Source organism: Amycolatopsis sp. NPDC101161, assembly GCF_044768185.1.
GTDB lineage: Bacteria > Actinomycetota > Actinomycetes > Mycobacteriales > Pseudonocardiaceae > Amycolatopsis.
Map to the genome: position 1 here is coordinate 904,047 of NZ_JBIWPI010000005.1, position 111,194 is coordinate 1,015,240.

At 71.7% G+C, this 111,194-nt stretch carries 107 protein-coding genes (2 of these 107 cut by a window edge); 59 read left to right on the forward strand and 48 right to left on the reverse strand.

Annotated features, from left to right (window positions below; all coding sequences use genetic code 11):
- Positions 1–743 carry the 3' portion of an MFS transporter gene (locus tag ACIRSS_RS37755; protein WP_400903747.1) on the forward strand. The gene continues 634 nt to the left of window position 1, outside the view, so 743 of the gene's 1,377 nt are visible here — the last part of the coding sequence; the start codon falls outside the window, past its left edge; it ends in the stop codon at positions 741–743.
- Between the two features lie 3 nt (positions 744–746).
- Here the strand turns inward: ACIRSS_RS37755 and ACIRSS_RS37760 are convergent, their stop codons facing one another.
- A complete protein-coding gene (locus ACIRSS_RS37760) occupies positions 747–1,106 on the reverse strand; it encodes a hypothetical protein (RefSeq protein WP_400903749.1) in 360 nt (119 codons plus the stop codon).
- Between the two features lie 40 nt (positions 1,107–1,146).
- On the opposite strand from ACIRSS_RS37760, the gene ACIRSS_RS37765 reads away from it, so the two are divergent.
- Positions 1,147–1,515, forward strand: a complete 369-nt coding sequence (locus ACIRSS_RS37765) for a hypothetical protein (RefSeq protein ID WP_400903751.1) — start codon at positions 1,147–1,149, stop codon at positions 1,513–1,515.
- 40 nt (positions 1,516–1,555) lie between these two features.
- Here the strand turns inward: ACIRSS_RS37765 and ACIRSS_RS37770 are convergent, their stop codons facing one another.
- From ACIRSS_RS37770 to ACIRSS_RS37795, 6 genes are all read right to left on the reverse strand, one after another.
- Positions 1,556–2,350: a dimethylarginine dimethylaminohydrolase family protein gene (locus tag ACIRSS_RS37770; RefSeq protein ID WP_400903753.1), complete on the reverse strand. Its 795-nt coding sequence runs from the start codon at positions 2,348–2,350 to the stop codon at positions 1,556–1,558.
- A gap of 92 nt (positions 2,351–2,442) precedes the next feature.
- Entirely contained in the window at positions 2,443–2,589 is a 147-nt protein-coding gene (locus ACIRSS_RS37775; protein WP_372670665.1) for a hypothetical protein, read from the reverse strand.
- 84 nt (positions 2,590–2,673) lie between these two features.
- Complete coding sequence (locus tag ACIRSS_RS37780) at positions 2,674–3,156, reverse strand: hypothetical protein (RefSeq protein ID WP_400903755.1); 483 nt, start codon at positions 3,154–3,156, stop codon at positions 2,674–2,676.
- A gap of 300 nt (positions 3,157–3,456) precedes the next feature.
- Positions 3,457–4,782, reverse strand: a complete 1,326-nt coding sequence (locus tag ACIRSS_RS37785) for a helix-turn-helix domain-containing protein (protein ID WP_400903756.1) — start codon at positions 4,780–4,782, stop codon at positions 3,457–3,459.
- A 202-nt stretch (positions 4,783–4,984) separates the two neighbouring features.
- Positions 4,985–6,202 (reverse strand): MFS transporter, encoded by a 1,218-nt coding sequence (locus ACIRSS_RS37790; protein ID WP_400903758.1) that lies wholly within the window; start codon positions 6,200–6,202, stop codon positions 4,985–4,987.
- Between the two features lie 237 nt (positions 6,203–6,439).
- Positions 6,440–6,736 (reverse strand): putative quinol monooxygenase, encoded by a 297-nt coding sequence (locus ACIRSS_RS37795; RefSeq protein ID WP_400903760.1) that lies wholly within the window; start codon positions 6,734–6,736, stop codon positions 6,440–6,442.
- A gap of 165 nt (positions 6,737–6,901) precedes the next feature.
- Between ACIRSS_RS37795 and ACIRSS_RS37800 the strand changes: the two genes are divergently transcribed.
- The 13 genes from ACIRSS_RS37800 to ACIRSS_RS37860 all read left to right on the forward strand — a co-directional run bounded on the left by ACIRSS_RS37800 (position 6,902) and on the right by ACIRSS_RS37860 (position 21,486).
- Positions 6,902–8,287: an AlkA N-terminal domain-containing protein gene (locus ACIRSS_RS37800; RefSeq protein ID WP_400903761.1), complete on the forward strand. Its 1,386-nt coding sequence runs from the start codon at positions 6,902–6,904 to the stop codon at positions 8,285–8,287.
- A gap of 19 nt (positions 8,288–8,306) precedes the next feature.
- The gene (locus ACIRSS_RS37805) at positions 8,307–9,131 is read left to right on the forward strand and encodes an isocitrate lyase/phosphoenolpyruvate mutase family protein (RefSeq protein ID WP_400903763.1); all 825 of its coding nucleotides are present in this window, start codon (positions 8,307–8,309) and stop codon (positions 9,129–9,131) included.
- A 162-nt stretch (positions 9,132–9,293) separates the two neighbouring features.
- Positions 9,294–10,469: an acyl-CoA dehydrogenase family protein gene (locus tag ACIRSS_RS37810; protein WP_400903764.1), complete on the forward strand. Its 1,176-nt coding sequence runs from the start codon at positions 9,294–9,296 to the stop codon at positions 10,467–10,469.
- A gap of 31 nt (positions 10,470–10,500) precedes the next feature.
- Entirely contained in the window at positions 10,501–12,168 is a 1,668-nt protein-coding gene (locus ACIRSS_RS37815; RefSeq protein WP_400903766.1) for an ABC transporter substrate-binding protein, read from the forward strand.
- Between the two features lie 88 nt (positions 12,169–12,256).
- Positions 12,257–13,582 (forward strand): SidA/IucD/PvdA family monooxygenase, encoded by a 1,326-nt coding sequence (locus tag ACIRSS_RS37820; protein ID WP_400903768.1) that lies wholly within the window; start codon positions 12,257–12,259, stop codon positions 13,580–13,582.
- Positions 13,579–13,950 (forward strand): cupin domain-containing protein, encoded by a 372-nt coding sequence (locus ACIRSS_RS37825; RefSeq protein WP_400903770.1) that lies wholly within the window; start codon positions 13,579–13,581, stop codon positions 13,948–13,950. Before ACIRSS_RS37820 ends, ACIRSS_RS37825 begins: the two co-directional genes overlap by 4 nt.
- Positions 13,947–15,479, forward strand: coding sequence for a class I tRNA ligase family protein (locus ACIRSS_RS37830; protein ID WP_400903773.1), 1,533 nt, complete (start codon positions 13,947–13,949; stop codon positions 15,477–15,479). The genes ACIRSS_RS37825 and ACIRSS_RS37830 overlap by 4 nt, the downstream gene beginning before the upstream one ends.
- Entirely contained in the window at positions 15,476–16,885 is a 1,410-nt protein-coding gene (locus tag ACIRSS_RS37835; RefSeq protein WP_400903774.1) for an NAD(P)/FAD-dependent oxidoreductase, read from the forward strand. Before ACIRSS_RS37830 ends, ACIRSS_RS37835 begins: the two co-directional genes overlap by 4 nt.
- Positions 16,882–18,180 carry an ATP-grasp domain-containing protein gene (locus ACIRSS_RS37840; protein ID WP_400903776.1) on the forward strand — a complete coding sequence of 433 codons (1,299 nt, stop codon included), beginning with the start codon at positions 16,882–16,884 and terminating at the stop codon, positions 18,178–18,180. Before ACIRSS_RS37835 ends, ACIRSS_RS37840 begins: the two co-directional genes overlap by 4 nt.
- A complete protein-coding gene (locus ACIRSS_RS37845) occupies positions 18,177–18,518 on the forward strand; it encodes a hypothetical protein (protein WP_400903777.1) in 342 nt (113 codons plus the stop codon). The genes ACIRSS_RS37840 and ACIRSS_RS37845 overlap by 4 nt, the downstream gene beginning before the upstream one ends.
- Positions 18,515–19,861, forward strand: coding sequence for an FAD-binding oxidoreductase (locus tag ACIRSS_RS37850; protein WP_400903779.1), 1,347 nt, complete (start codon positions 18,515–18,517; stop codon positions 19,859–19,861). Before ACIRSS_RS37845 ends, ACIRSS_RS37850 begins: the two co-directional genes overlap by 4 nt.
- Positions 19,861–20,379 (forward strand): flavin reductase family protein, encoded by a 519-nt coding sequence (locus ACIRSS_RS37855; protein WP_400903781.1) that lies wholly within the window; start codon positions 19,861–19,863, stop codon positions 20,377–20,379. Before ACIRSS_RS37850 ends, ACIRSS_RS37855 begins: the two co-directional genes overlap by 1 nt.
- A gap of 57 nt (positions 20,380–20,436) precedes the next feature.
- Positions 20,437–21,486 (forward strand): radical SAM protein, encoded by a 1,050-nt coding sequence (locus ACIRSS_RS37860; RefSeq protein ID WP_400903782.1) that lies wholly within the window; start codon positions 20,437–20,439, stop codon positions 21,484–21,486.
- Here the strand turns inward: ACIRSS_RS37860 and ACIRSS_RS37865 are convergent, their stop codons facing one another.
- Positions 21,487–21,918 (reverse strand): MerR family transcriptional regulator, encoded by a 432-nt coding sequence (locus tag ACIRSS_RS37865; protein WP_400903783.1) that lies wholly within the window; start codon positions 21,916–21,918, stop codon positions 21,487–21,489. It lies immediately after the preceding gene.
- A gap of 24 nt (positions 21,919–21,942) precedes the next feature.
- Between ACIRSS_RS37865 and ACIRSS_RS37870 the strand changes: the two genes are divergently transcribed.
- On the forward strand, positions 21,943–23,349 hold the full coding sequence (locus tag ACIRSS_RS37870; RefSeq protein WP_400903784.1) for a DHA2 family efflux MFS transporter permease subunit: 1,407 nt from the start codon (positions 21,943–21,945) through the stop codon (positions 23,347–23,349).
- On the opposite strand, the gene ACIRSS_RS37875 is transcribed toward ACIRSS_RS37870, so the two are convergent.
- Together ACIRSS_RS37875 and ACIRSS_RS37880 are read right to left on the reverse strand one after the other, a co-directional pair.
- Positions 23,324–23,608 (reverse strand): MoaD/ThiS family protein, encoded by a 285-nt coding sequence (locus ACIRSS_RS37875; RefSeq protein ID WP_400903786.1) that lies wholly within the window; start codon positions 23,606–23,608, stop codon positions 23,324–23,326. The genes ACIRSS_RS37870 and ACIRSS_RS37875 overlap by 26 nt on opposite strands.
- 2 nt (positions 23,609–23,610) lie before the next feature.
- On the reverse strand, positions 23,611–24,693 hold the full coding sequence (locus ACIRSS_RS37880) for a WD40/YVTN/BNR-like repeat-containing protein (RefSeq protein ID WP_400903787.1): 1,083 nt from the start codon (positions 24,691–24,693) through the stop codon (positions 23,611–23,613).
- A 165-nt stretch (positions 24,694–24,858) separates the two neighbouring features.
- Here ACIRSS_RS37880 and ACIRSS_RS37885 point away from each other — a divergent pair, with 165 nt between their 5' ends.
- From ACIRSS_RS37885 to ACIRSS_RS37905, 5 genes are all read left to right on the forward strand, one after another.
- Complete coding sequence (locus tag ACIRSS_RS37885) at positions 24,859–25,230, forward strand: YciI family protein (RefSeq protein ID WP_400903788.1); 372 nt, start codon at positions 24,859–24,861, stop codon at positions 25,228–25,230.
- Positions 25,231–25,281: 51 nt separating this feature from the next.
- Positions 25,282–26,106: an NAD(P)H-binding protein gene (locus ACIRSS_RS37890; protein WP_400903790.1), complete on the forward strand. Its 825-nt coding sequence runs from the start codon at positions 25,282–25,284 to the stop codon at positions 26,104–26,106.
- Positions 26,107–26,190: 84 nt separating this feature from the next.
- Positions 26,191–27,072, forward strand: coding sequence for a M48 family metalloprotease (locus ACIRSS_RS37895; RefSeq protein WP_400903792.1), 882 nt, complete (start codon positions 26,191–26,193; stop codon positions 27,070–27,072).
- Between the two features lie 133 nt (positions 27,073–27,205).
- A complete protein-coding gene (locus ACIRSS_RS37900; RefSeq protein WP_400903794.1) occupies positions 27,206–27,556 on the forward strand; it encodes a YciI family protein in 351 nt (116 codons plus the stop codon).
- 83 nt (positions 27,557–27,639) lie between these two features.
- Positions 27,640–28,863: an RNA polymerase sigma factor gene (locus ACIRSS_RS37905; protein WP_400904045.1), complete on the forward strand. Its 1,224-nt coding sequence runs from the start codon at positions 27,640–27,642 to the stop codon at positions 28,861–28,863.
- A gap of 22 nt (positions 28,864–28,885) precedes the next feature.
- Here the strand turns inward: ACIRSS_RS37905 and ACIRSS_RS37910 are convergent, their stop codons facing one another.
- From ACIRSS_RS37910 to ACIRSS_RS37925, 4 genes are all read right to left on the reverse strand, one after another.
- Positions 28,886–29,824 (reverse strand): DUF4231 domain-containing protein, encoded by a 939-nt coding sequence (locus ACIRSS_RS37910; protein WP_400903795.1) that lies wholly within the window; start codon positions 29,822–29,824, stop codon positions 28,886–28,888.
- Between the two features lie 32 nt (positions 29,825–29,856).
- A complete protein-coding gene (locus ACIRSS_RS37915) occupies positions 29,857–30,330 on the reverse strand; it encodes a cell division protein SepF (protein ID WP_400903797.1) in 474 nt (157 codons plus the stop codon).
- A 134-nt stretch (positions 30,331–30,464) separates the two neighbouring features.
- On the reverse strand, positions 30,465–31,082 hold the full coding sequence (locus tag ACIRSS_RS37920) for an enoyl-CoA hydratase/isomerase family protein (RefSeq protein WP_400903799.1): 618 nt from the start codon (positions 31,080–31,082) through the stop codon (positions 30,465–30,467).
- The gene (locus ACIRSS_RS37925) at positions 31,079–31,672 is read right to left on the reverse strand and encodes a TetR/AcrR family transcriptional regulator (protein ID WP_400903801.1); all 594 of its coding nucleotides are present in this window, start codon (positions 31,670–31,672) and stop codon (positions 31,079–31,081) included. The genes ACIRSS_RS37920 and ACIRSS_RS37925 overlap by 4 nt, the downstream gene beginning before the upstream one ends.
- Positions 31,673–31,725: 53 nt before the next feature.
- Here ACIRSS_RS37925 and ACIRSS_RS37930 point away from each other — a divergent pair, with 53 nt between their 5' ends.
- Entirely contained in the window at positions 31,726–32,079 is a 354-nt protein-coding gene (locus ACIRSS_RS37930) for an arsenate reductase family protein (protein ID WP_400903802.1), read from the forward strand.
- Here the strand turns inward: ACIRSS_RS37930 and ACIRSS_RS37935 are convergent.
- Together ACIRSS_RS37935 and ACIRSS_RS37940 are read right to left on the reverse strand one after the other, a co-directional pair.
- The gene (locus ACIRSS_RS37935) at positions 32,076–33,287 is read right to left on the reverse strand and encodes a threonine synthase (protein ID WP_400903804.1); all 1,212 of its coding nucleotides are present in this window, start codon (positions 33,285–33,287) and stop codon (positions 32,076–32,078) included. The genes ACIRSS_RS37930 and ACIRSS_RS37935 overlap by 4 nt on opposite strands.
- Positions 33,288–33,298: 11 nt before the next feature.
- Positions 33,299–33,790: an EXPERA domain-containing protein gene (locus ACIRSS_RS37940; protein ID WP_400903806.1), complete on the reverse strand. Its 492-nt coding sequence runs from the start codon at positions 33,788–33,790 to the stop codon at positions 33,299–33,301.
- A 30-nt stretch (positions 33,791–33,820) separates the two neighbouring features.
- Between ACIRSS_RS37940 and ACIRSS_RS37945 the strand changes: the two genes are divergently transcribed.
- From ACIRSS_RS37945 to ACIRSS_RS37955, 3 genes are read left to right on the forward strand one after another with little or no spacing between them, the layout of a single operon-like run.
- Positions 33,821–34,615 (forward strand): DUF1295 domain-containing protein, encoded by a 795-nt coding sequence (locus ACIRSS_RS37945; protein WP_400903807.1) that lies wholly within the window; start codon positions 33,821–33,823, stop codon positions 34,613–34,615.
- On the forward strand, positions 34,612–35,424 hold the full coding sequence (locus tag ACIRSS_RS37950) for a carbon-nitrogen hydrolase family protein (RefSeq protein WP_400903808.1): 813 nt from the start codon (positions 34,612–34,614) through the stop codon (positions 35,422–35,424). Before ACIRSS_RS37945 ends, ACIRSS_RS37950 begins: the two co-directional genes overlap by 4 nt.
- Before the next feature lie 35 nt (positions 35,425–35,459).
- A complete protein-coding gene (locus ACIRSS_RS37955) occupies positions 35,460–36,095 on the forward strand; it encodes a hypothetical protein (RefSeq protein WP_400903810.1) in 636 nt (211 codons plus the stop codon).
- Between the two features lie 63 nt (positions 36,096–36,158).
- Here ACIRSS_RS37955 and ACIRSS_RS37960 read toward each other — a convergent pair whose 3' ends face one another.
- From ACIRSS_RS37960 to ACIRSS_RS37970, 3 genes are all read right to left on the reverse strand, one after another.
- The gene (locus ACIRSS_RS37960) at positions 36,159–36,905 is read right to left on the reverse strand and encodes an SDR family NAD(P)-dependent oxidoreductase (RefSeq protein ID WP_400903812.1); all 747 of its coding nucleotides are present in this window, start codon (positions 36,903–36,905) and stop codon (positions 36,159–36,161) included.
- 96 nt (positions 36,906–37,001) lie between these two features.
- Positions 37,002–37,889 (reverse strand): LysR family transcriptional regulator, encoded by an 888-nt coding sequence (locus ACIRSS_RS37965; protein ID WP_400903814.1) that lies wholly within the window; start codon positions 37,887–37,889, stop codon positions 37,002–37,004.
- Positions 37,889–39,142 carry a cytochrome P450 gene (locus ACIRSS_RS37970; protein ID WP_400903816.1) on the reverse strand — a complete coding sequence of 418 codons (1,254 nt, stop codon included), beginning with the start codon at positions 39,140–39,142 and terminating at the stop codon, positions 37,889–37,891. Before ACIRSS_RS37970 ends, ACIRSS_RS37965 begins: the two co-directional genes overlap by 1 nt.
- A 47-nt stretch (positions 39,143–39,189) precedes the next feature.
- Between ACIRSS_RS37970 and ACIRSS_RS37975 the strand changes: the two genes are divergently transcribed.
- Complete coding sequence (locus tag ACIRSS_RS37975) at positions 39,190–39,918, forward strand: alpha/beta fold hydrolase (protein WP_400903818.1); 729 nt, start codon at positions 39,190–39,192, stop codon at positions 39,916–39,918.
- A gap of 241 nt (positions 39,919–40,159) precedes the next feature.
- Positions 40,160–43,387 carry a tetratricopeptide repeat protein gene (locus ACIRSS_RS37980; protein WP_400903819.1) on the forward strand — a complete coding sequence of 1,076 codons (3,228 nt, stop codon included), beginning with the start codon at positions 40,160–40,162 and terminating at the stop codon, positions 43,385–43,387.
- On the opposite strand, the gene ACIRSS_RS37985 is transcribed toward ACIRSS_RS37980, so the two are convergent.
- Entirely contained in the window at positions 43,324–43,548 is a 225-nt protein-coding gene (locus ACIRSS_RS37985; protein ID WP_400903820.1) for a hypothetical protein, read from the reverse strand. The genes ACIRSS_RS37980 and ACIRSS_RS37985 overlap by 64 nt on opposite strands.
- Positions 43,545–44,342 carry a methyltransferase domain-containing protein gene (locus tag ACIRSS_RS37990; protein ID WP_400903821.1) on the reverse strand — a complete coding sequence of 266 codons (798 nt, stop codon included), beginning with the start codon at positions 44,340–44,342 and terminating at the stop codon, positions 43,545–43,547. The genes ACIRSS_RS37985 and ACIRSS_RS37990 overlap by 4 nt, the downstream gene beginning before the upstream one ends.
- A gap of 28 nt (positions 44,343–44,370) precedes the next feature.
- Here ACIRSS_RS37990 and ACIRSS_RS37995 point away from each other — a divergent pair, with 28 nt between their 5' ends.
- The 5 genes from ACIRSS_RS37995 (at position 44,371) to ACIRSS_RS38015 (ending at position 59,614) form a co-directional block, all read left to right on the forward strand.
- The gene (locus ACIRSS_RS37995; protein WP_400903823.1) at positions 44,371–45,843 is read left to right on the forward strand and encodes a PLP-dependent aminotransferase family protein; all 1,473 of its coding nucleotides are present in this window, start codon (positions 44,371–44,373) and stop codon (positions 45,841–45,843) included.
- Positions 45,844–45,936: 93 nt separating this feature from the next.
- Positions 45,937–47,706, forward strand: a complete 1,770-nt coding sequence (locus ACIRSS_RS38000) for an MFS transporter (protein ID WP_400903825.1) — start codon at positions 45,937–45,939, stop codon at positions 47,704–47,706.
- A 328-nt stretch (positions 47,707–48,034) separates the two neighbouring features.
- Positions 48,035–49,969 (forward strand): tachylectin-related carbohydrate-binding protein, encoded by a 1,935-nt coding sequence (locus ACIRSS_RS38005; RefSeq protein WP_400903826.1) that lies wholly within the window; start codon positions 48,035–48,037, stop codon positions 49,967–49,969.
- A gap of 97 nt (positions 49,970–50,066) precedes the next feature.
- Positions 50,067–59,315 carry a LamG-like jellyroll fold domain-containing protein gene (locus ACIRSS_RS38010; protein ID WP_400903827.1) on the forward strand — a complete coding sequence of 3,083 codons (9,249 nt, stop codon included), beginning with the start codon at positions 50,067–50,069 and terminating at the stop codon, positions 59,313–59,315.
- Positions 59,315–59,614, forward strand: coding sequence for a hypothetical protein (locus ACIRSS_RS38015; RefSeq protein WP_400903828.1), 300 nt, complete (start codon positions 59,315–59,317; stop codon positions 59,612–59,614). Before ACIRSS_RS38010 ends, ACIRSS_RS38015 begins: the two co-directional genes overlap by 1 nt.
- Positions 59,615–59,762: 148 nt before the next feature.
- On the opposite strand, the gene ACIRSS_RS38020 is transcribed toward ACIRSS_RS38015, so the two are convergent.
- Positions 59,763–60,422: a peptidylprolyl isomerase gene (locus ACIRSS_RS38020; protein ID WP_400903830.1), complete on the reverse strand. Its 660-nt coding sequence runs from the start codon at positions 60,420–60,422 to the stop codon at positions 59,763–59,765.
- A 25-nt stretch (positions 60,423–60,447) separates the two neighbouring features.
- Positions 60,448–60,702 (reverse strand): DUF2631 domain-containing protein, encoded by a 255-nt coding sequence (locus ACIRSS_RS38025; protein ID WP_400903832.1) that lies wholly within the window; start codon positions 60,700–60,702, stop codon positions 60,448–60,450.
- A 224-nt stretch (positions 60,703–60,926) separates the two neighbouring features.
- Here ACIRSS_RS38025 and dxr point away from each other — a divergent pair, with 224 nt between their 5' ends.
- The 4 genes from dxr (at position 60,927) to ACIRSS_RS38045 (ending at position 65,245) form a co-directional block, all read left to right on the forward strand.
- Entirely contained in the window at positions 60,927–62,129 is a 1,203-nt protein-coding gene (dxr, locus tag ACIRSS_RS38030; protein ID WP_400903834.1) for a 1-deoxy-D-xylulose-5-phosphate reductoisomerase, read from the forward strand.
- 3 nt (positions 62,130–62,132) lie between these two features.
- The gene (locus ACIRSS_RS38035) at positions 62,133–63,347 is read left to right on the forward strand and encodes a M50 family metallopeptidase (protein ID WP_400903835.1); all 1,215 of its coding nucleotides are present in this window, start codon (positions 62,133–62,135) and stop codon (positions 63,345–63,347) included.
- A gap of 136 nt (positions 63,348–63,483) precedes the next feature.
- The gene (gene ispG / locus ACIRSS_RS38040) at positions 63,484–64,617 is read left to right on the forward strand and encodes a flavodoxin-dependent (E)-4-hydroxy-3-methylbut-2-enyl-diphosphate synthase (protein ID WP_400904047.1); all 1,134 of its coding nucleotides are present in this window, start codon (positions 63,484–63,486) and stop codon (positions 64,615–64,617) included.
- Between the two features lie 19 nt (positions 64,618–64,636).
- Positions 64,637–65,245: a class I SAM-dependent methyltransferase gene (locus ACIRSS_RS38045; RefSeq protein WP_400903837.1), complete on the forward strand. Its 609-nt coding sequence runs from the start codon at positions 64,637–64,639 to the stop codon at positions 65,243–65,245.
- Here ACIRSS_RS38045 and ACIRSS_RS38050 read toward each other — a convergent pair.
- Positions 65,234–65,488: a hypothetical protein gene (locus ACIRSS_RS38050; protein WP_155545387.1), complete on the reverse strand. Its 255-nt coding sequence runs from the start codon at positions 65,486–65,488 to the stop codon at positions 65,234–65,236. The genes ACIRSS_RS38045 and ACIRSS_RS38050 overlap by 12 nt on opposite strands.
- A gap of 83 nt (positions 65,489–65,571) precedes the next feature.
- Between ACIRSS_RS38050 and ACIRSS_RS38055 the strand changes: the two genes are divergently transcribed.
- From ACIRSS_RS38055 to map, 5 genes are all read left to right on the forward strand, one after another.
- Positions 65,572–66,375, forward strand: a complete 804-nt coding sequence (locus ACIRSS_RS38055; RefSeq protein ID WP_400903839.1) for a helix-turn-helix domain-containing protein — start codon at positions 65,572–65,574, stop codon at positions 66,373–66,375.
- The gene (locus tag ACIRSS_RS38060) at positions 66,372–66,764 is read left to right on the forward strand and encodes a VOC family protein (RefSeq protein ID WP_400903841.1); all 393 of its coding nucleotides are present in this window, start codon (positions 66,372–66,374) and stop codon (positions 66,762–66,764) included. Before ACIRSS_RS38055 ends, ACIRSS_RS38060 begins: the two co-directional genes overlap by 4 nt.
- Positions 66,765–67,193: 429 nt before the next feature.
- Positions 67,194–68,048 carry a GNAT family N-acetyltransferase gene (locus ACIRSS_RS38065; RefSeq protein WP_400903842.1) on the forward strand — a complete coding sequence of 285 codons (855 nt, stop codon included), beginning with the start codon at positions 67,194–67,196 and terminating at the stop codon, positions 68,046–68,048.
- A 61-nt stretch (positions 68,049–68,109) separates the two neighbouring features.
- Positions 68,110–69,906: a penicillin-binding transpeptidase domain-containing protein gene (locus ACIRSS_RS38070; protein ID WP_400903844.1), complete on the forward strand. Its 1,797-nt coding sequence runs from the start codon at positions 68,110–68,112 to the stop codon at positions 69,904–69,906.
- Between the two features lie 23 nt (positions 69,907–69,929).
- Positions 69,930–70,787, forward strand: a complete 858-nt coding sequence (map, locus tag ACIRSS_RS38075) for a type I methionyl aminopeptidase (protein WP_400903845.1) — start codon at positions 69,930–69,932, stop codon at positions 70,785–70,787.
- Position 70,788: 1 nt separating this feature from the next.
- Here the strand turns inward: map and ACIRSS_RS38080 are convergent, their stop codons facing one another.
- The 5 genes from ACIRSS_RS38080 to ACIRSS_RS38100 form a co-directional block, all read right to left on the reverse strand.
- Positions 70,789–71,592, reverse strand: coding sequence for an ABC transporter permease (locus ACIRSS_RS38080; protein WP_400903847.1), 804 nt, complete (start codon positions 71,590–71,592; stop codon positions 70,789–70,791).
- Positions 71,592–72,548, reverse strand: coding sequence for an ATP-binding cassette domain-containing protein (locus ACIRSS_RS38085; protein WP_400903848.1), 957 nt, complete (start codon positions 72,546–72,548; stop codon positions 71,592–71,594). The genes ACIRSS_RS38080 and ACIRSS_RS38085 overlap by 1 nt, the downstream gene beginning before the upstream one ends.
- A 27-nt stretch (positions 72,549–72,575) precedes the next feature.
- Positions 72,576–73,418, reverse strand: coding sequence for a DUF4097 family beta strand repeat-containing protein (locus tag ACIRSS_RS38090; protein WP_400903850.1), 843 nt, complete (start codon positions 73,416–73,418; stop codon positions 72,576–72,578).
- A 70-nt stretch (positions 73,419–73,488) separates the two neighbouring features.
- On the reverse strand, positions 73,489–73,986 hold the full coding sequence (locus tag ACIRSS_RS38095) for a hypothetical protein (protein WP_400903852.1): 498 nt from the start codon (positions 73,984–73,986) through the stop codon (positions 73,489–73,491).
- 92 nt (positions 73,987–74,078) lie between these two features.
- Entirely contained in the window at positions 74,079–74,762 is a 684-nt protein-coding gene (locus ACIRSS_RS38100; RefSeq protein ID WP_400904049.1) for a FadR/GntR family transcriptional regulator, read from the reverse strand.
- Positions 74,763–74,811: 49 nt separating this feature from the next.
- On the opposite strand from ACIRSS_RS38100, the gene ACIRSS_RS38105 reads away from it, so the two are divergent.
- The 3 genes from ACIRSS_RS38105 to ACIRSS_RS38115 all read left to right on the forward strand — a co-directional run bounded on the left by ACIRSS_RS38105 (position 74,812) and on the right by ACIRSS_RS38115 (position 78,593).
- Positions 74,812–76,032 (forward strand): CynX/NimT family MFS transporter, encoded by a 1,221-nt coding sequence (locus tag ACIRSS_RS38105; RefSeq protein ID WP_400903853.1) that lies wholly within the window; start codon positions 74,812–74,814, stop codon positions 76,030–76,032.
- Positions 76,033–76,084: 52 nt separating this feature from the next.
- The gene (locus ACIRSS_RS38110; protein ID WP_400903855.1) at positions 76,085–76,984 is read left to right on the forward strand and encodes an XRE family transcriptional regulator; all 900 of its coding nucleotides are present in this window, start codon (positions 76,085–76,087) and stop codon (positions 76,982–76,984) included.
- Positions 76,985–77,063: 79 nt separating this feature from the next.
- Entirely contained in the window at positions 77,064–78,593 is a 1,530-nt protein-coding gene (locus ACIRSS_RS38115) for a proprotein convertase P-domain-containing protein (RefSeq protein WP_400903856.1), read from the forward strand.
- A gap of 6 nt (positions 78,594–78,599) precedes the next feature.
- Here the strand turns inward: ACIRSS_RS38115 and ACIRSS_RS38120 are convergent, their stop codons facing one another.
- A complete protein-coding gene (locus tag ACIRSS_RS38120; protein WP_400903857.1) occupies positions 78,600–79,994 on the reverse strand; it encodes a mycothione reductase in 1,395 nt (464 codons plus the stop codon).
- A gap of 96 nt (positions 79,995–80,090) precedes the next feature.
- Entirely contained in the window at positions 80,091–80,966 is an 876-nt protein-coding gene (locus ACIRSS_RS38125; protein ID WP_400903859.1) for a M15 family metallopeptidase, read from the reverse strand.
- Positions 80,967–81,132: 166 nt separating this feature from the next.
- Here ACIRSS_RS38125 and ACIRSS_RS38130 point away from each other — a divergent pair, with 166 nt between their 5' ends.
- From ACIRSS_RS38130 to ACIRSS_RS38145, 4 genes are all read left to right on the forward strand, one after another.
- Positions 81,133–81,948 (forward strand): S1 family peptidase, encoded by an 816-nt coding sequence (locus ACIRSS_RS38130; protein ID WP_400903860.1) that lies wholly within the window; start codon positions 81,133–81,135, stop codon positions 81,946–81,948.
- A gap of 18 nt (positions 81,949–81,966) precedes the next feature.
- On the forward strand, positions 81,967–82,401 hold the full coding sequence (locus tag ACIRSS_RS38135; protein WP_400903862.1) for a GNAT family N-acetyltransferase: 435 nt from the start codon (positions 81,967–81,969) through the stop codon (positions 82,399–82,401).
- Positions 82,402–82,477: 76 nt separating this feature from the next.
- On the forward strand, positions 82,478–83,044 hold the full coding sequence (locus ACIRSS_RS38140; RefSeq protein ID WP_400903863.1) for a TetR-like C-terminal domain-containing protein: 567 nt from the start codon (positions 82,478–82,480) through the stop codon (positions 83,042–83,044).
- Entirely contained in the window at positions 83,041–83,880 is an 840-nt protein-coding gene (locus tag ACIRSS_RS38145; protein ID WP_400903865.1) for an NAD(P)H-binding protein, read from the forward strand. Before ACIRSS_RS38140 ends, ACIRSS_RS38145 begins: the two co-directional genes overlap by 4 nt.
- On the opposite strand, the gene ACIRSS_RS38150 is transcribed toward ACIRSS_RS38145, so the two are convergent.
- From ACIRSS_RS38150 to ACIRSS_RS38160, 3 genes are all read right to left on the reverse strand, one after another.
- Positions 83,877–85,052 carry an 8-amino-7-oxononanoate synthase gene (locus ACIRSS_RS38150; RefSeq protein WP_400903867.1) on the reverse strand — a complete coding sequence of 392 codons (1,176 nt, stop codon included), beginning with the start codon at positions 85,050–85,052 and terminating at the stop codon, positions 83,877–83,879. The genes ACIRSS_RS38145 and ACIRSS_RS38150 overlap by 4 nt on opposite strands.
- A 96-nt stretch (positions 85,053–85,148) precedes the next feature.
- Positions 85,149–86,741, reverse strand: coding sequence for a DEAD/DEAH box helicase (locus tag ACIRSS_RS38155; protein WP_400903869.1), 1,593 nt, complete (start codon positions 86,739–86,741; stop codon positions 85,149–85,151).
- 328 nt (positions 86,742–87,069) lie between these two features.
- The gene (locus ACIRSS_RS38160; RefSeq protein ID WP_400903870.1) at positions 87,070–88,026 is read right to left on the reverse strand and encodes a serine protein kinase RIO; all 957 of its coding nucleotides are present in this window, start codon (positions 88,024–88,026) and stop codon (positions 87,070–87,072) included.
- A gap of 272 nt (positions 88,027–88,298) precedes the next feature.
- Between ACIRSS_RS38160 and ACIRSS_RS38165 the strand changes: the two genes are divergently transcribed.
- Positions 88,299–89,831: a phytoene desaturase family protein gene (locus ACIRSS_RS38165; protein WP_400903871.1), complete on the forward strand. Its 1,533-nt coding sequence runs from the start codon at positions 88,299–88,301 to the stop codon at positions 89,829–89,831.
- A gap of 158 nt (positions 89,832–89,989) precedes the next feature.
- Here the strand turns inward: ACIRSS_RS38165 and ACIRSS_RS38170 are convergent, their stop codons facing one another.
- On the reverse strand, positions 89,990–90,895 hold the full coding sequence (locus tag ACIRSS_RS38170) for an MBL fold metallo-hydrolase (protein ID WP_400903875.1): 906 nt from the start codon (positions 90,893–90,895) through the stop codon (positions 89,990–89,992).
- A gap of 99 nt (positions 90,896–90,994) precedes the next feature.
- Here ACIRSS_RS38170 and ACIRSS_RS38175 point away from each other — a divergent pair, with 99 nt between their 5' ends.
- Together ACIRSS_RS38175 and ACIRSS_RS38180 are read left to right on the forward strand one after the other, a co-directional pair.
- The gene (locus tag ACIRSS_RS38175; RefSeq protein WP_400903878.1) at positions 90,995–91,432 is read left to right on the forward strand and encodes a cytidine deaminase; all 438 of its coding nucleotides are present in this window, start codon (positions 90,995–90,997) and stop codon (positions 91,430–91,432) included.
- Positions 91,432–92,298: a LysR family transcriptional regulator gene (locus ACIRSS_RS38180; RefSeq protein ID WP_400903879.1), complete on the forward strand. Its 867-nt coding sequence runs from the start codon at positions 91,432–91,434 to the stop codon at positions 92,296–92,298. Before ACIRSS_RS38175 ends, ACIRSS_RS38180 begins: the two co-directional genes overlap by 1 nt.
- On the opposite strand, the gene ACIRSS_RS38185 is transcribed toward ACIRSS_RS38180, so the two are convergent.
- The gene (locus ACIRSS_RS38185) at positions 92,268–92,822 is read right to left on the reverse strand and encodes a suppressor of fused domain protein (protein WP_400903880.1); all 555 of its coding nucleotides are present in this window, start codon (positions 92,820–92,822) and stop codon (positions 92,268–92,270) included. The genes ACIRSS_RS38180 and ACIRSS_RS38185 overlap by 31 nt on opposite strands.
- An 84-nt stretch (positions 92,823–92,906) precedes the next feature.
- Between ACIRSS_RS38185 and ACIRSS_RS38190 the strand changes: the two genes are divergently transcribed.
- Positions 92,907–93,977 carry an NAD(P)/FAD-dependent oxidoreductase gene (locus tag ACIRSS_RS38190; RefSeq protein WP_400903882.1) on the forward strand — a complete coding sequence of 357 codons (1,071 nt, stop codon included), beginning with the start codon at positions 92,907–92,909 and terminating at the stop codon, positions 93,975–93,977.
- Between the two features lie 33 nt (positions 93,978–94,010).
- On the opposite strand, the gene yaaA is transcribed toward ACIRSS_RS38190, so the two are convergent.
- The gene (gene yaaA / locus ACIRSS_RS38195; RefSeq protein WP_400903884.1) at positions 94,011–94,757 is read right to left on the reverse strand and encodes a peroxide stress protein YaaA; all 747 of its coding nucleotides are present in this window, start codon (positions 94,755–94,757) and stop codon (positions 94,011–94,013) included.
- 55 nt (positions 94,758–94,812) lie between these two features.
- Between yaaA and ACIRSS_RS38200 the strand changes: the two genes are divergently transcribed.
- Genes ACIRSS_RS38200 through ACIRSS_RS38210 form a run of 3 tightly spaced genes read left to right on the forward strand, consistent with a single transcriptional unit; the run spans position 94,813 to position 96,842 of the window.
- Positions 94,813–95,766 carry a GNAT family N-acetyltransferase gene (locus ACIRSS_RS38200; RefSeq protein WP_400903885.1) on the forward strand — a complete coding sequence of 318 codons (954 nt, stop codon included), beginning with the start codon at positions 94,813–94,815 and terminating at the stop codon, positions 95,764–95,766.
- A gap of 55 nt (positions 95,767–95,821) precedes the next feature.
- The gene (locus ACIRSS_RS38205) at positions 95,822–96,655 is read left to right on the forward strand and encodes a helix-turn-helix transcriptional regulator (RefSeq protein ID WP_400903887.1); all 834 of its coding nucleotides are present in this window, start codon (positions 95,822–95,824) and stop codon (positions 96,653–96,655) included.
- Between the two features lie 16 nt (positions 96,656–96,671).
- Positions 96,672–96,842, forward strand: a complete 171-nt coding sequence (locus ACIRSS_RS38210; protein ID WP_400903888.1) for a DUF397 domain-containing protein — start codon at positions 96,672–96,674, stop codon at positions 96,840–96,842.
- On the opposite strand, the gene ACIRSS_RS38215 is transcribed toward ACIRSS_RS38210, so the two are convergent.
- The 3 genes from ACIRSS_RS38215 to ACIRSS_RS38225 are packed head-to-tail and all read right to left on the reverse strand — an operon-like array spanning position 96,823 to position 100,132.
- On the reverse strand, positions 96,823–97,725 hold the full coding sequence (locus ACIRSS_RS38215) for a 2-hydroxyacid dehydrogenase (protein ID WP_400903890.1): 903 nt from the start codon (positions 97,723–97,725) through the stop codon (positions 96,823–96,825). The genes ACIRSS_RS38210 and ACIRSS_RS38215 overlap by 20 nt on opposite strands.
- A gap of 9 nt (positions 97,726–97,734) precedes the next feature.
- Positions 97,735–99,753: an MFS transporter gene (locus tag ACIRSS_RS38220; protein ID WP_400903892.1), complete on the reverse strand. Its 2,019-nt coding sequence runs from the start codon at positions 99,751–99,753 to the stop codon at positions 97,735–97,737.
- 34 nt (positions 99,754–99,787) lie between these two features.
- Entirely contained in the window at positions 99,788–100,132 is a 345-nt protein-coding gene (locus ACIRSS_RS38225; protein WP_400903894.1) for a VOC family protein, read from the reverse strand.
- A 124-nt stretch (positions 100,133–100,256) separates the two neighbouring features.
- Here ACIRSS_RS38225 and ACIRSS_RS38230 point away from each other — a divergent pair, with 124 nt between their 5' ends.
- The 3 genes from ACIRSS_RS38230 to ACIRSS_RS38240 are packed head-to-tail and all read left to right on the forward strand — an operon-like array spanning position 100,257 to position 103,577.
- Complete coding sequence (locus ACIRSS_RS38230; protein WP_400903895.1) at positions 100,257–102,005, forward strand: proline--tRNA ligase; 1,749 nt, start codon at positions 100,257–100,259, stop codon at positions 102,003–102,005.
- Positions 102,005–102,871: a hypothetical protein gene (locus ACIRSS_RS38235; RefSeq protein ID WP_400903897.1), complete on the forward strand. Its 867-nt coding sequence runs from the start codon at positions 102,005–102,007 to the stop codon at positions 102,869–102,871. The genes ACIRSS_RS38230 and ACIRSS_RS38235 overlap by 1 nt, the downstream gene beginning before the upstream one ends.
- Before the next feature lie 28 nt (positions 102,872–102,899).
- Complete coding sequence (locus ACIRSS_RS38240; RefSeq protein ID WP_400903899.1) at positions 102,900–103,577, forward strand: hypothetical protein; 678 nt, start codon at positions 102,900–102,902, stop codon at positions 103,575–103,577.
- On the opposite strand, the gene ACIRSS_RS38245 is transcribed toward ACIRSS_RS38240, so the two are convergent.
- Together ACIRSS_RS38245 and ACIRSS_RS38250 are read right to left on the reverse strand one after the other, a co-directional pair.
- On the reverse strand, positions 103,555–105,648 hold the full coding sequence (locus ACIRSS_RS38245) for a bifunctional lysylphosphatidylglycerol flippase/synthetase MprF (RefSeq protein WP_400904051.1): 2,094 nt from the start codon (positions 105,646–105,648) through the stop codon (positions 103,555–103,557). The two genes, ACIRSS_RS38240 and ACIRSS_RS38245, sit on opposite strands and share 23 nt — an antisense overlap.
- A 136-nt stretch (positions 105,649–105,784) precedes the next feature.
- Positions 105,785–106,480 (reverse strand): haloacid dehalogenase-like hydrolase, encoded by a 696-nt coding sequence (locus tag ACIRSS_RS38250; RefSeq protein ID WP_400903900.1) that lies wholly within the window; start codon positions 106,478–106,480, stop codon positions 105,785–105,787.
- A gap of 104 nt (positions 106,481–106,584) precedes the next feature.
- On the opposite strand from ACIRSS_RS38250, the gene ACIRSS_RS38255 reads away from it, so the two are divergent.
- Entirely contained in the window at positions 106,585–107,559 is a 975-nt protein-coding gene (locus ACIRSS_RS38255; RefSeq protein ID WP_400903902.1) for an ABC transporter permease, read from the forward strand.
- Here ACIRSS_RS38255 and ACIRSS_RS38260 read toward each other — a convergent pair.
- The 6 genes from ACIRSS_RS38260 to ACIRSS_RS38285 form a co-directional block, all read right to left on the reverse strand.
- Positions 107,497–107,907: a YjbQ family protein gene (locus tag ACIRSS_RS38260; RefSeq protein WP_400903903.1), complete on the reverse strand. Its 411-nt coding sequence runs from the start codon at positions 107,905–107,907 to the stop codon at positions 107,497–107,499. The genes ACIRSS_RS38255 and ACIRSS_RS38260 overlap by 63 nt on opposite strands.
- A gap of 16 nt (positions 107,908–107,923) precedes the next feature.
- Positions 107,924–108,568, reverse strand: coding sequence for a response regulator transcription factor (locus ACIRSS_RS38265; protein WP_400903905.1), 645 nt, complete (start codon positions 108,566–108,568; stop codon positions 107,924–107,926).
- Between the two features lie 9 nt (positions 108,569–108,577).
- Positions 108,578–109,876, reverse strand: a complete 1,299-nt coding sequence (locus ACIRSS_RS38270; protein ID WP_400903906.1) for a sensor histidine kinase — start codon at positions 109,874–109,876, stop codon at positions 108,578–108,580.
- 87 nt (positions 109,877–109,963) lie between these two features.
- The gene (locus ACIRSS_RS38275; protein WP_400903908.1) at positions 109,964–110,236 is read right to left on the reverse strand and encodes a hypothetical protein; all 273 of its coding nucleotides are present in this window, start codon (positions 110,234–110,236) and stop codon (positions 109,964–109,966) included.
- Between the two features lie 132 nt (positions 110,237–110,368).
- On the reverse strand, positions 110,369–110,569 hold the full coding sequence (locus tag ACIRSS_RS38280; protein WP_086680004.1) for a hypothetical protein: 201 nt from the start codon (positions 110,567–110,569) through the stop codon (positions 110,369–110,371).
- Between the two features lie 7 nt (positions 110,570–110,576).
- Positions 110,577–111,194: the 3' portion of a fatty acid desaturase family protein gene (locus tag ACIRSS_RS38285; RefSeq protein WP_400903910.1), read on the reverse strand. The gene runs 489 nt beyond the window's last position; only the last 618 of its 1,107 coding nucleotides appear in the window; the start codon falls outside the window, past its right edge; its stop codon occupies positions 110,577–110,579.

Here is a 111,194-nt window from a genome sequence, read left to right on the forward strand (position 1 = left end):
CGCTGACCCTCGGCCAGGACGCGGGCTGGCCGGCGTGGACGTGGGCGAGCCTGGCCCTCGGGCTGGGCCTGCTCGCCGCGTTCGCCGCGGCCCAACGCCGAGTGCGCTACCCGCTGGTGCGCCCGGAAGCGCTGACCGCGTCGAGGACCCGGTGGGGCATCGGCGCGGTGTTCCTCTTCAACGCGGGGATCCCGTCGTTCAGCCTGCTGCTTTCCTTGCACCTGCAGGGCGCGCTGCACCGCGACCCGCTGGTGACGGCGTTGACCGTCGCGCCGTACGCGATCGGTGCTTTGCTGGGCAGCGCGGTCGCCGAAGCCGCGGCACGCCGGTTCGGTGCCGCGGCGCTCGCCGCCGCGTCCGCCGGCGTGGCCGCGGTGTCGCTGCTGCTCATCCCGGCGCTGACCGGGCCGGCGCCGCTCCTGTGGGCGGTGCTCGGAGCCGGCGGCTTCGCGTTCGGCGTGTTCACGGCATCGGCGTTTTCCCTTGTCTTGAACCGGGTTCCGGTGCCCGTGGCCAGTTCCGTGTCGGGGTTGCTGCCCACGGCGCAGCAACTCGGCGGCACACTCGGCGTGGCGCTGGCGGGGGTCGTCTACGCAGCCGGGGCAATGGACGCGGCGATGGGCTACGAGGCTGTGGTGTTCCTGCTCGCGGCCGCTGCCACCGCCCGACTGCGGAAGCCCGCTACGGAAAGTCCCGAAGGTGTGTCGTGGCAAGGTTCGCTGTCAAGGCCGAAGAACTGCTGAGCTCTACCGCGATTCCTTGGGCACCTGTTCGAGGGCACGTCGGCGGGCCCTCGCGGCATAGCCCACCGGGTCTTGGTCGTATTCGGCGGTCGCCGTCTGCCAGCGGGTGAACGCGGCGGCGATGTCTTCTTCGCTGTGCAGCCAATCGGTGCTGACGCCGTGCCCGACTTCGCCGTCGGGGGTGTAGGCCTGGTCGAAGCCGTGCAGGTGCAGGAGCGCGTTCCTGGTCATCGGATCCGTGACACGCTCGGGGGTGTCCTCGACCCACGGCACTGCCCAGGAGTGCGCGTCGGTCCTGGTGATGGCACCGGAGATCAGCGCCGTCCAGGTGCGCGCCACCTGTTCGCGGTCGGGAACGGCCACCAGTGGAGACTAGCGGGGCCGGTGCTACGGTTTTCGCGCCATGGCACCGGTACCCGTCGCTCCCCGCGATCTGACGCGGGCGGAACGCGAAGTCCTCGAATTCCTGTTGTCGGCGGATTTCGCCGGCGCGGACCGGCTTCGCGCGCAGGTACCGCATTGCCGGGTGGTGGCGGTGTGGGTGGCCGGGCAGCCGAGCGTCGATCTCGCCGTCCCGGATACCGTTCCCCCGGCTCGAGTTCCGGACGGCGAGATCCCCGCCGGGGCGGAAGTCCGCGACGGCACCGGGCAGTACTTGGGCGAGGTGCTCGTCTGGGTCGAAGGCGGTCGTCTTTCCGCCATCGAGTACGCGTGGGTCACCGACGAAGCACCCGATCGGCTGCCCGATGTCTCGTCGATGAACCTCGTCTGACGAGCCGCGGTGCCCGGCGAGGTCGCCGGGCACCCGGCCGTCAGGGGTTGTCCAGCGTCAACGCCGTGCAGCGGATTCCGCCGCCGCCCTTGCGCAGCTCCGTTGTGTCCAGCTCTGTCACCGTCATGCCCATCGACCTCAGGTCCGCGGCGAGCCGCGGGGCCCCCGATGTCATCGTCACCGTGTGGCCGTCGCTGATCAGGTTCAACGCGAACGCCGCCGCCTCGGCCGGTGCCACCTCGATCAGCTCCACGCCCAGTCCACGCAGTGTGCGCAGGCTCGGTGCGTCCAGCGCCTCCGGGTTGTAGGCCAGGACGCCGGAACTGATCACCGCCACCGCCAGATCCAGGTCGTACCACCGGGAACTCGTCGTGCGGAGCGGGACGACGTCGTAGTCCAGGTGACGCGCCAGCGTGCGCAGCGCGCGGGTGTCCGTGCGCTGGCCGTGGGCCGCCAGCAGCAGGGAGCCGCACGCCAGCGCGTCGCCCTGGCCGCTGAACGCGTACCGCGTCGAGGCGACTTCGAAGCCGTGGGACTCCAGCCAGGCCCGGTGGTGCGGGGTTTCCGGGGCCCGCTCCGGCGGGAGCGTCGCCAGCACCGCGCGGTTCCCCTGCACCACCGCCGCGTTGGCGGTGTAGGTCATGTCGGGGCAGGCCGGGTCCGCGTCGACGAACTCGACCTTGCGGCCGGCGGCCAGGTGCGCCTCCACGATGTTCTCGTGCTCGGTGAGTGCGGCGTCCACGTCGGGCTGGATCGCGACGTGCATGTACGGGTTGATCTCGTAGTCGACGCGGAAATACCGCGCGGAACACATCAGAAGCCGTTGGTGCGTCATGGGTTCACTCGATTCGTCGAGACGGGCGGGCGGTCGGGCTGGGGGGTGGCCCAGCCCGGGCGGCGCACGGCCGGCGAAGCGAGCGAGCCGGGTCAGCCCAGGCCGCGCAAGCGGAACAGCTCGATCGTCATGAGGTAGCCCGGCTGCGAGCGGGCCGCGTCGATGCGCTGCGCCACGGTCGTGGCCGACGGCGCCGGCCGCATCGCCGCGCTCACCGCGCGGACCAGTTTGGCGATCATCCTGTTTTCCTTTCTCCGGGGAATCGGGGGAGAACTCAGCGTGCCGGTCGGTGGGGCCGGAGGTCTGGCCGGATCCGGACACGTTCACCGCGTCGCGTTGAGGAAGCCGATGACGACCGCGCCCCACCAGCACAGCTGCGAAACCGCCGTGGTGAGGCCGCCGTGGACGAGCAGGCGCGGCGGGACGGGGTCGTCGAACGGCGCCATCCGCCGGCCCAGCACCGTCGCGTGCACGCCGTTGACGGCCAGCACGCCGACGAGGCAGAGCTTCACGACCGTGGCCGCGGACCCGAGGTCGGGCGACAGCAGCGCGCCGCTCGCGACCAGGCCGGTCACCCCACCCCAGACCAGCGGGTGCAGCCGCGACGCGCTCCGGACGGCCTCGGCGAACGACACGCGCCCGAGCGCCCACAGGGCGAAGAACCAGTCCGCGACCAGGACCGCGCCGAAGCCGACCACGAGCGACGCGAGGTGCGCGAACAGCGCGACGTCGTGCCACGCGGTGTTCGGCCTCACCCGCGTCGACAGCCAGATCGCCGCCGCGAGCAGCATGATCGAAGCAGACATGGCGCCATAGGCCGCGTAGCGTCGGTGGACACCGGGCCCCGGTGGACGCGGGGCGGGCGGGATCCGTACCGGGATGCCGTTGTCGAGCATGACGTGTCCTTCCGGGGAAATCCGTGGGAGAACGGGTTCCGCCGGAACGACCGGTGCGTCCGACCTGCCTGCGTCAGCGGGAAACCTGTCCTGTGCTGATTACAGGCCATCGCGGACTTGGCTGGGAGCGTTGTCCGCAAAGGACAATCAATCCGGGGTTTTCCAGGAGAAGACGGGGACGGCGGCGTCGTTGCCGGGCCGTCCCGGGGGCTAGGCGGACACCGGTCCCGCGAGGGCGGAGAGGTCGTGTCCGCCGCGTTCGGCGGCGCCGAGCACGAAGTCCCGCACCGGCGACGGCACCCCGAGGCCGTCGACGTACGGGTCGGCGTGCGTGAGCAGCCCGGCGTCGGCGATCTCCTCGGCCAGCTCGTCCAGCGCCGCCGGCCAGGGATCCGGTGCACCCGGCGAAGTTCGCGCCAGCTGCTCCAGCAGTTCCCGCGCGGGCGGGCTGAGCGTGCGGTACGCCGACTCCAGGGAGTCCCGCAGGGACAGGTCCCCGACGCTGAGCCAGTCCACCGTGTTGCCGTTCAGGCGCCATTCTTCGACGACCCGCCGCAGCGTCAGCCGCGGCCGCGACGCGATCTTGCGCAGCGCCAGGTCGAGCGCGAGCGGCAGGTCGCCGCACAGCTCGGCGAGGCGGTCGCAGTCGTGCCCGGCGGAGACGGCGACGTGCGGCAGCGCCGCGGTGATCATCGCGATCGAGTCGCCGCGCGGCAACGGCGTCAGCTGCAGCCGGTGGACGTCCCGCAGGCCCAGCAGGCGTTTGCGGCTCACCAGCAGCGTCGTGCTCGTGGTCGTCTCGGCGAGCAGCGGGCGCACCTGCTGCTCGTCCTGGACGTTGTCCAGCACGACGACGAGCCGGCGTTCGGCCAGCAGCGTCCGGTACAGCCCGGCGCGGTGGTCGAACGTGCCGGCCAGCTGGTCGTCGTCGACGCCGAGCGCGCGCAGGAACCCGTCGAGGACGTCGGCGGTCGCCGGGGCCGGGGGAGCGCCGCCGCCGTGACGCAGGCCGCCGAGGTCGGCGTAGAGCTGCCCGTCGTTCTCCTCCGCCGCGATCGCGTGCGCGTGGTGCAGGGCCAGGTCGCTCTTGCCGACGCCGGCGGGCCCGCTGATCACCATCGGGGTGTCGCGCGGGGACCGCAGCCAGGCCAGCTCGGCCGCCCGCCCGGTGAACCCGCGCGGTCTCGGTGGTAGCTGCGCGGGGTGCGGCGGGGTGCCGCGGCGCTGGAACAACGTCGGTCTTCTCTTGCGGCCCCCGAACGGGGGCTGCGTATAGCCGCTCGTCGCGGCGTGCCAGTGCCGGCGCCACGCCTCGTCGTCGCCGCCGCACGCGGCCACGAACGCCAGCGTCACCTGCAGCGACGGCATCCGGTTGCCGCTCGCGGCGCTGGAGAGCACCGACGACGAGAACATCGCCGACCGGGCCATTTCCCGGTAGGTCGGGTTCCCGGCCCGCGCGCGCAGTTCGCGCAATTCCCGGGCGAACTGGGTGGCGATGCCACCGGACGTGTTGACGGGTTTTTCTGGTCTGCCCATGTGAATCCCTTCCCCTTTGTTCACTCAGAGTCGCTCGTGGAAGCCGGTGTCTCTTCCGCTTCTTGGCGGCCTTGCTAGCCCGTTCGGGTATTTCGATGACACTTGGTGGATCATTTCCGGGTGCTTTTTTACGACGTCCAGGTGAATTGCGGCAACACTCGACGGCCGCCCGCGCGCAGCGGACGGCCGTCGGGGGCCGGGCTCAGGCGGCCGCGGGGCGGGCCGCCGTCATGCCGAGCAGCGCGCACAGCGCCGCGACCAGGCCGAGCGCGCCGCACAGCCACCACACGCCGTTGCCCAGGGCGACCCACGCGGCGACGCCGAACAGCGGGCCGAGCGCCATGCCGAGCCCGAAAGTCGCCTGGTGGGCGCTGATGTAGCGCGCCTTCACGGCGGCCGGGAACGTCGAGGGGTAGGCGAACATCGTCGGCCCGTTGACCATGATCCCGAAGACGAACACGACCGTGCAGACGACGAGCGCGACCGCCGAACCGCCGCTGAGCCCGAACCCGGCGACGCCGAGGCCCATCAGGACCGTCCCCGCGGTGGCGGCGACGTGGCCCGGCCAGCGCGTGACGTACGAGGTGATCTTCAGCTCGCACAGGATCAGCACGGCCGACGCGGTCACCAGCACGACGCTGTACAGACCCGCGGAGTGCCCCTCGGCGGTGATCTTCAGCGGAAGGGAAACCGTGTACTGGACGTAGATGACCGACCCGATCAGCACCGAGGCCAGGAAGAACCAGAACCGCCCGTCCCGCAACAGGATCCCGTACGCCGTGCGCGTCCGGCCCTCCTTCGGGGACGCCGGTTCGCGCTCGACGCGGTGGTCGGGCAGCAGCCGGAGCGCCACGACCGCGTAGAGCAGCGCGGTGGCCGCGTCGAACCACAGCAGCAGGTTCCAGTCGAGGAGGATGAGCCCCGCAGCGACGAGGGGGCTGAGCGCCGCGCCGAGGTTGAGCGCGATCCGCATCATCGAGAAGCCCATCACGCGGTCGTCGCCGGGCATCAGCTCGCTGAGCAGGACGGCGGCCGCGGGCCGGTAGCTCTGCGTCGCGAGGCCCGCGAGCAGCAGCGCGGCCAGCAGCGGGACGTAGAAGCCGGGACGGCCGAACACCGGGACGACGGACAGGACGGCGGCCGAACCCGCCATCGCGGCGGCGATCGTCGCGCGCGGGCCGATGCGGTGGACCAGCTCGCCGCCGAGGAGTCCGCCGAGGACCGAGCCGACGCTGTAGGCGGCGATGGCGACGCCGGCCTCTCCCGCGGAGAACCCGCGGAAGACCAGGTACAGCACCATGAACGTCTGGACGAACGCGCCGAGCTGGTTGACGAGCACGCCACCGAGCAGGTAGCGGACCGGCGTGGGCGTCCGGCGCAGGACGGCCCGCACGCCGGCGGGTCTTTCGGTGGTGGTCACGGCCGAGCCTCCAGGTGGCTTGCGAAAGGGGGTGCCGCACCCGCGATCCGGGGTGCCGGCTTCCTCATTGCAGCGGCCTGGCCGGTTGACCGGCAGAGTTGTTTTCGCCGGAAAATCAATTCCGGGGTGATGTGGGCTACGCGAAATGTCGGAGCGTGACGCCGTTGTCGCGGAATTCGCATTACCCGCGCCCGGCCGGACGCGGCGATTGCTGCATCCGGCCGGTAAGCGGGGAAATCAGAGCCCGACGACCAGTTCGTGGTCGATTTCGACGAACTCGGTGATCAGGTCGGCGAACTTGCCGGCGATCAGTTCCTTGTAGACCGCGGAGCCGGTGTGCGCGTCGTAGGCGGCCTGGTCGGCGAAGTGCTCGACGAACAGCAGGAAGTCCGGCTTGGCGGGCTCGCGGTACACGCGGAAGGACAGGGTGCCGTCCTCCTGCCCGGGCCCGAGCGGCGCGAACTCGTGGACGAGCGCCTCCGCCTCGGCCTGCTTGCCCGGCTTGAGGGGGATGGGGAAGACCTTCGCCAGCATGGGAAACCTCTCGGTAGTGCGGTGCTTGCTTCGCCGACCACTGTGCCGAGCGCGGGCGCGTGCGTCCGGCCAGATCCGGACACGTCTTCTCGTGGGGTGCGCACCTACCCAGTCATGTCCGGATCCGGCTAGCGCCCGCCGGGCCCGATCCCCTACACCTGGGACATGACGACTTTTTCGGCCGTGGTCACCACCGGCATCTACTGCCGGCCCGGGTGCGGGGCGAAGCCGCTCGCCGAGAACGTGAAGACGTTCGAGCTGGCCGCCGAGGCGGAGGCCGCCGGGTTCCGGGCGTGCCTGCGCTGCCGTCCCTACCGCGTCGCCGGCCCGGTCGCCGCCGACGCGCCCGAGCTCGTCTGCCGCGCGATCCAGCTCATCATCGCCGGTGCGCTCGACACCGGCACCGAAGCCGCGCTCGGCCGGCGGCTGGCGGTGTCCCCGCGGCACCTGCGCCGGCTCTTCCACGACCACCTCGGCGTGACCCCGGACCAGCTCGCCCGCTCGCGGCGCGCGCACTTCGCGCGCCGCCTGCTCGACGACTCCGACCTGACGGTCGCGGACGTGGCGTTCGCCGCCGGCTTCGGCAGCCTGCGCCAGTTCAACCGGGACATGAAGCTGGTCTTCCGCGCGTCCCCGGTCGAGCTGCGCAGCCGGCGCCGCAAGGCCGACCGGATCGCCGCGGACGGCGGCCTGCGGATGCGGCTGCCGTTCGCGCCGCCGCTGCACTGGGACGCGCTCACCGCGTTCCTCGCCGAGCGCGCGGTCCCCGGCGTCGAGTCGGTGCGCGACGGTGTCTACCGGCGCACGATCAGCCTCGACGGCGAAGCCGGCGTCATCGAGGTCGAACGCGGCGGCGACGACCACCTGCTGCTGACCGCGCACATGCCGTTCTGGGAAGGCCTCATCCACGTCGTCGACCGCGTCGGGCGGATGTTCGGCGTCGACGCCGACACCGCACCCGCCGAGGCCGCCCTCGCGGGCGACCCCGTCCTCGGCCCGCTCCTGCGCGAACGGCCCGGCCTGCGCGTGCCGGGCGCGTGGGGCTTCTTCGAGATCGCGGTGGAAGCCGTGCTCAGCCAGTACAGCGTCCGGACGCGCGTGCGGCGGCAGCTGGCCGCGCTGGTCGAGGCGGCGGGGCAGCCGGTGCCCGGTCTCGAGCACGGCCTGACCCACCTGTTCCCGTCGGCCGAAACCCTCGCCCGAGCGGACCTGGACGCGGCCCGGCTGTCCGCGGCGGCCGCGCGGACGCTGCGCGGGTTCGCCTCCGCCGTGGCCGAGAACGAGACCCTGCTCGACCCCGGCGCGAGCCTGGCCGACTGCACCGCCGCGCTCACGGCGTTGCCCGGCATCGAGCAGAGCACCGCCCAGGAGATCGCGCTGCGGCTGGGGCACGCCGACGCCTTCCCGGCCGCCGAGCGCACGGTCGAGACGCAGCTGCTCGAGCACGACGTCTTCGCCGTCGCCGGCCGCATGGCCGCCGCTTGGCACCCGTGGCGCGCCTTCGCCGCCACCCACCTGATCGCCGCCGGCACACCGACGCCGGCCGCTTGACCACCCAAAAGGAGAACCGATGTCTGCCAAGCGCCTCGCCGAGCGGCTGCGCGCCCTGCACACCGACCGCACGCTGGTGCTGCCGAACGCCTGGGACGCCGCCAGCGCGGCCCTCATCGCGCGGGCCGGGGCCCCGGCCATCGCCACCACGAGCGGCGGGGTCGCCTGGTCCGCGGGCCGGCCCGACGGCCACGGCCTCACGCGCGAGGAGATGGCCGAGCTGGTCGCGCGGATCGTGCGCGTCGTCGACGTGCCGGTGACCGCCGACATCGAGGGTGGCTACGGCCCGTCCGCCGACGACGTCGCGGCGACCGTCCGCGCGATCGTCGAGGCCGGCGCGGTCGGGATCAACCTGGAGGACTCGACCGCCCCGGGTGGCCCGCTGTTCGACGTCCCCTCGCAGGTCGGCCGGGTCCGCGCGGCCCGGGACGCGGCGACCGCGGCCGGTCTGCCCGAGCTGTGGATCAACATCCGCACCGACGTCTACCTCTTCGGCATCGGCGAGCCCGAAGGCCGGCTGGACGACGTCCTGACCCGCGCGGGCGCCTACGCGGCGGCCGGCGCGGACAGCCTGTTCGTGCCGGGGCTGATCGACCTGGAGACGCTCACCGTGCTCGTCAAGGAGAGCCCGCTGCCGGTGAACGTGATGGTGTGGCCGGGTGCCCCGACGGTCGCGGAGCTGGAAGCCGTCGGCGTCCGCCGGATCAGCGTCGGCACGGCGATCGCCCAGTCCGCCTACGCCGTCGCCCAGCGCGCGGCGGCCGAGCTGCTGGAGCACGGGACGTACACCGCGCTGGAGGGCGGCCTGGACTTCGGGGCCGTCAACAGCGCCGTGACCGGCTGAGTCCTTCCCCGGACGGGGCCGCGGCGGATTTCCGTCGCGGCCCTGTCTACTTCCTTTTTGCACCCCGTTGATTTTCCTTGGTGGACAACCGTTTCCATCAATTAAACCGCTGGCTTCAATCACTTCCACGACCGCGAAGAAGACCTCGAGGGAAGTGATGTGATGACCGCAGTCGAGCCCCTGTCCGTCCGGCCGCCCCAGACCGCCGCGGAGATCCTCGCCCGGGCGCAGGCCCTCGCCCCGGTTTTGCGGGACCGTGCCGAAGAGATCGAGCGGGCCCGCCGGCTGCCCGCGGACGTCGTGGACCTCCTGCGCGGCACCGGGGTGTTCCGGATGGGGTTCTCCCGCGCCCACGGCGGTCCCGAGCTCACCTCGATCGAGCAGACCGAGGTGATCGAGGCCCTCGCCTACGGCGACGCCGGCGCCGGGTGGTGCGCGATGATCGGGTCGGACACCGGTCTCTACGCGTCCTTCCTGGACCACGCCGTCGCCGAAGAGATGTTCCCCAGCCTGGACATGGCGACCGCGGGGCTGCTCTTCCCCAACGGCCACGCGGAAATCGTCCCCGGCGGCTACCGCCTGACCGGCCGCTGGCAGTTCGGCAGCGGGGTCACGCACGCCGACTGGGTCGTCTCCGGAGCGTTCCTGTACCGCGACGGCGAGCCCGAGCACGACTCGATCCTGCTCATGGTGCCGAAGGCCGACGTCGAGGTGCTCGACACCTGGCACACCACCGGCCTGGCGGGCAGCGGCAGCTGCGACTACGCGATCACCGACGTGTTCGTGCCCGCCGCGCACACGCTCACCTTCGCCGAGGTCCGCGGCGGGTCCGGGCCGCTGGCCCAGCCCGAGGTCCACATGCGGAACATGCCGGGCGTCGCGCTCGGCGTCACCCGCGCCGCGCTCGACCACGCGACGGACACCGCCGTCGCCGCCGGGCGCGAGGACGACTACCGCACGCAGACCACGATCGCCGACTGCGAAGGCGACTTCGCCGCGGCTCGCGAAGGCGTCTACGGCGCTTTGCGGCGCCAGCACGAAGTCCTGTCCGCGGGCGGCACCCTCGACGACCTGACCCCGCGCGAGCGGGCCGCGCTCCCGCTGTCGCGGCGGCACGCGTTCCGCACCGCGCGCTCGATCGTCAGCCGCCTCTACGACCTCGTGCAGACGTCCGCGATCTACCGGCCTTCGCCGCTGGACCGCTGGCTGCGCGACACCACCACGATGTGCCAGCACATCGTGGCGCAGGACCGGATCCTGCAGACCGCCGGCGCCCACCTCCTGGGCGGCCGGCCCGCGTTCCCGCTGGCCCTCGGCATCACCTCCAGCCGGCGCTGACTCCACCCCACCCAGAAGAAGGAAGACACCCATGCGCAAGCTCCGGGCCGCCGTGTGCGCGGCCGCCGTGCTGGCCGTGACGCTCACGGCGTGCAGCACCCCGAGCGGCACCACCGCCGCTCCTTCGCCGGACGGCGCCGCCGCGCCCGCCGGCGCGGCGAACATCGACCGCGACGCGGTCATCAGCTACAGCGAGACCGAGCCGGCCAACCCGCTGGTGCCGGGCAACACGACCGAGGTCGGCGGGATCAGCGTGCTGGGCACGCTCTTCCGCGGCCTGATCGAGTACGACGCCAAGACGGCCGCCCCGCACAACGCCGTCGCGGACTCGGTCACCACGACCGACTCCAAGGTGTGGACGATCAAGCTCAAGCCCGGCTGGACGTTCCACGACGGCACCCCCGTCACGGCCAAGAGCTTCGTGGACGCGTGGAACTACACCGCGTACTCCCCGAACCTGATGGCCGGCGCCAGCTACTTCTCGCACGTCGTCGGCTTCGCGCAGGTCAACAACGCGACCGCGGACGGCAAGCAGCCGGCGACCCTGCCGGCCGCCAAGGAACTGTCCGGCCTGAAGGTCGTCGACGACAAGACGTTCACCGTGACCCTCGACGCGCCCTTCTCGGAGTTCGGCGTCCAGCTCGGCTACGCGGCGTTCTTCCCGATGCCGGCGAGCTTCTTCGCCGACCGCAAGGCGTTCGAAGCGCACCCCGTCGGCAACGGGCCGTTCAAGTTCGACTCGTACACGCCGGGCAAGGACCTCGTCGTCAAGCGGTTCGACGGCTTCGCCGGCGCGCAGAAGCCGAACATCGGCGGCATCGACTTCCGCTTCTACACCGACCTCGACCAGGCGTACGCGGACGTCCTGAAGAACAAGCTCGACTTCCTCTCGTTCACGCCGTGGACGTCGACGCAGGGCGGCAAGATCAAGAAGGACCTGCCCGAGGACCGGCGCAAGACCTACACCTACCTCGGCTACCAGGCGATCGCGTTCCCGCTGTTCGACAAGCGCTACGCCAGCCCGCAGTTCCGGCAGGCGATCTCCATGGCCATCGACCGGAAGGCCCTGATCCAGCAGGTGTTCAACGGCGGCCGCACCCCGGCTGACGGCCTGGTCGCCCCGAACGTCCAGGGCCACGTCGACAACCAGTGCGGCGAGCTGTGCACCTACCAGCCGCAGAAGGCCAAGCAGCTGTTCGACGCCTCGGGTTTCCAGGGTGACATCGAGCTGACCTCGAACATCGACTCCGGCAACCAGGAGTGGATGGAGGTCATCTGCAAGCAGATCCAGGCTTCGCTGGGCCACCCCTGCAAGTTCACCCCGCAGACGACGCTGGGCGACTTCCGCAAGCAGCTCAACAACCGGACCGTCACCGGCATCTACCGCTCGGCGTGGGTCGCGGACTACCCGTCGATCGAGAACTTCCTCAACCCGCTGTTCCGCACCGGGGCGGCCTCGAACGTCGGTCAGTACTCGAACCCGAAGGTCGACGACCTGCTCAAGCAGGCCGACGCCGCGCCGTCGCAGCAGCAGGGCCAGGCGCTCTACCAGCAGGCCGAGAAGCTCGTCCTGCAGGACATGCCGACCATCCCGATCTGGTGGCAGTCCGGCACGGCCGCCTGGGCGTCCCGGTTGCACAACGTCCAGCCCACCCAGTTCCGCGAGCTCGACCTCTTCAGCGTCACCGTCGGCAAGTAACCCGTGCGAGGTCGTGAGTGAGAAACAGTGTTCTAACCCTGTTTCTCACTCACGACCGGCCGCACGTCGATCCGGAAAGAAGACAGACATGACCGTCCACGAAGTGGATGTCCTGATGATCGGGGCCGGCCCGGCGAACCTCGCGCTGGCCGTCGCCCTCGAGGAGTGCGGCCGGTCCGGCGTGGCCGGCGGCGCGATGATCCTCGAACAGCACGAAGACGTGAAGTGGCAGCGGAACCTGATGCTGCCGTGGGCGCGCAGCCAGGTGTCCTATGTGAAGGACCTGGTGACCTTGCGCAACCCGCGCAGCCGCTTCTCCTTCCTGAACTTCATGCACGAGCGCGGCGAGCTCGACGAGTTCGTCAACCTCGGCACCTTCAACCCGTTCCGCTGGCAGATCTCGGCCTACCTGCAGTGGGTCGCCGACTCGCTGGAGCGGGTGCAGGTCCGCTACAACGCCCGTGCCGTGCGGGTCCTGCCGATCCACTCGGAGTCGGGCCAGGTCCTCGGGTTCACCGTCCCGCTGTCCGACGGCGACACGATCCTCTGCCGCGACCTGGTCGTCGGCGGCGGCCGCGACGCCCACGTGCCCGAGGTGTTCCGCGGGCTGCCGGCCGAGCGGGTCGTGCACAGCACCGAGTTCAGCACCCGCGTCGCCGAGGCGGTCGGGCTGGCCCGCCCGGGCAAGCCGCTGCGGCCGGTCGTGGTCGGCGGCGCCCAGAGCGCGGCCGAGATGTTCATGGCCCTGCACCAGGAGGCGCCGGGTTCGTCCCCGACGCTGCTGCTGCGCGCGATCGCCCTCAAGGACTACCAGACCAGCAAGTTCGTCAACGAGCTGTTCTTCCCATCCTTTGTGGACGAGTTCTTCACGATGTCCGAAGTGGCGCGGGAGCGGGTGCTCGCGGAGATGCACCTGACCAACTACGGCGGCCTGGCCGCGCCGTTCCTCGAAGAGCTGTACACCATGATCTACAAGCAAAAGATGCTCGGGAAGCCGGTTTCGACGGTCCGCGGCTCCGCTGACGTCGTCGGCGCCCGGGCCGAGGGTGACGAGATCGTCCTCGACGTCCGCGACCTCAAGCACGACACCGTCGAGCGGATCCGCTGCGACGCGGTGTTCCTCGGCACGGGCTTCGACCCGCGGATGCCGGCGATGGTCCGCGGCCTGGCCGACGCGATCGGCCTCGACGCGATCTCCGTCAACCGGCAGTACCGCGCCGACCTCGGCGCCGGCGCCCACGGCGCGTTGTACCTGCAGGGCGTCAACGAGGCGACGCACGGCATCTCCGACTCGCTGATCAGCGTGCTGGCCCAGCGTTCGGCCGAGATCGCCGGCGACATCGTCGAACGGCGCGGCACCGGCCCCGACGAGGACCGCCGCCGTTCCGGCGAGTCCGTGGTGGTGGCGGTATGATCGACGTCCGCCCCCTCGACCGCGCCAATCTCGAACGCGCGTACGGGCTCGACTCCCAGCGGCTGCTGCCCTGGCCGGAGCTCAACGCCCCGTTCGAAGGCGCCTGGTGCGTCCTGCGCCCGCACACCACGTCCACCGCGCACTCCCACCACGAGTACGAGATCTTCATCGCGCTCTCCGGCGTCGCCACGCTGGTCGTCGACGGCGTGCGGCACCCGTTCTCCGCCGGCGACATCGTCCGGCTGCCGCCCGGCTCGACGCACTGCGTCACCAACGAAGGCGACAAGGACTTCGAGTACTACGGCGTCTGGTGGGACACCGGGATGGCCGCGCAGTTCACCGCCCGGCACGAAGCAGGCGTGTCATGAGCGCCCGGACGGTCGTCATCTCGCCCGCCCCGACGGCGAACGGCGACCTGCACCTCGGGCACATCGCCGGCCCGTTCCTGGCCGCCGACGTGCACGCCCGCTACGCCCGGTCGCAGGGCCGGGAAGTGTTGCTGGGCACGGGGTTCCAGGACACGTCGACGTTCGTGGTGACGACCGCTTTCCGCCGGGGCGTCACCCCGGAGGAGCTGGTGGCCACGTCGGCGGCGCAGATCGCCGCCAGCCTGGAGGCGATGGGCATCAGCGTCGACGGCTACACCGGCGACGACGACCGGTTCACCAAGTGGGTCGTCGACTTCGTCGGCCGGCTGTACTCGGCGGGCAAGCTGGAACTGCGCACGATGAAGTTCCCGTACTCGCCGCGCTCGGGGCAGTTCCTCGTGGACGGCTTCGCGTCCGGCAGCTGCCCGGAGTGCCTGGCCGACTGCTGCGCGGGGCTCTGCGAGAGCTGCGGGCAGCTGGTCGCCGCGGGCGACCTGCTGGACGTCCGGTCCACTTTGGACCCGGCGGATCCGGTGGAGCTGCGCGAAGCCGACGTGCTCGTGCTGCCGGTCGAGCGGTACCGGGCCGGGCTGCGGGCGCACTTCGCGGCGCACGCGTCCGGGATGCGCCCGCACATGGCGCAGGCGATGGCGGCGATGCTGGCGCGGCCGCTGCCGGACTTCCCGGTGACGTACCCGACGTCGTGGGGCATCGAGGTGCCGTTCCCGGAGGTCGCCGGGCAGCGCGTCAACCCGAACGCGGAGCCGATGGCGTGGAGCATGCACGCCACGGCGTTGTCCGCGGGCTCGGCGGCGGGGTCTTCGGAAGACGAGCTGTGGCTGGCCGGCGCGGGTTCGGAGGTCGTGTACTTCCTCGGGTTCGACAACATCTACCCGTTCGCGATCGCGGGGCCGGCGATGCTGCTGGCGCTGGACGGCCGCTACGACCTGCCGGCGCGGTACCTGACCAACGAGTTCTACGAGCTGGACCACCGCAAGTTCTCGACCAGCCGCGGGCACGTGGTGTGGAGCCGCGAGCTGGCGGCCGAGGTGCCGCGCGACCTGATCCGCTTCCACCTGGCGGCGACGAGCCCGGAGCACCAGCGGACGAGCTTCAGCCGCGACGCGCTGGTGCGGGTGACGTCCACGCGGCTCGTCGAGCCGTGGAACCGGGTGGCGGACAAGGTCAACCGGTGGGTCGGGCTCGGCCCGCTGCCGGTGTCGCCCCGGTCCCGGCGGGCGGCGTCGCGGATGGCGTCGCGGTTCGCCGAGTCGTACGAGCTGGACGGGTTCAGCTTGAACCGCGCGGCGGAGACGATCACCGAGCAGCTGGCCCGACTGGACGCGCGCCCGGTGACGGGAGCGGACGCGGGCGACTTCTGCTTCGAGGTCGACCGGTTGGTTCGTGGAGCGGCGCCGATCCTGGTGGATCTGGCGGAGCGGGCGCTGGGCGAGGACGCGGGGGTGGACGCGGAGTCGTTCACCCCGGCGGCGCTGCCGCGGCTGAGAGAAGCGGAGGCCGGACGATGACCGCCGCGACGCGGGAGGAGGAAATGGCGGGCGTGGCCGCGCCTGCCACCGGCACCGCTCCGGCCGCGCCCGGCGCGGTTCCGGCTGCCCGGCCGGAGCAGGAGCGAGCGATGGGTAGCCCCGGGGTCGCCCTGGCCGGCGCCGCTCCCCGCGCGGCCAGCGCGGGCCGGGGTGACCTGGGCCGGGCCCGGGCGAGCGTCGCCGCGCCGATCGCCGGCCTCACCGCCGGCGCCGGTCAAGCGTCGCCCGGCGCCGAGGTCCTGCTGGGCGCGGGTCACTCCGCGCCCAGCCTCGGTGCCGCGTCCCGCGCCGGGCGGACTCCGCGGACCCGGCGGGGAAACCTCCGCGTCGTGGTCGTCGGGGCCGGGATCACCGGTCTGCTCACCGCCATCCGGAGCGTCCTCGCCGGGCACCGCGTCGTCCTCCTCGAACGGGGGCCCATTCCGCACCCCGGCGCCACCTCCTTCGACCAGCACCGGGCGCTGCGGGCGCTGGTCGTCGGGGATCGCGTCGCCACGCGGAAGGCCGCCGAGCTGCACCGGCGGTGGCGGGAACTCGACGCCCTGCTCTGCGACCACCTGCCCGGGGCCGGCCTCTACCGGCGCGTCGGCGTCCTGCAGGCGCTGCCGCCCGGGCAGGTGCCCGCCGCCGTCGGCACCGCGAGCGCCGCCGGGGTGCCGATCCGGATCGTGCACCCCTCCGCCTACCCGCTCCTCGGGTTTCCGCGGGGGAGCGGTGCGGTGTTCGAACCGCACGCCGGGACGCTGCTCGCCGACCGCGTCCTGCACGCGGCCGCGCGCTGGCTGCGCCACCACCCGGACGCCGAGCTGCGGCCCGGCCGGGAGGCCGTCGCCATCGACCCGGACCAGGCGAAGGTCCACCTGGCCGACGGCACCTCCGTGCCCGGTGACGTCGTGCTCGTCGCCACCGGGCCGTGGACCGGCGCGCTCGTCGACCGGCCGGTCGCGCTGCACCGCCAGACCATGGTCTACCTGCGTCCGCCCGCCGCGCTGGCCCACGCCTGGGCGGCGACGCCCACCGCGGGCGGCCTCGGCGCCGACGGGCGGGCGTGGCTGCTGCCCTCGGTCGCGGGGACCCTGCTCAAGGTGAGCACCGACGCCGTCCGGCGCGAGGTGACCACCCTGGCCGGCCCCGACGACGACGCGGGCTGGGCGGCGCGCGTCCTCGCCGCCGGCGTCGTGTCCGATGTGGACGGTTACGACGTCGTGCGCGTCAAGCACTGCCACTACGCCACCGCCGATGGCGGCGACACCGGCTTCGTCCGCGTCGGCCCCGCCGTGTGGGCCCGGCCGGCCAGCGGCCCCGACGGCTTCCGCACCGCCCCGCTCGCCGCGGACGCGGTCGTCGCCGCTCTCGCTTCTCCGACCCGAAGGGATCTTCGATGACCACGACCCCGGGCGCGCTGCTCGTCATCGGCAGCGGCCTCAAGCTCTACCGCGAATACCTCGTCAAGTCCGTCGCCGAACGGGCCCGCGAAGCCGGCCTGCGGCTCGTCCTGATCAACAACCTCAAGCCCACCTGGCAGCACGAGTACTTCGACGACATCACCGTGGTCAACGTCTTCGACCACGCACTGCTCGCCGAAACCGCCCGCGAGCTGGCCGAGAACTACACCGTGGCCGGCGTGCTCTGCTGGGACGAGCCGCTGGTCATGCCCGCCGCCGAGCTGGCCGCCGAGTTCGGCGTGCCGGGCCTGAGCATCCCCGGCGTGCACGGCTGCCGCGACAAGCACAGCTGCCGCGTCCGGCTCACCGCCGCCGGCCTGCCGCAGCCCGGCTTCCACCTCGCCGTCGACCTCGACGACGCCCGCGCGGCGGTCACCCGCATCGGCTTCCCGGTGGTCGTCAAGCCCCGCGCGCTCGGCGCCAGCATGGGCGTCTCCCTCGCCCGGGACGCGGCCGAGTTCGACGCCGCCTACCGCGTCGCCCACGAGGCCAGCCTCGTCGGCGACGAGCCCTACCGCGGCGGCGCGATCATCGAAGGCTTCGCCGACGGCCCGGAGATCAGCATCGACGGCGCCGTCCACAAGGGCGAGTACCTGCCGATGTTCATCGCCCGCAAGAGCACCGGCATGCCACCGTTCTTCGAGGAGACGGGCCACGTCGTCGACGCGGGCGACCCGCTGCTGCAGGACGAAGAGCTGCTGCGCGTCCTGGCCGACGCCCACCGCGTGCTCGGCATCGAGAACGGCATCACCCACACCGAGGTCCGGCTGACCGACCGTGGTCCGGTGATCATCGAGGTCAACGGCCGGCTCGGCGGCGACCTGATCCCGTTCCTCGGCAAGACGGCCACCGGCATCGACCCGGGCAGCGTGCTGTTCGACGTCGCCACCGGCCAGCGCCCGGACGTCACGCCGACGCGCGCCAGCGTCGCGGGCATCCGCTTCGGCTACCCGGACCACGACTGCGTCGTGCACTCGGTCGAGGTGCCGTGGGACGCTCCCGGCCTGGTCACGGCGTCGCCGATGGTCGAGCCGGGCACCACGCTGCGGCTGCCGCCCGGCGGCTACATCGCGCGCCACTCGTTCGTCGTGTGCGAGGCGAAGGACGCCGAAACGTGCCGGCAGCGGCTGGCGCACGCGGCGTCGTTCGTCGAGGTCGAGGCCGTCGAGATCGAGCCGCCGCCCGTCGGCACCACGCTGGCGATGCCGGCCGGGCTCCTGGACGTGGACGAATGAGCATCCACTACGACGGCCGCCGGTTCCGCGCGCTGGGCGGCGGCGACGGCACGTACGCGGAGTACCGCCAGCAGGGCGACCTGGTCTGGGCCGAGTTCGAAGGCGGGCACGTCCTGCGCGGCACGGTGACCGGCACCTGCGACGCCGCCGGCGTCCTGCGGCTCGCCTACACGATGGTGCTGCGCGGCGGCGAGGTGATCGCCGGGCACAGCACCAACACCCCGCAGTGGCACGGCGGCACGCTCGTGCTGCGCGAAGTCTGGGAGCGCTACGGCGAACACGCGGCCACCGGCGTCTCCTACCTCGAAGAGGTCTCGCTGGAGATGAGCGCGTCATGACCAGCTGGGACGCCCTGCGCGGCCTGGGCGAGCTCCGGTTCCCCGGCGACCCCGGCTTCGCGGCCGTGGCGCCGGTGAACCGGCGGTTCGCCGCCACCCGCCCGGCGGCGGTGCTCGCCGTCTCCCACGCCGGGGACGTCGCCCGGGCGATCGACTGGGCCCGCACCGAGTCGGTGCCGCTCGCGGTGCGGGGCGGCGGGCACAGCTACGCGGGCCACTCGACGGGGCCCGGCCTGGTGCTCGACCTGCGGCGGCTGTCCGGCATCCGCGTCAACCGCGGCACCGGGCTGGTCACCGTCGGCGGCGCGACGCCGATGAAGGCGCTGTACGCGGGGTTGCGGCCGTGGGACCTGACGTTCCCGCTCGGCAACTCCGACACCGTCGGCATCGGCGGCCTGACCCTCGGCGGCGGCGTCACGACGATCTCCCGCGCGCACGGCCTCACGTGCGACGCGCTGGTCTCGACCGACGTCGTCCTCGCGTCCGGCGAGGTCGTCACGGCGTCCGCCACCGAGAACCCGGACCTGTTCTGGGCGTGCCGCGGCGGCGGGGGCGGCCATTTCGGCGTCAACACGAGCTTCACGTTCCAGGCGCGTCCGGCCCCGGCGGGCTCGACGTGCGTGGTGCTCTGGGCGTGGCCGCACGCGGTCGAGGTCCTGGCCGCGATGCAGGAGATCATGCTGGCCGCGCCGGCGGAGTTCTCGGCGCGGATCGGCATCGCGCGTTCGGCGGGTGACGACGGCGTCGTCTCCGTGGTCGGCCACCACCTCGGCCCGGCGTCGGAACTGCGTGAGCTGCTGGCGCCCGCTCTCGCCGTCGCGGCTCCGGACCGCGCCGACATCGAGGACCGCGATTTCTGGGACGCGGCAAGCTTCCTGCACCACAGCAGCGACGGTGGAGCGTTCGCCGTCCGCACGCGGTGCACGCCGCACGCGCTCGCCGACGCGGGGCTGGAGGCGCTCGTCCGGGCCGTCGAGAAGTGGCCGGGCAGCGGCAACCCCGACGGCGCCGGGGCCGCGTTGTTCGCCTGGGGCGGGGAAATCTCCCGCGTACCCGTCGCGGACACCGCGTTCCCGCACCGGGACACGAAGTTCCTGCTGAGCCTGGACACGTCGTGGACCGAGCGGGACGCTCCCGGCGTCGTCGCGGCGAACCTGGACTGGCTGCACGCGCTGCACGCGGAGACGGGCGAGTTCGCGCCGGACGCCTCCTACGTCAACTTCACCGATCCGGACCTCGAAGACTGGCGCGGCGCCTACTACGGGCCGAACGCCGCCCGGCTCGCCGAGGTCAAGCGCCAGTACGACCCCGGCCGGTTCTTCGAGTCCCCGCAGGAGTTGTGATGGCTCCCGATCTCCGTGGTGCGATGCGCACCTTCGCGACGGGCGTGTGCGTCGCCACGACGTACCGCGACACCCCCGGCGGCCGGCGGCACGACGCCGTCACCGTCAACTCCCTCGGGTCGATTTCCCTGGACCCGCCGCTGGTTTCGCTGGCGTTCCGGCGCGAATCCGCGTTCCTCGAGGACCTCCTGGCGACCGGCCGCTGGGTGGTGTCGATCCTGCCGGCGGACGCGCGCGACGTCGCCCGCCGGTTCGCCGGCCCGCGCGCTACCCGAGTCGTCGCCGGCTTGGAGGCGAAACCGGGGGAGCGCACGGGCGCGCTCGTGCTCGACGGCGCGAGCTGGCTGGAGTGCGCGCTGGCCGAGAAGTTCGACCTGGGCGACCACACCCTGGTCGTCGGCGAGGTGCTGGCGACGGGCCACGACCGGCACGCGCCGGCGCTGGTGTTCGTGCACGGCGACTACCACTCGGTCACCGATCCGAGGCAGGGGCCGGGGCTCTGGGGTGAGGCGCTCTGACGGGTCGTGTCCGAATCTGGCTAGCCCGGGCCGCGGCGGCTCGGGCATGCTCGGCCGGTGAACGAAGACGTGCTGCGCTGGAGCGGCCAGCGCACGGACCGGGTCGACGAGGGGACGCTGCCGGGCCTGGCCCGGTTGACGGGGTTCGTGCGCAGCGTCCGGACGCCGGAGTTCCGCGGCGTGACGTTCCACGAGGTGCTGGCGAAGAGCGCGTTGAACCACGTCCCGGCCGACGCGCGGATGCTGCCGGACGAGTACACGATCAACCCTTATCGAGGGTGCACGCACGCTTGTCAGTATTGCTTCGCGCGTCCGACGCACACGCGCCTCGGCTTGAACGTCGCCGGCGACTTCGACAACGAGGTGATCGTCAAGACGAACATCGTCGAGGTGCTGCGGGGCGAGCTGGCGCGCAAGCGAAAGCTGCCGCCGAGGGTGGCATTCGGCACGAACACGGACGTGTACCAGCGCGCGGAGGGCCGCTACGAGCTGATGCCGGGGATCATCGGTGCGCTGTCCGGGCACCGGGTGCCGTTCTCGATCTTGACGAAGGGGCCGTTGATCCGCCGGGATCTGCCGTTGCTGGTGCGGGCGTCCCAGGTGACGACGGTGCATTTGGGTGTGTCGCTGTCGATGCTGGACGAGGAGCTGCAGCAGTCGGTGGAGTTCGGCACGGCGACGACATCGGCCCGCTTGGCGACGGTCCGGGCGATCCGCGACGCGGGGCTGGAGTGCACGGTGTTCCTGTCGCCGATCCTGCCGCACTTGTCGGATTCCGTTGCCCAGCTGGAGTCTTTGGTGTCGGCGGTCGCCGCGGCGGGGGCGACGGACGTGCTGTACCACCCGCTGTATTTGTCGTCCGGGGTCAAGGAGGTGTTCTTCACCTGGCTGCGGCAGGCGTACCCGTCGTTGGTGGACTCGTACGTGAGGCTGTATTCATCGGGTTCGGAGACGGGGTACCGGCACGAGATCGGGGCGAGGATCCGGCCGTTGATCGCGAAGTACGGGCTTCCCGAGCCGAGCAAGGCGATCGAGGACAAGTTCGCGCTGAACGGCCGCCGCGGCCAGCCACCGGCGCCGGAACCCACCCAGGCGACGCTCTTCTGACTACTTGGTGCCGCCCGGCGCCCAGAGGCCGTCGGCGTCTCCCGCTTCCAGCCGTCCCCGGTACACGCCGATCTTCCGGTCGATCAGCTTCAAGTTCTCCTCCAGCTCCGCCAACCGCTCCAGCACGTCCGCCCGATGCGACTCCAGCAACGCCAGCCGCTCCGCCTCGTTGCCCCGACCCGCGGAAACCAACTCCGCGTACCGGCGGATCAACTTGATCGGCATCCCCGTCGCCCGGAGCTTGGTGCAGATCTTGATCCAGTCCAGGTCCAGCTTCCGGTACCGGCGGCGCCCGCCGGAGGTTCGGTCCACCTGCGTGACCACCAGGCCCGCCCGTTCGTAGTAGCGCAGCGTGTGCGCGCTCACCCCCGTGCGGCGGGCCGCTTCGGCGATGGTCAGTCCGGCCTCGGGGATCGGTTTGACTTCGAGCACGCTCTAAATCCTAGCGTCGAACCCATGAACGTTCCGGCTTCGCGCCATCCCGCGCTCGTGCTGGCCATCTGCTGCGCCAGCATCGTCGTCGCGGTGATGGACATCTCCATCGTCACCGTCGCCCTGCCGTCGATCCGCCGCGACCTCGGCGCGTCCGTCTCCGGCCTGCAGTGGACGGTCGACGCCTACACGCTCGTGCTCGCCGGGTTCCTCGTGCTCGCCGGGTCCACCGCCGACCGGTTCGGTCGCAAACGCGTCTTCCTCACCGGCCTCACCGTCTTCGGCCTCGGCTCCCTGCTCTGCAGCGTCGCCCCCGGCATCGGCTGGCTGATCGCCGCCCGCGCCGTCCAGGCCGTCGGCGGCACCATGCTCAACCCCGTCGCGCTCGCCATCGTCGCCACCGTCTACCCCGTGCCCGCCGAACGCGCCCGCGCGATCGGCGTGTTCGGGTCGATGTCCGGCCTGGCGCTCGCGCTCGGGCCGATCCTCGGCGGCGCGCTCGTCGAAGGGCTGGGCTGGCGAGCCGTCTTCTGGGTCAACGTCCCGATCGTCGCCGTCGCCATCGCGGCCACCCTCAAATTCGTCCCCGAATCCCGGGCGGCCCGCGCACGCCGGTTCGACCCGGTCGGCCAAGTGCTCGTGGTCCTCGCGCTCGGCAGCGTCGTCGCGGCCATCATCGAGGCCCGCGCGCTGGGCTGGACGTCGCCGGTGATCCTCGGCCTGCTCGCCCTCGCCGCGCTCGCCGTGGCCGCGCTCCTGCGCCACGAGCCGCGCCGCGCCGACCCGCTGCTCGAACTGCGCCTCTTCCGCAGCGTGGCGTTCAGCGGCGCGATCGTCACGGCGCTGTTCGCGCTCTGCGGGTTCGGCGTCTTCCTCTTCGTCACCACGCAGTACCTGCAGGACACCCGCGGCCTGACGGCGCTGACAGCCGGGCTCTGCCTGCTGCCCGTCGGGGTCCTGGTGCTGGTCCTGTCCCCGCGGACGGGCCGGCTGGTCGGCTCCCGCGGCCCGCGGCTGCCGCTGGTCGTCGCCGGGACCGCGCTCGCCCTCGGCGGCGTGACGGCGGTGTGGCTCGGCCCGGCCACCCCGCTGCCCCTCGTCCTGACGGTCTACCTGCTGTTCGGCGTCTTCCTCGGCACGGTCAACCCGCCGATCACCAACACCGCCATCTCCGGGATGCCGGGCTCGATGGCCGGGGTGGCCGGGTCCCTGGCCTCGGCCGGCCGCCAGACCGGCACGACCCTCGGCGTCGCGCTCGCCGGGACGGTCGGCGCGGGGCCCGGCGTGTGGTGGCTGGTCGCCGCCCTCGGCGCCGGTGTGTTCGTCCTCGCCCTCGTCAGCACCGGCGAGCGGGCGGCCGCCACCGGCCGGCGCGCCGCGGCGCTGTTCGCCGAGGTGGAAGGAGTCAGCCTCCCGCGACCGACGGGATGATCTGCACCTCGCCTCGGTCGCGCAACGCCGTCGACGGGCCGTCGAGCCGGCGGCACTCCTCGCCGTCGACGTAGAAGTTGACGTACCGGCGCAGGCCCGCCTGCTCGTCGCGCAGCCGCCGTTCCAGCGCCGGGTACCGCTGCGCGAGCTCGTCGAGCAGCGCCCCGAGCGTGGCCGCCTCGCCGAGCTCGACCTCCAGCCGGGACTCGCCGCCGGTCTTCGCCCGCAGCGGCCCGGGCACCAGCACCGTGATCCGCACGGTCACACCGTCGCGGCGCGGACGCTCAGCACGTCCGGCAGGTGCGAGACGACCAGCTGCCAGCTGTCACCGTCGTCGCGGCTCGCGTAGACGTCGCCGGTCCGGGACCCGAAGTAGATCCCGGCCGGGTCGGCGTCGTCGGCGCACATCGCGTCGCGCATCACCCCGGCCCAGTACCCGTCCGGCAGGCCCGATCCCACGGCCTCCCACGACTTCCCGGCGTCCTCGCTGCGGTACACCCGGCACCGGCCCTCGGGCGGGAACCGCATGACGTCGGCGGTCAGCGGGAACGTGTAGATCACCTCGGGCCGGTGCGGGTGGACGACCATCGGGAAGCCGAAGTCGCTGGGCAGGCCGTCGGCGATGGACTGCCAGCTCGCCCCGCCGTCGTCGCTGCGGTAGACGCCGTGGTGCACCTGCGCGAACAGCCGCTCCGGCGCGCTCGGGTGCATCGCGACCTTGTGCACGCAGTGGCCGTACTCGGGGTAGGGGTCGGGTACGTGCACCGCCTTGATGCCCGTGTTGCTCGCCCGCCAGGACGCGCCGCCGTCCTCGGTGCGGTAGACGCCGCCGGTCGACATCGCCACGGTGACGCGGCCGGGCTCGACCGGGTCCGGGAGCACCGTGTGGATGGCCTTGCCGCCCCCGCCGGGCGTCCAGTGCTCGCGGTGCGGGTGGTCCCACAGGCCGCGGACCAGCTCGTAGGTGCGCCCGCCGTCGTCCGAGCGGAACAGCGCGGACGGCTCGGTGCCGGCGTAGACGACGTCCGGCTCGCTCGGCGGCCCGGGCACAAGCTGCCAGGCCCGGACGAGGGATTCGGCGGTGTCGGGCGGGAACGCGATGGGGGCGTGGTCGGGCTCGTCCCAGGTCGCGCCCAGGTCGTCGCTGGTGGCGACGCTCGGCCCGAAGTGCTCGCTGGTGACCCCGGCGAGCAGCCGCGGCGTCGAGCGGCGCGTGTCGATGCCAACGGCGTACACCTCGGTCATCGGGTGGTGCGGCCCGGTCACCTCCCAGCCGGCCCGGTCGTCCGTCCCGGTCGCCAGCCACAGTCCTTTGCGCGTCCCGATCGCGAGCACGACAGCCATCTGGCACCTTCCCCTCAGCGTGACCGGAGTCACAGTACTCTGCCGGAAAAATCCCCGGGGGAAAATGTCGAGCGCCACGCGCGGCCGATCGACGCGGGGGTGAAGGCCGGTCAGCGAGCCCGGGACGACCCGGGCCCCGGCCGACGAGAACCAGGAGCACCGACCATGCGTTTCCTCATGATGCACCGGATCGACGAGAACGACCCGGCCGCCTGGAACCCGACTCCGGAGTTCATGCAGAAGATGGGCGGGTTCATCCAGGAGGCGGCCGAGAAGGGCACCCTGATCACCGCGGAAGGCGTGCACCAGACCGACAAGGGCGCCCTGGTCCGCAAGCCGCGCGGCGCGGCGATCCGCGTCACCGACGGGCCCTTCGCCGAAGCCAAGGAGGTCATCGGCGGGTTCGCGCTGATCAACGCCGCCGACCGCGCGGAGGCGGTCGAGTTCGCCAAGCGGTACGTGGACCTGTTCGACCTCGAGATCGAGGTGGAGGTCCGCCAGGTCGTCGAGTTCGACGACCTCCCGGCGCAGGACTGACGGTCGCCGGTGGCGCTAGGCTGGCCGGGAACCGTCTCTGGGGGTGGAGCGATGTTCCTGGTCACCGGCGCCACCGGCAACGTCGGCGCGGAAGTGGTCGCGGCACTGGCGAAAGCCGGCGAACCGGTCCGGGCGCTGGTGCGCCGGCCGGACGCCGTTCTCCCGCACGGCGCCGAGGCCGTCGTCGGCGATCTGAACGATCCCGCGAGTCTCGAAGAGGCGCTGAAAGGCATCGACGGGGTCTTTCTGCTGCCCGGCTACCAGGACATGCCCGGCATGCTGGCGCGGGCGCGCGACGCGGGCGTCCGCCGGATCGTGCTGCTGTCCGGCGGCTCGGCCGCGCTCGAAAACCTGGACAACGCGGTGTCGGCGTACATGACGCTGGCCGAACGCGCCGTGCGGGACTCGGGCCTGGACTGGACGTTCCTGCGCCCACGCGCGTTCTCGGCGAACGCGCTGCGCTGGCTGCCGCAGCTGCGCGCCGGCGACACGGTTCGCGCGCAGTTCCCGCACGTCGCGGCCGCGTGCGTCGACCCGGCGGACATCGCGGCGGTCGCGGCGATCGCCCTCGCGGGCGGCCACGAAGGGCGGATCCACGAGCTGACCGGGCCGGCGGCGCTGCGGCCCGCCGACCAGGTCGCGGTGCTGGCCGAGGTGCTCGGCCGGGACCTGCAGTTCGTCGGCCTGTCCGACGCCGAGACGCGTGCCGAACTCGAAGCGAGCATGCCGCACGAGTACGTCGAAGCGTTCTGGGACTTCTACGTCGGCGGAACGCTCGACGAGGCGACCGTGTACCCGACGGTGGCCGAGGTGACGGGCCGGCCCGCGAGGACGTTCGCCGACTGGGCCGAGGCGCACGCGGACGCGTTTTCCTGACAGCTCCCGGACAGTTCCGGTAGGCCGTTGTGCTCCGCCGGGAGCCACGCCAAGGTGGACCCGGCGTCGGCCGGGAGGGGGAGCGTGAGCGAACGGGAGCGGGCGCGGGCGGATCTTTCCGCGGTCCTCGGGGTGGTGCTCGCCGTTCCCGTGGTGGCCAGCAGCCTGCTGGTGCTGGGCCTGCTCGGCAAGCTGGTCTGGCCGCCGTACTTCTGGGTGCTCCCGGCCGGCTGGGCGCTGGCCGGCGCGATCACGTTCGTCCCGCTCTACGAGCACCTCGTGCTGTCCGTGCTGCTCAAGATGCGCGAGCCCAGCCAACGCGAGCTGACCTGGCTGACGCCGTGCTGGGCGGCGGTGTGCGACGCGGCCGGCGTCGACGGCGGCCGGTACCGCTTGTGGGTGGAGCCGTCGCACGAACTGAACGCCTTCGCGGCCGGCGGCCGGACCGTCGCGGTGACCCGGGCCGCGCTCGACCTGCCGCGCCCGGGCCTGGAAGCGATCCTCGCCCACGAGCTGGGCCACCACCTGTCCGGGCACACGCGCGCGACCCTGCTGGTGCACTGGCTCGAGCTGCCGGCGCGGGTGCTGGCCCGCCTGGTCCGGCTGATCGCGTGGATCGTGCCGCACGTCGGCCGCGCGTTCCGCTCCTTCGGCCGGGCGGTCGAGGTGCTGGTCACCGTGCTGCTCGGCCTGGGCGTCCTCACCGCGCTCGCGTTCCTCGACCCGTGGCTGCTGCTGACGCCGCTGCTCGGCCCGGTGCTCGCCTGGTCGAAGCGGCTCGGCGAGTACCGGGCCGACCGGATGGCCGCGCGGCTGGGGTACGGCCGGGAGCTGGCGCTGCTGCTCAAGGCGTGGAACCTGCGCGACCGCGGCGACGAGCGGCGGCTGTGGTCCCGGCTGATGGCCGGGCACCCCAGCCACATCGACCGGGTCAAGCGGCTGAAGGACCTCGGCGTCAGGTTGTGAGCGCGCCGGGCCACCTCGGGGCTGCCGTTCGTGACGCGGGCCGGTTTCAGCGAAAATCTTCGGCGAGGGTGTCCAAGGGACGGTCCGCCGTTCGTAGTTCCCCCGTACGGCAACCGAGCCACTGGAGGATCCCGTGAAGTACCTGATGCTGATCAACGCCTCGCTCGACGCGGAAGGCGAGGTCGTCGGCGGCTGCACGCCCGAGGGCTGGGAAGTGTTCTACAAGGAAATCAAGGAGGCGGGGGTCCACCTGCACGGGAGCCCGCTCGCCGACTTCACGACCGCCGCCACGGTCCGGGTCGACGACCGCGGGGAGCGGGTGATCACCGACGGGCCGTTCGCCGAGGCCCGGGAGGTGCTCGGCGGCTACTTCGTCGTCGACGTCCCGGACCTCGACGTCGCGCTCGACTGGGCGGCGCGCTGCCCAGGCTCGCGCGACGGGGGGTCGATCGTCGTCCGGCCGCTCGCGGACTACGAAGGCTGACGGCGGTGGGGCGAGCGGAGGCGTCGCATGAGGCTTCCGGGGGTTCCGGGTGGCGGAGCCCCCGGCCCGGGGCGGAGCCCCGGCTGACACTGGCGGCCGTTTTCCGGGAGGAGCGCGGGCTGTTGCTCGCCGCGCTCGTGCGCCGGTTCGGTGACCTCGACCTGGCCGAAGAGGTGACGTCGGAGGCGATCGAGGCCGCGCTGGTGCGCTGGCCCGCCGAGGGCGTCCCGCCGAAGCCGGGTGCCTGGCTGATGACGACGGCGCGGCGCAAGGCTGTCGACCGGCTGCGCCGCGACCAGGCCTACGCGGCCCGGCTCGCGGTGCTGCAGGTCGAGGCCGACCGCGCGGCGCCCGCCCCGCCGTCCGACGGCGGCCTGCCGGACGAGCGGCTCCAGCTGTTCTTCACGTGCGCCCACCCGGCGTTGCCGGCGGAGGACCGGACGGCGCTGACGCTGCGGTGCCTGGCCGGCCTGACGACCCCGGAGGTGGCGCGCGCGTTCCTGGTGCCCAGCGCGACGATGGGCAAGCGGATCGTGCGGGCGAAGAACCGGATCCGCGCGGCCCGGATCCCGTTCCGGGTGCCGTCCGCGGACGAGCTGCCCGGGCGCCTGCCGGGCGTGCTCCAGGTCGTCTATTCGATCTTCACGGAGGGGTACGCGGCGAGTTCGGGCCCGGACCTGCAGCGGCTCGACCTGGCGGAGGAAGCGATCCGGCTGGCCCGGATCCTGCGCCGGCTGCTGCCGGCCGAGCGCGAGGTGGCGGGCCTGCTGGCGCTGATGCTGCTGATCCACGCCCGCCGCGACGCGCGCACGGGCCCGGACGGCGCCCTGGTCCTGCTGGACGACCAGGACCGCACCCGCTGGGACCGGGCGCTGATCGCGGAGGGCACGGCGCTGGTCGAGATCGCGCTGACGGGCGGACCCCCGGGGCTGTACGGAGTCCAGGCGGCGATCGCGGCCCTGCACGACGAGGCCGCGGACGTGGCGGGCACGGACTGGCCCCAGATCGTGGGGCTGTACGACGTGCTGCGCGGGCTGGCGCCGTCACCGGTGGTGGAGCTGAACCGAGCGGTGGCGGTGGCGATGAGAGACGGCCCGGCGGCGGGTCTGTCCCTTTTGGACGCGTTGGCGGAGGAGCCGCGCTTGCGGGGGTACAGCCCGTACCCGGCGGCCCGCGCCGACCTGTTGACGCGCCTGGGCCGCCACACCGAAGCGGCGGCCGCGTACGAGGAGGCCCTGGCCTTGGCGGGCACGGAACCCGAGCGCGCCCACCTGCGCCGCCGGCTCGCGGAGTGCGCAAAGCCGTGAACCGTCGCGGCGGCGAGGTTCGCTAAAGCTCGCCGGCGTTCCGGGTCTCCGGCGGCTGCTCGAGGTTCTGCTGGCGTTTCCGCTGTTCCGACTTGAGGCGGTGGACCTCTTCGACGAACTCCTTGAGCGCGATTTCCTCGGTGTCGCAGTACTTGTACCTGCCGACACCGACTTCGAACGCTTCCCACTCGTGCTCGATCGCGTCGGCGGTCTGCTGGAGGTAGAAGCTGCGCTCCTTGTACTTGTAGTACCCCATGAAACCGCTGGCGATACCGACCGCCAGCGTCACCCCGAGGACGATCCAGCGGAGGGGGCCGCCGCCCGACGAAACGCCCGACGCCGCCGTGGCGCCGATCGAACCGATGATGAGAACGCCTTGGAGGACGTTGTTGACGTTGCGGTACTTCTTGCTGTCGCCGCGGAGCCGCTCGATCTCGGTGTAAGCCTCGTCCTTGTAGATGAGCCGTCTCGTCCGCTGGTCGAACACGCCCTCGGTGACCTGCAGTTTCCGGGCGTCGCGTTTGGTCGCGATGAGGAGCTCGATCTCGCCCTCGGTTCGCCGCCGTCCGCCCCGTTTCCCCTCGCCTGTGCCGGTGATCTTCGGTCCGCCGCCGGGGTTGCGCGAGAGGTTGAACGCGGCCACGCAGCACGCGATGGCGATGAGCAGCCCGGGAACACCGATGGCGACCAGTGCGGAACGCGAGAGCCAGGGAAGCCAGAACAGCGTGTACAACACCAGGAGCAGGACGGGACCGAAACCGTAGGAAAGGACGGCGAGCCGTCGCCGGCGCCTGGCCACGACCGCCCAGTGCTCGTACTCCCGGATTTCGGCGTTCAGGCCCAGCAGTTTCGCGTTCGCGGCGAGTGCTGCCTCCCGTTGCTCCTGGGTCGGTTCGGCTGCTTCGGTCCGCGTCGCCACTTCTCGGTTCAGCGCGCCGCCCTGGCCTCGGGCATCGGCCATTGCTGTCGATCCTTTCGGGTCCGGGACCTGCGTCAGCCGGCTTGGGGAGTCAGGACGAGGACGGTGCTCGACAGCTGCTGCACGAGGCTTCGCGCGGCGCGGGTGAACCCGCTGCAGTAGTCGATGAGCCGCGCGGCCGTCTCCGGGGTGGTGCCGGCCAGGTCGAGCACGACCACTCGCCCGGCCAGCAGGTTCTCGGCGATCTCTCGGGCGGCTTCGCGATAGCTCGCCGGATTGATGCGCACCGCCTGCTGGAGGTGAACGGCGGCGCTCGGCGGCCGGCTGCCGCTGGTGGAAGCCAGCCATTCCGAGTCCTCGAGGGCCGCGTCCAACGAGGACGTCCCGTCCTGCCCGACCCAGGAAACGTCCGAGCGAAGAACGGGCCGGTCATCGGGTCGTCGTGTGCTGTCCCTGAGGAAACGGGCGGCGATCAGCAACGCGAGCAAAGCCGACAGCGGCCAAACCAGGACCTGGACGTAGTCCAGCACGACGTTCCCCTCCAGCACGCGATCATCCTAGGGGCTGTGTGGAGGGCGATGGTCGTCATCGGGAAGATTCCCGCCCCGCCGCCGGGCGACCACCCGGAACTGTCGGTGGCCCCCGGTAAGCTGGAAACCGGGGGCCGGAGGCCAAACCGCCGTCAGGCCGCCGCGCGCAACGCCGCCACCGCGGGGGCGAACATCGTCGCCTTGATCGCGCCCAGCGTGCCGCGGTCCTTGCCCGCCAATGCCGCGACCCGCTCGGAAGCCACCTTCACGACCTCGTCCTCGGCCGCGATCTCGTCCACCAAGCCCACTGCCAAAGCATCCGCCCCGCCGAACCGCCGCCCGGTCGTCATCGACGCGATCGCCGCCGCCGGCGTCAGCTTCCCCTGGATCAACGCCGCCATCCCCGGCGTGAACGGGATGTTGATGTCCGCCTCCGGGAAGCAGAAGAACCCCCGGTCCGCGCGCATCACGCGGAAGTCGTGCGCCATCGCCAGCATCGCGCCCGCGCCGAACGCGTGGCCGTTGACCGCCGCCACCGTCGGGACCGGCAGCGTCAGCACCCGCGCGAGCAGCTCCTGCACGTCCGCGACGTACTCCGCTGCCTTGTCGCCGTTCGCCGTCAGCCACTCCAGGTCGAGGCCGTTCGAGTAGAACTTGCCGCCGCCGGTGGTCACCAGCACGTCGTCCACATCGTCCAAAGTGGAATGGACGCGCTGCAGCCACTCCGGCGAGAAGCGGTTTTCGTCGTCGCCCAGGTGAAGCACGGTCACGGTGTGTCCTTCTCTCGTGGGGGCACGGTCAGCACGGCCCGCACCGCGGCGGCCAGCCTCTCCCGCACCAGGGGGTCGGTGATGTCGCGCCGGAAGAACGCGGTCGGCAGGTCGACGACGCACGTCGTGATCACCTCGACGGCCAGTCCGTCGCCGCGGTCCCACACCAGCCGTGCGAGCCGCACGAGCAGCCCGACCAGCCGTTTGTCCACCGCGTGCAGGGCTTCCGCCAGCTCGTCGGGCAGGTCGGGCCCGAACAGCCGGTCGCCGCGCACCTTCAGCAGCATCCGCGCCCCGTCGGGACGCCGGGTGGCGAACACCGCGGGTGTGTCGGCCGCCGCGACGACGGCCTCGACCGGCGAGGAAGCCGCGTCCACCATCGACGTCTGCAGGTCGAGGAACTCGGTCGCCGCGCGCAGCCAGACCCGCGCCAGCAGGGCGTTCAGCGACCCGAACGCGTGGTAGATCGTCCCGTTCGGGACCCCCGCGGCCGCGGCCAAGCCACGCACGGTGACGTCCGCCGAGGAGGCGACGAGCCGCTCGGCGACGTCGAGCAGCGCGTCTAGGTCGTGCACACGGGGGCGGGGCATGCCGTGACCGTAACAGAACACGTGCTCCAAAACCAGGGCGGTAAGCTGCCGCCGTGGAGATCTGGGTCAACCCGGCGTGCGCGAAGTGCCGGTCCGCCGTGTCGCTGTTGGACGAAGCCGGCGCGCAGTACACCGTGCGCCGCTACCTCGACGACCCGCCGACCGCGGCGGAGCTCGAAGCCGTGCTCGGCCGCCTCGGCCTCGAGCCGTGGGACATCACCCGCACCGCCGAACCGATCGCGAAGGAACTCGGCCTCAAGACGTGGGGCCGCATCGACGCGGACCGGCCGAAGTGGATCGAAGCGCTCGCCGCGCACCCGAAGCTGATCCAGCGCCCGATCATCACGGCCGACGACGGCACCACCGTCGTCGCCCGCGACCCCGAAACGGTCCGCTCGGTCCTTTAAGGAATCACGCCGTCCTTCGCGAGCAACGGGACGTCGAGCGGCACCGTCTCCGGGTACTTGATCCCGGCGCCGGTGTTCAGCACGACGACGTCTTCGTCACCGCCCAGCCAGCCGGACTCGCGCAGGTGGCGAAGCGCGGCGAAACACGCGCCACCTTCCGGGCAGACGAACGTTCCCTCGAAAGTCGTCAGTTCCCGTTGCGCCGCAAGCAGTTCCTCGTCCGTGACGGCGACCGCGGTGCCGTCGGTCGCGTACACCGCGTCGAGCACCAGGAAGTCGCCCAGCGCCTTCGGCACGGTGATGCCGAAGGCGACGGTCCGCGCGTCGGGGAACGGTTCGCTCTCGCGGGCGCCCCGCTCGAACGCCGAAACGATCGGCGCGCACCCGGTGGCCTGCACGGCGACCAGCCGCGGCAACGCCCCGGAAACCCAGCCCAGCTCACGCATTTCCAGCAGTGCCTTGTAGATCCCGATGATCCCGACCCCGCCGCCGGTGGGGTAGAGGATGACGTCGGGCAGCCGCCAGCCGAACTGCTCTGCGATCTCGTACCCCATCGTCTTCTTGCCCTCGATGCGGTACGGCTCCTTCAACGTCGAGACGTCCTGGACGCCGTCGCGCCGCCCGACCGCCGCCGCGACGAGCTTTCCCGCGTCGCCGATCAGACCGTCCACCCGGTACAGCTCGGCCCCCGCGGCGACGCACTCGCGCATGGTGATCGCGGGCGCGTCGTCGGGCATCGCGATCAGGCTCGTCAGGCCCGCGCGGGCCGCGTACAACGCCCACGCGGCGCCCGCGTTGCCGTTGGTCGGCATCGCGATCCCGCCGACCCCCAGCTCGGCCGCCCGCGAGACGCCGACCGCGGCGCCCCGGGCCTTGAACGTGCCGGTCGGGACCAGGCCCTCGTCCTTCATCCACAGCCGCGAAAGCCCCAGCTCACGGCCGTAGCGCGGCAGGCGCAGCAACGGCGTCATGCCCTCGCCGAGGCTGACGACGTGCTCGGGCGCGCGCACCGGCAGCACCTCGTGGTAGCGCCACAGCGTCGGCTCGCGGCCGGCGATCTCCTTCGGCGTCACAGCTTCGCGGACGCCGTCGAGGTCGTACCGCGCGAGCAGCGGCGCGCCGGCCGGCGACAGGCCCTGGACGACGTCGGCGTCGACGCTTTCCCCCGTCCGGGAGCAGTCGAGGTGGCTGAGGAACGAGTACGGCACGGCGCCTCCGGTCAGAACGGGCGGGTGAACGGCAGTGGCTTGCGCATCCGGACGAGCAGCAGCAGCGGCACCAGGACGTAGGGCAGGTTGAACGCGAGGAACTTCGCCGGGTTGCCGGTACGGGTGGCCGGGTCGCCGAAGAACTCGACGCCGAACACGACGACCCCGGTCAGCGTGACGATCATCGTCGCGTAGATCACCGACGGCAGCTGGATCCAGTTCCGGCCGGTCAGCAGCGCGAAGACGAGCACGACGTAGAACGGCATGTACACGAACGCCGAGAGCCCGGTGACGATCCGCATCCAGTCCGGCGGGTGCATGAACAGCGGGTCGGCGTCGTGGGCGTACCAGTAGTTCGAATTGACGAAGAAGTTGTCCGACGGCTTCGAGAAGTCGACACCGACGGTCGGCAGCAGGTCGCTGATCAGCGACGTCACCGTGAAGGCCGAGAACAGCACCGCGAAGAAGACGTCGATCTTCCGGTCCCGCAGCGGCAGGTTCATGGAGGTGATCCTAGGTCCTATTGTGAGGGGATGGACGCGCTGCGGGTGTGCCTGTACGTCTTCGCCGGGGTGACGCTCGGCACGTGGCTGATGTCGGTGCTGACCAGGGAGTACTCCTGGGTGGACCGGATCTGGTCGATCGTCCCGGTCGGGTACGTGGCGATCTTCGCGGGCGCCGCCGGCTTCGCCGACGCGCGGCTGGACGTCATGTTCGCGCTGGTGACCCTGTGGGGGATCCGGCTGACGTTCAACTTCGCCCGGAAGGGTGGTTACGCCCGTGGTGGCGAGGACTACCGGTGGGCGGTGCTGCGCGAGCGGATGGCGCCGTGGCAGTTCCAGGTGTTCAACTTCTTCTTCATCTCGCTGTACCAGAACGCGATCCTGCTGCTGATCACGCTGCCCGCGTACGCGGCGCTGGAGCACCAGGGCTCGTTCGGTCTCTGGGACGTCGTGGTGGCGGTGGTCTTCGCGGCGTTCCTGGCCGGCGAGACGCTCGCCGACCAGCAGCAGTGGGAGTTCCACCGCGAGAAGCACGCGGGCCGCGCGTCGACGCGGTTCCGCCAGACGGGGCTGTTCCGCTACTCGCGGCACCCGAACTTCTTCTTCGAGCAGGCCCAGTGGTGGATGATCGCGGCGTTCGGCGTCGTCGCCGCGGGTCTGCAGTGGACGGTCGTGGGCGCGGTCCTGCTGACGCTGTTGTTCGTCGGGTCGACGAAGTTCACCGAGAGCATCACGCTGGGCCGTTACCCGGAGTACGCCGACTACCAGCGCCGGGTTTCGGCGGTGGTCCCGTGGTGGCCGCGTCGCGAACCCGCCCGCTCATGACGGTCGTCGCCGCCCTGCAGATCGGGACGGGAGTCCCGGTTTCGCGAATTCTGGCGTTCGAGGACGAGATCCGCGGCGCGTCGCTGGTGGTGCTGCCGGAGGCGGTCCTCGGCGGGTACCCGCGCGGAGGCCCGTTCCCGGAGTACTTCCGCGCTGCGGTGACGGTGCCGGGCCCGGAGATTTCCGAGCTGGCCGCCCTCGCGGCGCGGACGGGGGCGTCTCTGGTCGTCGGCGTCATCGAGCGCGCCGGCTCGACGTTGTACAGCACGGCGGTGTTCCTCGACCCGCACCTCGGGCTGGTGGCGAAGCACCGCAAGCTGGTCCCGACGGAACGCGAGAGGCTGGTCTGGGGCCGCGGCGACGGGTCGACGCTCCCGGCGGTCCCGACGGCGGCGGGCCTGGCGGGAGCGGCGATCTGCTGGGAGAACCACATGCCGCTGTTCCGCGCGGCGATGTACGCGAAGGGCGTCCAGATTTGGTGCGCCCCGACGGCGGACGACCGCGAAGTCTGGCAGGCATCGATGCGCCACATCGCCGACGAGGGCCGGTGTTTCGTGGTGTCGGCGTGCCCGTACGAGAGCGAGGGCGACGACCCGTTCCGCGGCGGGAGCGTGATCGTGGGTCCCCTGGGCGACGTGTTGGCCGGCCCGTTGCATGGCGCTGAGGGCGTGCTCAAGGCGGAGATCGACCTGGAGGAGATCGTCGCGGCGAGGAAGAGCCTGGACGTGTCGGGGCACTACGCGCGGCCTGACGTGTTCGCGCTGACGGTGGACGAGCGCCCGCGGGACGGCGTCACCTTCCTGCGGTGACGCCGTCCTGACTCACGGTTCGGAGGGAACCCGTGGTGGACCATGACGTCTCCGGCATCGGCCGTTACATTCGCCGCCTGCTGGAACTGACCGAAAACCCGCGTTCGTCTGTCCGGTCACCTGCGCGCATCTACGGTTATGCGTCGGCGGCGGCGGTCGTGGTCCTGATCGTGTACTTCACGCACAGTTGGCTCGGTTCGACCGACTGGGCGGGCCTCGGCCAGTGGATCGGTGGGCTCGGCGCCTTCTACGCCGCAGCTGTCGCGCTCAAGATCTCCGGCAGGGAAGCGCGCGATCGCGCGAAGGCGGAGGCCCGGGAAGACTTCATGCGTGCCAACTTCGTCGTTTGCCATCACCAGAACGGGGTCCTGGTCATCAGCAACCGCAGCCGCGAGCCGGTCACCGATGTGGTGCTCACGGCTTACCACCTCGGCGAGCGGAGGCAGCCGATGGATTCGGCGAAGCGTGAGCTGCTCTTGCCCGCTGTCGAGCCGTACACGCATCAATTCGAGTACAAACCCGCACACGGAATGAGCGACGACGAGGTACTGCGCCTGCTGGGGCAAGGTGCCGAGATGGAGTTCGAGTTCACCGACCTCCACGGCAATCGCTGGGTGCGGCGAGGTGATCGGGTCGTTCGCCCGGCTGCCGGCGACAGCCGCCGTCCGTAGGCCGGACGAGCGCCCGCACAGGAGGGCGTCACCGCAGAAAGGTGACGCCGTCCCGTGCTCGGCTCACACCGCCAGCCGGCCGCCGTCCACTGGCAAGATCGCTCCCTGGATGAAGCTCGACTCCTCCGTCACCAAGAACGCAATAGCCGCAGCCATCTCCGAAGGCGCCGCCACCCGGCCCGCCGGGCCCGCCGATGCCAGTTCGTCCAGGCCCTCCCCGAACACCGCCGTGCCCTCGGTGCGCGTCGGGCCCGGGCTGATCGCGTTCACCCGGACTCCCGAAGGCCCGAACTCCGCCGCCCACGCCTTCGTCATCAGCTCGATCGCCGCCTTCGACGAGCCGTACAGGGCCATCCCCGCCATGCCCCTCGCCGCGACCATCGTGGACACGTTGACGATCGCGCCGTGGCCGCGCGCGGCCATCTCCGGGGCCAAGGCCGCGACCAGGAAGTACGGCACCTTGACGTTGATGTCGTACACGCGGTCGAAGTCGGCTTCCGAGAGGGACGACGTGGGCCCGGTCGGGAAGATCCCCGCGTTGTTCACCAGCACGTCCACCTGGCCGCCCAGCTCCCGCGCCCGGTCCGCCAGGGCCCGCGCCGACGCCGCGTCCGTCAGGTCGGCCGCCACGAAGTCGGCCTTCCCGCCCGACGCCCGGATCCGCGAGACGACGTCCTCCCCGCGGGCCGCGTCCCGGCCGGACAGCACCACGTGCGCGCCGAGCCCGGCCAGCGCGACCGCCGTCGCCCTGCCGATCCCGCTCGTTCCGCCGGTCACCAGCGCCGTCGAACCCGACAGTTCCGAACCCATCACTCAACTCCTCGTATCCGATGCCCTGCACCGGATACAAGCGCGATGACCGGAACGGGCTTCCGGGGAAGCCGTCGGCGCTCCTTATGCCCGCGATCAGTCCGGCCGATGGGCCTCCAACGCGGCGACGAACGACGCGAGGTCACGCCGGTGCGACGTCGCCGGCCACACCGCCCACGTCCGCCGCACGACCGGGTTGCCGGCGAGCGGTACCCACCGCACCGTGTCCGGCATCGGGTACGGCCACTCGGGCGGGGCGAACGCGTAGGCCCCGCCGGAGCTGACCGCCGGGATCTTCAGCTCGACGATCAGCCGCTGCTCCTCCGGCACCTCGGGCCCGACGTCGAGGCCGTGGCTGCGCAGGATCGCCGCCAGCTCGTCGTACCACGCCGGGCTGCCCGCGCGCGGGAACGCGAACCACTCCAGCCCGGCCAGGTCCTCCAGCCGGACCGGCGAGCCGAGCTTCTCCGCCACGTCCGCGGCCAGCAGCACGCCGACGTCCTCGGTGACCACCAGCGCCGCGTCCAGGTCGGGCCCGGGCGGGCGCTCGCGCACCAGCCCGACGTCCAGCTCGCCCGCCCGCAGCGCGGCCACCTGCGCCACCGACGACAGGTGCCGGGCCTGCACCCGCGTCTCCGGGTACGCCTCGGCCAGCCGGGCGAGCGCCGACGGCAGCAGCTCCGGCGGCAGTTCCAGGGGGACGCCGACACGCAGCACATCGGTCGTCGTGTGCCGCGCCAACGCGGCGAGCGCCTGCTCGTGCCGCGCCAGCACCGCCCGCGCCTCGCCCAGCAACGTCGTCCCGGCGTCGGTCGCCTGGACGCCGGTGCTGGTGCGGACCAGCAGCTGGACGCCGAGGCGGCGTTCGAGTGCGGTGATCGTCTGCGACAGCGCCGGCTGGCTCACGTGCAGCTGCCGCGCCGCCTTCGACAGCGCGCCCGCCTCGACGACCGCCACGAACGCCCGCATCTCGCGGATCTCCATCAGCGGCCCCACTCGACGGGCAGCGACTTCAGGCCGTTCTGGAAGTTCGACCGCAACCGGACCGGCTCACCCGCCGACGAGACGAACCCGAGCTGGTCGAGCACCGCGTCGAACATCGCCCGCATCTGCACCCGAGCCAGGTGGGCGCCGAGGCAGAAGTGCGGGCCGTGGCCGAAGGTCAGGTGGTCGTTCGGCATCCGGCCGATGTCGAAGGTGTCCGGGTCGTCGAACGCCGCGGGATCCCGGTTGGCCGAAGAGAACCAGACGACGACCTTGTCCCCGGCCCGGATGTCCACATCGGACAGCCGGACGTCCGCCACGGCCGTGCGCCGGAAGTGCATCACCGGCGTCCACCACCGGAGCATCTCCTCGACCGCCGACGGCAGCAACGACCGGTCGGCCAGCAGCCGCCGGTACTGCGCGGGGTGCGAGAGCAGCGCCAGCATCCCGCCCGGCAGCCCGTTGCGCAGGGTCTCGTTGCCCGCCACGGAAAACAGCCAGAAGAGGTTCTCGAACTCGGCGAGCGAGACGCGGCCGCCGTCGTCGCCGACGTGCCGCATCAGGTTGCTCATGACGTCGTCGCCGGGGTGCGAACGCTTGTACTCGCCGAGCGCGTTCGCGTACGCGTAGAGATCCGGCATGCCCGCGCGCGTCCGCGGGTCCGGCATCGACCCGTCCGGCCCCGGCGCCGGGCGCACCGCCAGCGCGGCCCGCGCCAGGTCGCTGACCTCGGAGACCGACACCGTCGAGCTGACCGCGTACTCGGCGTCCTGGTAGCCGATGACGCGGTTGCTCCAGTCGTACATCAGCCGCCGGTCCTGTTCCGGTACGCCGAACACCGCGGCCAGCGTCTGCAGCGGCAGGTCGGCCGCCAGGACGGCGAAGTCGCACGAGCCCTGCGAAGCGACGCTCGCGACGAGGTTCCGCGCCCGGCTCTCGATCTGCGAAGTCAGCTTCGCGACCGCACGCGGGGTGAACGCCTTCGTGAGCAACCCGCGCAGCCGGCCGTGCTCCGGCGGGTCCATGTTGAGCATCATCCGGCGCACGTAGGCGAGATCGGCCGCGTCGCGGATCTGCGTCCCGCCCAGCTGCGACGAGAACACCCCGGGGTCGCGCAGCACCCGCTTCACCTCGGCATGGCCAAGGACGGCCCAGAAGTCGTCGACGCGCACCACCGGGCCGGCGCGCCGCAGCCGCGCCAGCTCGTCGTACGGGACACCCTGCACGTAGGTGTCCGGATCGGTGATCGTCACGAGCCCGACCCTAGCCGCGGCCACCGACAGTTTGGGAGGCTGCGCGGATGGACACGCTCAACATGCGCACCGGCGGCCAGGGCGAACCGGCCGTCCTCCTCCTGCACGGCCTGGGCGCGACCGGCGCCGTGTGGAACCACTTCGCCCCGCCGCTCGCCCGGCGCGTGCTGGTGCCCGACCTGCCCGGCCACGGCCTGTCCGCGCCGCTGCCGCACTACAGCTTCGAGACGTTCACCGCGGCCGTCGCGCGGGCGCTGCCGGACAAGGGCCCCTACGTCGTCGCCGGCCACTCGCTCGGCGGGGTGCTGGCCCTGGAACTGGCCTCCGGGAAGTACGACGTCGAGGTCGCGGGCGTGCTCGCGCTCGGGGTGAAGGTCGAGTGGACCCAAGACGACCTCGGCCGCGTCGCGACGCTCGCCGCCCGCCCGGCCCGTGTCTTCGACTCGCGCGTGGACGCCGAGCAGGCCTACCTGAAGGTGTCCGGGCTGCTCGGCATCGCGCCCGCGGACCCGGCCGGGCTTCGCGAGACCGAGGGAGGTTGGCGCCTCGCGATGGACCCGGCCGCGTTCGGCGTCGGCGCTCCGGACATGCCGGCGCTGCTCGCCGCGGCGCGGTGCCCGGTCGTGCTGGCGGCGGGCGAGCACGACCCCATGAGCCGTCCCGACCAGCTGCGCGCGCTGGACCCGGACGCGGTCACCCTCGCCGGCCTCGGGCACAACGCCCACGTCGAGGACCCAGCCGCCGTGCGTGCGCTGCTGGAGCGCTTCGACGTCTGAAAGGCTCGGGTGCAGCCGTCGTACCCCATGCGACGGCTGCTCCGAACCCCTCGTCACCACCGGACCCGCCCAGCCTAGGAAACGGTGGTGGACGAACGGCTGTACCGGGCCGACCGGCCGTCGTCACCCTCGGTACCTGCGGAAACGGTTATCTTCGCCGTTCGGTGGTACATCGGAAGCGGCACGATCGGAATGCTGGAGGGGTACGTTCCGCTGCGGGGTGCGCGGGGAGAGGACGCCTGTGGACGAAGGCCTGTCGTTCGCCGGATGGCTGCGCGAACGGCGCGTGCTCGCCGGCCTCACCCAGGCCCAGCTGGCCGAACGCGCCGGGCTGAGCCAGCGCGCGGTGCGCAACGCCGAGCTCGGCAGCGTCCGGCGGCCCCGCCCGGAGACCGAACGGCGGCTGCGGGAAGCGCTTGCCGAAGCGCCGCCGGAGCCGGTCCGGATCGGCGTCCTGGGCCCGCTCACCGTGCGGCGCGGCGACTGCCCGGTCGAGATCGGCGCCGAGAAACAGCGGCTGCTGCTCGCGCTGCTGGCCCTGCAGCCGAACCGGACGGTCCGGCGCGAGGACCTCGTCGACGTCATCTGGGACGAGCCGCCGCCGTCCTGCCTGGAGCTGCTCCACACCTACGTCGCGCGGCTGCGGCGGGCGCTGCGGCCCGCCGACCCGATCGCCACCGACAAGGGCGGCTACCGGCTCACCGCCGGTGAGGACGACCTCGACCTCCTGCGCTTCGAAGCGCTTCTGAAAGCCGGCGCCCACCGCGAGGCCCTCGACCTCTGGCGCGGCCCCGCGCTCGCCGACATCGGCCGCCTCCGGCAGCACCCCCTCCGGCTGGCGCTGGCGATGAAGCGCGCGCAGACGGTCATGGCGTACGCCGAGACCGCCGACCCCGAAGACGCGGCGGTGCGGCTGCGCGCGCTGACCGCCGAAGAACCGCTGAACGAGTCCGCACACGCCCGGCTGATGCTGGTGCTGGCCGCGTCCGGCCGGCAGGCGGCCGCGCTGTCGCTGTTCGAGGAGGTCCGGCGGCGGCTGGACGCCGAACTGGGCATCGAACCCGGCCCCGAGCTGCGCGCCGCCCAGCGCCAGGTGCTGCGTCAGGACTTCGCGGCCCCGGAACCGCCCGCTCGCGTCCCCGCCCAGCTGCCCGCCGACGTCGCCGGTTTCCGCGGCCGCACCGGGCAGCTCGCCGAGCTGGACGCCGTCGCGGCCGGCGACGGCGCGGGCGCGCGCATCGCCGTCCTGTCGGGCACCGGCGGCGTCGGCAAGACCGCCCTCGCCGTCCACTGGGCGCAGCGGTCCCTCTCCGAGTTCCCGGACGGCCAGCTCTACCTCGACCTGCACGGCTACGGCACCGTCCGGCCGGTCGAGCCGGGCGACGCGCTGTCGGGCTTCCTGCGCGCGCTCGGCGTCGACGGCGCGGACATCCCGGCCGAGCCGGAGGAGCGCGCGGCCAAGTTCCGCACGGCGCTCACCGGTCGCCGGATGGTGCTGCTGCTGGACAACGCCGGCTCGGTCGGGCAGGTCCGCCCGCTGCTGCCCGGCTCGCCGTCCTGCCTGGTCCTGGTGACCAGCCGCGACGCGCTGCCCGGGCTGGTCGCGCGGCACGGCGCCCGCCGCGTCCTCGTCGACCTGCTCACCGACGCCGAAGCCCTCGACCTGCTGCGCACGCTGCTCGGCGAGCGCGTCGACGAGGAGCCGGACGCGGCCGAGGCGCTGATCGGGTACTCCGCCCGGCTGCCGCTGGCCCTGCGGCTGGTGGCGGAGCTCGCGCTGAGCCGGCCGGGGGAGCGGCTCGCCGCCCTTTCCGAGGAGCTGGCCGACGAACACCGCCGGCTCGACCTCCTGGACGGGGGCGGGGATCCGCTGACCGCGGTCCGCGCCGTCTTCTCCTGGTCCTACCGGCACCTGGCGCCCGACGCGGCGCGCGTGTTCCGGCTCTGCGGCCTGCACCCGGGCCGCGACCTGACCACGGCCGCCATCGCCGCCCTCGCCGGCGTCCCCCTGCCGGAGGCGGAACGGCTGACGGCCGCGCTGGTCCGCGCCCACCTCGCGCAGGAGACCGGCGCCGACCGCTTCCAGCAGCACGACCTGCTGCGCGTCTACGCCGCCGAGCTCGCCGCGGACGACCCGGCCGAAAGCCACGACGCGCAGGAGCGGTTGTTCGACTTCTACGTCCGCTCGGCCGCGCAGGCCATGGACGCCGTCCTGCCGCAGGAACGGCACCTGCGCCCGCAGGTGCCCGATCCCGACGTCAAGGTGCTCGACGCGCCGGCGTGGCTGGAGGCCGAGCGCCACAACCTGCTGGCCGTCGCCGCGCACGCGACGCGGCACGGCTGGGCCGACCACCTGCGGCTGCTGTCCGGGATCCTCTGGCACTACCTGGACGTCGGCGGCTACCACGAGGAATCACTGGTGCTGCACAAGCACGCGTCGGCGCTGGCCCACGACGCCGGCGACCCGGTCGCCGAGGCCGAGCCGTTGACGCTCATCGGGCTGGGCCACTGGCGCGTCGGCCGGTCCCGGGAAGCGCGGCGGTACCTCGAAGAAGCGCTCGCCCTGGTCCGCGAAACCGGCGACCGGCGGACCGAGATCCACGTCCTCAACACGCTCGGCCTGGTCTGCCGCGCACTGGGCCGGTTCGCCGAGGCGATCACGTACTCGACCGAGGCGTTGTCCCTGGCCCGCAAGAACGGCGACCGCACGAGCGAGGGCCTGGTGCTGGTCGTGCTCGGCTGTTCGTGCCGCGGCATCGGCCGCTACGGCGAGGCGATCGGCTACCTCGAAGAGGCGCGGTCCCTCGCCCGCGACACCGCCGACCGCACCAGCGAAGGCTACGCGCTGGTCAACACGGGCGACGCGCTGTCGGCGCTGGGCCGGTACGACGAAGCCGCACGGGCGCTGGAGGACGGGCTGGAGCACTTCCGCGCCATGGGCGTGCGGGTGAGCGAGGGGTACGCCCTCGGCATCCTCGGCGACATCGACCACGCCCGCGGCCGGTACACCGAAGCCGCGGCGCACCTCGAACGCGCGCTGGAGATCGCCCAGGAGACCGGCAGCCCGACCAACCGCAGCGTCGCGCTGAAGCACCTCGGCGACGTCCGGCTGGCCCAGGGACGGCACGACGAAGCGGCCCAGCACGTCGAAGAGGCACTGGGCCTGGCCCGCGAATGCGGCGACCGGGGCGTGGAGTCCCGGGTGCTCAACAGTCTCGGCGCGCTGGCTACGGCGCGCGGCGCAGCTGCGGACGCGCTCGGGTACCACCGCGAAGCCCTTGCCGTGGCGAAGGAAACGGGCTGCCGTCCCGAACAGGGCCGGGCCCACTGCGGGCTCGGTGAAGTCCACAGTGGACTCGGAGATCCGGCCGCGGCGCGCGAACACTGGGAACGCGCGCTGGCTTGTTACGCCGGCGAGTGCGTGCCCGGCGCGAAGCGGGCCCGGGACCGGTTGGCGGCCCTGGAGTAGTGGCGCTCGTCGGCGACGAGGTCGCCTTCGAGGCGCTGGGCGTCCCGGTCGAAGACGTCCGTGCTGCCCGCCAAGCGGTTGCGCGGGTACGGACGGCGGCGGTACGCGTGGTCGAGCGCCCAGGCGAGCAGGACAACGGCGGCGAGAACGGCGATGATCATGACGCTCCTCCCGGAGTGCGAAGGGCTGTTGCTTTGAAGAACGTGTAATGGAAGGTCCCGTATTCCCTGGTGGTGCGGTAAAGGTCGTGGATTCCGCGCGCCCACGCGGCCTCGTCGACGAGCCCCTTCGCGACGGCGGTTTCGCCGACGCCTTCGACCATCGCGGTGAAGGTGTCGCGGGTGAACCCGGTGACGAGATCGGGTTTCGACGCGTCCGCGTAGACGGTTCTCGGCTCGACCTTCGTCCCGGCGAAACCGGCTTCGACGAGGAGCGGGTAGAGCCGCCGGCCGAGGAGCCCGTCGCCGCCCGCGTCGGCCTGCAGCCGGACGAGGCAGTCGATCGCGGCCTGGGCGTGGTCGCTGCGCGGGTGGAAGAACGCCGAGCCGTGGTCGCCCTCGATGACGGTGATCGTGCCGCCCGGTCGCAAGAGCGTTTTCAGGTGCGCCAACGCTTTTCCGGGTTCCGGCAGGTGCTCCAGCACGAAGCAGACGAAGAGGTGGTCCCACTCGCCGTCGAGGTCGAAGAGGTCGGCTTGGCGGAACTCGACGCCCGGCGCTCTCCGTCTCGCTTGGGCGAGGGAGTCCGCGGAGACGTCGACCGCGGTCAGGTGCGCGTCCGGGCTGCGCGCCACGAGGTGGACGGTCTGGGCGCCGACGCCGCAGCCGACCTCCAGCACGCGGCTCCCGGCGGGGTAGGCCGTGCCGTCGTGCAGGAGCGCGGCGAGGGTGTCGGCCTGGTCGCCGAGGCGGCGGGCTTCGGGAGCGGCGTACCCGTGCACGTAACTGGTGTCCATGCGTCCAGCGTGCTGCGACAATGGCTCGATGGACAGAGCCAAAACCCCACGGCCGGAGGGGTCCATAGGATCGGACTTCCTCCAGCTCGACGTTCGTGAGGCACCTCCGGGCGGCCTCGCGGACTGGCTCGCCGGGCAGCTGCGCGCCGCGATCGCCGACGGCCGGCTCCCGGTCGGCGGCCGGCTGCCCGCGTCCCGGGTGCTGGCGGCCGAGCTGCGCGTGTCGCGGGGTGTGGTCACCGAGGCCTACCAGCGGCTGATCGACGACGGGCACGCGGCGGGCCGCGGCCGGGCCGGGACGGTCGTCGTGGCCGCGCCCGTCCTCCCGCCGGACCCGGCGCCCGCGCGGCCACCGGCGAAGGTGATCACGCCGATGCCGGGGGCCGAGGTCTTCGACGCGGTCCGCGCGACCCCGGCCCGGATCGACCTCACGCCGGGCGTCCCGGACCTGACGGCGTTCCCGCGCGCGGCGTGGCTGCGGGCCGAGCGAGCGGTGCTCGACGAGCTCGAGCCGGCCCACTTCGGCTACGGCGACCCGCGCGGTGCCCCGGCGATGCGGCGGGCGGTGTCGCACTGGCTGGCGCGCAGCCGCGGCATCCGCGCCGACCCCGGCGAGATCATCGTGGTCGCGGGCGTCGCGCAGGCGTTGACGCTGGTGGGGGAGGTGCTGCGGCAGCACGGTGTCTCCGAGGTCGCGGTGGAGGACCCGAGTTCGCTGGGGGCGCGCCAGCACCTGCACCACTGCGGCCTTGCGACCCCGCCGGTCCCGGTGGACGAGGACGGCTTGCGCGTCGACGCCTTGAAGTCGCCGGCGGTCCTGCTGACGCCGGCGCACCAGTTCCCGATGGGTGTGGTCCTGGGCGGCGAGCGTCGCCGGGCCTTGATGCGCTGGGTCGCCGACGGCGGAATCGTGGTGGAGGACGACTACGACGCGGAGCACCGCTACGACCGCGCGCCGGTGCCCGCGGTCCGGTCGATGGTGCCGGAGGTGTGTTACACGGGCAGCGTTTCGAAGCTGCTGGCGCCGGCGTTGCGGGTGGGCTGGCTGCTGGCGCCGCCGCGGTTCTTCGGCGACTTGGTGGCGGCGAAGCGGTTCGCGGACCTGGGCAACCCGGTGCTGGCCCAGCTGGTCCTGGCCCGGCTGATGGAGACGGGCGAGCTGGAGCGTCAGCTGCGGGTGGTCCGGGCGCGGCACCGCCGTCGCCGGGACGCGATGATCCGCGCGGTCGCGTCCGAGCTGCCGTCGGCGGTCGTCCACGGCGCCGCGGCGGGGCTCCACTTGACGATCACTTTCGACGTCGACCTGGACGACGTCTCGCTGGCCGCGGCGGCGCTGGCGGAGGGGGTGAAGGTGCAGCCGTTGTCGTGGCACCGGCAGCTCCCGGGGCCGCCGGGGCTGGTCCTGGGGTACGCGGCCCGGACGGCGACGGAGATCGCCGAGGGCGTCGCGCTGCTCGGACGGCTGGTAAAGACTCCACAAAGGACAGTCAAGCGAGTGTGATCATGCTCTCGCAGGCGATTCGCGGACTTGGTTGCCATACGCAAGCAACTTGCTTAGCCTAGCTAAGGGACTTGCGAGCAGAAGGGTTGCACAGTGGCGGAACGCCGGACGTATTCGATCGCGGAACTGGGGCCGCGGTACAAGTGGATCGCGCTGTCCAACACGACGCTGGGCATGCTGATCGCCACGATCAACTCCTCGATCGTGCTGATCGCGCTGCCCGACATCTTCAAGGGCATCGGCATCAACCCCCTCGAGCCGGCCAACACCAGCTACCTGCTGTGGATGATCATGGGCTTCCTCGTGGTCACCGCGGTGCTGGTGGTGAGCTTCGGCAGGCTCGGCGACATGTACGGCCGCGCGAGGATGTACAACCTCGGCTTCGCCGTCTTCACCGTTTCTTCCATCATGCTGGCCGTCACCTGGTTCGACGGGGACGCCGCCGCGCTGTGGCTGATCGGCTGGCGGATCGTGCAGGGCGTCGGCGGTGCCTTCCTGATGGCGAACTCCTCGGCCATCCTCACCGACGCGTTCCCGGCCAACCAGCGCGGCCTCGCGCTCGGCATGAACGGCGTCGCGGCCATCGCCGGCTCGTTCCTCGGCCTGGTCGTCGGCGGTGTGCTCGCCCCGGTCGACTGGAACCTGATCTTCCTGGTGTCGGTGCCCTTCGGCGTGATCGGCACGATCTGGGCGTACCTCAAGCTGCACGACACCGGCGTCCGCAAGCACGCGCGGATGGACTGGTGGGGCAACATCACCTTCGCCGTCGGCCTGATCGCGGTGCTGGTCGGCATCACCTACGGCATCCAGCCCTACGGCACGTCGCAGACCGGCTGGACCAGCCCGATGGTGCTCAGCTGCCTGATCGGCGGCGTCGCCGTGCTGGTCGCGTTCGTGATCATCGAGACGAAGGTCGACAACCCGCTGTTCCGGCTGTCGCTGTTCCGGATCCGGTCGTTCACCTGGGGCAACGTCGCGAACCTGACGGCGTCGCTCGGCCGCGGTGGCCTGCAGTTCATCCTGATCATCTGGCTGCAGGGCATCTGGCTGCCGCAGCACGGCTACACGTTCGAGCAGACGCCGCTGTGGGCGGGCATCTACATGCTCCCGATGACGGTCGGGTTCCTGGTGGCCGCGCCGACGTCGGGCATCCTGGCCGACCGGATCGGCAGCCGCCTGCTCGCGTCCACCGGCCTGCTGATCACGGCCATCACGTTCCTGCTGCTGATCATCCTGCCCGTGAACTTCGACTACTGGGCGTTCGCCGCGATCCTGCTGATCAACGGCATCGGCATGGGCATGTTCTCCTCGCCCAACCGCGCCGAGGTGATGAACAGCCTCCCGGCAGACGCGCGCGGCTCCGGCGCGGGCATGATGACGACGTTCCAGAACGCGGCGATGGTCCTGTCGATCGGCTTCTTCTTCAGCCTGATCATTTCGGGCCTGTCGAGCAGCCTCCCGTCGACGATGCACGACGGCCTGGTCGCCCACGGCGTCCCCGAAGCGGCGGCCGCCCAGGTGGCGAACCTCCCGGCGGTGGCGGTGCTGTTCGCGGCGTTCCTGGGCTACAACCCGATCCAGCAGCTCCTGGGCGGCCAGCTGGCCTCGCTGCCGCCGGACCAGGCGTCGTTCCTGACGGGCCGCAGCTTCTTCCCGAACTTGATTTCGGGACCGTTCCAGTCGGGCTTGGCGGTGGCGTTCGGCTTCGCGATCGCGGTGTGCTTGATCGGCGCGGTGGCATCGTTGCTGACGAAGGACGCGCGGCCCTCGAGCCGCGAGTCGGTGGGCGAGGAACTGGCCGCGGTGGCGGGGGAGTCGGGAACGGGACCGAGCGAATTGGTGTCGCCGGCGAGCGAACGCTGATCCAATCGAACGGCAACGGGCCGGACGTCACCACTCGGTGACGTCCGGCCCGTTGCCGTTTCACGGGCTGCTCCCGTCGTTGGTTTTAGGCCGAACGGCGCAATTCCCAAAGAAGTAGTAACGGCCTGATCATGAGATCGATGTGAAGATCGAACAGCTCGCGGGAGGGGCGGGCTCGTCTTCGCGCGGCATGGAGGGTGCGGCGCTCGAGGAATAGCCGCCGACCGGCCACCAGCTCAGCACACCACCGACCGTGCGCCATCCGGCGCGACGGGCCGGTCGATGCTGCCCACTGCCGCTTTCACGATTTTCAGACGAGGGGAAGTCCATGCTCCGGAAGCCGTTCCCGCGGAGACCCGCGGCGCTGTTCTGCGCGGTCACCGCGACGGTCGCCACCGTGTCCGTCGCCGGCGCGAGCCCGGCCGCCGCGGCCGACACGATCACCTGCCGTGCCAGCGCGGGCGTCTTCTACACCCTCCCGGACACCCACCTCGACCTCGACCGCCACAACGAACCCGAGACCGGCGCCACCTCCTGGACAGGTCGGACGACGATCGGCTTCACGTGGAGCGGCAAAACCTTGGCCGGCCCCGACGGCCGCATGTACACCGTCGCCGACAACGGTGACGTCACCCGCCAGCGCAGGTTGGCCACCGGCTGGGAGAACGGCGGAGTCGGCCAGAAGATCGCGACCGGCTGGAACGGCGTCACGCTCGCTTCTCAGCGCAACCGCATCACGGTCGACGCCACGGGCGACTTCTACTGGACCCATGACAACATCCTCGCCTGGGTGCGCTACGACGAAACCACGAAGGTTTGGACGGACCGCCTGATCGACACGGGCTGGACCCAGACGAAGTACGACCTGATCGTTGGTGCGGGCGCAGGGGTCTTCTACGCCCGTACACCCGCCGGGGCGCTCTACCGCTTCCAGTACGACCCGGTCAGCCAGCGGTGGATCGAGTACGCGACGCTGGTCGGAACCAATGGCTGGCAGAACTTCTCCCAGGTCGCTTCCGCGGGCGGCGACGTGCTGTACGCGCTGGACAAGAACAACGGGCAGATCAAGTGGTACCGCTACCTCGGAGCGGGAAGCTGGACCGGCCCGAAGGTGGTCGGCACGATCGGGACGGACTACCAGCTGAGCGTCACCACCGACGACTGCAAGCTGATCAATCCGGGTCTGCCCAGCCGGCCGTCGGTGCCGACGCGACCGAGCCCGGCGACCTTCCTTGCCGAAGGCGCCGAGGGCAAGATTCAGCACTTCTACGTCGACGACTTCGGCAGGCTCATCCACGGACGGCAGCGCACCGACGACGTGACCATCGTGGAGTTCGCCGTCGTGCCGGGTTACCAGGAGTTCTCCGACGTTCCCAGCGCCGTGCGAACGGCGGACAACAGCCTGCTGGTAGCGGCGCTGGGGCAGGACAGCGAGACCCGCACCAGCAACCAGGCCGCGGGCACGACCAGCTGGCCGGCATTGACTGGTTTCGGGGGGTGGACTCCCGGCCCCGCTCGCGTCGTGGTGCGTGACGGTGTCTCGTACGCGTTTGCTGTCGACGCCGGCGGGAAGCTGTGGCTGCGACCGCAGGATCCGGCGAGCAAGCAGTTCCTGCCGTGGCGGGTACTGCCGTCGACCGGGCTGAGCCCGGACATCACTGTCGTCACGCAGACGGACGGAATCGACGTTTTCGCCCGGACGACAGCAGGTCTCTACACCAAGGCGACCTACACCGACGGCGCGCTGAGCGCCTGGCTCACGGTTCCCGGGACCAGCTGGCCTTCCGTGGCCGCCGCAGTGGCCAACCCGGACAAGAACTTGCAGGTCTTCGCGACCCAGCCGGATGGTGTGGTGGCCACCCAGCGGGAGCTCAGTGGCGGTTTCACCGGCACCTGGAAGCCGCTCGCCGGCGTCACCGCGACCGGTTCGCCCGCTGCCGCGATGGACCCGGGCGGGACGATCCACGTCGCCGTCCGAGCGAACGACGGCTACGTCTACGTGACCGAACAGGTCGCACCGGGCAGTGCCACCTATCGCGACTGGCAGCGGCTCTCGGACTCCCGCACCGGCGCCTCTTACCAAAGCACGACCGACCCCGCGCTGGTGGCTCACAGCACTGGCGGTGTCGTAGCGGCGTTCCGGGACGCCGACGGCGTGTCCTATGTGTACTCGTCGAGCGTGGCAAGCGGGCTGGCCGCACGGACCACCGACGGGAGCAGGTCCGTCTTCACCGGCGGACCTTTGCCGAAGCCGAAGTTCTGATCGATCCGCAGGCACCCGGACGGTCCGGCCGACAGGACCGTCCGGGGTGTCGCGTGCCCGCGATCCCCAGTCTTCCCGATCTTCGAGGTGACCGACGATGTCCTTCCGTTCGCGCTCCCGCTTGATCCGCCGTCCTCGCGCGGGCCGAGCTCTGCTGGTCCTCTTGGTCTTTGCGCTGGTCGCCGGCATCGCCGGTCCGGCCGGACGATTCGACGCTCCGGGGTCGCTCGACGACGCCGAGCGGCTCGAGGCCGCGATGGCGCTCGCACCGCGGCAGAAGGCAGGCTCGGCCGCCGACTACCAAGACGCCCCGGCTGGACCCGGCAACCAGGCCGGCCCGCGTTCCCTGCAGTCGAAGTACCCACCGATCACCGGTGCCGGTCAGCCCCCGGGCACCCCGGTGCGGACGACGGCCGGTCCGACGAGCCTTAAGGGATTCGACAGCGCCCGCAGCAAGGAGCTCCCGGATCGGCGTACAGCGAAGGAACGCACCTTCGCCAACGCGGACGGCACCCTCACGACTCAGTTCAACGCCGAGGACGTCAACTACCGTTCGCCCGACGGCAGCTACCAGCCGATCGACACGACCGTGGTGCCGCGCACAGGCGGTGGTTGGCGCAATTCCGCTGACTCCGTGGGGCTTGAGTTTTCCGCGACCGGCACGGGAACGCCCCTGGTCGGGGTCCGGCTGGACCAGGAGCACGCGTTCGGGTACGCGGTCGGTCAGGCGAATCCGTCGGCCGGTGTCGTCACCGGCGGCACGCTGACGTACCCGGCGATTCGGCCCGATTCGGACGTCCGGCTGGATGTCGTGCCCGGTGGTGTCAAGGAAACCGTCGTGCTCCGGACGCCCGACGCGCCCCGGTCCTGGCTCTTCCCCCTTCAGCTGCAAGGGCTTCGCCCGGCGGTGATCGACGGCCGCGTCGCCCTGCTCGATCAGCGAGGACAGGAGCGCGCGCACATTCCGGCCGGGTTCATGTCCGATGCATCCCGCGACCCCGTCACCGGTGAGCCCGCCACCTCGACCGGGGTGGTCTACCGGATCATCGAGTCGAAGAGCGGCCCGGCCCTTCAGGTGGATCTGGACCAGGGCTGGCTGAACGATCCGACGCGCCGTTTCCCGGTCGAGGTCGACCCCAGCGTCGACACGTCGGCCGCGAACGCGAGCATGGTCGTCCAGGACGGGAGCAGGTTCGACGGGGGCTCCGAGCTGAAGGCCGGCACGACCGGCGCCATCAAGGCGGCGAGCTACCTGGCGTTCGACGGTGTGCAGGATCGCCTGCGCAACCACAAGATCTTCGGTGCGGCTCTCAACCTTGCCGAATCGTGGTCTTGGTCGTGCCAGCCCCGGCCGCTCACAGTCCACGCGGTGACTTCCCCTTGGGGATCGAGCGGTGGCTACCCCGGCCCGGGGTTCGGACCGCCGCTGGCCGATTCCTCTTTCGCCCACGGGTACATCGGCCGAGGGCAGACCCGCTCGAGCTGCCCCGCGGCGTACGAACTGATCAACCTGGGAGATGCCGGACGCGACCTGGTCCAACGCTGGGTGACAGGGGCGCAGGCGAACTACGGGCTGACCATCCGCGGCTCGGAGACGGACCCGTTCGGCTGGAAGAAGTTCGCTGGTCACCGGACCGCCAACCCGCCGCAGCTGTACGTGACCCACTCGATCTACGACGCGGAATACCGGATCGAGTCGGCCACCGTGGATCCTCCCGTGACACGTTCGCAGAACGGGAAGATCAAGGTCACGGTGACCAACCGGGGAGCCGAGACGTGGACCTCGGGTGGATACGCATTGGGCTACCGGGCCTTCCGCACAACCGGCGCGGTCGTCGCCTCGACCGAGGCGGCTTCGCTTCCTGGAGACATCCCTCGCGGAGGGAGCGTGACACTCGAAGCGACCATCAAAGCCATCGAGCCGGGTGACTACCTCTTCGACTTCAGCATGCTTCGCCGGGGTGGTCCGTGGTTCACCGACGAGCAGATCCCGCCGATCAGGCTCGCGCTCAAAGTCGTCGACGTCCCACCGGTGGTGAAGGCCCAATATCCGCCGAACGGCTATTCGGCGCCGACGCTGACCCCGCAACTGTGGCTGGACGCGGTCGACGTCGACGCGCCACCCAACAGTGCGCTCAAGTACCGCTTCGAGATCTGCGAGCGGTACCAGCAGAATCCTGATGGATCGCAGACCGGTGTCGGGTGTACGGATTCCGGCTACGTGGCGAAGCGGACGTGGACGGTACCGGTCGGCGCACTGCGCTGGAGCAAGGACTACCAGTGGCGCGCATTCGCGTTCGACGGGACGTCCGAGAGCCAGAAACTCACCCCGAGCCATCTGCTGACTGCTGTACCGCAACCGGAGATCACATCGCATCTGGCGAATTCCCCCTACAGCGGCAGTCAGGCTGATTTCGACCCGCAGACCGGTAACTACCACTCGAGCGCGATCGACGCGACCGCCAACGTGTCTGGACCCGAGCTCTCCATCGCGCGCACCTACAACAGCCTCGACCCTCGGCGTGACTTGCTTTTCGGTACAGGCTGGTCCACCCGGTACGACATGCGTGTCACACCCGACGACGACGGGTCCGGCAACGTCGTCGTGACCGTCGCCGATGGCCAGCAGATCCGTTTCGGCCGGAATGCGGACGGATCATTCGCGGCACCCGACGGACGCCCGGCGAACTTCCGGGCGGAGGTCGAAGGGGCCGGCGGTGGCTGGGTACTGGTCGACCAGGAGCACACGACCTACCAGTTCCGGCCGGACGGCAGGCTCATCGCGGTCTACGACCAAGCCGGTCGCCACGTCGAACTCGACTACGGCACGGTCGACCACCTGAAACGGGTGATCAGCCGAACCAGTGACCGCATCTTCTACTTCACCTACAGCGGGAACCACGTCTCGTCGGTCAGTACCGACCTTGTCGACGGAAAACAGCTCACCTGGAACTACAGCTACGACGGCGACAAGCTGACGAAGGTCTGCGATCCCTATGGCGGCTGCACCCGCTACGACCAGGTGACCGGGTCGCACTACCGCAGCGCGGTCGTCGATTCCCGGCCTTCGTCGTACTGGCGCCTCGGCGAGCCCGGTGGCACCGACGCCGGGAGCCAGATCGGTTCGAACCTCGGCAAGGACAAGGGCACGCTCAAGGACGTCGCGCTCGGCTTGCCCGGTCCGCTGGCCGACTCGGCAGACACCGCCGGCGGGTTCAACGGGACGTCGTCGACCATGACATTGCCCGACGGAACGTTCCGCAAGAACCGTGATCTGTCCGTTGAGCTCTGGTTCAGGACAGCTCAAGGCGGTCCGCTGGTCGGTTACCAGAAGTCACGCCTGACGGACGCTTCCACGAGTGGGGCTCCGCTGCTCTACGTGGGGACCGACGGCAAACTGCGCGGGCAGTTCCAGAACGGCGCAGTGGCACCCATGACCAGCGCCGGTACGGTCACCGACGACCAGTGGCACCACGTGGTGCTCGCGGGTTCGTTGGCTGTCCAGACGCTTTACCTGGACGGGCAGAAAGTCGGCAGCGCCAACGGCGAAATCACGCACGACGAGTTGCTGTACAACCAGGTCGGCGCGGCCTACGCGGCCAATCCGTCCGGATTGCCTGCCTGGGGTGCCACCTCACGCAGGTTCTTCTCGGGACAGATCGACGAAGTCGCGTACTACGAGTACGCCCTCGGACAGACGGCCGCACAGGCGCACTACCGAGCGCGGACGACCGCGGACTACGTTTCAAAGATCACCCTGCCGAGCGGGCGAGTAGCCGCTCAGCTCGGGTACGACCAGTCGGCCGATCGGCTGAGCGACTACACCGATCGGAACGGCGGTCACTGGAAGATCGTGTCGCCGGTGGTCACCGGTACCGCGACGAACATCGTGCGCACGGTCCAGGTGACGGATCCGGGCAACCGCCTGCACTTCTACGATTACGACCCCGTCCGCGGCCGTATCCTCCGTTACGTCGCGCCGCTCGGTCTCGGAATCAGGCCGGAAGACCGGCGCGACGGGGTCGGGAACCCGGCGCCGCCACCGGTGCCCGGTTGCCCGTCCGATGCTCCACCGGGTTTCTGCGGTGGCCCGGTCGGTGGTGGCACCTGGGTCGGTGGCCCCGTCATGGGACTCGGGGTGCGAACCTACGACTACGACGAAAAAGGCTTCCAGAGCACGGTCGGCGACGAACTGGGCAACCAGGTCGTGCTGGTGCACGACGAGCAGGGGAACATCGTCTCGCAGACGAGTTGCCGGATCGCTCCCGGCAACTGCCAGACGACCTACAGCACCTACTACGTCAACACCGCCGACTTCACCGATCCAAGGAACGGCAAAGTGCTGTCGTCCCGGGACGCGAGGTCGGCGAACGCGCAAGACCCGACGTACGCGACGACCTACACCTATACCGGCGCGGGGCTGCTGGAGACCCAGACGACGCCAGACGGCGCTGTGGTCCGGCACGCCTACACGGACGGAACGGAAGCCGCGGTGGGCGGGGGCAACGCGCCGGGTGGGCTGATCGAGCTGACCACGGACCCGCGCGGGGGCACAATCCGCTACTCCTACTACAAGAACGGCGATCTGGCGAAGATCGTCAACGCTGCGGGGCTCACGACTTCGTTCACCTATGACGTCCTCGGCCGCAAGAAGACCGAGACACAGATCAGCGACGCGAACTCGGCCGGTTTGACCACGACCTACGCCTACGACGCACTGTCCCGGCAGACATCGATCACCACCCCCGGTTCAGCCAATCCTGTCACCGGTGTCACGCACACGGGACAGCAGGCGACAGAGTACGACGCCGACGGAAACGTGACTCGGGTGGAAGACCGGGACTTGACCGGTGGCGACCCGGTTCGGGTCACCGCCACGGAGTATGACTCCGCCGGTCGGCCGAGCCGGGTGACGGATCCCGAAGGCGGAAGCCAGTTCTTCGGTTACGACACCTTCGGCAACCGGACCTGGGTCGTCGATCCCGACGGGAACAAGTACGAGTACGCGTACACCGCGCGTAACGCGATCGCCGAGGTCCGCCTCCGGGCGTGGCACGGCCAGCCGACCGATGCCGGCGCCGATGGTGGTGACGGCAGCGGCGACGGTGTGCTCCAGAACTCGCTGGTCCTCGCCTCTTACGCGTACGACTTCTCCGGGCGGCTGATCCGGCAGACCGACGCCATGGGGCGCACGACCCGGTTCCAGTACTACACCGACGACCGGTTGTGGAAGACGATCGCCACCGACGTTTCCGACCCGGACAACCCCGCCGCCGCGAAACGCTCCATCACCCAGAGCGAGCTCGTCTACGACGCGGCCGGGAACGTCGTGAAGGAAACGACTGCGGGCGGAATGGTCACCACCTATGAATACGACACCTCGGGTCGTCGGGTCGCCCAGACCGTCGACCCGGCCGGGCTCGCGAACCGAAGCGAGTTCACCTACTCGGCAGCCGGCGACCTGACGAAGGTCAAGCACACCGGCCTCAGCTCCAACAGCTCGCGCATCGACACCGGACGAGTCGAGACGAGCGAGTACAGCTACGACTTGGCGGGCCGGAAGGTCGCCGATACCGTCTACAACCGGCAGGCGGAGAAGCTCACCACGACGCGAACGTTCGATCAGCGCGGCCTGGTCACGTCGGTCGTCGACCCACGCGGAAATCTGCCCGGCGCCGACCCGGTGCCTTTCACCACGAACTTCGGGTACGACAAGCTCGGGCTGCGGACGTCGGTGACCGGTGCGCTGGTTTCCGCGGAGTCGGACGGCGGGGCGCCGGCTCCGGTTCGGCCCAAGGTGATCTTCGGCTACGACACCTTCGGACAGCCCACTGATCTGCAAGATCCGGCGGGCCGGGTGAGTACAGCCCGTTACGACCGCGCCGGGCGGGTCGTCGAATCGGCGTCGCCCGAATACCGCAAGCCGGGGGAGCAGCAAGGCGCCAAGGCCGTCACCCGGACCCAGTACGACCCCTCGGGCAACGTCGTCGCGGTGACCGGCCCGCTGGGAGCAGTCACGCGCTACCGCTACGACCAGCTCGGAAGGCTGGTCGAGAAGATCGACCCGAAGGCCGATGCCGGCGACCAGCCTGGCGGGGTCTGGCGGTACGCGTACACCGTCGCGGGAGAGCAGTTGTCCGCCACGGACCCGACCGGCGCGCGGATCGAGGCCACCTACGACGATCTCGCCCGGCCGATCACCCGTACCCAGCTTGAGCGGCGACCTGAACCCGCCGCCTACACGACGAAGTTGCGCTATGACGACTCCGGCAATCTGAAGACTGTGACGGCGCCGACCGGCGAGGTCGATCGGTACGACTACGACGTGCTCGGTCAGATGACGAGCAAGACGGACGCCGCCGACGTCGTCACCCAGTTCGGGTACGACCTCGCGGGAAACCAGGTGCGCACCACGGACGGCCGCGGGCGAACCAGGTACCGGAGCATCGACCCAGCAGGGCGCACCACCGCGGTGTACGACCTGGACGCGGCGGATCACATCCTCCGCAAGGCAGCTGCCGCCTACGACGCGGTGGGAAACCTGCTGTCGACGACCGACCCGTACAACCGGTCGGTTCAGTACGATTACGACAACGCGTCTCGCCTCGTCAAACAGCAGGAACCCGTTTCGGCCACCGAGTCGATCACGACCACCTATGGGTACGACGTCGCGGGCCAGCGCACACGCGTCACCGATGGCCGTGGCCACTCGACGATCAGCACGTTCAATTCGCTCGGCCTGACCGAGTCGACGATCGAGCCCTCGACGACCGCGGATCCGACGCCGTCCGCACGGACCTGGACCACGGGCTACGACCTCACCGGGGCGCCGGTCTCGCTCTCCGCGCCCGGATCGATCACTCGGACGCGGACGTTCGACGCGCTCGGGCAGCTCACCGGAGAGACAGGCGCCGGAACGGCGGAGCAGACAGCACCGCACCGGCGAAGCTATGACCTGGCGGGGCGGTTGCAGACTGTCGACACGCCCGGCGGCGATCGCGTCTTCACCTACAACGATCGCGGCGCGCTCCTGACCACAGCAGGACCGGTTGGCGGTACCTCGACCTACCAGTACGACGGCTCCGGCCGGTTGCGGCAGCGGACCGACGCCGCCGGCACGACTGCGTTCACCTACTCCCGCGGGCGTCTCGCCACCCAGACGGACGGTCTGACCGGAGTGGTGCAGTCCGTGGGCTACGACGCGGCGGGCGCACCCGCGGAGATCGGCTACGGCGACCGGAAACGGGTGCTGACCTACGACGACTTCGGACGGCCGGCGTCGGACACCGTAAAGGGAGCCGGCGGAAACACCCTCACGTCCATCGGCTACGGCTACGACCTCGACGATCGCCTGACGTCGAAGACGACCTCGGGGCCAGGCGGTACGCAGTCCAATGCGTATGAGTACGACTTCGCGGGCCGATTGACTTCCTGGACGGCCGGTACCACGAAGACGGACTACGCCTGGGACGCATCGGGCAACCGGACGAAGGCCGGAAGCACGGTCTCGACCTTCGACGCACGCAACCGGCAGCTCACTGAAGGCGCGGCGACGTACACCTGGCAGCCGCGCGGGGTTCTCGCGTCCCGCACCGACGCGAACGGCACCGTCACCTCGGAGTTCGACGCGTTCGACCGCCAGGTCCGCCGTGGTCAGGGCACGTACGCCTACGACGGTCTCGACCGCACGGTCAGCCGGAACGGGCAGAACTTCGAGTACGACGGTCGCAGTCGTGAACTCGTTTCGGACGGAACGGCGGCCTACGCGCGTGGTGCGGGTGGGGAGCTGCTGGCCCAGCGGACGTCGTCGGGCGCGGCGCAGCTCGCCTTGACGGACGCGCACGCCGACGTGGTCGGCGGTCTCGATCCCGCTCCGGCGGGTGGGGTGACCGGCTCGACGTCGTACAGCCCGTTCGGCGAGCGTGTCGCGTCCACCGGCGCGAGCGGCTCGCTGGGCTACCAGTCCGACTACACCGACCCCGATACCGGCGCCGTCGACATGGGCGCTCGCTGGTACACCCCGGCGACGGGCTCGTTCACGGCACGGGACGGTATCGACCTGCCGGACAGCCCGTCCATCGCGGGAAACCGCTACACGTACGGCAACGGCTCGCCGGTCAGCACTGTGGACCCGGATGGTCACCTGCCTTGGTACTGCTACACCGGGATCGGCGTCTTCGCGGCGTGCAAGTGGGTCGAAAGCCGTCCGGCGCCGGACCGTGGGGCGGAGCTGCAGCTTGCGCCCCCGAACCAGGGGTACGACCCGTTCAACGCCTGGGACCTGGTCGGCGACGGCTGGACCCCGGGACCCGCGTCCAAGCCGGGCACCGGGACGGGGCGCGGCGGGAAGCCGGGAACCGGCAAGGGCGTGGGTCGCGGGGGTGGGCACAGCGCGCCGCCGGTGATCGACTACCGAGCCGCGGCTCAGGAGGCGGCCAAGCACAACCCCCTGCCGATCCCGAAAGCGGCGACGCAGCCGCTTTACGGCTCGAGCGGCGGCCTCCAGCCGCCGGTCTCTTCGTCGCCTGACCTGCCGGCGTCCGCTGTGGCGGAGACGGTGGTCGGAGACCCGAACACCCAGAAGATCACCGAGGCTGTGGTCGGCCCTGACCCGGTCGTGAAGACGGTCGGGCAGACCCCGGGTTCGGAACTGGGCGGGGACAGCCCGGCGTCCCCATCCGGACACGGACACGGCCATGGCTTCAGCCTCAACGGCGACATCGACTTCTCGTGGTCTTGGCTGTCAGCCGAGGGCTGGGCCCAGCTGGGTCACACAGCACTGGACATCATCGGCCTGATCCCGGTGGTCGGCGAGGTAGCGGACGGCATCAACGCGATCTGGTACTTCGCCGAGGGCGACGTGCTCGATGGCGCCCTTTCGGCCGCGGCGATGATCCCGGTCGGAGGCTGGGCCGCGTCGGCTGGGAAGCTCGGGATCAAGACAGCCGAGTCGCTGGGAAAGCAGGCGGCCAAAGACGTGGGCAAGGCTGGTGCCGAGCTACCCTGGGTCGACATCTTCAAGGCGCCGCGCAAGGGGAAAACACAGAAATGGTTGGATGAGGGGTTGGATCCGGCGGACTTCCCAGGCTCGCCAGGGCGCTCGTATCCAGACGGGAGCGCCTACTTTGGCCTGGGCGAGGAGGGTAGGAAGATTGCCCTCGATTACTCGAGACGCGGCGGCTACGATCCCGAAGTCCTGAAAATCCGAATTCCACGTGATAAGTTCGACGAGTTGTTTGAAGAGTTTGTGGCCAAATATGACGGCAAGCCGCGTCAGCAGGTTATTATTCCTAAAGAACTTTTTGGGGTGCTTAATGAGTTCAAACGATCCCTGTTGGGGAAATAATGTCTGACGGCTCCTTTGAAATGGGCGACGGCGAGCTGGAATTGCTCGGAACGCTGACTGAAGGGAAGGTGGTCGATGTCTTCTATTGGGGTGTGTGGCTGGACCTCGGCCTTTCTCATCTGGGGTTCATCGACGCGCTCTACATCGATGATGATGATCATTACGCTGTGGGCGATACGGTGACTGGCTATCTCAGCAGCTTCGACGAGAGGAGCGGCAAGTTCTGGTTCCGTCCGCCGGGGCAAAAGCCGGTCGAAGAGCGGCTTCGGGATCCAAACTACGGTGCGTCTCCGGAGTGAAGTATTTCTGGTGTGAGCTGGGAGTATGCGCCGTGTTGCGCGGCCACGGGAGTTGTCGCTGGACGGAGTCTGCTGCCGAGGCGAATAGTGGAGTTCGGAGTCGCTCGTCCTCGCCTTGACGCGCGTGAGCCGACGTAGTTCGACCGGCCTACCAGCCGACAGAAGCTCGCTGGATCTTCACCGGGTGTGCCGGTGCCCCGTCCAGCGGTCCGTTCGGGTCGGTCGGGATGATCCCGTCCGCCACCATGTGGTCGATCGCCGACATCCCTTGAACCACGGTCCCCAGCACCGAATAGTTCGCCGGGATGTTGGCGAACGAATGCACGATGAAGAACTCCGACCCATTGGTCCCCGGCCCCTGGTTCCCCATGGCGACAGTCCCGCGCGGGTAGGTCTCCGCCCCGGTGACCTCGTCCGGGAACTTGTATCCCGGCCCGCCCTTCTCGACCTCGTAGATGTCCCCGCACTGAAGAACACCGAGCCGAGAAGAGTTCGAAAGCCGCCAGCACTGCGAATGGTCGTAGAACCGCTGCAGGATCAGTGAAACCATGTTGTGCACCGCGCACGGCGCCGCGCCGGCGCGGTTCAGGCGCACCGTCACCGGCCCGTAGTTGAACCGGAACGTCACGTCGACCGTCCCGCGCGTCAACGCGAACGGCAGCGGACGCACCACCGGCCGCGCGGCCGGGTTCGAAGGCGTCGGAGTGAACGAGCACTGGGTGAACACCGGGGCGGCGGATGCCGTAGCCGGCGCCACCAGCAACGCACCCAGAACACCGACGAGAGCCAGACCCCAGCGCAGCTTCATGCCCGGCACGTTAGCCGGAAACGAACTACTTGCGCCAGGCTGTGCGCTGCTTGCGGATGTCCAGCACGAGCAGCAGGATCAGGAACAGCGAGAGGCCGACGAGCCAGACGTTCTCGGTGTTGTTCTCGTGGTTGCCCTTGATCATCACCAGCAGGATGACCGCGCTGACCCAGCCGGCGATCCGGGTGGCCTTCGGGAACGAACCGTGCCAGCCCCAGGCCGCGGACGGCTCGTCGCGGGGGTCGACCTCGGGCCGCTTCTCGACCGCCTTGCCTGCCACGATGAACTCCTCAAGACCCGTGAACCTCGTACGCGCCGATGATCCCACACCTCCGGGTGCGCCGCGGAGACGCCCCGCGTGGCGCCGGCCACTCCCGCGAGCTCCGAAACACCGCTCCCGGGCCGCGCTGCGAACCCCGCTCGCGTGACGAGCCCCGGACCGGCCCACCGCCCACCGAACCTCCGGGTGCGCCGCGGAGACGCCCCGCGCGACAATGACCCGCGATGACTACCTCGCGAAGCGTTCTCGTGCTCGGCTCCACCGGGTCCATCGGCGTGCAGGCCCTGGACGTCGCGGCCCGCAACCCGCACCTCTTCCGGGTGGCCGGCATCGCGGCGGGCGGTGCCGATCCGGCCGCGCTCGCCGCGCAAGCGCTCGCCCACGGGGTCGAAGCCGTCGCCGTGACCAAGGCCACCGCCGCCGAAGATGTGCAGCTCGCGCTGTACGCCGAGGCCCAGAAGCGCGGTTACTCCCAGGGTGACTTCAAGCTCCCCCGCCTCTTCGCCGGCTCCGACGCCGTCACCGAGCTGATCGACGCCGTCAAAGTCGACACCGTCCTCAACGCCCTGCCCGGCTCCCGCGGCCTCGAGCCCACGCTCAAGGCGCTCGCCACCGGCGCCACCCTCGCGCTCGCGAACAAGGAGTCCCTCATCGCCGGCGGGCCGCTCGTGCTCGCCGCCGCGAAGCCCGGGCAGCTCGTGCCCGTCGACTCCGAGCACTCCGCGATCGCGCAGGCGCTGCGGGCCGGCCGCCAGAACGAAGTCGCCCGGCTCGTCCTCACCGCTTCCGGCGGCCCGTTCCGCGGCCGCAAGCGCGCCGAACTCGCGGACGTCACCGTCGAGCAGGCGATGGCGCACCCGACCTGGTCCATGGGCCCGCTGATCACGATCAACTCCTCCACCCTGGTCAACAAGGGCCTGGAGCTGATCGAGGCGGCGCTGCTGTTCGACATCGAGCCCGAGCGGATCGACGTCACCGTGCACCCGCAGTCGATCGTGCACTCGATGGTGACCTTCACCGACGGCTCGACGATCGCCCAGGCCAGCCCGCCCGACATGCGGCTGCCGATCGCGCTCGCGCTGCACTGGCCTGACCGCGTCCCCGACGCCGCCCCCGCCTGCACCTGGGACAAGGCCGCGACCTGGACCTTCGAGCCGCTGGACGACGACGCCTTCCCGGCCGTCGAGCTGGCCCGCCACTGCGGCACGGTGGGCGGCTGCCTGCCCGCCGTGTACAACGCCGCGAACGAGGAGCTCGTCGCGGCGTTCCTGGCGCAGAACACCGGCTTCACGTCGATAGTGGACACTGTTTCCGAGGTGGTGGGAGCCGCCGACGAGTGGCGTCGCGAACCGCGCGACGTCGAGGACGTTCTCGCCGCCGAGCGCTGGGCTCGCGCGCGGGCCGGTTCGATCATCGAGGGGAAGTAGCGGGTGCTCGCCTACATCATCGGTGTGGTGCTCTTCGCGCTGGGGATCTGCGTCTCCGTCGCACTGCACGAGGCCGGCCACATGGTCACGGCCAAGGCCTTCGGCATGAAGGTCCGCCGGTACTTCGTGGGCTTCGGGCCCACAGTGTTCTCCTGGCGCCGCGGGGAGACCGAATACGGCCTCAAGTGGATCCCCCTCGGCGGGTTCTGCGACATCGCCGGCATGACCGCGCTCGACGAGGTGACGCCGGACGAGGCGCCGCGCGCGATGTGGCGGTTCAAGACCTGGAAGCGCACGGTCGTGATGTCCGCCGGGTCGGTCACGCACTTCATCCTCGGCTTCGTCGTGCTCTACCTGATGGCCGTGACGATGGGCCTGCCGAACCTGGCCCCCGCCGACACCACGCCGGTGCTGTCGGCGACGTCCTGCGCGCGGTCGGCGACGACCGAGGAGCAGGCCAAGGACACCAGCTGCCCGCCGGGGGCCGTGCGGCCCGCCGAAGCGGCCGGGCTGCGGGCCGGCGACAAGGTCCTCGCGGTCGGCGGCAAGCCGGTCGCGAGCTGGACCGAAATGCTCGCGGCCGTGCAGGCCACCAAGGGGCGCACCGAGTTCGACGTCCAGCGCGGTGACCAGCGGCTCGCGCTCATCGTCGACGTGCCCCAGGTGCAGCGCTGGACCAGCGCCGGCGTCAAGGAGGTCGGCATGATCGGCGCCTCCCCGCAGCAGCCCGCCGTGACCACCCAGTACGGCCCGGTCGCCGCGGTCGGCGCCACCTTCAGCTTCACCGGCACGATGTTCGCCGAGACGGCCCAGCGGCTCGTCGAGTTCCCCCAGCGCATCCCGGCCGTCGTCACCGCGATCTTCGGCGGCGAGCGCGACCCGAACACCCCGGTCAGCGTCGTCGGCGCGAGCCGGATCGGCGGCGAGGCCGTCGAGCGGGGCATCTGGGTGCTGTTCTTCTTCCTGCTGGCCAGCCTGAACTTCTTCATCGGCGTGTTCAACCTGCTGCCGCTGCTGCCCCTGGACGGCGGCCACATCGCGGTGGTCTGGTACGAGCGCGTCCGCGACTGGATCCGCGCCCGGCGGGGCAAGGTGGCCGGCGGGCCCGTCGACTACACCAGGCTGTCCGGGATCACGATGGTGCTGGTGCTCATCGGCGGCGCGGTCACGCTACTCACGGTGACCGCGGACATCGTCAACCCGATCCGCCTGCAGTAGCGACCGGTCACGGAGGGGTTCCGGCCCCTCCGTGGTGTGGCACACAGGCCGTAACGCTGCTCACCGTGACGGTTGACTTGGTGAAGGTGGCCCGGTCGGGGTAGGTACGCTGGAGGCCGTGACCGTCGCACTCGGTATGCCAGCCCTGCCCCCGCCCGTCCTCTCCGAGCGCCGCAAGACCCGCCAGCTCCACGTGGGCCCGGTCGGCGTCGGCAGCGACTTCCCGATCTCCGTCCAGTCGATGACGACGACGCTCACCTCCGACGTCAACGCGACCCTGCAGCAGATCGCCGAGCTGACCGCCGCGGGCTGCGACATCGTCCGCGTGGCCTGCCCGTCGGCCGACGACGCCGAGGCGCTGCCCGCGATCGCGCGCAAGTCGCAGATCCCCGTGATCGCCGACATCCACTTCCAGCCGAAGTACGTCTTCGCCGCGATCGAGGCCGGCTGCGCCGCGGTGCGCGTGAACCCGGGCAACATCCGGAAGTTCGACGACCAGGTCAAGGAGATCGCGCAGGCCGCGAAGGACCACGGCACGCCGATCCGGATCGGCGTCAACGCCGGTTCGCTGGACAAGCGGATCATGGACAAGTACGGCAAGGCGACGCCGGAGGCGCTCGCGGAGTCGGCGCTGTGGGAGGCGTCGCTGTTCGCCGAACACGACTTCCACGACATCAAGATCTCGGTGAAGCACAACGACCCGGTGGTCATGGTGCGCGCGTACGAACTGCTCGCCGAGCAGTGCGACTACCCGCTGCACCTCGGCGTCACCGAGGCGGGCCCGGCGTTCCAGGGCACGATCAAGTCGGCCGTCGCGTTCGGCGCGCTGCTGCGCCAGGGCATCGGCGACACGATCCGCGTCTCGCTGTCCGCGCCGCCGGTCGAAGAGGTCAAGGTCGGCATCCAGATCCTGCAGTCGCTGAACCTCAAGCAGCGCAAGCTGGAGATCGTGTCCTGCCCTTCGTGCGGACGCGCGCAGGTGGACGTCTACACGCTGGCCGAGCAGGTCACGGCCGGGCTCGAGGGCATGGAGATCCCGCTGCGCGTGGCCGTCATGGGCTGCGTCGTCAACGGCCCGGGCGAGGCCCGCGAGGCCGACCTCGGCGTGGCGTCGGGCAACGGCAAGGGCCAGATCTTCGTCAAGGGCGAGGTCATCAAGACCGTGCCCGAGCACGCGATCGTCGAGACGCTCATCGAAGAGGCCATGCGCATCGCCGAAGAAGCGGGCGAGACCCTCGGCGAGGGCGCCCCGGTCGTCACCGCTGGCTGAGTTACTGACGGACGACGCTTTGGAGGCGTCGTCCGTGGTGGCCAACGTCGCGATGAACCGCGAGCGGCGGCTGGCCGGTCGTGACGGCTACTCGCGGGTGCTCGGGTTCGACATCCTGGGCCTGCCGCCGGGCGCGCGCTGGCTGGACCTGTGCTGCGGCAGCGGGCGCGCGCTGCTCGACGCCGCGACGGCCCGGCCGGACCTCGACATCACCGGCGTCGACCTGGTCGGCTACTTCGCGGCGGCCGGGCCCGTGCGGTTCGAAACGGCGTCGATCACGACGTGGACGCCCTCGGGCCGGTTCGACCTCGTTACCTGCGTCCACGGGCTGCACTACGTCGGCGACAAGCTGGGCGCGCTGCTGCGGGCGGCGTCCTGGCTGGGCGACGGCGGCGTGTTCGTGGCGAACTTCGACGTCGCGGGAATCGAGGCGCCCGGCGGGGCTCGCCGGGTCCTGCGTTCGTTGCGCGAAGCGGGTTTCACGTACGACTCGCGAGCGCACCGGATCCGGCGGGACAGCCCCTTCAACGGCTCGCTGCCCTTCCGCTACCTCGGTGCGGACGACCGGGCCGGCCCCAACTACACGGGCCAGCCGGCGGTCCACTCCTACTACGAGTCAGCCCTGTAGGTGGTGCTGGGCGGCGTCGCGGATCTGCAGGCGGACGTTCTCCAGCGCGGCGGCGACCTCGTCGATCTGCTGCGACGCCAGCTGGATCGAGCCCTGGATGGCGGTCGCCGTCGAGGTCTCCCCGAGTAGGCCGAGCACCTGGGCCTGCAGGTCTTCGAGGTCGCTCTTGGTGGCGAGCGCGATGCCGGTGGGCACCTGGTCGGCGAGCAGCTCCAGCTGCTGCGCCTGTTCCTGGATCGTCATCGGGTGGTTCCTTCCGCGGTGGGGACGCACTCTCCGTGTTAGCAGACCGGGAACTGTCGGTGGTGACGTTTACGCTGGCATTCGTGAGCGTGACCTGGGCCATTCACCAGCCGCACCCGGTGGTGCGGCCCCTGGTCACGCGCTATGTCGGGTACGCGCAGAGCGAGGTGACGCTGCCGGTCCACCGCGGGCTGCCGTCCCGGCACGTGACGCTCGTCATCAGCCTCGCCGGGCCGGTGCGGATGGCCGGGCACGCCCTGCAGGCGCTGGTCGGCGGCCTGCACACGAGCGCGGTGCTGATCCGGCAGGACCGCGTGCAGGAAGGGCTGCAGCTGGAGCTGGACCCGCTGGGCGTCCGGACGCTGTTCGGCGTCACGGCGGCGGAGCTGAGCGGGGAAGTGGTGGACCTGGCCGAGTTCGGCCTGGGGACGCTGCCGGACCGGTTGCGCGACCTGAGCTGGGACGAACGGTTCCGATTGCTCGACGACGTGCTGGCCGCGCGGGCCGTCGAACCGGTGGCGCCGCCGCCCGAGCTGGGGGAGGCGTGGCGCCGGATGCGGGGCGCGGACGGGCGGGTGCGCGTCGCGGACCTGGCGGGCGAGGTCGGCTGGAGCCGCCGGCACCTGGGGGAGCGGTTCCGCGCGGAGCTGGGGCTGGCCCCGAAGCAGGTGGCGCGGGTCCTGCGGTTCGAGCGGGCCGGCCGGCTGCTGCGGCGCGGGCGCACGGACCTGGCCGGGCTGGCCGTCGAGTGCGGCTACTACGACCAGGCGCACCTGACCAACGAGTGGCGCGCGCTGGCCGGGTGCACACCGGGGACGTGGATCGCCGAGGAGCTCCCGTTCCTCCAAGACGAGGAGGTCGCAGCGGGGCAAGACTCCCGGGCATGACTCCTGAACCGAACGTGTGGCCCGCCCTCCGCTACGACGACGCCCCGGCCGCGGTCCGTTTCCTGGTCGACGTCCTGGGCTTCACCGAGACGCTGGTGGTGCCCGAAGGTGACTTGATCGCGCACGCCGAGCTGCGCTGGCCCGAGGGCGGCGCGGTGATGCTGGGCAGCGTCCGCGGCCCGGACGGCGTGCACGACGCGATGAACCCCGGCACCGGCGCGGTGTACGTGGTGTCGGACAAGGTGGACGAGATCCACGAGCGCGTGAAGGCCGCGGGCGCGGAGGTGACGGCAGAGCTGACGGACACCGAGTACGGCTCGCACACGTTCAGCCTCCGCGACCCGGAGGGCAACGCCTGGACGATCGGCACCTACCGCGGCGCCCCCTGACCACGGCGGCCGCGGGGGGGGGGCTTCCGGCGGGCGGCGCAGGCGTGGCTCGCCGCTGCGCGGGGCGATCTCCGGCGAGTGCGAGCGGGGCCGCGGCTCGCTGTGGCGTGGGGGCGGCTTCCGGCGGGCGGCGCGGGCGTGGCTCGCCGCTGGGCAGGGCGGCCTCCGGCGAGCGCGAACGGGACGTGGCTCGCTGCTGCGTGGGGGCGGCTTCCGGCGAGCGGCAGGGGCGCGGCTCGCCGCTGCTCGGGGCAGTCTCCGGCGAGCGCGACCCGGGCACGGCTCACCGCTGAGCGTGAGCCTGACCGCAGCGCGCCGGCCTCCTCCGCTGCGCCGATTCTGCCCCCGGAGCCCGACCCGAGCTGTTCATCTCACCGTGTCGACGGCCTCGCGTTCCGTTTACCGGCCGAATCTGGCACCCTGGAGCCCGTGTTGCGGCTTGCAGGTGCACGGCTGCTCGATGATCGGGACTATCCGGCGGTCCGTGCCGCGCTCGCCGCCGACCCGGTGGGCAGTTGCATGGTCAGCGCCCGGGTCGAGGCCGCGGGCCTCGACCCGTGGCGGCTCGGTGGCGAGCTCTGGGCCGCCGACAGCCGGCCGGTTCGCGCCGGGCGGCTCCAAGGGTTGTGCTTTTCCGGGCCCAACCTGATCCCGCTGCGGGGCAACGCGCCCGCGTTGCGCTCCTTCGCCGACCGCGCCCTCCGCCGTCAGCGCACCTGCTCCTCGCTCGTCGGCCCGGCCGAGCAGGTCCTCGGCCTGTGGGACGAGCTCGAAGGCGAGTGGGGCCCGGCCCGCGAGGTCCGCGACGACCAGCCGCTGCTGGCGCTGGACACCCAGCCGCTGGTCAAGGCCGACCCGCAGGTCCGCGCGGTCCGGCCGGACGAGCTCGAACGCTACCTGCCCGCGGCCGTCGCCATGTTCATCGAGGAGGTCGGCGTCGACCCGCGCAGCGGTGACGGCGGCGCCAGCTACCGCGCCCGCGTCACCGAGCTCATCGGCGCCGGGCGCGCCTTCGCCCGCTTCGAAAACGGCGAAGTCGTCTTCAAGGCCGAGATCGGCGCCATGTCGGCGACCGTCGGCCAGATCCAGGGCGTCTGGGTGCACCCCGACCGCCGCGGTGACGGCCTCGGCACCGCCGGCACGGCCGCCGTCGTCAACCGGCTCGTCCGCGGCCTGGGCCGCACCGCCAGCCTGTACGTCAACGCCTTCAACACCCCGGCCCTCGCCGCCTACCGCAAGATCGGCTTCAAGCAGGTCGGCCAGTACGCCACGGTGCTCTTCTAGCCACTCTTCCGTGGCGGCGTTTCAGGGCCGCGACACCGCGCTGACCAGGCATCATCCCGCCATGAGTGCACGTCGACGCCGTGGTGCGCTCGCGGTGCTGCTGCTCGCCGCCGCGACCACGGCCGGGTGCTCGGGCGACAGTCCCGAAGACGCCCTGTCCGCCTTCCTCGACGCCGTGGCGGCCGGCGACGTCGCCACCGCGGCCGCGAACACCGACTCGCCCGACGCCGCCACGACCGTGCTGAACCAGGTCCGCGGCGTGCTCGAACCCGAGTCCCTCGACGTCGACGACGAAGAGGTCAAGGAGCCGGCGAGCGGCGACACCGTCACGGCGAGCTACCAGCTCACCTGGCACCTCGCCCAGGGCCGCACCTGGACCTACCGCGCCGACGCCCTGCTGCGCGCGGCCGAGAACGGCTGGCAGGTGCACTGGCAGCCGACGGTCGTGCACCCGCAGCTGGCCGTCGGCCAGACCCTCGGCCTGCTGCCGCAGCTGCCCGAAACCGCGCCGGTCCTCGACCGCGACGGCGTGCCGCTGATGCGCCCGCAGACCGTCATCGGCGTGGTCGTCGACCCGCAGAAGGCCGGCGACGCGAGCGCCGTCGCGGGCTCGCTCGCGAGGGCGCTGCACCGGTACGAGCCGTCGGTCACCGGACGCTCGGTGCTGGACGGCATGAGCAAGACCAAACCCGGCGACGCCTACTCGGTGATCACCCTGCGGGCCGGGGACTACCAGCGCGTCAAGCCGGTGATCTACGACCTGCCCGGCGTCCGGTTCGCCAGCCAGGAACGGCTGCTGCCGGTCACGCGCGGCTCCGGGCAGCAGGTCCTCCCCGGCATCCGCACGCTGGTCGAGCAGCAGCTGGCCGGGGCGGCGGGCTGGCGGATCGTCACCCGGGACGTCACCGGCGGCGAGGTGTCCGAGCTGCGGGCCGAGCCGCCGCGCCCGTCGCCCGCGGTCACCAGCACGCTCAGCACCAAGATCCAGGTCGCCGCCGAGAAGGCCCTCGACACCGAGCAGTACCCGGCCGCGCTGGTGGCGATCCAGCCCTCGACCGGCGACATCCTCGCCGTCGCGCAGAACGACGCCGCGAACGAGGAAGGCTCGCTGGCGCTGGCCGGCCGCTTCCCACCCGGGTCGACGTTCAAGATCGTCACGGCGGCGGCCGCGCTGGCGGCGGGTGACGTCGAGTCCGGCAGCCCGGTCGACTGCCCCGGCACGACGACGATCGAGAACCGCGTCATCCCGAACGAAGGCCGGTTCGACCTCGGGCGCGTCCCGCTGAAGACGGCGTTCGCGCGCTCGTGCAACACGACCTTCGCCCGGCTCGCCGCCGGGTTGCCGTCTTCGGCGCTCACCGACGCCGCCCGCTCGTTCGGCATCGGCGCGGACTTCGTGGTGCCCGGCCTGACCACGGTCACCGGCGCCGTCCCGGCCAGCGACTCGGCCGTCCAGCGCGCGGAGAACGGCTTCGGCCAGGGCACGGTCGTGACCAGCCCGTTCGGCCTGGCGATGGCCGCGGCCACCGTCCAGGCCGGGAAGGTGCCGACGCCGTCGATCATCCGGGGCATGCCCGCGACCACGAAGAACGTCGGCGACGCGCCGTCGCAGGACGTCCTCGACGCGCTGCGCGGGATGATGCGCGAGGTCGTCACCAGCGGCACCGCGACCGGGCTGCGGGACATCCCGGACGTCGCGGGCAAGACCGGCACCGCCCAGTTCGGCGACGGCTCCCGCTCGCACGGCTGGTTCGTCGGCTACCGCGGCGACCTGGCGTTCGCCGTGCTGCTCACCGAAGCCGGGTCGTCGAAACCGGCGGTGCAGGCCGCGCACCGGTTCCTGGCGGGGATCGGCTGAGCGGACCGTCGTAAAGTGGGGGCATGTCCGTTCGTGCCCCGCTGGTTCCCGGCGTCCAGACGCCCCGCCGTGAAGTCCCGACCTCCATCGCCCGTCCCGAGTACGTGGACAAGCCGGCGCCGAAGCGGGACACCGGCAGCGGCGTGCGCACGCCCGAGGTGATCGAGGCGATGCGGGTCGCGAGCCGGATCGCGGCGCAGGCGCTGGAAGAGGGCGGCAAGGCCGTCAAGCCCGGTGCCACCACGGACGACATCGACAAGGTGGTGCACGAGTTCCTGCTCGACCACCACGCCTACCCCTCGACGCTGGGCTACCGCCGGTTCCCGAAGTCGTGCTGCACGTCGCTCAACGAGGTGATCTGCCACGGCATCCCGGACTCGACGGTGATCGAGGACGGCGACATCTGCAACATCGACGTCACCGCCTACATCGGCGGCGTCCACGGCGACACGAACGCGACGTTCCTGGCCGGCGACGTCTCGGAGGAGGCCCGCCTGCTGGTGGAGCGCACCCGCGAGGCGACGATGCGGGCGATCAAGGCGGTCCGGCCGGGCCGGCAGCTCAACGTGATCGGCCGGGTCATCGAGTCCTACGCGAAGCGCTTCGGCTACGGCGTGGTCCGCGACTTCACCGGCCACGGCGTCGGCCCGGCGTTCCACACGCCCCCGACGGTCCTGCACTACGAAGAGCCCTCCGTCGACACGATCATCGAGGAGGGCATGACCTTCACGATCGAGCCGATGATCACCCTGGGCACCATCGACTACGACATCTGGTCCGACGACTGGACCGTCACCACGAAGGACAAGAAGTGGACGGCCCAGTTCGAGCACACCCTCGTGGTGACGGCCGACGGCAGCGAGATCCTCACGCTGCCCTGAGTCAGTGGCTGGTGGCCTTCTTGTAGCAGCGCACCGAAAGCGGCACGAAGACCACCAGCAGCACTGCGATCCACAGCACCGACGCCAGGAGCGCGTGCTGCATCGGCCAGACGTCGCGCGGCGGGAGGGCCGCGCTCGTGTTGCCGAACAGCTCCCGCGCCGCCTGGGTGACCGCCGAGACCGGGTTCCAGTCCGCGATCGCCCGCAGCGGGCCGGGCAGCCGGCCGCTGTCGACGAACGTGTTGGCCAGGAACGTCAGCGGGAAGACGACCACCATCGACACGTTGTTGAACACCTCGGGCTTGCGCACGGCCAGGCCGAGCGCGCCCATCACCCACGACAGCGCGTAGGAGAACGCCAGCAGCAGGACGATCCCGCCCAGGGCCTCGAGCACGCTCGTGTGGATGCGCCAGCCGACCAGCAGGCCGACCAGGCCCATGATGAGCAGGCTCGCCGTGCTGAGGATGAGGTCGGCGGTGGTCCGCCCGATCAGCACCGCGGCCGGGGACATCGGCAGCGAGCGGAACCGGTCGATGATGCCCTTCTGCAGGTCGTCGGTCAGCCCGTAGCCGGTGACGATGCCGCCCATCGCCACCGCGAGGGTGAAGATCCCCGGCAGCATGAACTCGCGGTAGGACAGGCCGGGGATGTCGATCACGCTGCCGAACACGTACCCGAAGAGCAGCACGAACATCACCGGCGTGAACACGAGTGACCCGAGCAGGTCCAGCGACCGGAAGATCTTGATCGAGTTGCGCTTGGCGACCGTCACGCCGTCGGTCACGGCCATCTGCACCGCGTTCATCACACGGCCTCCTTCGCGGTTTCGGCCACCTCGTGACCGGTGAGAGACAGGAAAACGTCGTCGAGGGTGGGGCGGCGGACGCCGACATCGCGGACGTCGACGCCGTCGACGGCCAGCAGCGCCAGCGCCTCGGTAAGCGCTTTCGCGCCGTGGGACACGGGCACGGTGAGCCGGAAGCCTTCGGCCTGCGGCTCGCCGCTGGCCAGCCGGGCCAGCGCCCGCTGCGCGACGACGACGTCGTCGTGCGTGCCGACGGTCAGCTCGATCCGCTCGCCGCCGACGAGGTCCTTCAGCTCGTCGGCGGTGCCGCGGGCGATCACGCGCCCGTGGTCGACGACGGCGATGCTGTCGGCCAGCCGGTCGGCCTCTTCCAGGTACTGGGTGGTGAGCAGCAGCGTGGTCCCGTTCGCGACCAGCTCGGTGATGACGTCCCACAGCTCGGTGCGGGCCCGCGGGTCGAGCCCGGTGGTGGGCTCGTCGAGGAACAGCACCGGCGGGTTCGCGACCAGCGCGCCGGCCAGGTCGAGCCGGCGCCGCATGCCGCCGGAGTAGCCCTTGACCGGGCGGTCGGCGGCGTCGGCGAGGCTGAACCGCGCCAGCAGCTCCCGGCCGCGCGCCTTCGCCCGCTTGGTGCCGAGGTGGTACAGCCGGCCGACCATTTCGAGGTTCTCGGCCCCGGTCAGCTCCGGGTCGACGGCGGCGTACTGCCCCGACGCGCCGATGTGCGAACGCAGCTCGGGCGCGTCCTTGACGACGTCGAACCCGGCGACCGTCGCCCGGCCCGCGTCCGGCTTCTGCAGCGTCGTGAGGATCTGGACGGTGGTGGTCTTCCCGGCGCCGTTCGGCCCGAGCACGCCGAGCACGGTGCCTTCGGGCACCGAGAGCGTCATGCCGTCGAGCGCGGCGACCTTCCCGTACTTCTTGACCAGTCCCTCGGCCACGATGGCGTCTGGCATGGATCTTCCCCTTTGTCTCGTGAGTCTTCAGGCGCGGCGGACGACGATGTCGCCGGTGTAGGTGTGGGCCTTGACCTCGACGGTCTCGGTGCTGCCCCCGGGCCCGTCGGCGGCGCTGAGCGTGTTGCGCACCGAGCCGGTCAGGGAGTTGAGCTCGAGCCACGCCGCACTGCCTTCGCGGATGCCGACCTCGATCTCGCCCACGGCGGTCTCCAGCACGACCCGGTCGCGGATGACCTCGCCGATCCGGATGTCGCCCGACGCGGTCTTGGCGTGCACGCCGGCGTGGGCGAGGTCGACGAGGATGTCGCCGTTGGCGACGTTCACCCGCAGGTCGCCGGTCACTTCGCCGACGCGGGTCTCGCCGTTGGAGTTCTTCAGCACGGCGGTGCCGTCGATCTCGCGGATCCGCAGCTCGCCGGAGCCGGTGCCGATCTCGGCGTGCCCGGTGGCGCGGTCGACGCTGACGTCGCCGGTCGCGGTGCTCGCCTCGAGCCGGGCAGCCTCGTCGAGGTGGATGTCGCCGACGGACGTCTTGAAGCGGCTGTCGCCGACGCGGCCGCCGACCCGGAAGTCGCCCATCGCGGCGGTGCCGGTGATCCGCGACCCGGCCGGCAGCTCGACGGTGACGTGCAGCGCACCGCCCTTGCCCCACAGCTTGGTGACGTACTTCGGGCCCTTGACCAGCAGTTCACCGCCGGCGAACTCGACGCGGGTCTTCGCGACGGCCTTGACGTCCTCGCTGTCGCCCGGGTCCGCCGGGGTGACCTCGACGGTCGTCTCCGCGCGGTCCCCGGCGACGATCCGGACGTCCGCGACGCTGACGTCGATCGTGGCCGTGATCGGCTCGGGGGTGGGGAAAACAGGCATGGCTGCGCCCTCCTGGGGTGCTCGTGGGGCGTCTCCGCAGGTCGGAGACGTGTGGGAAAAGCGAAGGGGGTTACTGAACCCAGCCGGTGTACTTCTCGCCGAACACCGACCGGCGCTGGGTCGGGCGGCCGCGGTCGGGGCCGAGCGCGGCGGTCGCGGCCCGGACGAGCCAGGCGTTGGTGGAGAGCCGGTCCCGGCTCGCCGCCTCCTCGACCCGCTGCTTCAGCTGCTCGGGCAGCCGCAGGTTGATCCGGGAGACGGCGCCGTCGTCGGCTTCCGGTGGCAGGGCGACGGGCTCCGGAGCCGCCGGCTCGGCGGCGGGTGACGGCGGGAGCGTGACGGCGAACTCGGCGTCCCGGCGGCGAAGGCGGACTTCGACGGAGCCGGGCGCGAGGTCGCGGGTGATCTCGTCGGCCGCGGCCGAGAGGGTGTCGAGCAGGGTCAGCCGGATGGCGGCCTCCAGCGGGGAGGCCAGCCGTTCGGCCAAGGCGACAGCTTCCTCGCCGGCCGCCTCGGCGGCTACCGCGAACTCGCGGCGGAGGCTGTCCACGAGTGGTGTCAGGTCCATGGCACAACTATGGCGCCACGATGGCACCACGACAACCCTGAATTGGCACCCTTAAGGGTCAGAAGTGGTGCCAAACAGGGAGAACGCGCTGGTCAGGCGCGTTCGACGCGCTCCAGCAGCTCGTCCAGGAACCCGCAGGCCTCGGCCGCGGCGCGGTCGGGATCGCGCTCGGCGATGGCGTCGGCGAGGCCTTCATGGCCGATTTCGGGCACGTGGTCCACGCCCGGCGTGATGCTCGACGTCGCCGCGACGCTCGCCGTGATGACCTCGGTCAGCCCGCGGTAGAGCTCGGTGAGCAGGCCGTTGTGCCCCGCGCGCACGACCGCCATGTGGAACTCGGCGTCCGTGTGCGCGAAGTCCTCCCAGCGCCGTTCGCGCAGCTCGGTCTCGCGGCGGGCCAGCAGCGACCACAGGTCCGCGACCTCCTCCTCGGTGCGCGACAACGCGGCGAGCCGGGCACCTTCGGCTTCGAGGGTGCGCCGGACCTGCAGGACCTCGCGCAGCTCGTCGCCGCAAAGCCGGCGGATCGCCCCGGACACCTCGCTGGTCGCGCGCACGTACGTGCCGTCGCCCTGGCGCACTTCGAGCAAGCCGGTGTGCGCGAGCGCGCGCACGGCTTCGCGGACGGTGTTGCGTCCGACGCCGAGCTGTTCGCCCAGCTCGACCTCGGTCGGGATGCGCGTGCCGAGGGGCCAGTCGCCCTGCGCGACCGCGGTCCGCAGCTGCTCGATGACCTGGTCGACCAGGCCGGTGCGCCGGGTGGTGGCCAGAGGCACAGGAGTCATCCCTTCATCCAATCATCCTACGTATGCGATAGTAGCGGTCATGCGCGTCGAAAACCGTGAACTCGAACTGGACGGCGCCGTGGAGGTCCGGACGCCGGGCGTGGTCGCCGCCGGCGCGCTGCTCGCGGTCGCGGTGGTGCTCACCGCGCTCAACCTGCGCCCGGCCATCACCGGCGTCGGGCCCATGCTCGCCGAAATGCGCGCGGACCTGGGGACGTCCGGGGTCTGGGCGGGCGTGCTCACGACGTTGCCGACGCTCTGCTTCGCCGGTGCCGGGCTGGCCGCGCCGCTGCTCGCTCGCCGGGCGGGCATCGGCGCCGCCATCGCGATCGCGCTGGGCGCGCTCGCGGCCGGGCTGGTGCTGCGCGTGGTCGACGGCCCGGCCGTCGTGCTCGGCGGGACGCTCGTCGCGACCGCCGGGATCGCCCTGATCAACGTGCTCATCCCGGTCGTCATCAAGGACTCCTTCCCGGCCCGCATCGGCGTCATGACCGGCGTCTACACGGCGGCCCTGCAGGGCGGCGGCGCCCTCGGGTCGGCGGTGACCCCGCAGCTCGGCGACGCGTTCGGCGGCTGGCGCCCGGCGCTCGGGAGCTGGGCGGTGGTGGCCGTCGTGGCGCTGCTGGCGTGGATTCTCGCAGCCCGCGGCACCGGCCGGGTGCCGCGGCCCGCCGCCGGCGCCGCCGGTGGCCGCTCGCTGCTGCGCAACCGGCTCGCCTGGATCGTCACGGTGTTCTTCGGCCTGCAGGCCTTCTACGCCTACGCGGCGATGGGCTGGTTCCCGCAGGTGCTGATGGACGCGGGCGTGTCCCGCGACCAGGCCGGCCTGCTGTTCGGCCTGGTCTCGCTGATCGCCGTGCCGATCAGCCTCTTCATCGCGCCGATGGCGGCCCGCGCCCGCGGTGGCCAGGGTCCGTGGATCGTGGGCCTCGGCGTGTTCGGCTTCGCCGGGACGACCGGGCTGATGCTCGCGCCGTCGTGGTCGCCGCTGCTGTGGAGCATCCTGGTCGGGCTCGGCATGAGCGTGTTCTCGCTGGCCCTGACCGTGATCGCGCTGCGCGCGCGGACCGGCGCCGACACCGCGCGGCTGTCCGGCATGGCGCAGGGCTTCGGCTACCTGTTCGCCGCGCTGGGGCCGTTCCTCTTCGGCCTGCTGCACGACCTCGCGCACGGCTGGACCGTGCCGCTGGCGATGCTGCTCGGCCTGCTGGTCGTCCAGGTGGTGTTCGGCGCGCTCGCCGGGCGCCGCCGGTTCGTCTGATTCTCAACTGTTAACGCGGTTCGCCCGGGTCCGCGCGGCTTAAGATCATCCGGTGGCCGTGCCGTCGCCGGACCTCGGGACGTTGCTGCGCGAGGGCCCGTTCGACGCCGCCCTGCGCGCGGCCATCCGCGCCCGCGGGCTGAGCCTGGACCGGCTGCGCGAGCACCTGCGGCTCCGCGGGGTCACGGTCACGACGGCGACGCTGAGCTACTGGCAGTCCGGCCGCAGCCGTCCGGAACGGCGGGATTCGGTGCGCGGGCTGCGTCAGCTCGAAGCCGTCCTCGAGGTGCCGGCCGGCTCGCTCGTCGCGTTGCTCGGGCCGCCGCGGGTGCGCCGGGCCGCGCCCGCGGAGATCGGCCGGTTCTGGCCGGACGGCCGGCGCATCGACGCCGCGGTGTCCGATGTGGACACCCGGTGGGACGAGCGGCTGACCCGGCTGAGCCAGCACGACGTCGTCCTCGTCGGCCCGGGCCGGGAAGAGCTGGAGATCCGGTCGCGGCAGGTGCTGCGGGCCGAGGCCGACGGCCCGGACCGGTGGGTGGTGATCCTGCACCTGGACGAGCACGACCGGCCGCTGCCGGAGTTGAACTCGCTGCGCGGCTGTCACGCGGGCCGCAGCGTCCACCGGCCGGAAGACGGCCTCCTCGTCGTCGAGCTGCTCTTCGGCCGGCCGCTGCTGCGCGGCGAAACGGTGCTCACCGAACACACGCTCGTGAATCGCGCGCCGCACCCGGTCGCGACGAACTACGAACGCAAGTTCCGGTTGCCGGTCCGCGAATACGTGCTCGAAATCCGGTTCTCGCCGGAGGCGGTTCCGGCGGTGTGCCGCCGGTTCGCCGAGCCCGGCGAACCCGCCGACGTCGTGCCGGAATCCGGTGCGGTGCACGGGGTTGCGCTGAACTTCGGTCCCGGCCGGTACGGCTTCGAATGGGACTGGCCAGTTAACTGTTAAAGACTTGCGGATCTTCAAAACCGCCTTTCCGGCGGCTTACCGTCTGCGCACTCCACTCGCCGATCCGAGGAGAAAACCGATGCGCAGATTCGTTTCCGTCGCCGGCGTGGCCGCGTTGGCCGCCCTGGGACTGGGTGTCGCGCCCGCCGAAGCGGCGCCGGACCACCCCGACGCCGAGGTGGCGGGCGTCGCCGCGGCGTTCGGGCTGTCCACCGACCAGGCCCGGGCGCAGCTCGCCGCGCAGGACCGGGCGCACCGGCTGGCCGCGTCGCTGCCCGAAGCGGTCCGCGCGCACGCCGCCGGGCAGTGGTTCGACGCGGCCACCGGCCGGCTGACCGTCGCCGTCACGACGGCCGAAGCCGCTGGTCAGGCGCGTGCGGTGGGCGCCGCGGCGCAGGTGATCGGGCGGAGTAAGGCCGACCTGGACCGCACTGACGCGGCCGTCCGGGCGCTGGTGGGTGCGGGTGTCCCTGGCGTCTACGGCTGGGGTGTCGACGTCCGCGGCAACGACGTCGGCGTCGACGTCGACCGGACGAAGAAGACCGCGGCGACCGAGAGTTTCCTTTCGCGCGTGCGGGATCTGGGGGTCCGGATCACCGAGACGGCGACGTCGCCGCGGCAGCAGTCGGGCACGATCCAGACCGGCAACCCGTGGTGGCCCGGCAGCGAGAGCAACTGCTCGGTCGGCTTCCCCGTGACGGATGCCAGTGGTGCCAAGCACTTCCTCACCGCGGGCCACTGCACGAACGACCGCGACCAAGCCGCGTACGGCGCTTCGGGGCAGCAGAACCGGATCGGGACGTCGAACGTCGGCGGCACCCACAGCGTCAACGCCCGCGAAGGCGACATGGGCGTCGTCGCGGTGACGGAGCCTGGCTGGACCCTGTCGGCTTCGGTGAACACCTGGGGCCAGCCGGCGGTCACGCTGACCGGCGCGGCCGAGGCGATGGTCGGCGACCGCGTCTGCCACTCCGGCAACACCTCGCACTGGCAGTGCGGCGAGGTGAAGTACACGCACAAGTCCGTCGACTACGGCGGCGGCCTGGTCATCGACGACCTGACCTGGACGACGGCGTGCTCCCTCGGCGGTGACTCGAGCGGCGGCTGGCTGCTGGGGGACAAGGCGACCGGCCTGCACGACGGCGGCCCGTCGCAGTGCGTGGACAACCCGTCCGACGGGGACATGTCCCTGTTCCAGCCGGTCATCGAGGCGCTGAGCAAGTGGCAGCTCACCCTGGTCACCGGCAGCGGCCCGGCGCCGGGCGGCCGGACGCTGACCAACGACACGGACTACGCGATCCGCGACTACCAGCAGGTGTTCAGCCCGATCACCTCGACGCTCACCGGCAGCGCGGCCGCCACGATCGGCGTCTCGCTGACCATCCGGCACACGTGCGCCGAAGACCTCGGCATCACGCTGCTGGACCCGAAGGGCAAGGCGTACGCGCTCAAGTACAGCGGCGGCAGCACGTGCACACCGTGGAGCGGCGCGCGCACCTTCAGCGTCCCGGCGACGGCGACCCCGGCGGCCGGCACGTGGCAGCTGCGCGTCACCGACTACGGGCCCGGCGACACCGGCACCCTCGACACCTGGTCCGTCACCCTCTGATCCGGGTCAGTCCAGGGGCAGGTTGAGCAGCGCGTTCTCGACCAGCTCGGGCATCGCCGGGTGGATCCAGTACTGGCCGCGGGCCATCGACCGCGCGTCCAGGCCGAAGCTCATCGCCTGGATCAGCGGCTGGATCACCGACGACGCCTGCGGCCCGATGATGTGCGCGCCCAGCAGCCGGCCGGTCGCGGGGTCGGCCAGGAGCTTCGCGAAGCCCGTCGTGTCCTCCATCGCCCAGCCGTACGCGATCCCGGCGTAGTCCTGCTTCGAGGTCACGTAGGAGACGCCCTTCTCGCGCGCCTTCTGCTCGGTCAGCCCGACCGACGCGATCTGCGGGTGGGTGAACACCGCGTGCGGCACGAACCGGTGGTCGGCGGTGATCCGGTCGTCCGGGTGCGCCAGGTTGTGCTGCACCACGCGGGCTTCGTGGTTCGCGACGTGCTTCAGCTCGTGCGGTGAGGACAGGTCGCCGAGGGCGTAGATGCCTTCGACCACGGTCTCCTGGTAGTCGTCCACGACGACGTGCCCACTGTCCATTGTGGTCACTCCGGTGGCCGCGACGTCGAGGAGGTCGGAGTTCGGGCGGCGGCCGGTGGCGATCAGCAGCAGCTCGGCCTCGACGGTCTCGGCGCCCTGCGGGCCTTCGAGGTCGAGCGCGACGCCGTTGCCGGTCTTGCGCGCCCGGACGGTCTTGCGGTCCAGGCGGACGTCGAAGCGTTGCGAAGCCAGCTCGGTGAAGCGCGCGCTGACCTCTTCGTCCTCCGAACGCAGCAGGCGCCCGGACCGGTTGACCAGCGTGACGTGCACGCCGAACGACGCGAAGACGTGCGCGAACTCGGCCGCGATGTACCCGCCGCCGAGGATGACGATCCGCTCGGGCAGCTCGTCGAGCCGCATCACCGTGTCGGACGTGTAGTACTCGACGTCGTCGAGGCCCGGGATGTCCGGGATCACCGGGCGCCCGCCCGCGGCGAGCACGAACTCGTCGGCGGTCAGCACCTCGTCCGGACGGCCGTCGGCGAAGCTGACGCGCAGCTCCTTGTGCCCGGTGAAGCGGCCGGTGCCCTCGTAGACGTCGACGTTCGCGTTGTCCTCGTGGCTGCGGCGGTACTCCGCGCCGCCGGCGGCGATCGGGTCGATCCGGCCGAAGATCCGGTCGCGGATGTCGCGCCAGCGGACGCCCTTCAGCTCTTCGTCGACGCCGTACTTCGCGCTGTGCGAAGGCGTGTACGCGACATCGGCGGCGTACACGAACATCTTCGTCGGGATGCAGCCGACGTTCAGGCAGGTGCCACCGAAGGTGCCCTTCTCCACGATCGCCGTCTTCTTGCCGGCGAAGTCGGGGCCGAGGATGGAGTTCCCCGATCCCGTCCCGACGATCACCAGGTCGTAGTGGGGCACTGCATCCTCCGCGGGGCTCGGTCCGGTCGGTTCACCCTAGCCAACCGTCTCCGCGAACCGCGTGTTCCCACTTGTGCTTAACGTCGTATTACGTGGTCAGTGGCCGGTCGCCGTGAAGTGCATCCGGTCCTTCGGGGTGGTCCAGGCGCCGCCCCAGCTCCACCCGATCGCGGCGAACGCGCGCACGGTCGCGTCGCCGGCCAGCACCATGCCCGGACGGCGGTTCGCGCGGTCGAGGTAGGCCGAGGCCAGCTCGGGGAGCACGAGGGCGCCCTGGGTGTAGGGGTTGCAGAACGGGTTGACGTCCACCGCGAGCCCGTACGCGTGCGCCGACCAGGTCGTCTGGCCGCGGGCCGGGCGGCAGACGAACGCGCTGGTGCTGTTGCCGTCGCCGGTCGGCGGCGCGGTCAGCTCGGCGGGGCTGGTCACGCGCATCTCTTCGAGCGGGAAGTGCGCGGCGAACAGCTGCCCGAAGACCTTGGTGATCCCGGCGGCGCCCTGCGCGTTGACCAGCATCTCGCCGGTGTGTGCGCGGCCGTCGAACCCCCAGAACGACATCGTCAGGTAGCGCAGGTCGCCCGCCTGCACCGGGCAGGCGGGCTGCCAGGTGCTGCGCGCGAGGACGTCGGCGGGCACGGCGCTGATCGTGGCCGCGTACCGGTCGCCGGCCGGCGGCGGAAGGATGTCTTTTGTCGGAAGTGCCCGGTTCACCAGTTCGGGTGGCGTCGGCTCGATCTCACCGAAGCCGTCGGCGCGGAGGGGGAGCGGGTGGGCACCCACCTGCCAGGTGACGGCGGGCGCGGCCGGTGCCCCCGCCGGTGCCGTCGTGACCCTCGCCGGGGCCGGCGCCGAAGTGGCCGGCGTCGTGGTCGAAGCGGGCACAGGGTGCGGCGTCGAGGGCACTTCCGCCGAGCACGCGGCCGTCGTCAGGGCCAGGACCGCCCCGAGTGCCGCCGCCGCTCTCCGTCGCATCCGGTCAGCTTGGCAGAGACGGCCGGTCCGCGCGGAGTCCACCCGTTCCAGTGACACCGTTTTGGGCCCCCTCGGATTAGGGTATTGAGCGCACGTTGTTCACGCACCGGAGTCATCCGGGTGCCGAGTGCTCTGTCTTGTCGTGCTCCGAAGAGGGGAAAGTCCCATGTCCGTGAAGTCCCGCCGATCCCTGCTGCTCGCGAGCGGCGCGCTCCTCGCGGTCGCCGCGGTGGCCGTCCCGGTGGTGGTCGGCACGGCGTCGGCGGACCCGGCTTCGGCCAACCAGCCGCGGATCGTGGGCGGCGACAAGGCTTCGCTGTCGGACCACCCGTACGCGGTCTACCTGACCGACGCGGGCGGCAACCAGTACTGCGGTGCGGTGATCGTCAGCTCGACGGCGGTGGCGACGGCGGCGCACTGCGCCAAGGCGGTCGCGAAGCAGGACGTCCGCGTGGTGGCGGGTCGCGAAGACAAGCGCACGGACGACGGTCAGGTCCTGGGTGTCGCGAAAGTCTGGATCAGCAAGGGCTACAGCGATCCGACGCAGGGCGACGACATCGCGGTCATGACCGTCCGCGGCCAGCTCGACTACCGGCCGGCGAAGCTGCCCGACAGCGGTGACGCGGCTTCGTACCGCGAAGGCACCCAGGCGACGGTGCTCGGCTGGGGCCGCATCGCCGACGGCGGCGACCGGTCCGACTACCTGCGCAGCGCCCAGGTCCCGGTGGTCTCGGACAGCGCCTGCCGCTCGGACTATTCCGTGTACGACCAGAAGACCATGGTCTGCGCGGGGTACGAGCAGGGCGGTGTCGACGCGTGCCAGGGCGACTCCGGCGGCCCGCTCGTGGTGGGTGACACGCTGATCGGGATCGTGTCCTTCGGCGACGGTTGCGGCAAGGCCGGCAAGCCGGGTGTCTACACGCGCGTTTCGGCGTACACGGCCGACATCGAAGCCCAGGCCAAGCCCCGCATCTTCGGCTGACCGTGCTAAGCAGGGGACATGCCGACCCTGCACGACGCGACCGGGCCCGAACTGACCGCCGCCGAGCTCCACGACATCCTCCGCCTGCGCGTGGACGTGTTCGTGGTGGAGCAGAAGGCCGCCTACCCGGAGCTCGACGGCCGTGACCTCCGGCCGGACACCCGCCACCTGTGGTTCGCGGACGACAACGGCGTCACGTCCTACCTGCGGGTCCTGCTCGACCCGGACGGCGTCCGCCGCATCGGCCGCGTGGTGACGGCGGCGTCGGCCCGCGGCCAGGGCCTCGCGGCCCAGCTGATGGACGCGGCCCTCACCGTTCCCGGCGAGTACGTCCTGGACGCCCAGACGTACGTCCAGGGCTTCTACGCGCGCTACGGCTTCGTCGCGGAAGGCGCGGAGTACACCGACGACGACGGGATCCCGCACATCCGCATGCGCCGCCTGCCGTCCTGACGCCTCCTCGACAGGATCCGGAATCAGGCCTACTCTCGATACGAGACGGTACCGTTTCGTATCGAGGGGAGAGGCCGTGCCGGGACGACCGCGGGACGCCGGTCGCGACGTCGTCATCTTCGACGCGACGCTGAAGCTGCTGATCGACGTCGGCTACGACCGGTTGTCGATCGAAGCCGTCGCGGCGGCGGCCGGGGTGGGGAAGGCGACGATCTACCGCCGCTACCCCGGCAAGGCCGCGCTGGTCGCCGCGGCCGTCGACGACCGCGCGGGCGGCACCCCGCCCGATCCCTCGGCCGGCGACCTCCGCGGCGCGCTCCTGGAGACGGCGAACTGGCTCGCGCGGGAGATCGCCGAGCAGGAGGTAGGCCTCCTCGGCGCGCTCTTCGCCGGGATGCGGGGCGATCCGGACCTCGCCGCGGCGATGCGGCGGATCCTGCACCGCGACCAGGCCGCGATGACCCGGCGTCCACGCGAAGGCGGGCTCCTCGACGCGCGGGGCGCCGCGCTCTTCGCCGAGATCGTCCCGGCGATGCTCGTCCACCGGCTGGTCGTCGCCGGAGAGCCGTGCGACGAGCCCTTCGTCGAGCACCTCGTCGACGACATCCTGCTGCCGCTGCTGAAAGGGGAATCCCCGCGATGATCGTGATCACCGGCGCGACCGGCGCCCTGAACGGCGCCACTGTCGAGCACCTGCTCACCCGCGTCCCGGCCGAAGAGGTGGGTGTCAGCGTGCGTGACGTCGCGAAGGCGCAGTCGTTCGCCGACCGCGGCGTACGGGTGCGGCCCGGCTCCTACGAAGACCCCGCTGCTCTGCGCGCCTCCTTCGAAGGCGCGGACCAGGTGCTGCTGGTGTCGTCCAACGACCCGGCCGCCGACGGCGTCGCCCTGCACCGCGCCGCGATCGAAGCCGCCGTCGCCGCGGGCGTCCGGCGGATCCTCTACACCAGCCACCAGAACGTGCGCCTCGGCAGCGCGTTCGCGCCGGCTCGCGACCACGCGGCGACCGAGGAGATCCTCGCGGGTTCCGGGGTCGCCTGGACGTCGTTGCGCAACGGCTTCTACGCCCACAGCCTCGGCTGGCTGCTCGGTCCGTGGCGGGAGACCGGCGAGATCGCCGCGCCCGAAGACGGCCCGGTTTCGTGGACCCACCGCGCGGACGTCGCCGAGGCGGCCGCGGTGATCCTCGCCGGGCACGCCGTCGACGGTCCCGTCACCCTCACCGCGCCCACCGCCGTCACCTTCGACGACCTCGCCGCGATCGCCTCCGACCGCACCGGTCGCGAGGTCAAACGCGTGGTCGTCGGCGACGAGCAGTGGGTCGCCGACCGGATCGCGGCCGGCACGCCCGAGGCCATGGCCCGCCTGCTGCTGACGTTGTTCACCGCCGGGCGGCGGGGCGACTTCGCGGAAACCGGGCCCCGCCTGGGCGAACTCCTCGGACGCGAGCCGCTGCCGGTGGCGGAAGCGCTGGCTTAGACCGTCGCGCCCCGCGGCGCGGTCGCCGTGATCACCTTCACCGCGCGGTCCACGTCGGCCTCGGTGAGGTCGGCCCGCGCGGTCAGGCGCAGCCGCGAAATGCCGTCCGGCACCGACGGCGGCCGGAAGCACCCGACCCGGATCCCGTGCTCCGCGCACGCCGCCGCCCACGCGACCGCCGTCTCCGCGGACGGCGCCTGCACCGAGATCACGGCCGCGTCCGGCAGGCTCGCCTTCAGCCCGGCCGCCTTCAGCGACATCGCCAGGTTGCCGGCGTTCTCGACGACCTTCTCGGCCATCCCCGGCTCTTCCTTGAGCGCGTGCAACGCGGCCAGCGCGGCCGCGGCGCTCGCGGGCGCCAGCGCGGTGTCGAAGATGAAGCTGCGCGCGGTGTCCACGAGGTGCTTGATCACCCGCCGCGGCCCGACCACGGCCCCGCCCTGGGCGCCGAGCGACTTCGACAGCGTCAACGTCGTGACGACGTCGGGCGCGCCGGACAGCCCGGCCGCGTGGACCGCGCCCCGCCCTCCTTCGCCGAGGACGCCGAAGCCGTGCGCGTCGTCCACGAGCAGCGCCGCGCCGTGCTCGCGGCAGATCCCGGCCAGCTCGCCGAGCGGGGCGAGGTCGCCGTCGACCGAGAACACCGAGTCCGTGACCACCAGCGCCCGCGGCTTCCGCCGGGTCGACAGCGCGTGCTTGATCGCCGACGGCGTCGAGTGCGCGACCGCGGCGACGTCGGCGCGCGACAGCCGGCAGCCTTCGATCAGGGAAGCGTGGATGTACTTGTCCGTGACGATCGCCGATTCGGACCCGGACAGCGCGGTCACCGCGCCGAGGTTCGCGGCGAAGCCGGAGGAGAACACGAGTGCCGCCTGCGCGCCGCAGAACCGGGCGAGCTCCAGCTCGAGCTCGGTGTGCAGCTCGGTCGATCCGGTGACCAGCCGGGATCCGGTCGACCCGGCGCCCCAGCGCAGCGCGGCGGCCGCGGCGGCCCCGGCGACGCGCTTGTCGCGGGCCAGCCCGAGGTAGTCGTTGCCGGCCAGGTCGAGCTCGTCCGCCTGCGCGGGACGCGGCCGCAGCTGCCGCACGAGCCCCGCGTTCGCCCGCTTCTCCGCTTCGACGTCGAGCCAGTCGAAAACCTCATCGGGCGGGGGCGTCGGCGGCGTAGTCACGTCCCGCAGTCTCCCACTCGCCGTTCGCGTGGCCGTGAACCAGGGCCCGGAAACGCCGGAAGCCCCGGACCGGAGTCCGGGGCTTCCTGAGGGAAATCAGCTGTCGTAGCCGCGACGCGGGCCACGGCTCGGGCGGCCGTAGCCACCGCCGTTGCCCGAGCGGGGCTGCCGGCCGCGGCCGGCGAAGCCGCCGGAACGGCCTTCGCGGGATCCCTGGCCGTAGCTGCCGCGGTCGCCGCCGCGCTCGCCACCACGGTCACGGTCGCCGTAGCTGCGCTCGCCGCCACGGCTGTAGCCGCCGCGCTCGCCGCCACGGTTCGAGCCACCGAAGCTTCCGCGGTCACCGCGGAAGCCACCGCCGCCGCGACGCGGGCTTTCGCGCCGACGCTCGACGACCGGCTCGCCGCTGGGCTCGCGGGCGCCGGTGATGCGGGACAGCTCCGGGTCGCCCGGGCGGACCGTGGTCGACTCCGCGCGCACGCCGGCGCGGTCGGTCAGCCTGCGGACCATCCGCCGCTGGTCGTGCGTCGCCACCGTGACGACCACGCCGGACGCCCCGGCGCGGGCCGTGCGGCCGGCGCGGTGCAGGTAGTCCTTGTGGTCGGCCGCCGGGTCGACGTGCAGCACCAGCGAGATGTCGTCGACGTGGATGCCGCGCGCGGCGACGTCCGTGGCGACCAGCACCGGGGTGTGGCCTTCCTTGAAGTCGGCGAGGACGCGGTTGCGCTGCCCCTGCGTCTTGCCGCCGTGCAGCGCCGCCGCGTTGACGCCCTGCTCGCGCAGGCGCTCCGCGAGGCGGTCGACGTGGTGCTTGGTCCGCACGAACATGATCGTGCGGCCCTCGCGGGCGCCGATCTGCGTGATGACGTCCTGCTTGTCCTGGTGCGAGACCTGGAGCACGTGGTGGTCCATGGTCGTGACGCTCGCGGTCGACGGCGCGACCGAGTGCGTCACGGGGTCGGTCAGGTACTGGCGGACCAGGCGGTTGACGTCACCGTCGAGCGTCGCCGAGAACAGCAGGCGCTGCCCACCCGGCGGGGTGAGGTCGAGGATCTCGCGGACCTGCGGCATGAAGCCCATGTCCGCCATCTGGTCGGCCTCGTCGAGGGCGATGAAGTTGCAGTCGCCCAGGTGTGCGGTGCCCTGCCGGACGTGGTCCGACAGCCGGCCCGGGGTGGCGATCAGCAGGTCGACGCCGCGGGACAGCGCGTCCGCCTGGCGGGCGAAGGCCATGCCGCCGACGGCCGTGCGGCACCACAGGCCGAGCGACTTGGCCAGCGGGGTCAGCGAGTCGGCGACCTGCATGGCCAGCTCGCGGGTCGGGACGAGGATCAGCGCGCGGGGGCGCTTCGGCCGGGCCTTGCCGCCGTTGAGCCGGGCCAGCATGGCCAGGCCGAAGGCGAGCGTCTTGCCGGAGCCGGTCTGGGCGCGGCCCAGCACGTCGCGGCCGCTCAGGGCGTCCGGGATGGTCGCGGACTGGATCGGGAACGGGGTGGTGATGCCCGCGTCGGCGAGCGCGCGGAGCAGCTGCTCCGGCAGGCCCAGCTCGGCGAAGGTCTTGGTGGCCACGAGCTCGACGGCGTCGTCGCGCAGCATGTCCCCACCGGCCGGGCGGGTGCGCGGCTTGCGGTCGGGACGGTCCGCGCGCGCGGACGTCGAGGAAGGGCCGGAGTTGAACGTGACGGTCACAAATGCCTCTCGGACATGGTTCGTCACAAGGAGGCCCGGGCTCCCCGCGCGCAGGCAGGGCAAGATGGTGTGCAGTGGGCGTTCACAGGGACGGACCCGGCACACTGTGTCTTGCGCTTTTCCGACACTGCGCGCCGCTTGGGGGTTACGGATCACCGCGAGCCATTCGGTGGCTTTGGAGGCGACGGACACCAACTACATCCACGCCGCCGGTTGCGGTCTGTGTTCACTGTACCTGAAGGGGAGCTGGTCCTCCGCATGGAGGTAACCGGTTGTGGGCGGCGTCGCAGACGTGTTCCACGCCACAGCCGCGACGCCGCCGCCCCGGCTACCCGAGCCCGGCCGCGGAAACGAGGTCCGCGAGCAGGCCGTCGGTGTTCGTGACGTGCTCGCCGAGGCCGCGGCCGTGGAACCAGCCGGCGAGGTTGCGCACGTCCCGGGCGAGGAACTCGGCGCCGCCGGGGTTGGCGACGACGTCGACGACCTGGGGCAGGTCGATCACGATCAGCCGGCCGCGGTGCACCAGCAGGTTGTACGCCGAGAGGTCGCCGTGCGCGAGCCCCTCGGAGGCGAGCAGCTCCAGCGCCGCCGTGGCCTGGAACCACAGGTCCTTCAGCTCGTCCGGGTCGGGCCGCACCTGGGCCAGCCGCGGCGCGGCCGTCCCGTCGTCCTCGCCGAGGAACTCCAGCAGCAGTTCGGTGCCGTTGCGCTGCACCGGGTACGGCACCGGCGCGCCGAGCGTCCACAAGCGACTCAACGCGGCGAACTCCGCGACGGCCCACTGTTCGGCGATGAGGTTGCGGCCGAACGCCGTGCGGTGCTCGATCGCGCGCATCTCGCGGGACCGGCGCATCCGCCGTCCTTCGAGGTAGCCCGCGTCGCGGTGGAAGAGCTTGTGTTCGTCGCTGCGGTAGCGCTTCGCGGCGAGCAGCGTGCCGGCGGTGCCGGGCAGGCCGCGGCGCAGCAGGTGGACGTCGGCCTCCTTGCCGGTCTTGAGGACGCCGAGGTCGGTGTCGACCGCGGCGAGCTCGGTGACCACCCACTCCGGCCGGGGCAGCGGGCCGTGTTCGGCGTCGTCCCAGGTGGACCAGCGGTCGGCGCCGTCCGGGAGCTGGTTTTCGGTGTAGGCGTCGTCGCGCAGCTTGGCGAGCCGGACGCGTTCGCCTTCGGTGAGCCGGCCGCTGCGGGTGGGCTCGGGTTCCTCGAACCGCCCTTGGCGGCGCGACCGCGCCTGGCGGCGACGGGTGGGTTGGTCGTCGAAGTCTTCGAAGTCGTGCATGCGCACTGGTGGGGTTCTCCTTGGTCAGGGGTGCCCCACCGGGCGCGTGGTCAGCTCCGGGGGGCGGGTGGGCGAGGGCGCGAAAGGGCCCGGACATCCATCACGACGGCACCTCCCCGCTCTTCGCCCCGGCTCCCTGCCGGTTGCGCTTCAGCTTGCCGGTTCGGTCACGCTCCGCGCAACCGAATAGCGCGAAAGGACCGTTCGCGACGTTTCCTTGAATTCCGTCCGCCGCCGTGGCCACGATGAACGGGCAGGCAACACCCGAGGAGGGGCGGATGGATACCTACGACGTCGTGGTCGTCGGCGGCGGGCACAACGGGCTGGTGGCGGCCGCGTACCTGGCGCGGGCGGGCCGGTCGGTGCTCGTGCTCGAACGGCGCGGGGAGACCGGTGGCGCCGCCGTGTCGTTCCGCGCGTTCGACGGCGTGGACGTCCGGCTGTCGCGCTATTCCTACCTGGTCAGCTTGCTGCCGAAGAAGATCGTGGCCGACCTCGGGCTCGACGTCCGGCTGCTGCGGCGCCGGATGTCGTCCTACACGCCGACCGGCGACTCGGGTCTCCTTGTCGACACGGGCGACGACGGCCGGACGGCGGCGTCGTTCCGCGCGGTCACCGGGTCCACATCGGACTACACGGCGTGGCGCCGGTTCTACGAACTGACCGAAGGCGTGGCCGGGCGCGTCTTCGGCACCCTCACCGAGCCACTGCTGTCCGAAGTGGACTTCCGGGCGCGGGTGGCTGATGCCGAAGCGTGGTCGGCGTTGTTCGAGCGGCCGATCGGCGAGACGCTGACGTCGTGGTTCGGCGACGACACGGTCCGCGGCGTCGTGCTCACCGACGCGCTGATCGGCACGTTCGCCCCGGCGGGTGGTGAGGACCTGCGGCAGAACCGGTGCCTGCTCTACCACGTGATCGGCAACGGCACCGGCGACTGGGACGTCCCGGTCGGCGGCATGGGCGCGGTCACCGGTTCACTGGCGACGGTGGCGGCGGCCGCGGGAGCGCGTCTGGTGACGGGGGCGGAAGTGCTGTCCGTCGACCCGGACGGCGAGGTGCGCTACCGCCGCGACGACGCCGAGCACGTCGTGCGCGGCGGGCACGTCCTGGCGAACGTCGCCCCGGCGACGCTCGCGCGGCTGCTGGGCGAGGAGCCCCCGGACCGCCCGGAGGGCGCGCAGCTGAAGGTGAACATGGTGCTGTCCCGGCTGCCGAAGCTGCGCGACCCGCACGTCGACCCGGCCGAGGCGTTCGGCGGCACGTTCCACGTCAACGAGACCTTCTCCCAGCTGGAGACGGCCTACCGCGAGGCGGCGGCGGGGAAGATCCCCACGCTCCCGCCGTGCGAGATCTACTGCCATTCGCTGACGGACCCGTCGATCCTCGGGCCGGCAGAACGCGCGGCGGGAGCGCAGACGCTGACGTTGTTCGGCTTGCACATGCCCGCACGCCTCTTCGAGGGCCGCAACGAAGAGGCGCGCGAAGAGGCGTTGCGCGCGACGCTGGCTTCGCTGAACAGCGTCCTGGCCGAGCCGATCGAGGACTGCCTGCTGGCGGGCCCGGACGGCAAGCCGTGCGTGGAGGCGAAGACCCCGCTCGACCTGGAGGCCGAATTGGGGCTGCCGGCGGGGCACATCTTCCACCGCGACTTGGCATGGCCGTACGCGGAAGACCCGGCACAGCAAGGGAAGTGGGGCGTCGAGACAGCGCACGAGCGGGTGCTGCTGTGCGGCGCGGGAGCGGTCCGGGGAGGTGGTGTCAGCGGCATCCCCGGCCACAACGCGGCGATGGCGGTCCTGGACGCGGAGTGAGGAGCGGTCCGGAGGGCGAGTCCAAGCGGCGGCGAATCCTTCCCCGGTGGCGACCCCCGCCGGCGGTGAAGCCGCCCCGGGCAGCGCCCCCGGGGCGGGCGAACCCACGCCCGGCCGCGAACCCACCCCCGGCGGCGAACCCTCCCGGCGGCCCGCGATCACCGCCGGGCGGCTGCCTGCGCGTCGTGCTCGGCGCACAGACACCCCACCCCCGGCTCGATCCACTCCCGACCTGCCCACTCCGGATGGCGCTCGACGAGCACCGAACGCACCTCCGCGACAACCGAATCCACCCCGAGCCCGGACTCGAGCCGGTGCCAGGTCTCGTCCCGCAGCTCGCGCAAGTAGGCACGGACGTCGGTGAGCACCGCCACCCCGCCGACCTCTCCGTGGCCGGGCACCACCGTCCGCGGTCCGGCCGAAACCAGCCGGTCCAGGACCGAAATCCACCCGACCCCCGTCACGTCCGTGTCGTGCGGCGGGAACCACGGGAGGATCGCGAACTGGCCCGTCTCGGCCAGGTCGCCGGTGAACAGCACGCCGGCGTCCGGGACCTCGATCACCTGGTCGCCGGTCGTGTGGCCCCGGCCCGTCGGCCGCAGCCGGACGGTCCGGCCGCCGAGGTCGAGGTCCCGCGTGCCCTCGTACACGGAGTCGGGCACCGGCACCCGGACGTCCTCCAGCCGGGCGGCCACCACCGGGTCGAGGCCGCGGAACATCTCGAGGTAGCCCGCGCCCTTCGTGGCGAGGTCGGCCGCCTGGGCGCGGTTGACCACGTAGGTCGCCGCGCCGGCGAACACCTGCGCGCCGTACGCGTGCTCGGGGTGGAAGTGGGTCGTCGTCAGGAACAGGCGGCGGCCCGCGGCCACCGACGTCGCGAACGCGAGCACCTCCGCGGCGTTCGCGGGGCCGAGGCCCGTGTCGACGACGAGGACGGCCTCCGTGCCGCCCACGACGCCGATGTTGGGCACGAGGTCGACGCCGTGGTTGGGGATCACCAGCAGGTCCGGCGCGAGCTCGACGGCGTCGGCCACCCGCACGGCGGGATCGGTCAGGTCGGTCATGACCCGATTCCACCGCCGAACGAAAGGAGCTGTCCAAGACCGATTGCGAGGGGGCGATACCGGGAGAACATCGTCGCCGGTCGGCGCTACTGTCGGCGCATGGCAGTCGATCAGGAACTGGTGGACGCGGCGATCGCGCTGGCGCGGGACCGCTTCGGCGGCACGGCGTGGTCCGGGGCGGCGGCACTGCGCCTCGACGACGGCACCGTGCTGACGAGCACCGCGCCGGAGTTCCCGAACCAGGGCGTCAGCCTGTGCCACGAGACCGGCGCGATCTGCGAGGCGTTCAAGCTCGGTCGCCGCGTGACGGGCTCGGTCTGCGTGACCGCGGCCGACGAGGACCGCGGCTACTGGGTCCTGGCGCCCTGCGGGGTCTGCCAGGAACGGCTCTTCGCCCACGGCCCGGACGTCGAGGTCGCCGTCCCCGAGCCCGCGGACCCGCGCCGGTGGCGGGCCCTGCGGCTGCGGGACGTCCAGCCGCACTGGTTCGCGCGCGTCTTCCCCGACGACGTCTGGCCGTACGAAGCCGAGCGCTGATGGAGCTGCGCACGCTGCGGTACTTCGTGGCCGTCGCCGAAGAACTGCACTTCGGCCGGGCCGCCGCGCGGCTGCACATGAGCCAGCCGCCGCTGAGCCGCGCGGTCAAGCAGCTGGAGGCCGACGTCGGCGCCGTGCTGCTGGTGCGCTCGGCCGCGGGCGTCGCGCTCACGCCCGCCGGCGCGGCGCTGCTCGACGAGGCACGCGCCTTGCTCGAGCAGGCTGACCAGGCGCGTGTGCGCGTGGCGTCGGCGGCCGGGGCCGCGGCGATCACCGTCGGCATCCTCGCCGACAGCGCGGACCCGGACGCGACGCGGCTGGCCGACGCCTACCGGCGGCGCCACCCCGGCGTCGAGGTCCGCGTCCGCGACACGGACCTGACCGACCCGACGTGCGGGCTGCGCGCCGGGCTCGTCGACGTCGCGCTGACCCGCGGGCCGTTCGACGACGCCGGCCTGACCGTGCACCGGCTGCGCGAAGACCCGGTCGGCGCGGTCCTGCGCGCCGACGACCCGCTGGCCCGCCGGGACCACCTGCGGCTCGCGGACCTGGCCGACCGGCGGTGGTTCCGGTTCCCGGACGGCACCGACCCGGTCTGGCAGGCCTACTGGCACGGCGGCGAACCGCGTGACGGCCCGGTGGTGCGCGGCGTCCAGGAGTGCCTGCAGGCGGTGCTGTGGAACGGGACCGTCGGCCTGATGCCGCTCGGCCACCGGCCGCCCGGCGACCTGACGGTCGTGCCGCTCACCGACCTGGCGCCGAACCCGGTGGTCGTCGCCTGGCGGGACGCCGGCCCGCTGGTCCGCTCGTTCGCCGAGCTCGCGACGGCCGCGTATCAGACGACGGGCGGCCGGCGGACGTCGTAGAGGTCCCAGTCCAGCTGCCAGAACGCGTCGATGCCGTGCTCGCGGATGTACTTGCGCTCGGTGTCGTGCACCGGGTAGCAGCCGGCGATGCTGATCGGCGGGCCGCCGATGTCGATCAGCGTGTACTGGTGCGCGTCGAGGCCCGCGGGCGCCGACACGGCGAACGCCGTCATCGCGGACTCCGGGGCGATCGGCTGGCCGAAGTCGATGGTGTCGCCGTAGACGAACGGGCACGTGCCCCGCAGCTGCTCGGCGAGGTAGCCGATGGCCAGCGCCCACACCGGGTCGTCGGACCGGACGCTGATCCACAGCTCCGGTTTCACGCCGTGCCACTCGGCGTGGTCGGCGAGCGAGAGGCCGTACGTCGCGCCGGTCATGTATCTCGGCTCGGGTTCGTCGGCGAAGACGAACGCGATGACGTCGTCGAGCCCCGCGTGGGTCGACGGGATCGGCTGCAGCCGGGGCTCGACGTCCCCGGTCAGGGTGTCGAGATGGGCGACATACCGCTCGGCACGGCTCGGCATGGCGCGCAGCATACGACCGTGCGCCGCGCGGTGCGGGGGAAGGCCGTTGGCCCGGGCGCGGCACTTTCGGGCAGGGTGGGGGACATGCGAGTGCTCGTGATCGGAAGCGGAATCGGCGGCGCGGCAACGGCGTGGCACCTGGCGGGCCGGGGCGCGGAGGTGGTCGTGGCGGACGCGGCCCGCCCGGGGACGGCCACCGAAGCCGGCGCCGGGATCGTCAGCCCGTGGACTTCGCGCTGGGACGACGCGCTGTACCCGCTCGCGTCGGCGGCCGGCCGGTACTACCGCGAATTCACGGCGGAGCTGGCGGATTCGTCGTTCGAGGTCGTCGGCGGGATGGTCGTCTCGGCCGACGACGCCGAGCTGGCCGAAGCGCACGAGCGGCTGACGGCGCGGGCGGCGGACGCGCCCGAGGCCGGCGAGGTCAGCCGGCTCGACCCGGCTCAGGCGCGCGAGCTGTTCCCGGCGCTGGCACCCGGGCTGGGCGCGGTGCACCTGACCGGCGCGGGCCGCGTCGACGGTCACCAGCTGCGCCGCGCCCTGCTGCTCGGCGCCGAACGCCGGGGCGCGAAGTTCGTCGAAGGGGAGGTGGCCTTCCGCGCCGACGGCACGGTCGCGAGCCCGGACGGCCCGCTTGAGGCGGACAGCGTGGTGGTCGCGGCGGGCGCGTGGAGCCGCGAACTGCTGGCGCCGCTGGGGATCGACCTGCCGGTGACGCCGCATCGAGGCCAGATCAGCCATTTCGACCTGCCGGGCACGGAGACGGCGGCGTGGCCGGTGGTGCTGCCCCGCACGAGCCACTACCTGCTGGCGTTCCCGGGCGGCCGCGTGGTCGCGGGCGCGACGCGCGAGGCGGAGTCGGGCTTCGACTACCGCGTGACGGCGGCAGGCCAGCGCGAGGTGCTGGACAACGCGCTGACGGTGGCACCGGGCCTGGCGAACGCGACGTTGGCGGAAACCCGGGTCGGCTTCCGCCCGGGCACGCCCGACGGCTTGCCGATCCTCGGAGCGATCCGGCCGGGCCTGGCGGTGTCGACGGGGTTCGGCCCGGGCGGGCTGACGAACGCGCCCTTCGCGGGGAAGCTGGTGGCGGCGGTCGCGCTGGGGGAGGACCCGGGCTTCGACCTGACGCCGTTCTCGCCGGAGCGGTTCTGAGCGAGTACCGCCGCGGAGGCCGGGCGGTGCCCGTCAGCCCTCCGTGACCAGCTCCAGCGCGTGGTCGCCGGTGCGCTCGACCGTCATGCCCGCCTTCGTGATCACCTTCACCAGCTGGTCCACTGTGGACGGTTCTGCCCGCGTCTCCGCCAGTGCCCGCGCCAAGCGGCCCTTGTACGCCTTGTTGAAATGACTGACCGTCACGCGCTCGCCGCGGGCGTTCTCCGTCACCACGCGGACCGTCACCGCGTCCGGGCGCAGCTTCGCGAACGCCGAGTACGTTCCCGACCGCAGGTCCACCACCAGGCCCTCGACCTGCTGCAGCACCGGCTCGAGCACCGGCTTCCAGTGCCCGCGGATCGTCCCGACCGACGGCAGCGAGTTCCCGCCCGACAGCCGGTACGCCGGGATCGGGTCGGTCGCCGACACCACGCCGAACAGCGACGACGTCACCGCCAGCCGTCGGTGCGCCTTCTCCAGACCCGCCTTCGTGAAGCTCTTCACGTCGAGCGCGTCGTACAGGACGCCCGTGTAGCGGCGCAGCGCCGGCATCGTCGGTGACGTCCACAGCTCCACGTTGCGCGTCACCTCCCCGGCCTGCCGCTCGGTGATGCCCAGGGCCGCGATGCTCGCCGGGACGTCGCCGGCCAGCTCGGTGAGCGCGTCGGCGAGCTTCGCGCGCGCGGGGTTCAGCTCGGGGAACGACAGCGCGCCGAGGTCGAGCGGGCCGCCGCGGCCGCCGTCGGCCTTGGTCTCGGATGGGGGGAGGAGCACCAGCACTTGTCGAGCCTAAATCGGGATGCGGGGGCGCCGCCGTCCGGCCTAGCCTCCGGGCATGGACCTGACCTGGCGCCCGCTGACCCTCGACGACGTCCCCGCGCTCACCCGCCTGTACGCCGCCGCCGAGGAGATCGACCGGACGGGTGACCATTTCAGCGACGAAGACCTCCGCGACGAGCTCGTCGCGCCCAACGTCGACCTGCCCCGCGCCACCATCGGCGCCTGGGCGGGCGACACCCTCGCCGGCTACGGCCTGATCCGCCGCCGCGACGCCGCGAACCCGGTGCACATGATCCGGCTGCAGTCGGTCGTGCATCCGGAGTACCGGACCGACGCCGTCGGCGCTCACCTGGTCGAGTGGTTGACGCGCACGAGCCGCGAGGTCCACGAACGCGCCTTCCCGGGCGCGCCGATGGAACTGCACCACGGCCAGCACCAGAACGAGCGGTGGATCGCCGGCGTCCTCGCCGCCGCCGGTTTCACGCACCAGCGGACGATGGTCACCATGCGCGTCGGCCTCGCCGACCTGCCGCCGCAGCCGCCGCTCCCGGACGGCATCACGGCGGAGCCGTTCGACTTCAAGCACGACCTCGCCGCGCTCGACGCCCGCAACGACGCCTTCGCCGGCCACTGGGGCAGCACCGTCTACGGCCCGGACGCCTGGCACCACCTGGTCACCGGCTCCAAGGACTTCCGCCCGGACCTGTCATTCCTCGTCCTCGACGACGACAAGGTCCTGGCCTTCGTGCTGAGCCACTTCTACGAGTCCGAAGCCGCGGCGACGGGCGTCCGCGAGCACTACGCCACCTGGGTGGGAACTCGGGAGGTGCTGCGCGGCCGCGGCGTGGCGTCAGGGCTGCTCGGGCACACGCTCCTGGCTGCGAAAGCGGCGGGATTCGACCGGTCGGCCCTGAACGTCGACGTCGACAACGCGCACCGCGCCCTGGGCGTTTACGAACGGTGCGGATTCCGCGTCGACGACGAATGGCACGTATACGTGCTGTCCTGATTCCGGGACGCCCCACCGCCGATCGGGGAATGGACGGCGTTCGTACCATCGCCCTATGAAGCCGACTTCAGCTTCCCCGGGTGCGAGAGCATTGGCCGCGTCGCTGCGGGAATTGCGCACGGCCCGGGGTAAAGGACTGCGCGAACTGGCCCGGATGGTGCGGATTCTCCCGCAGTTGCTGTCGGCGTGGGAAAAGGGGCAGCGGGTGGCGTCCCCGGAGGACGTGGCCCGGTTGCTGGGCGCTCTCCAGGTCGACGACGCGACGTACGACCGCATGATGCGCCTGGCCAGGCGCGCCAAGGACGACAACTGGCTCGATTCCAACCCGTCCGATTTGCCGCCCGCGCTGAGCGGCATCGTCGAGTACGAGCGCACCGCCACCCACATCTCGAACTGGTACCACGCGATCGTGCCGGGACTCCTGCAGACCGCCGACTACGCTCGCGCGATTCTGAGCAATTCGGAGATCGGCCTGGAACAGGCCGACGCGATGCTCATCGCGCGGCTGAAGCGGCAGCGCATTCTCACGAGGGCCGATCCGGTGCGGTTCGCCGCACTGGTCGGCGAGGTCGCGATCCGTGAGGGGATCGGCAGCGCGGACATCATGTCGGACCAGGTCGATCACCTGCTGGCGATGATGGCGCTGCCGAATGTTTCGCTGCGGATTGTGCCTGCCAACATCGGTTATCACCCCGGGCTGATCGGCTCGTTCATCTTGTACGAGTTCGCCGGTTTGCCGCCGATCGTGCACCTGGAGAACTCGCACGCCACCGCGTTCCTCCACGAGGATGATGTCGTCGGCAGGTACCGGAAACAGGCTAAGATCCTCGCTGGCAAGGCATTGAGTGAAGGCGACACCCGAGACTTGCTCCGGGAGGTCGCGCGATAACCCGGGAGGCCTCGGCGTGAGCGACACGGTTTGGCGTAAGGCCAGCTACAGCGGTGGCCAATCGGACTGTGTCGAGGTGAAGCTCGACCTTTCCGTCGGCATCCGGGACACGAAGGCGCGCGAGCAGGGGCAACTGACCGTCAGCCCCACCGCGTGGACCGCCGTCCTCACCGCTCTACGAGGTTGAGCAGCTCCTCACCCGCCACATACCGCCGCACCTGCTCCGCCACCAGCTTCTTCGCGCGCGGATAAAACGACGCCGACCCGCCGGCGATGTGCGGGGTGATGACCACGCCCGGCACCGTCCACAGTGGATGGTCGGCGGGCAGTGGCTCCGGATCGACGACGTCCAGGCCCGCGCGCAACCGTCCGGACCGGGTCTCGGCCAGCAACGCGTCCGTGTCGATGGCCGTGCCGCGGCCGACGTTCACCACCAGCGCGTCATCCGGCAGCACCGCGAGGGCCTTCGCGTCGAACAGGCCGCGCGTTGCGGGGGTGTCCGGGAGGATCAGCACCACGATGTCGGCGTCCGGCAGCAGGCGGGACAGCTCGTCGACGCCGTGGACGCCTTCGCCAGGACGCGCGCGGCTCGCCACCCGCGTCACCACGGCCTCCGCCGCGACGAGCTGGCGTTCGATGGCCTGCCCGATCGAGCCGTACCCGACCAGGAGCACCCGGCTGTCGGCCAGCGAGCGCGTGTGCTCGCGCGTCCACTCGCCGCGCGTCTGCTGCGCGAACCACCGCGGCAGGTCCCGCTGCGCCGCGTGGATCAGCGCCAGCGCGTGCTCCGCGACGCTCAGGTCGTGCAGGCCCCGCCCGTTGGCCAGCCGGACACCGTCGGGCAGCAACGGCACGATCGCCTCGACCCCGGCCGACAGCGATTGCACCACGCGCAACGCCGGCAGCTCCTTGATCAGCTTCGGCGGCTCGGGCCCGCGGTCGTAGGGCAGCACGTAGAACTCGACGCCGTCCAGGCCGTCCGGCGGCGCCGAGACGCCGTCGTAGTACGCGACCTCGACCCCTTCCGGCACCTCGATGTCGGTCCAGGGCAGCAGTACGCGAGCGCTCATGCCGCCTTTCTACTCCGCGCCGGCCGGGGCGACCCGCTCAGTGGATTCCCGCAGGCGGTCGGCCCATTCGCGCGACGACCGGGACAGCGCTTCGGCGACCGCGGCGCGGATCTGGTCCTGGCTGCTCGTCCGGTCGGCGGCCTCGACGAGAACGCAGCGCGTCGCGCCCGACAGGCCGCCGATGATCTCCTGGATCCGCGGCGGCCAGGCTTCGGTGGCCGGGACATCGCTTCGCGCGCTGTCGTCGAGGAGGACGGCGAAGTCCGGACGGAGCCGCCCGGCTGCCCAGTCGGCCACTTCCGCCAAGTCGTCCGCGCCGAACCCGGCGGACTCGGTCAGCCGGTCCACCGGTGAGTCGATCAAGCGCTCGACGACCACGACGGCGCCGCCGTCGAGCGCCGGGAGGATGTCGCGGTGGACGCTGTCGGCCCGGACCGCGGCCGCCGCGAGGACCCGGGCCCGCGCGGAGGTCAGGGTCGCGCCGGAGACCAGCGCCCGGAACCGGGGGTCGTCTTCGCCGGGGTCCGGGGCGAAGACGACCGTGCGGACGCCGGCCCGGCTGAGCCAGCCGGCGAGCGCGGCCGCGTGCACGGCGGTGTCGGCCGAGGAGCTGCCCTCCACCGTGACGACGAACCCGGTCTTGCGCCGCGGGTACCGCCGCGCGATGGCGCGCAGGTCGCCGAGGAGGCGGACCGGCCGGTGGGTGTTCATCCGGCGGTAGGCGAGCAGCCCGGACAGGAAGGCCAGGAGCGCGGCGCCGAGCAGGACCGGCCTGGTCCCGTCGACCTGGTGTTCGTCGCCGAAGACGGAGATCGTGCGCGAGTTCGTCAGCGCCACCAGCAGGGGGACGACGGCGACCGTGCAGCCGAGGACGATCTTCAGCAGCGCCTGGTAGATCGCGTTGACGCGGCCCCGGACGTCGTCGTCGATCCGGGAGCCGATGATCGTCACGCCGGTGAGGAACGTGGCGCCCGCGCACGCGCCGACGAGCAGGACGGCGACGATCGAGACGGCGAGGTGCGGGGACAGCGCGACCAGGACGAGGGAGACCCCGGCCAGCATGATCGAGATGCCGAAGAACCGTTCGTGGGCGAGGCGGGCGGCCAGCTTGGGCGCGAAGACGATGCCCAGGCCGAGGCCGACGAACACGGCGGCGAACAGCAGCCCGAAGCCCGCTTGCCCGGCCAGCACGCTCTTCGCGTACGACTGGGCCGAACCGACGACCGCCCCACCCGCGGCGAACGCGCCGACCGCGCCGATGAGCAGGCCGCGGACCAGGGGCGTCGTCCGGATGAACCGGCCGGCGTCGCGCAGCATGGTCAGGAAACCGCCCGAACCGGGCTCGTCGGGCGCCGCCGCCCGGCGCGGTCCGGCCGGTCCGGACAGCTCCGGGATCCGGCGGGCGATGACCACGGCACTGGCCAGGTACAACGCGGCGGCGAGGGCGATGGCGAGCTTCACGGGACCGTTCGCGCCGAGGAGGTCGTCGGGCAGCCGCAGCGAAGGGCCGATGCCGGTGAGGGCGTACAACCCGCCGGCCGCGACCACCGAGATGCCGTAGGTCATCGCCAGGCCCAGCTGGTTCGCGGTCTCCACCTGGTCCGGGCGGTGCAGCAGGTTCGGCGCCGCGGCGTCCTTGGCCGGTATCCACAGCATCGCCACGCTGCTGGTCAGGAAGCTGCCGGCGAACGGCCACCACGGCAGGTCGACCACGATGACCGAAAGCAGCAGGAGGCAGCGGAGCACGTCGCCGACCGCCATCACCACGCGCCGGTCGAACCGGTCGGCGAGCAGACCGCCCAGCGGGGCGAAGAACAAGCCGGGGAGCAGGTTGCTGAAAACGACCCCGGAGAACGCGAAGTTCTTCACCGCGTAGCTGCCGGCCGCGTTGGAAACCAGGTCGGCCACCCCGAGCAAGGCCAGCCAATCCGCGGTGCTGCACAGGAACGTGACGCCCCAGAGCCGCCGGAACGGACGGATCGCCAGGACGCGGCGGATCCGTTCGGGCGTCGACAAGCCGGCTGCCATCACGGGCTCCCCTTCCCCTTCCCCCCGAGCCGCCTCACCCGGAGACGCAGAACTCGTTGCCCTCCGGATCGGTCAGCACCGTCCACGCCAGCCCCGGCACCGAATGCTCCGCCACTTCCTTCGCGCCCAGCCCGACCAGCCGTTTCACCTCCGCTCCGCGATCGTCACCGCCGAAGTCGAGGTGCACCCGGTTCTTGCCCGCGCGGGGCTCCGGTACCCGTTGCAGCCCGAGCGGCAGCCCGCCCTCGGGCGGCGCGAGCACCAGGAACTCACCGCCGTGGTCCTGGGCGACCGTCGTGCCCAGTGCCGCCGTCCAGAACTCCGCCAGACCGCGCGGGTCTGCGCAGTCGATCGTGATCATGCCCAGGTGGATCGCCATGCCCTCGAAGCTAGCGGCCACCACCGACAAAAACGGGCCGCCGAGTAACCCGTTGGAGTCACGGCCGGGGGAGTGACTACCCTGAGCGGGACTTTCACACCCGCCCGGAGCAGGGAGCCCCGCAGTGATCACCAGGACTTCGTCGTTGTTCCTTCGCACCTTGCGCGAGGATCCGGCGGACGCCGAGGTACCGAGCCACCGGCTCCTGGTACGCGCCGGCTACGTCCGCCGGGTCGCCCCGGGCGGGTACTCGTGGCTGCCGCTCGGCCTGCGCGTGCTGCGGCGGATCGAGAACGTCGTGCGCGACGAGATGAACGCCATCGGCGCGCAGGAGATCCAGTTCCCCGCGCTGCTGCCGAAGGAGCCCTACGAGGCCACCGGCCGCTGGACCGAGTACGGCGACAGCCTGTTCCGCCTGAAGGACCGCAAGGGCGCCGACTACCTCCTCGGCCCGACGCACGAAGAGCTCTTCACGCTCACGGTCAAGGGCGAGTTCAACTCCTACCGCGACTACCCGGTCACGCTGTACCAGATCCAGACGAAGTACCGCGACGAAGCGCGTCCCCGCGCCGGCATCCTGCGCGGCCGCGAGTTCGTCATGAAGGACTCGTACTCCTTCGACCTCGACGACGAGGGCCTGGAGCGCTCCTACCAGGCGCACCGCGCCGCCTACACGAAGCTGTTCGACCGCCTCGGCCTCGAGTACGTCGTCGTGAAGGCGACGTCGGGCGCGATGGGCGGTTCGGCGTCCGAGGAGTTCCTCGCCGTCGCCGAGACGGGTGAAGACACCTACGTCCGCAGCACGGACTCGGGCTACGCGGCGAACGTCGAAGCCGTCGTCACGCCCGCGCCGCCCGCGCAGCCGATCGAGGGCCGCCCCGAGGCGCAGGTGCACCACACGCCCGGCACGCCGACCATCGAGACGCTCGTCAACTTCCTCAACGACGCGAACCTGGGCCGCACGTTCACCGCGGCCGACACGCTGAAGAACGTCATGCTCAAGACGCGTCAGCCGGGCGCGAAGGAGTGGGAGCTGGTCTGCGTCGCGATCCCGGGTGACCGCGAAGTGGACATGAAGCGCCTCGAAGCGTCGCTGGAGCCCGCCGAGGTCGCGCTGCTCGAAGAGGCCGACTTCGCGAAGAACCCGTTCCTGGTCAAGGGCTACATCGGCCCGAAGGCGCTGCAGGACAACGGCGTGCGCTACCTCGCCGACCCGCGGGTCGTCCCCGGCACCGCCTGGGTCACCGGGGCCGACAAGGTCGACCACCACGTCGTCGACCTGCTGGCCGGCCGGGACTTCACCCCCGACGGCACGATCGAGGCCGCCGAGGTCCGCGAGGGCGACGCGTCTCCGGACGGACAGGGCACCCTGGTCGCCGCGCGCGGCATCGAGATCGGCCACATCTTCCAGCTCGGCCGCAAGTACGCCGACGCGTTCGAGCTCGACGCGCTCGGCCCGGACTCGAAGCCGATCCGGATCACGATGGGTTCGTACGGCGTCGGCGTCTCGCGGCTGGTCGGCGTGCTCGCCGAGCAGAACCACGACGACCTCGGCCTGATCTGGCCGCGCGAGGTGTCGCCGTTCGACGTGCACATCGTCATCGCGGGCAAGGACGAAGCCGTCGCGGCGGGCGCCGAGAAGATCGCCGCCGAGCTGGACGCGGCGGGCATCGAGGTCATCCTCGACGACCGCAAGGCCACACCGGGCGTCAAGTTCGCCGACGCCGAGCTCGTCGGCGTCCCGACGATCCTGGTGGTCGGGCGCGGCCTGGCCAACGGCGTCGTCGAGGTCAAGGACCGGCGGTCGGGCGAGCGCGAGGAGATCGCGGTCGACGCCATCGTCGAGCACCTGGTCAAACTCGTCCGTTCCTGATGGTCCGGTTTTCCCGGCGTCCCGAAGACGAGACGCCGGGGTACGAGGACAACGCGGCGCTCCGCGGGTTCGGCGGCTACGAACCCGCGGACGCGCCGCGCGCGCGACCGAAACGGATCCGCCCGGCCGCGAAGCCGCTGAAGTGGCGTCGGGTGCCGTGGTTCGGGCTGGTGTTCATCGCGTTGGTCGCGGGCGTGCTGAACGCGGTGGGCGCCGGCAAGCCGCGTCCGGCGTCGTCGACGCCACCACCCGCGCCGCTGGTCGTGACGCCTTCGCCCCGGGTGACGGTGCCCGCTTTGACGAGCGGCTGGCAGTCGGTGGCGGCTCGCGACGGCTCGTACGCCTACGACGTGCCGCCGGCGTGGACCCCCAAGCCGGGCACGCTGCACGGCTGGGACGAGCCGTCGATCCGGCTGATCACGAGCGCGTTCCTGGGCGAGAACTTCTGCGGCAAGGACACCCTGGGCGGCGCAGGCGTCACCACGGAACCGGTGGCCGACCCCGACGCGGCGGCGAGCAAGGCCGCAACGGACCTGGCGAAGGGCGCGTACGGCGGGACTTCGCAGGTCGGCCCGGGAACGGAAGCCCAGCTCACGAAGGCCGACGGAACCAAGGCCCCAGCCCGGGTGGTGATCGCCGAAGTGGTCCCGTCGGCGACGGGCGAGTGCGCGGCGAAGCACGCTTTGGTGGTGGCGATGGGCTTCGGGACCGGCCTGGGCGCGTCGGGCGTGGTGGTGGCGTACGCGGACAGCGACCGTTCTGGGGCTTCGATCCGCGAGGACCTCGTCAAGATCGTGGAGAGCTACCGGTTCGTCCCGGCGGCCGATCGCGGGACGACCACGCCGCCGCCGACCACCTACCGCTGACCGCCGGACTTCGGCAGGCTGTGGTGCCATGACCGGTGCTGCGGACAGACGGCTGGCCCGGATCCGGACCGGTGCGTTCGGGGTGCTGGCCGTCAGCGGGTTCCTGCTCCTTTTCGGACCCCTGCTGGCGAAAGCGTGGATCTGGCTCGTCGAGCCGCGGGATCCGAACTGGTGGGCCGCCGGTGGGCAGTGGGTCGGTGGCATCGGCACGATCGGGGCCGTCGTCGTCGCGCTGTGGATCGCCATCCGGGACAACCGGCGGCTGCAGGCGGACCGGCTCCAGCGGGATCGGCGGGAGCGGCAGGAGCAGGCCGCCAAAGTCACCGCGTGGATCGAAACCACCAGTGGCGGCGGCGTCGACATGATCGTCTCCAACGCGAACGCCGAGGCGGTCAACCACGTCGTCGTCTCGTTCGACCTCGTGCGGCACCTGCCGATGACCGGGTCCACGCTGCACCGAGGACCGGTCATCGACGACGACGAGTACCTCTACGCCATCCTCCCGCCCGGGAAGTGGCGGATGCCGGTCCGCGAAGGGTGGCAGCGCCCGGACATGACGCCCGGCGTGATGCTCGCCTTCACCGATTCGCGCAACGGGCACTGGCTCCGGCTGACCGACGGCAGGCTGATCGAGAAGGACCAGGACGTCGTCAGTCGCCGGAGGATCCGGTTCCCGCAGCGGATCAGCGTGCCCGAGAGCTACTGACCAGCTTCGCCAGCTCCCGCAGCCGGACGTCCGGCAGGTACGCCCGGCTCAGCGCCAGCCCGATCCGCGGCAGGTCCGCCTCGTCCCGGTACGCCAGGTACAACGGCACCCGCCGCGGCTGGAACTTCGCCTTGAACGCGTGCAGCGAACGGAACCCGTAGTACGGCTCCATGACCCGCCCCAGCGACTCCAGCGCCCGGTCCAGCGGGCACGCCGGAGAGGCGCTGCGCGCCAGGGGCGCACCGGACAGCGACACGAACCGGGCGCCTTCCGAGCGGAACGCCACGCACGCCGACGCGATCAGGAACTCCATCACCGGCCGGAAACCGTGGGCGCTGCGGCGCATGACGTCGAGCGTCCAGCCGCCGACCTGGCCCGCGCCCGTGTAGACCGGCAGCCACGACGTCACGCCGTGGACCGTGCCCTCCGCGTCCACCGCCAGGCCGACCCGCGTCGCCGGGTCCATCGCCTCGTCGAGGCCGCCGAGGGTGAAGCCCATCTCCGGCATGGCCTTCTCCGACATCCACTCCTCCGACAGCGCGCGGACCTGGGCGAGGATCGGCTCGGGCTGGTCGGCCAGGCGGACCAGCCGGAACTCGATGTCCTGCTTGGCGGCCTTGTTCAGCGCCGACCGGACGTCCTGCCACGCCTTGCCGCGGAACTCCAGGTTCTCCAGGTCGAGCACGTTGTCCTCGGCGACCTGGACGTGCTGCCAGTCCAGCTCGCGCGTCGCCGCGACCGTCTCCTCCGTCGCGGAGAACACGCACGGCACCAGGCCGGTGTTCTCGCACATCGAGGCGAACTCGGTGACGGTGGCCGCCGCCGTGCCGTCCGGCGCGATCGGGTCGCCGAGCGCGACCGCGACGCCCGCGTGCTTGCGGTAGGCGAGGTACGAACGCCCGTCCTCGCGGACGAAGTACGTGTTGCGCGGCCAAGTCGTCATCCACGACAGCGTGCTGCCGCCGTGCCGGTCGAGCAGTGTCCGGGCCAGCGCCGGGCCGGGACCCTGCGCGTGGCGCCGCAGCCGGCGCCGGGACGGGACGCGGAACGCGTGCTGCGCGGCGATCAGGACACCCAGCTCGACCGTCCACAAGAGATTGTCCACGAAGAACAGGGGCAGGCCCGTGGTGTCGTAGTCCGAGCCGAAGACCTGGGCCAGCCCGTAGACCGTGGCCGCGGCGAGGCCCTGCAGAGTCACGAACACCGACAGCGCGACCGCCCAGCGCCACGCGACGCGGCCGCCCTTGCGCAGCCCGTTGAGCATCGGCACCACGACCAGCACGAGCACCGCCAGCTCCGGCGCCGACAGCGAAACCCCTTCGTCGGAACCGAACGGGCCGTCGCCGGGCACCAGGAACATGACGATTTCGGCGATGGTGAGCAGCAGCAGGCCGGCGACCGTCAGCAGCCGCCACTCGCGCGGGTTCGGCCCCGCCGACGGCACCCGGCGGGAGCCGACGAGCCGGTTGCCGAGCGGGATCGCCAGCAGCAGCGCGAAGAAGTGGACGAGGTCGGCCAGCGTGCCGACGTAGATGATCGCGACGCCGGCATACACGCACAGCCCGGCCCGCAGCCGCAGCGCCCACGGCGGCCGCAGCGTCGCGCTGGCCACCGCGACCGCGGCGAGCGCGCCGCCGGAGAACCCGACGTCGAGGCTGCCCGCCATGCGCTCGGCCCACAGCCAGCCGGAATTGCGGCACAGGGCGAGGAACTGCGTCGCGACGAGCACCGAGGCGAACTGGCCGCCGATGGTCACCGCCATCGCGCGCCGCGTCCCCAGCTGCCACTCGGCGAAGCCCGCGAAGAGCGCGAAGCTGCCGACCATCGGGAGGTAGAACCACGGGATGACGGCGAAGAACGGCCCGGTCAGCATCGTCCACCACCGGCCCGCCTCCAGCGACGGCAGCCCGTAGGCGATGAACGGGTAGGCCGCGCGGTCTTCGGCGGCGTTCCACAACGCCCCGGTCGCGACGGCCAGCACGAGCATGGCGAGCACGACGGTGCTCGTGAACGGCAGACGCTGTCTGAGCACCGCGGCCGCGCCCCGGATGCGTCCCCCTCCGGCGGTCATGGCCGCCGACGCTGCATCAGTCATGCGGGACAGCATGGCGAGTGCCCGCCCCTACCCACATCGGGCAAACGAAGGAGATTGACCCCTAAGGGGTCGTCCCTTCGAATGAGGGTTGACCCCCTCTGAAGGAGGACGCTCAGCCGAAAACGGCGGTGCGCACGGCGTCGGTGTCGGCCAGATCCGGCAGCACGGTGTGCGCGCCGGCGGCCCGCAGTTCCTCGGCGGTGTAGTGCCCGGTCGCCACCGCGATCGACACCGCGCCGTGGTGCAGAGCGGCTTCGACGTCGTTCGGGGTGTCGCCGATGACGACGACCGAGGCGGCCGCGAACTCCGTGCCGTGCTTGGCCGCGGCGAGCGCGACCGCGTGCGGCACCAGGTCGGGGCGGTGCGCCGACAGCGTGCCGTAGCCGCCGATGTCGAGGTCGAGGTGCTCGTGCAGGCCGAACGCGGCGAGCTTGTGCCGCGAGATCTCCGGCAGGTTGCCGGTGACGAGCGACTGGACTACGCCGTCGTGCCCGGCGAACGCCTTCAGCGCCTCGGCCGCGCCCGGCAGCGCGCGGCCGGACGTCGGCAGGTGCTCGACGGCGCGTTCGGACTCCGCGATCAGCGCCAGCCAAAGCGCCTGGAGCAGCTCCTCGGTCGGCTCGATGCCGTGCGCGGTGAGCAGGTCGGTGCTGATCGCGCGTTCGGTGCGGCCGCCGAAGTCGGGGTAGGAGACCAGCTCGGTCCCGGTCGTCGCGGCGAGCGCCGCCGCGTACCAGGCGGAACCGAGGCCGGTGAAGTCCACCAGCGTGTGGTCGATGTCCCAGAGCACCAGCCGTGTCTTCGTCACGGTGTCGAGGCTACCGGCGACACTATTCAACACGCGTTGACTTTCTCGGGACGCGGTCTTACCTTGGCTAGTAATTCAACAAGCGAAGAATAACAGGAGTCGGCATGACTCGTCTCGTATCCCTCGCGGCCCTGGCGGGCGCGCTGGTGGCCGTGGTGCTCGGGTTCCTCACCTTCGGCGCGCAGGCCACCGCCGCGCCCGACGGCGTCCCGGTCGCAGTCGCCGGGCCGCCGGAACTCGCCCAGCGCGTCGCGGCGCACGGCGGCGGCCAGCTCGCCTGGACCGTCACGACCCCGGCCGACGCCCGTCGGCTGCTGGAGCACAAGAAGGTCTACGGCGTGCTCGAACTCGGCTCGCCCGCGACGGTCGTGACATCGGGGGCCGTCAACCCGGCCGGCACGCAGGTCGCGCAGCAGGCGCTCACCGCCGGGGCGGCCGCGCTGGGCGGCCCGCCGAAGCAGGAGGTGCTGCACCCGGCGAGCGCGGCCGGGCGGACCGCGCCGCTGGCCGCGTCCGCGCTGGCCTGGATCGGCGCGCTCGTCGCGGGGCTCGCGCTGACGCAGCTGGCCAAGCGCACCGGCCGCACGATCGGCGCCGGCGCGCGGTTCCTGCAGGTCGTCGGCGCCGGCGTGCTGGTGACGGCGGTCGTGGCCGGGTTTTTCGCGCTGTGGGACGCCGCGTTGCCGCTCGACGCCGGCGTCCTCGGGTTCGTCTTCCTCGCCGCGACGGCGTTCGCGGCCGTGCAAGCGGGTCTGCTGCGCCTGCTCGGCCTGCGCGCGATGGCCGTGCTCGGCCCGCTGTACCTGGTCGCGCCCGCGGTCGCCGGGCAGGTGCCCGAGCTGCTGAACCCGGCTTACCGCACGCTGCTGTGGTCGTGGACGCCGTTCCGCTTCTCGGCCGAGGGCCTGCGCAGCCTGCTCCAGGGCGTGCCGGACGCGCCCGACGTCACGACCGGGCTGTGGGTGCTCGGCGCGCTGCTGGTCGCGGGCCTGCTGGTGGTGCTGTGGCCCGGCCGGTCAGCCCGCCAGGAGGCTGAACCGCACCTTCCGGACCGGGTTGTCGAGGTTGGTGTCCACTAGGCAGATCGACTGCCAGGTGCCCAGCGCGAGGACGCCGCCGAGCACCGGGATCGTCGCGTACGGCGGCACCAGCGCCGGGAGCACGTGGTCACGCCCGTGGCCGGGGCTGCCGTGCCGGTGCCGCCAGCGGCCGTCGCGGGGGAGCAGCTCGTCGAGCGCGGTCAGCAGGTCTTCGTCGCTGCCCGCGCCGGTCTCGAGGATCGCCAGGCCGGCGGTGGCGTGCGGGACCCAGACGTGCAGCAGGCCGTCCGCCGCGTCGGCGTCGCGCAGGAACTCCTCGGCCTCGTGGGTGAGGTCGCGGACGACGGCTTCGGCGCCGGTGCGGACTTCGATCTCGGTGGAGTACATGGGTTCCAGCCTAGGCTCAGGTTTCCAGGTAGCGCAGCACCGCGAGCACCCGGCGATTGTCCCCTTCGGACGGTGGCAGGCCGAGCTTGCCGAAGATCGACGTCACGTACTTTTCGACGGACCCGGCCGAGAGGAACAGTTTCGCGGCGATCGCGGAGTTCGACCGGCCCTCCGCCATCAGGCCCAGGACTTCGCGCTCCCGCGGGGTCAGCCCGCTGAGCGCGTCGGTCTGGCGCGTCGCCGAGAAGAGCTGGCTGACGACTTCGGGGTCGAGGACCGTCTCGCCGTCGGCCACCCGGCGCAGCGCGTCGAGGAAGTCCGAGACCTCGGCGACGCGGTCCTTGAGCAGGTAGCCGACGCCGCCCGCGCGGCCGGCCAGCAGCTGGGCCGCGTACTTCGTCTCGACGTACTGGGAGAACAGCAGGATCGCGCGGCCCGGTGACTCCAAGCGCAGCGCGATCGCGGCCCGCAGGCCCTCGTCGGTGTGCGTCGGCGGCATTCGGATGTCCACAATGGACACATCCGGGGTGTTCTCTTCGACGGCGGCCCGCAGCGCGTCGGCGTCCTTCACCGCGGCGACGACCTCGTGGCCGCGGAAGGTCAGCAGCTCGACGAGGCCCTGGCGCAGGATGGTGGAGTCCTCCGCGATGACGATCCGCATGCCGCGACCCTAGCGGGGCAGCGGCACCCGCGCGGTCACTTCGGTCGGACCGCCGGCCGGGCTCGTGACGGCCAGTTCGCCGTCGACGGTCCGCAGCCGCTCGGCGACGCCGGCCAGCCCGCCGCCCGGCACGAGCCGGGCGCCCCCGGGGCCGTGGTCGCGCACCCGCAGCCAGAGGACGTCCCGTTCTTCGGCGACTTCGACGTGGGTCTTCCCGCCGTGCTTCGCGGCGTTCGTGAGGAGTTCGGCGGCGCTGAAGTAGACGATGGTTTCGAGCGACGGCGGCGGCCGGCGCGGCAGGTCGACGGTGACCCGCGCGTCCATGCCGGACGTCGCGACGAGGGTGGCGAGGGCGACGTCGAGCCCGGCGTCGAGGGCGGCGGGGTGGATGCCGCGGGCGAGGTCGCGCAGCTCGGTGAGCGCCTGCTTGGCGTTGGCGTGGGCCGCGGTGACCAGCTGTTCCACCTGGGGCAGGTCGGCGTGCTCGAGCTCGTCCTTGGCCAGGCCGAGCTTCATCGCGAGTGCGACGAGCTGGGCCTGGGCACCGTCGTGCAGGTCGCGCTCGATCCGTCGTAGCCGCAGGGCGGAGTCTTCGACGGCGGTGGCGCGGCTGGCTTCCAGGTCGCGGACGCGTTCGGAGAGCACGCGCGTGCCGAGCAGGCCGACGACCAGCAGCCGGTCGAGCGCGGCGAAGGCGTGCGTGACCCACGGGAGTGCGACGAGCACCAGCAGACCGGACGCGGACCAGGCGAGCGCGCCGAACCAGTTTTCGGCCCGGATGCCGAAGACGGGCAGGCGCTGCTCGCCGAGCGGGAACCAGAAGACGGCGAAGGGGGTCGCGGCCAGGGCGTAGAGCGACCCGGCGGTGACGGCGAAGAGCCCGGCGAGGGTCAGGGGGAGCCGCAGGAGGAGATAGCCGGCGGCGCGCCAGCCGGCGGGGTCGCCGACGCGGGCTTTGACCCAGGCCCAGAGACCGGGCTTGAGCTCGGGCCGCCGAGGAGCGGGAACGCTGACGCCGAGCAGGGCTTTGGCGAGCCGCCGGTGCGCGGCGCCGAGGCCCCGGGCGTAGAGGACGGCCCCGGCGAGGACCAGGAACCCGAGGAGGACGGGCGTCATCCAGACGCCGAGCGCGAGGACGACGAGGAAGCTCGTCAGGGCGAAGAGGGTGAGCGGCGCGGAGAGGCAGAGCCAGAGGTACTCGGCCCGGAAGTCCCGCGCCGCGAGGGGCCCGAAGACGCGGCGCAGGGGGTGGGGGAGATCGGGGCTGGTCACGGGTTCAGTCTGGCTCGGGTGGGTGGCGGTGCCCATCCGGTTTTCCCCCGGTCGCGACCCCGGGAAGTGCCCGGTGTGTCAACCTCAGGTGACCTGACGGCTGGGGTCAGCTGAGCGCATGGGCTACGGGGCGATCAGGTTGGTTCTGTCTCGTCGTCGCGGCGGTTGCGGAGGTTGGCCGGAATGCCGCCACGCCGGAGGGATGACGTCGGAGACGGCGACGGCGTTGGTCATGGTGAGGAAGACGAATCCGCCTTCGAGTGTGATCTCGTGAAGCGCGTTGCAGAACGCGGCTTCGTCGTACTCGGAGTGCAAGCGGGGTGCGCACGGCTGAGCCGGATCGGTGAGGACTAGAGGCAGGCAGGCGGCGGCCTTGCCGGGTCGCTTCGCGATCATCGCTGCGATCAGACCCAGGCCGCGGAAGGTATGGCCGAGCCGCTCGCCGACTTTCTCGGACTGCTGCCAGTACGTCGTAACGCGTGACGGCCACCCCGGAACTTTCTCGAGGTGGCCGTCACGACCCAAAACTCACGGGGTGTCCGGGTCGTCCTCCCGAGCCTTCTGCGCCGCTTCGCGCATCTCGATCACGTCCGTCAGCCAGTCGCCCGTCTCGCGGGCTATGTCGCGGATCGCGCCCGTGATGATCGACGCTATGTTGCCGACGTGCGTCGCCGCTGATTCGGTGATCACCTGCAGGGTGTCCTTCTCGCGTTCGAACTGGCCCACCATGTCACCCTCACGCTGCTCGGAGCTGCCGGTCGGGTTCCACGGTAGCCGGGGACTGCGGCGAGGGCAGGGCCAGTTTCACGATCTTCTTCGCCACCGACCACAGCTGCCGGTGCAGCGGGCCCGTGTTGTACGGCAGCCCGTACTTCTCGCAGATCGCGCGCACCTCGCCGGCGATCTGCGGGTAGCGGCGCGCCGGGATGTCCGGGAACAGGTGGTGCTCGATCTGGTGGGACAGGTTGCCGCTCATGATGTGGAACAGCGGGCCGCCGGTGATGTTCGCCGAACCCAGGATTTGACGCAGGTACCACTGCCCGCGCGACTCTTCCGATGTCTCCTCTTCCGTGAAGCTTTCGACGTCCGCCGGGAAGTGGCCGCAGAAGATGATCGCGAACGCCCACAGGTTGCGGGTCAGGTTCGCCGTCGCGTTGCCGAGGAACGTCAGCGGCGCCAGCGGGCCGGTCAGCAGCGGGAACAGGACGTAGTCCTTGCCGATCTGCCGCGACGCCTTCCGCACGATGCGCCGCAGCACCGGGACGTTCTCGGCCCAGGTCCGCGAACCCTTGACGACGTTCTCGACCTCGAGGTCGTGCAGCATCACGCCCCACTGGAAGAACAGCGCCAGCAG

Bases quoted from the DNA above. Each gene is read 5' to 3' on its own strand.
- ACIRSS_RS38260 (WP_400903903.1), bottom strand. From the start codon at position 107,907: ATGTACTCCACCGAGATCGAAGTCCGCACCGGCGCCGAAGCCGTCGTC.
- ACIRSS_RS38095 (WP_400903852.1), bottom strand. From the start codon at position 73,986: ATGGACCTGACACCACTCGTGGACAGCCTCCGCCGCGAGTTCGCGGTA.
- ACIRSS_RS37810 (WP_400903764.1), top strand. From the start codon at position 9,294: ATGACCGCAGTCGAGCCCCTGTCCGTCCGGCCGCCCCAGACCGCCGCG.
- ACIRSS_RS38090 (WP_400903850.1), bottom strand. From the start codon at position 73,418: ATGCCTGTTTTCCCCACCCCCGAGCCGATCACGGCCACGATCGACGTC.
- ACIRSS_RS37985 (WP_400903820.1), bottom strand. From the start codon at position 43,548: ATGATCATCGCCGTTCTCGCCGCCGTTGTCCTGCTCGCCTGGGCGCTC.
- ACIRSS_RS37840 (WP_400903776.1), top strand. From the start codon at position 16,882: ATGACCACGACCCCGGGCGCGCTGCTCGTCATCGGCAGCGGCCTCAAG.
- map (WP_400903845.1), top strand. From the start codon at position 69,930: ATGTCCGTTCGTGCCCCGCTGGTTCCCGGCGTCCAGACGCCCCGCCGT.
- ACIRSS_RS38180 (WP_400903879.1), top strand. From the start codon at position 91,432: ATGGAGCTGCGCACGCTGCGGTACTTCGTGGCCGTCGCCGAAGAACTG.
- ACIRSS_RS37950 (WP_400903808.1), top strand. From the start codon at position 34,612: ATGACGGTCGTCGCCGCCCTGCAGATCGGGACGGGAGTCCCGGTTTCG.
- ACIRSS_RS37850 (WP_400903779.1), top strand. From the start codon at position 18,515: ATGACCAGCTGGGACGCCCTGCGCGGCCTGGGCGAGCTCCGGTTCCCC.
- ACIRSS_RS38135 (WP_400903862.1), top strand. From the start codon at position 81,967: ATGCCGACCCTGCACGACGCGACCGGGCCCGAACTGACCGCCGCCGAG.
- ACIRSS_RS38190 (WP_400903882.1), top strand. From the start codon at position 92,907: ATGCGAGTGCTCGTGATCGGAAGCGGAATCGGCGGCGCGGCAACGGCG.
- ACIRSS_RS38165 (WP_400903871.1), top strand. From the start codon at position 88,299: ATGGATACCTACGACGTCGTGGTCGTCGGCGGCGGGCACAACGGGCTG.
- dxr (WP_400903834.1), top strand. From the start codon at position 60,927: ATGACTACCTCGCGAAGCGTTCTCGTGCTCGGCTCCACCGGGTCCATC.
- ACIRSS_RS37805 (WP_400903763.1), top strand. From the start codon at position 8,307: ATGTCTGCCAAGCGCCTCGCCGAGCGGCTGCGCGCCCTGCACACCGAC.
- ACIRSS_RS37965 (WP_400903814.1), bottom strand. From the start codon at position 37,889: ATGGAGATCCGCGAGATGCGGGCGTTCGTGGCGGTCGTCGAGGCGGGC.
- ACIRSS_RS38245 (WP_400904051.1), bottom strand. From the start codon at position 105,648: ATGACCGCCGGAGGGGGACGCATCCGGGGCGCGGCCGCGGTGCTCAGA.
- ACIRSS_RS38115 (WP_400903856.1), top strand. From the start codon at position 77,064: ATGCGCAGATTCGTTTCCGTCGCCGGCGTGGCCGCGTTGGCCGCCCTG.
- ACIRSS_RS37855 (WP_400903781.1), top strand. From the start codon at position 19,861: ATGGCTCCCGATCTCCGTGGTGCGATGCGCACCTTCGCGACGGGCGTG.
- ACIRSS_RS37775 (WP_372670665.1), bottom strand. From the start codon at position 2,589: ATGATCGCCAAACTGGTCCGCGCGGTGAGCGCGGCGATGCGGCCGGCG.
- ACIRSS_RS38170 (WP_400903875.1), bottom strand. From the start codon at position 90,895: ATGACCGACCTGACCGATCCCGCCGTGCGGGTGGCCGACGCCGTCGAG.
- ACIRSS_RS38175 (WP_400903878.1), top strand. From the start codon at position 90,995: ATGGCAGTCGATCAGGAACTGGTGGACGCGGCGATCGCGCTGGCGCGG.
- ACIRSS_RS38015 (WP_400903828.1), top strand. From the start codon at position 59,315: ATGTCTGACGGCTCCTTTGAAATGGGCGACGGCGAGCTGGAATTGCTC.
- ACIRSS_RS38010 (WP_400903827.1), top strand. From the start codon at position 50,067: ATGTCCTTCCGTTCGCGCTCCCGCTTGATCCGCCGTCCTCGCGCGGGC.
- ACIRSS_RS37960 (WP_400903812.1), bottom strand. From the start codon at position 36,905: ATGGGTTCGGAACTGTCGGGTTCGACGGCGCTGGTGACCGGCGGAACG.
- ACIRSS_RS38070 (WP_400903844.1), top strand. From the start codon at position 68,110: ATGAGTGCACGTCGACGCCGTGGTGCGCTCGCGGTGCTGCTGCTCGCC.
- ACIRSS_RS38220 (WP_400903892.1), bottom strand. From the start codon at position 99,753: ATGGCAGCCGGCTTGTCGACGCCCGAACGGATCCGCCGCGTCCTGGCG.
- ACIRSS_RS37800 (WP_400903761.1), top strand. From the start codon at position 6,902: ATGACGACTTTTTCGGCCGTGGTCACCACCGGCATCTACTGCCGGCCC.
- ACIRSS_RS37765 (WP_400903751.1), top strand. From the start codon at position 1,147: ATGGCACCGGTACCCGTCGCTCCCCGCGATCTGACGCGGGCGGAACGC.
- ACIRSS_RS37910 (WP_400903795.1), bottom strand. From the start codon at position 29,824: ATGGCCGATGCCCGAGGCCAGGGCGGCGCGCTGAACCGAGAAGTGGCG.
- ACIRSS_RS38130 (WP_400903860.1), top strand. From the start codon at position 81,133: ATGTCCGTGAAGTCCCGCCGATCCCTGCTGCTCGCGAGCGGCGCGCTC.
- ACIRSS_RS37830 (WP_400903773.1), top strand. From the start codon at position 13,947: ATGAGCGCCCGGACGGTCGTCATCTCGCCCGCCCCGACGGCGAACGGC.
- ACIRSS_RS38240 (WP_400903899.1), top strand. From the start codon at position 102,900: ATGACCGGTGCTGCGGACAGACGGCTGGCCCGGATCCGGACCGGTGCG.
- ACIRSS_RS37845 (WP_400903777.1), top strand. From the start codon at position 18,177: ATGAGCATCCACTACGACGGCCGCCGGTTCCGCGCGCTGGGCGGCGGC.
- ACIRSS_RS37785 (WP_400903756.1), bottom strand. From the start codon at position 4,782: ATGGGCAGACCAGAAAAACCCGTCAACACGTCCGGTGGCATCGCCACC.
- ACIRSS_RS38200 (WP_400903885.1), top strand. From the start codon at position 94,813: ATGGACCTGACCTGGCGCCCGCTGACCCTCGACGACGTCCCCGCGCTC.
- ACIRSS_RS38185 (WP_400903880.1), bottom strand. From the start codon at position 92,822: ATGCCGAGCCGTGCCGAGCGGTATGTCGCCCATCTCGACACCCTGACC.
- ACIRSS_RS38050 (WP_155545387.1), bottom strand. From the start codon at position 65,488: ATGACGATCCAGGAACAGGCGCAGCAGCTGGAGCTGCTCGCCGACCAG.
- ACIRSS_RS37885 (WP_400903788.1), top strand. From the start codon at position 24,859: ATGCGTTTCCTCATGATGCACCGGATCGACGAGAACGACCCGGCCGCC.
- ACIRSS_RS37880 (WP_400903787.1), bottom strand. From the start codon at position 24,693: ATGGCTGTCGTGCTCGCGATCGGGACGCGCAAAGGACTGTGGCTGGCG.
- ACIRSS_RS37795 (WP_400903760.1), bottom strand. From the start codon at position 6,736: ATGCTGGCGAAGGTCTTCCCCATCCCCCTCAAGCCGGGCAAGCAGGCC.
- ACIRSS_RS38020 (WP_400903830.1), bottom strand. From the start codon at position 60,422: ATGAAGCTGCGCTGGGGTCTGGCTCTCGTCGGTGTTCTGGGTGCGTTG.
- ACIRSS_RS38125 (WP_400903859.1), bottom strand. From the start codon at position 80,966: ATGCGACGGAGAGCGGCGGCGGCACTCGGGGCGGTCCTGGCCCTGACG.
- ACIRSS_RS37990 (WP_400903821.1), bottom strand. From the start codon at position 44,342: ATGGACACCAGTTACGTGCACGGGTACGCCGCTCCCGAAGCCCGCCGC.
- ACIRSS_RS37780 (WP_400903755.1), bottom strand. From the start codon at position 3,156: ATGTCTGCTTCGATCATGCTGCTCGCGGCGGCGATCTGGCTGTCGACG.
- ACIRSS_RS38080 (WP_400903847.1), bottom strand. From the start codon at position 71,592: ATGAACGCGGTGCAGATGGCCGTGACCGACGGCGTGACGGTCGCCAAG.
- ACIRSS_RS38105 (WP_400903853.1), top strand. From the start codon at position 74,812: ATGCGCGTCGAAAACCGTGAACTCGAACTGGACGGCGCCGTGGAGGTC.
- ACIRSS_RS37870 (WP_400903784.1), top strand. From the start codon at position 21,943: ATGAACGTTCCGGCTTCGCGCCATCCCGCGCTCGTGCTGGCCATCTGC.
- ACIRSS_RS37975 (WP_400903818.1), top strand. From the start codon at position 39,190: ATGGACACGCTCAACATGCGCACCGGCGGCCAGGGCGAACCGGCCGTC.
- ACIRSS_RS38225 (WP_400903894.1), bottom strand. From the start codon at position 100,132: ATGGCGATCCACCTGGGCATGATCACGATCGACTGCGCAGACCCGCGC.
- ACIRSS_RS38275 (WP_400903908.1), bottom strand. From the start codon at position 110,236: ATGATCGCGAAGCGACCCGGCAAGGCCGCCGCCTGCCTGCCTCTAGTC.
- ACIRSS_RS38085 (WP_400903848.1), bottom strand. From the start codon at position 72,548: ATGCCAGACGCCATCGTGGCCGAGGGACTGGTCAAGAAGTACGGGAAG.
- ACIRSS_RS38205 (WP_400903887.1), top strand. From the start codon at position 95,822: ATGAAGCCGACTTCAGCTTCCCCGGGTGCGAGAGCATTGGCCGCGTCG.
- ACIRSS_RS38280 (WP_086680004.1), bottom strand. From the start codon at position 110,569: ATGGTGGGCCAGTTCGAACGCGAGAAGGACACCCTGCAGGTGATCACC.
- ACIRSS_RS37820 (WP_400903768.1), top strand. From the start codon at position 12,257: ATGACCGTCCACGAAGTGGATGTCCTGATGATCGGGGCCGGCCCGGCG.
- ACIRSS_RS37995 (WP_400903823.1), top strand. From the start codon at position 44,371: ATGGACAGAGCCAAAACCCCACGGCCGGAGGGGTCCATAGGATCGGAC.
- ACIRSS_RS37940 (WP_400903806.1), bottom strand. From the start codon at position 33,790: ATGAACCTGCCGCTGCGGGACCGGAAGATCGACGTCTTCTTCGCGGTG.
- ACIRSS_RS38255 (WP_400903902.1), top strand. From the start codon at position 106,585: ATGACTCGTCTCGTATCCCTCGCGGCCCTGGCGGGCGCGCTGGTGGCC.
- ACIRSS_RS37770 (WP_400903753.1), bottom strand. From the start codon at position 2,350: ATGACGCACCAACGGCTTCTGATGTGTTCCGCGCGGTATTTCCGCGTC.
- ACIRSS_RS38060 (WP_400903841.1), top strand. From the start codon at position 66,372: ATGACTCCTGAACCGAACGTGTGGCCCGCCCTCCGCTACGACGACGCC.
- ACIRSS_RS38215 (WP_400903890.1), bottom strand. From the start codon at position 97,725: ATGAGCGCTCGCGTACTGCTGCCCTGGACCGACATCGAGGTGCCGGAA.
- ACIRSS_RS37925 (WP_400903801.1), bottom strand. From the start codon at position 31,672: ATGCCCCGCCCCCGTGTGCACGACCTAGACGCGCTGCTCGACGTCGCC.
- ACIRSS_RS37890 (WP_400903790.1), top strand. From the start codon at position 25,282: ATGTTCCTGGTCACCGGCGCCACCGGCAACGTCGGCGCGGAAGTGGTC.
- ACIRSS_RS38005 (WP_400903826.1), top strand. From the start codon at position 48,035: ATGCTCCGGAAGCCGTTCCCGCGGAGACCCGCGGCGCTGTTCTGCGCG.
- ACIRSS_RS37825 (WP_400903770.1), top strand. From the start codon at position 13,579: ATGATCGACGTCCGCCCCCTCGACCGCGCCAATCTCGAACGCGCGTAC.
- ACIRSS_RS38270 (WP_400903906.1), bottom strand. From the start codon at position 109,876: ATGGGCACCGCCACCCACCCGAGCCAGACTGAACCCGTGACCAGCCCC.
- ACIRSS_RS37815 (WP_400903766.1), top strand. From the start codon at position 10,501: ATGCGCAAGCTCCGGGCCGCCGTGTGCGCGGCCGCCGTGCTGGCCGTG.
- ACIRSS_RS38145 (WP_400903865.1), top strand. From the start codon at position 83,041: ATGATCGTGATCACCGGCGCGACCGGCGCCCTGAACGGCGCCACTGTC.
- ACIRSS_RS37835 (WP_400903774.1), top strand. From the start codon at position 15,476: ATGACCGCCGCGACGCGGGAGGAGGAAATGGCGGGCGTGGCCGCGCCT.
- ACIRSS_RS37945 (WP_400903807.1), top strand. From the start codon at position 33,821: ATGGACGCGCTGCGGGTGTGCCTGTACGTCTTCGCCGGGGTGACGCTC.
- ACIRSS_RS38265 (WP_400903905.1), bottom strand. From the start codon at position 108,568: ATGCGGATCGTCATCGCGGAGGACTCCACCATCCTGCGCCAGGGCCTC.
- ispG (WP_400904047.1), top strand. From the start codon at position 63,484: ATGCCAGCCCTGCCCCCGCCCGTCCTCTCCGAGCGCCGCAAGACCCGC.
- ACIRSS_RS38235 (WP_400903897.1), top strand. From the start codon at position 102,005: ATGGTCCGGTTTTCCCGGCGTCCCGAAGACGAGACGCCGGGGTACGAG.